85 protein-coding genes, 8 pseudogenes and 1 other annotated feature are annotated in these 115,343 nt (G+C 49.1%); of the genes and pseudogenes, 23 read left to right on the top strand and 70 right to left on the bottom strand.

The features are described 5' to 3' along the window. Positions 1–13: 13 nt before the first annotated feature. The 13 genes and pseudogenes from ACFQI7_RS09225 to gap all read right to left on the bottom strand — a co-directional run bounded on the left by ACFQI7_RS09225 (position 14) and on the right by gap (position 13,145). Entirely contained in the window at positions 14–1,900 is a 1,887-nt protein-coding gene (locus ACFQI7_RS09225) for an arginine--tRNA ligase (protein WP_218099647.1), read from the bottom strand. Positions 1,901–1,945: 45 nt separating this feature from the next. Further along, positions 1,946–2,174: a binding site (T-box leader), on the bottom strand. Positions 2,175–2,321: 147 nt separating this feature from the next. After that, the gene (locus ACFQI7_RS09220) at positions 2,322–3,926 is read right to left on the bottom strand and encodes a glycosyl hydrolase family 18 protein (RefSeq protein WP_218099476.1); all 1,605 of its coding nucleotides are present in this window, start codon (positions 3,924–3,926) and stop codon (positions 2,322–2,324) included. Positions 3,927–4,083: 157 nt separating this feature from the next. Then, positions 4,084–4,314 (bottom strand): annotated as a pseudogene (locus ACFQI7_RS09215) (antibiotic biosynthesis monooxygenase family protein); the annotation flags it as partial. 310 nt (positions 4,315–4,624) lie between these two features. Continuing rightward, positions 4,625–5,509, bottom strand: coding sequence for a DUF3473 domain-containing protein (locus tag ACFQI7_RS09210; RefSeq protein ID WP_218099475.1), 885 nt, complete (start codon positions 5,507–5,509; stop codon positions 4,625–4,627). Next, positions 5,502–6,170, bottom strand: a complete 669-nt coding sequence (locus tag ACFQI7_RS09205; RefSeq protein ID WP_218099474.1) for a class I SAM-dependent methyltransferase — start codon at positions 6,168–6,170, stop codon at positions 5,502–5,504. The genes ACFQI7_RS09210 and ACFQI7_RS09205 overlap by 8 nt, the downstream gene beginning before the upstream one ends. A gap of 51 nt (positions 6,171–6,221) precedes the next feature. Next, positions 6,222–7,265: a GNAT family N-acetyltransferase gene (locus ACFQI7_RS09200; RefSeq protein ID WP_218099473.1), complete on the bottom strand. Its 1,044-nt coding sequence runs from the start codon at positions 7,263–7,265 to the stop codon at positions 6,222–6,224. A 6-nt stretch (positions 7,266–7,271) separates the two neighbouring features. Further along, positions 7,272–7,601, bottom strand: coding sequence for an EamA family transporter (locus ACFQI7_RS09195; protein ID WP_218099472.1), 330 nt, complete (start codon positions 7,599–7,601; stop codon positions 7,272–7,274). 20 nt (positions 7,602–7,621) lie between these two features. Then, positions 7,622–7,987 carry a DUF2304 domain-containing protein gene (locus tag ACFQI7_RS09190; protein WP_218099471.1) on the bottom strand — a complete coding sequence of 122 codons (366 nt, stop codon included), beginning with the start codon at positions 7,985–7,987 and terminating at the stop codon, positions 7,622–7,624. Between the two features lie 22 nt (positions 7,988–8,009). Then, positions 8,010–8,717, bottom strand: a complete 708-nt coding sequence (locus ACFQI7_RS09185) for a glycosyltransferase family 2 protein (RefSeq protein WP_218099470.1) — start codon at positions 8,715–8,717, stop codon at positions 8,010–8,012. After that, entirely contained in the window at positions 8,674–9,783 is a 1,110-nt protein-coding gene (locus tag ACFQI7_RS09180) for a glycosyltransferase family 39 protein (protein WP_218099469.1), read from the bottom strand. The genes ACFQI7_RS09185 and ACFQI7_RS09180 overlap by 44 nt, the downstream gene beginning before the upstream one ends. 585 nt (positions 9,784–10,368) lie before the next feature. Continuing rightward, complete coding sequence (pckA, locus tag ACFQI7_RS09175; RefSeq protein WP_218099468.1) at positions 10,369–11,934, bottom strand: phosphoenolpyruvate carboxykinase (ATP); 1,566 nt, start codon at positions 11,932–11,934, stop codon at positions 10,369–10,371. Between the two features lie 6 nt (positions 11,935–11,940). Then, positions 11,941–12,132 carry a GapA-binding peptide SR1P gene (locus tag ACFQI7_RS09170; RefSeq protein ID WP_218099467.1) on the bottom strand — a complete coding sequence of 64 codons (192 nt, stop codon included), beginning with the start codon at positions 12,130–12,132 and terminating at the stop codon, positions 11,941–11,943. Continuing rightward, the gene (gap, locus tag ACFQI7_RS09165) at positions 12,105–13,145 is read right to left on the bottom strand and encodes a type I glyceraldehyde-3-phosphate dehydrogenase (protein WP_218099466.1); all 1,041 of its coding nucleotides are present in this window, start codon (positions 13,143–13,145) and stop codon (positions 12,105–12,107) included. Before gap ends, ACFQI7_RS09170 begins: the two co-directional genes overlap by 28 nt. A 320-nt stretch (positions 13,146–13,465) precedes the next feature. On the opposite strand from gap, the gene ACFQI7_RS09160 reads away from it, so the two are divergent. Continuing rightward, a complete protein-coding gene (locus tag ACFQI7_RS09160) occupies positions 13,466–13,915 on the top strand; it encodes a carboxymuconolactone decarboxylase family protein (protein ID WP_218099465.1) in 450 nt (149 codons plus the stop codon). Between the two features lie 361 nt (positions 13,916–14,276). Here ACFQI7_RS09160 and ACFQI7_RS09155 read toward each other — a convergent pair whose 3' ends face one another. From ACFQI7_RS09155 to ACFQI7_RS09135, 5 genes are all read right to left on the bottom strand, one after another. Next, positions 14,277–17,426: an S-layer homology domain-containing protein gene (locus ACFQI7_RS09155; RefSeq protein ID WP_218099464.1), complete on the bottom strand. Its 3,150-nt coding sequence runs from the start codon at positions 17,424–17,426 to the stop codon at positions 14,277–14,279. 449 nt (positions 17,427–17,875) lie between these two features. After that, the gene (locus tag ACFQI7_RS09150) at positions 17,876–18,697 is read right to left on the bottom strand and encodes an AraC family transcriptional regulator (protein ID WP_218099463.1); all 822 of its coding nucleotides are present in this window, start codon (positions 18,695–18,697) and stop codon (positions 17,876–17,878) included. 299 nt (positions 18,698–18,996) lie between these two features. Then, positions 18,997–20,367 (bottom strand): glycosyltransferase family 39 protein, encoded by a 1,371-nt coding sequence (locus tag ACFQI7_RS09145; protein ID WP_218099462.1) that lies wholly within the window; start codon positions 20,365–20,367, stop codon positions 18,997–18,999. 129 nt (positions 20,368–20,496) lie between these two features. After that, a complete protein-coding gene (locus ACFQI7_RS09140; RefSeq protein WP_218099461.1) occupies positions 20,497–22,002 on the bottom strand; it encodes a response regulator in 1,506 nt (501 codons plus the stop codon). Continuing rightward, on the bottom strand, positions 21,977–23,710 hold the full coding sequence (locus ACFQI7_RS09135; protein ID WP_218099460.1) for a sensor histidine kinase: 1,734 nt from the start codon (positions 23,708–23,710) through the stop codon (positions 21,977–21,979). The genes ACFQI7_RS09140 and ACFQI7_RS09135 overlap by 26 nt, the downstream gene beginning before the upstream one ends. A 233-nt stretch (positions 23,711–23,943) precedes the next feature. Here ACFQI7_RS09135 and ACFQI7_RS09130 point away from each other — a divergent pair, with 233 nt between their 5' ends. Continuing rightward, positions 23,944–24,411 carry a hypothetical protein gene (locus tag ACFQI7_RS09130; protein ID WP_218099459.1) on the top strand — a complete coding sequence of 156 codons (468 nt, stop codon included), beginning with the start codon at positions 23,944–23,946 and terminating at the stop codon, positions 24,409–24,411. Positions 24,412–24,417: 6 nt separating this feature from the next. Here ACFQI7_RS09130 and ACFQI7_RS09125 read toward each other — a convergent pair. Continuing rightward, positions 24,418–24,558: pseudogene (locus ACFQI7_RS09125) on the bottom strand (Crp/Fnr family transcriptional regulator); the annotation flags it as partial. Positions 24,559–24,729: 171 nt separating this feature from the next. On the opposite strand from ACFQI7_RS09125, the gene ACFQI7_RS09120 reads away from it, so the two are divergent. The 3 genes from ACFQI7_RS09120 to ACFQI7_RS09110 all read left to right on the top strand — a co-directional run bounded on the left by ACFQI7_RS09120 (position 24,730) and on the right by ACFQI7_RS09110 (position 27,015). Then, positions 24,730–25,170 (top strand): GAF domain-containing protein, encoded by a 441-nt coding sequence (locus tag ACFQI7_RS09120; protein ID WP_218099458.1) that lies wholly within the window; start codon positions 24,730–24,732, stop codon positions 25,168–25,170. Positions 25,171–25,265: 95 nt separating this feature from the next. Continuing rightward, positions 25,266–25,919 carry a response regulator gene (locus tag ACFQI7_RS09115; protein WP_218099457.1) on the top strand — a complete coding sequence of 218 codons (654 nt, stop codon included), beginning with the start codon at positions 25,266–25,268 and terminating at the stop codon, positions 25,917–25,919. Then, entirely contained in the window at positions 25,912–27,015 is a 1,104-nt protein-coding gene (locus tag ACFQI7_RS09110; protein ID WP_218099456.1) for a PAS domain-containing sensor histidine kinase, read from the top strand. The genes ACFQI7_RS09115 and ACFQI7_RS09110 overlap by 8 nt, the downstream gene beginning before the upstream one ends. A gap of 8 nt (positions 27,016–27,023) precedes the next feature. Here the strand turns inward: ACFQI7_RS09110 and ACFQI7_RS09105 are convergent, their stop codons facing one another. The 7 genes from ACFQI7_RS09105 to ACFQI7_RS09075 all read right to left on the bottom strand — a co-directional run bounded on the left by ACFQI7_RS09105 (position 27,024) and on the right by ACFQI7_RS09075 (position 35,780). Beyond that, the gene (locus ACFQI7_RS09105) at positions 27,024–28,763 is read right to left on the bottom strand and encodes a SulP family inorganic anion transporter (RefSeq protein WP_218099455.1); all 1,740 of its coding nucleotides are present in this window, start codon (positions 28,761–28,763) and stop codon (positions 27,024–27,026) included. Between the two features lie 175 nt (positions 28,764–28,938). After that, positions 28,939–29,265 (bottom strand): ArsR/SmtB family transcription factor, encoded by a 327-nt coding sequence (locus ACFQI7_RS09100; protein ID WP_218099454.1) that lies wholly within the window; start codon positions 29,263–29,265, stop codon positions 28,939–28,941. 210 nt (positions 29,266–29,475) lie between these two features. Beyond that, on the bottom strand, positions 29,476–30,789 hold the full coding sequence (locus ACFQI7_RS09095; protein ID WP_218099453.1) for an ABC transporter substrate-binding protein: 1,314 nt from the start codon (positions 30,787–30,789) through the stop codon (positions 29,476–29,478). Positions 30,790–30,959: 170 nt separating this feature from the next. Continuing rightward, a complete protein-coding gene (locus ACFQI7_RS09090) occupies positions 30,960–31,844 on the bottom strand; it encodes a helix-turn-helix transcriptional regulator (RefSeq protein WP_230415029.1) in 885 nt (294 codons plus the stop codon). Between the two features lie 252 nt (positions 31,845–32,096). Then, positions 32,097–33,350 carry an esterase-like activity of phytase family protein gene (locus ACFQI7_RS09085; RefSeq protein WP_218099451.1) on the bottom strand — a complete coding sequence of 418 codons (1,254 nt, stop codon included), beginning with the start codon at positions 33,348–33,350 and terminating at the stop codon, positions 32,097–32,099. 258 nt (positions 33,351–33,608) lie between these two features. Then, complete coding sequence (locus ACFQI7_RS09080) at positions 33,609–34,817, bottom strand: MFS transporter (protein WP_218099645.1); 1,209 nt, start codon at positions 34,815–34,817, stop codon at positions 33,609–33,611. A gap of 84 nt (positions 34,818–34,901) precedes the next feature. Next, positions 34,902–35,780, bottom strand: a complete 879-nt coding sequence (locus ACFQI7_RS09075; RefSeq protein WP_377516763.1) for an AraC family transcriptional regulator — start codon at positions 35,778–35,780, stop codon at positions 34,902–34,904. 109 nt (positions 35,781–35,889) lie between these two features. On the opposite strand from ACFQI7_RS09075, the gene ACFQI7_RS09070 reads away from it, so the two are divergent. Next, complete coding sequence (locus ACFQI7_RS09070) at positions 35,890–37,425, top strand: sulfatase family protein (RefSeq protein ID WP_218099449.1); 1,536 nt, start codon at positions 35,890–35,892, stop codon at positions 37,423–37,425. A 714-nt stretch (positions 37,426–38,139) separates the two neighbouring features. Here ACFQI7_RS09070 and ACFQI7_RS09065 read toward each other — a convergent pair. The 5 genes from ACFQI7_RS09065 to ACFQI7_RS09045 form a co-directional block, all read right to left on the bottom strand. Beyond that, the gene (locus tag ACFQI7_RS09065) at positions 38,140–39,579 is read right to left on the bottom strand and encodes a family 43 glycosylhydrolase (RefSeq protein ID WP_218099448.1); all 1,440 of its coding nucleotides are present in this window, start codon (positions 39,577–39,579) and stop codon (positions 38,140–38,142) included. 299 nt (positions 39,580–39,878) lie between these two features. Then, the gene (locus ACFQI7_RS09060; protein WP_218099447.1) at positions 39,879–40,412 is read right to left on the bottom strand and encodes a hypothetical protein; all 534 of its coding nucleotides are present in this window, start codon (positions 40,410–40,412) and stop codon (positions 39,879–39,881) included. Positions 40,413–40,423: 11 nt separating this feature from the next. Beyond that, positions 40,424–40,843 (bottom strand): hypothetical protein, encoded by a 420-nt coding sequence (locus ACFQI7_RS09055; RefSeq protein ID WP_218099446.1) that lies wholly within the window; start codon positions 40,841–40,843, stop codon positions 40,424–40,426. Beyond that, entirely contained in the window at positions 40,804–41,052 is a 249-nt protein-coding gene (locus ACFQI7_RS09050) for a hypothetical protein (RefSeq protein WP_218099445.1), read from the bottom strand. Before ACFQI7_RS09050 ends, ACFQI7_RS09055 begins: the two co-directional genes overlap by 40 nt. A 105-nt stretch (positions 41,053–41,157) precedes the next feature. After that, the gene (locus ACFQI7_RS09045) at positions 41,158–41,412 is read right to left on the bottom strand and encodes a hypothetical protein (RefSeq protein ID WP_218099444.1); all 255 of its coding nucleotides are present in this window, start codon (positions 41,410–41,412) and stop codon (positions 41,158–41,160) included. An 18-nt stretch (positions 41,413–41,430) separates the two neighbouring features. Between ACFQI7_RS09045 and ACFQI7_RS09040 the strand changes: the two genes are divergently transcribed. Next, entirely contained in the window at positions 41,431–42,321 is an 891-nt protein-coding gene (locus tag ACFQI7_RS09040; protein ID WP_329958237.1) for an AraC family transcriptional regulator, read from the top strand. A gap of 72 nt (positions 42,322–42,393) precedes the next feature. Here ACFQI7_RS09040 and ACFQI7_RS09035 read toward each other — a convergent pair whose 3' ends face one another. Together ACFQI7_RS09035 and ACFQI7_RS09030 are read right to left on the bottom strand one after the other, a co-directional pair. Next, complete coding sequence (locus tag ACFQI7_RS09035; RefSeq protein ID WP_218099442.1) at positions 42,394–44,157, bottom strand: glycoside hydrolase family 2 protein; 1,764 nt, start codon at positions 44,155–44,157, stop codon at positions 42,394–42,396. 582 nt (positions 44,158–44,739) lie between these two features. Further along, positions 44,740–45,227 (bottom strand): annotated as a pseudogene (locus ACFQI7_RS09030) (NUDIX domain-containing protein). A gap of 310 nt (positions 45,228–45,537) precedes the next feature. Here ACFQI7_RS09030 and ACFQI7_RS09025 point away from each other — a divergent pair. Further along, on the top strand, positions 45,538–45,948 hold the full coding sequence (locus ACFQI7_RS09025) for a VOC family protein (RefSeq protein WP_218099441.1): 411 nt from the start codon (positions 45,538–45,540) through the stop codon (positions 45,946–45,948). Positions 45,949–46,400: 452 nt separating this feature from the next. Here the strand turns inward: ACFQI7_RS09025 and ACFQI7_RS09020 are convergent, their stop codons facing one another. Then, positions 46,401–47,033 (bottom strand): FMN-dependent NADH-azoreductase, encoded by a 633-nt coding sequence (locus ACFQI7_RS09020; protein ID WP_218099440.1) that lies wholly within the window; start codon positions 47,031–47,033, stop codon positions 46,401–46,403. A gap of 191 nt (positions 47,034–47,224) precedes the next feature. Between ACFQI7_RS09020 and ACFQI7_RS09015 the strand changes: the two genes are divergently transcribed. Both ACFQI7_RS09015 and ACFQI7_RS09010 read left to right on the top strand, forming a co-directional pair. After that, entirely contained in the window at positions 47,225–47,737 is a 513-nt protein-coding gene (locus ACFQI7_RS09015; protein WP_218099439.1) for an RrF2 family transcriptional regulator, read from the top strand. A 258-nt stretch (positions 47,738–47,995) separates the two neighbouring features. After that, complete coding sequence (locus tag ACFQI7_RS09010; protein WP_218099438.1) at positions 47,996–48,205, top strand: hypothetical protein; 210 nt, start codon at positions 47,996–47,998, stop codon at positions 48,203–48,205. 295 nt (positions 48,206–48,500) lie between these two features. On the opposite strand, the pseudogene ACFQI7_RS09005 reads toward ACFQI7_RS09010, so the two are convergent. Further along, a pseudogene (locus ACFQI7_RS09005) lies at positions 48,501–49,986 on the bottom strand (alpha-N-arabinofuranosidase). 230 nt (positions 49,987–50,216) lie between these two features. On the opposite strand from ACFQI7_RS09005, the gene ACFQI7_RS09000 reads away from it, so the two are divergent. Together ACFQI7_RS09000 and ACFQI7_RS08995 are read left to right on the top strand one after the other, a co-directional pair. Next, the gene (locus tag ACFQI7_RS09000; RefSeq protein ID WP_218099437.1) at positions 50,217–51,140 is read left to right on the top strand and encodes an ArsR/SmtB family transcription factor; all 924 of its coding nucleotides are present in this window, start codon (positions 50,217–50,219) and stop codon (positions 51,138–51,140) included. Positions 51,141–51,603: 463 nt separating this feature from the next. Next, positions 51,604–52,881 carry a sulfatase family protein gene (locus ACFQI7_RS08995; protein ID WP_218099436.1) on the top strand — a complete coding sequence of 426 codons (1,278 nt, stop codon included), beginning with the start codon at positions 51,604–51,606 and terminating at the stop codon, positions 52,879–52,881. A 170-nt stretch (positions 52,882–53,051) separates the two neighbouring features. Here the strand turns inward: ACFQI7_RS08995 and ACFQI7_RS08990 are convergent, their stop codons facing one another. From ACFQI7_RS08990 to ACFQI7_RS08945, 10 genes are all read right to left on the bottom strand, one after another. After that, positions 53,052–53,888, bottom strand: coding sequence for a nucleotidyltransferase domain-containing protein (locus ACFQI7_RS08990; protein ID WP_218099435.1), 837 nt, complete (start codon positions 53,886–53,888; stop codon positions 53,052–53,054). A gap of 93 nt (positions 53,889–53,981) precedes the next feature. After that, positions 53,982–54,692 carry a response regulator transcription factor gene (locus ACFQI7_RS08985; protein ID WP_230415007.1) on the bottom strand — a complete coding sequence of 237 codons (711 nt, stop codon included), beginning with the start codon at positions 54,690–54,692 and terminating at the stop codon, positions 53,982–53,984. After that, on the bottom strand, positions 54,665–56,839 hold the full coding sequence (locus ACFQI7_RS08980) for a sensor histidine kinase (RefSeq protein ID WP_218099434.1): 2,175 nt from the start codon (positions 56,837–56,839) through the stop codon (positions 54,665–54,667). The genes ACFQI7_RS08985 and ACFQI7_RS08980 overlap by 28 nt, the downstream gene beginning before the upstream one ends. A 450-nt stretch (positions 56,840–57,289) precedes the next feature. Then, a complete protein-coding gene (locus ACFQI7_RS08975) occupies positions 57,290–63,658 on the bottom strand; it encodes an S-layer homology domain-containing protein (protein WP_218099433.1) in 6,369 nt (2,122 codons plus the stop codon). A 23-nt stretch (positions 63,659–63,681) separates the two neighbouring features. Continuing rightward, positions 63,682–69,060: an Ig-like domain repeat protein gene (locus ACFQI7_RS08970; protein ID WP_218099432.1), complete on the bottom strand. Its 5,379-nt coding sequence runs from the start codon at positions 69,058–69,060 to the stop codon at positions 63,682–63,684. 256 nt (positions 69,061–69,316) lie between these two features. Next, positions 69,317–69,892, bottom strand: coding sequence for a DUF3105 domain-containing protein (locus tag ACFQI7_RS08965; protein ID WP_218099431.1), 576 nt, complete (start codon positions 69,890–69,892; stop codon positions 69,317–69,319). Positions 69,893–70,282: 390 nt separating this feature from the next. Beyond that, positions 70,283–71,227, bottom strand: coding sequence for a DMT family transporter (locus ACFQI7_RS08960; protein ID WP_218099430.1), 945 nt, complete (start codon positions 71,225–71,227; stop codon positions 70,283–70,285). Between the two features lie 382 nt (positions 71,228–71,609). Next, positions 71,610–72,857: a DUF4153 domain-containing protein gene (locus ACFQI7_RS08955; protein ID WP_218099429.1), complete on the bottom strand. Its 1,248-nt coding sequence runs from the start codon at positions 72,855–72,857 to the stop codon at positions 71,610–71,612. A gap of 69 nt (positions 72,858–72,926) precedes the next feature. Beyond that, complete coding sequence (locus ACFQI7_RS08950) at positions 72,927–73,148, bottom strand: helix-turn-helix domain-containing protein (protein WP_218099428.1); 222 nt, start codon at positions 73,146–73,148, stop codon at positions 72,927–72,929. 10 nt (positions 73,149–73,158) lie between these two features. Continuing rightward, a complete protein-coding gene (locus ACFQI7_RS08945; RefSeq protein WP_218099427.1) occupies positions 73,159–73,641 on the bottom strand; it encodes a DUF2975 domain-containing protein in 483 nt (160 codons plus the stop codon). Positions 73,642–74,269: 628 nt separating this feature from the next. Here ACFQI7_RS08945 and ACFQI7_RS08940 point away from each other — a divergent pair. Both ACFQI7_RS08940 and ACFQI7_RS08935 read left to right on the top strand, forming a co-directional pair. After that, entirely contained in the window at positions 74,270–74,440 is a 171-nt protein-coding gene (locus ACFQI7_RS08940) for an SRPBCC family protein (protein WP_218099426.1), read from the top strand. Then, positions 74,437–76,029: an MFS transporter gene (locus ACFQI7_RS08935; RefSeq protein ID WP_218099425.1), complete on the top strand. Its 1,593-nt coding sequence runs from the start codon at positions 74,437–74,439 to the stop codon at positions 76,027–76,029. The genes ACFQI7_RS08940 and ACFQI7_RS08935 overlap by 4 nt, the downstream gene beginning before the upstream one ends. Before the next feature lie 277 nt (positions 76,030–76,306). Here ACFQI7_RS08935 and ACFQI7_RS08930 read toward each other — a convergent pair whose 3' ends face one another. Then, positions 76,307–76,483 carry an NUDIX domain-containing protein gene (locus ACFQI7_RS08930; RefSeq protein ID WP_218099643.1) on the bottom strand — a complete coding sequence of 59 codons (177 nt, stop codon included), beginning with the start codon at positions 76,481–76,483 and terminating at the stop codon, positions 76,307–76,309. Between the two features lie 190 nt (positions 76,484–76,673). On the opposite strand from ACFQI7_RS08930, the gene ACFQI7_RS08925 reads away from it, so the two are divergent. From ACFQI7_RS08925 to ACFQI7_RS08915, 3 genes are read left to right on the top strand one after another with little or no spacing between them, the layout of a single operon-like run. Then, the gene (locus ACFQI7_RS08925) at positions 76,674–76,859 is read left to right on the top strand and encodes a hypothetical protein (protein ID WP_452457814.1); all 186 of its coding nucleotides are present in this window, start codon (positions 76,674–76,676) and stop codon (positions 76,857–76,859) included. Between the two features lie 45 nt (positions 76,860–76,904). Then, a complete protein-coding gene (locus ACFQI7_RS08920; protein ID WP_218099424.1) occupies positions 76,905–77,429 on the top strand; it encodes an RNA polymerase sigma factor in 525 nt (174 codons plus the stop codon). Then, positions 77,398–78,219 carry a hypothetical protein gene (locus ACFQI7_RS08915; RefSeq protein ID WP_218099423.1) on the top strand — a complete coding sequence of 274 codons (822 nt, stop codon included), beginning with the start codon at positions 77,398–77,400 and terminating at the stop codon, positions 78,217–78,219. Before ACFQI7_RS08920 ends, ACFQI7_RS08915 begins: the two co-directional genes overlap by 32 nt. A 280-nt stretch (positions 78,220–78,499) precedes the next feature. Here ACFQI7_RS08915 and ACFQI7_RS08910 read toward each other — a convergent pair whose 3' ends face one another. The 4 genes from ACFQI7_RS08910 to ACFQI7_RS08895 all read right to left on the bottom strand — a co-directional run bounded on the left by ACFQI7_RS08910 (position 78,500) and on the right by ACFQI7_RS08895 (position 83,286). Beyond that, positions 78,500–79,030, bottom strand: coding sequence for an MFS transporter (locus tag ACFQI7_RS08910; RefSeq protein ID WP_230415025.1), 531 nt, complete (start codon positions 79,028–79,030; stop codon positions 78,500–78,502). 700 nt (positions 79,031–79,730) lie between these two features. After that, the gene (locus ACFQI7_RS08905; RefSeq protein ID WP_218099422.1) at positions 79,731–80,345 is read right to left on the bottom strand and encodes a PH domain-containing protein; all 615 of its coding nucleotides are present in this window, start codon (positions 80,343–80,345) and stop codon (positions 79,731–79,733) included. 317 nt (positions 80,346–80,662) lie between these two features. Further along, complete coding sequence (locus ACFQI7_RS08900) at positions 80,663–82,006, bottom strand: ABC transporter substrate-binding protein (RefSeq protein WP_218099421.1); 1,344 nt, start codon at positions 82,004–82,006, stop codon at positions 80,663–80,665. Positions 82,007–82,032: 26 nt separating this feature from the next. Further along, positions 82,033–83,286 carry a phosphodiester glycosidase family protein gene (locus ACFQI7_RS08895; RefSeq protein ID WP_218099420.1) on the bottom strand — a complete coding sequence of 418 codons (1,254 nt, stop codon included), beginning with the start codon at positions 83,284–83,286 and terminating at the stop codon, positions 82,033–82,035. A 289-nt stretch (positions 83,287–83,575) separates the two neighbouring features. Here ACFQI7_RS08895 and ACFQI7_RS08890 point away from each other — a divergent pair, with 289 nt between their 5' ends. Continuing rightward, the gene (locus ACFQI7_RS08890; RefSeq protein WP_218099419.1) at positions 83,576–84,445 is read left to right on the top strand and encodes an AraC family transcriptional regulator; all 870 of its coding nucleotides are present in this window, start codon (positions 83,576–83,578) and stop codon (positions 84,443–84,445) included. A 76-nt stretch (positions 84,446–84,521) separates the two neighbouring features. Here ACFQI7_RS08890 and ACFQI7_RS08885 read toward each other — a convergent pair whose 3' ends face one another. The 4 genes from ACFQI7_RS08885 to ACFQI7_RS08870 form a co-directional block, all read right to left on the bottom strand. Next, positions 84,522–84,995 (bottom strand): SRPBCC family protein, encoded by a 474-nt coding sequence (locus tag ACFQI7_RS08885; RefSeq protein WP_218099418.1) that lies wholly within the window; start codon positions 84,993–84,995, stop codon positions 84,522–84,524. 369 nt (positions 84,996–85,364) lie between these two features. Further along, positions 85,365–86,474, bottom strand: a complete 1,110-nt coding sequence (locus tag ACFQI7_RS08880) for an SGNH/GDSL hydrolase family protein (RefSeq protein ID WP_230415005.1) — start codon at positions 86,472–86,474, stop codon at positions 85,365–85,367. A 50-nt stretch (positions 86,475–86,524) separates the two neighbouring features. After that, positions 86,525–87,865 (bottom strand): ABC transporter substrate-binding protein, encoded by a 1,341-nt coding sequence (locus ACFQI7_RS08875; protein WP_218099417.1) that lies wholly within the window; start codon positions 87,863–87,865, stop codon positions 86,525–86,527. 669 nt (positions 87,866–88,534) lie between these two features. Beyond that, entirely contained in the window at positions 88,535–89,521 is a 987-nt protein-coding gene (locus ACFQI7_RS08870; RefSeq protein ID WP_218099416.1) for a CapA family protein, read from the bottom strand. Between the two features lie 136 nt (positions 89,522–89,657). Between ACFQI7_RS08870 and ACFQI7_RS08865 the strand changes: the two genes are divergently transcribed. Then, positions 89,658–90,392 carry a YheC/YheD family protein gene (locus ACFQI7_RS08865; RefSeq protein WP_218099415.1) on the top strand — a complete coding sequence of 245 codons (735 nt, stop codon included), beginning with the start codon at positions 89,658–89,660 and terminating at the stop codon, positions 90,390–90,392. A 404-nt stretch (positions 90,393–90,796) separates the two neighbouring features. Here the strand turns inward: ACFQI7_RS08865 and ACFQI7_RS08860 are convergent, their stop codons facing one another. The 14 genes and pseudogenes from ACFQI7_RS08860 to ACFQI7_RS08795 all read right to left on the bottom strand — a co-directional run bounded on the left by ACFQI7_RS08860 (position 90,797) and on the right by ACFQI7_RS08795 (position 110,894). Next, positions 90,797–92,230: an MATE family efflux transporter gene (locus tag ACFQI7_RS08860; RefSeq protein WP_218099414.1), complete on the bottom strand. Its 1,434-nt coding sequence runs from the start codon at positions 92,228–92,230 to the stop codon at positions 90,797–90,799. Between the two features lie 588 nt (positions 92,231–92,818). Then, positions 92,819–94,033 carry a formaldehyde dehydrogenase, glutathione-independent gene (gene fdhA, locus ACFQI7_RS08855; protein WP_218099413.1) on the bottom strand — a complete coding sequence of 405 codons (1,215 nt, stop codon included), beginning with the start codon at positions 94,031–94,033 and terminating at the stop codon, positions 92,819–92,821. A 286-nt stretch (positions 94,034–94,319) separates the two neighbouring features. Further along, a pseudogene (locus ACFQI7_RS08850) lies at positions 94,320–94,552 on the bottom strand (hypothetical protein); the annotation flags it as partial. A gap of 399 nt (positions 94,553–94,951) precedes the next feature. Then, positions 94,952–95,971, bottom strand: coding sequence for a Gfo/Idh/MocA family protein (locus ACFQI7_RS08845; RefSeq protein WP_218099412.1), 1,020 nt, complete (start codon positions 95,969–95,971; stop codon positions 94,952–94,954). Positions 95,972–96,448: 477 nt separating this feature from the next. Continuing rightward, positions 96,449–96,874, bottom strand: coding sequence for an NUDIX hydrolase (locus ACFQI7_RS08840; RefSeq protein ID WP_218099411.1), 426 nt, complete (start codon positions 96,872–96,874; stop codon positions 96,449–96,451). Positions 96,875–97,293: 419 nt separating this feature from the next. Continuing rightward, positions 97,294–99,660: an excinuclease ABC subunit UvrA gene (locus ACFQI7_RS08835; protein WP_218099410.1), complete on the bottom strand. Its 2,367-nt coding sequence runs from the start codon at positions 99,658–99,660 to the stop codon at positions 97,294–97,296. 335 nt (positions 99,661–99,995) lie between these two features. Next, positions 99,996–100,814: a VOC family protein gene (locus ACFQI7_RS08830; protein ID WP_218099409.1), complete on the bottom strand. Its 819-nt coding sequence runs from the start codon at positions 100,812–100,814 to the stop codon at positions 99,996–99,998. A 53-nt stretch (positions 100,815–100,867) separates the two neighbouring features. Next, positions 100,868–101,101: a VOC family protein gene (locus tag ACFQI7_RS08825; protein WP_377516761.1), complete on the bottom strand. Its 234-nt coding sequence runs from the start codon at positions 101,099–101,101 to the stop codon at positions 100,868–100,870. Positions 101,102–101,152: 51 nt separating this feature from the next. Beyond that, positions 101,153–101,323, bottom strand: a complete 171-nt coding sequence (locus ACFQI7_RS08820) for a hypothetical protein (protein WP_218099408.1) — start codon at positions 101,321–101,323, stop codon at positions 101,153–101,155. A gap of 498 nt (positions 101,324–101,821) precedes the next feature. Beyond that, entirely contained in the window at positions 101,822–102,058 is a 237-nt protein-coding gene (locus tag ACFQI7_RS08815; protein WP_218099407.1) for a hypothetical protein, read from the bottom strand. A gap of 235 nt (positions 102,059–102,293) precedes the next feature. Further along, positions 102,294–102,596, bottom strand: a complete 303-nt coding sequence (locus ACFQI7_RS08810) for a GNAT family N-acetyltransferase (protein ID WP_218099405.1) — start codon at positions 102,594–102,596, stop codon at positions 102,294–102,296. A 281-nt stretch (positions 102,597–102,877) separates the two neighbouring features. Next, positions 102,878–108,460: an MBG domain-containing protein gene (locus tag ACFQI7_RS08805; protein WP_377516760.1), complete on the bottom strand. Its 5,583-nt coding sequence runs from the start codon at positions 108,458–108,460 to the stop codon at positions 102,878–102,880. A gap of 437 nt (positions 108,461–108,897) precedes the next feature. Beyond that, positions 108,898–109,893 carry a Gfo/Idh/MocA family protein gene (locus tag ACFQI7_RS08800; RefSeq protein ID WP_218099402.1) on the bottom strand — a complete coding sequence of 332 codons (996 nt, stop codon included), beginning with the start codon at positions 109,891–109,893 and terminating at the stop codon, positions 108,898–108,900. Then, positions 109,890–110,894, bottom strand: coding sequence for a Gfo/Idh/MocA family protein (locus tag ACFQI7_RS08795; protein WP_218099401.1), 1,005 nt, complete (start codon positions 110,892–110,894; stop codon positions 109,890–109,892). The genes ACFQI7_RS08800 and ACFQI7_RS08795 overlap by 4 nt, the downstream gene beginning before the upstream one ends. A 136-nt stretch (positions 110,895–111,030) precedes the next feature. Between ACFQI7_RS08795 and ACFQI7_RS08790 the strand changes: the two genes are divergently transcribed. Continuing rightward, positions 111,031–111,915, top strand: coding sequence for a helix-turn-helix transcriptional regulator (locus tag ACFQI7_RS08790; RefSeq protein WP_218099400.1), 885 nt, complete (start codon positions 111,031–111,033; stop codon positions 111,913–111,915). Between the two features lie 563 nt (positions 111,916–112,478). On the opposite strand, the gene ACFQI7_RS08785 is transcribed toward ACFQI7_RS08790, so the two are convergent. Then, positions 112,479–113,036: an AAA family ATPase gene (locus ACFQI7_RS08785; RefSeq protein ID WP_218099399.1), complete on the bottom strand. Its 558-nt coding sequence runs from the start codon at positions 113,034–113,036 to the stop codon at positions 112,479–112,481. A 168-nt stretch (positions 113,037–113,204) separates the two neighbouring features. On the opposite strand from ACFQI7_RS08785, the gene ACFQI7_RS08780 reads away from it, so the two are divergent. After that, positions 113,205–114,479: an IS110 family RNA-guided transposase gene (locus ACFQI7_RS08780; RefSeq protein ID WP_218099398.1), complete on the top strand. Its 1,275-nt coding sequence runs from the start codon at positions 113,205–113,207 to the stop codon at positions 114,477–114,479. 409 nt (positions 114,480–114,888) lie between these two features. On the opposite strand, the pseudogene ACFQI7_RS08775 reads toward ACFQI7_RS08780, so the two are convergent. Further along, a pseudogene (locus tag ACFQI7_RS08775) lies at positions 114,889–115,041 on the bottom strand (helix-turn-helix domain-containing protein); the annotation flags it as partial. On the opposite strand from ACFQI7_RS08775, the pseudogene ACFQI7_RS08770 reads away from it, so the two are divergent. Both ACFQI7_RS08770 and ACFQI7_RS08765 read left to right on the top strand, forming a co-directional pair. Further along, a pseudogene (locus ACFQI7_RS08770) lies at positions 115,022–115,141 on the top strand (DUF2975 domain-containing protein); the annotation flags it as partial. The pseudogenes ACFQI7_RS08775 and ACFQI7_RS08770 overlap by 20 nt on opposite strands. Before the next feature lie 8 nt (positions 115,142–115,149). After that, positions 115,150–115,343 (top strand): annotated as a pseudogene (locus tag ACFQI7_RS08765) (IS110 family transposase); the annotation flags it as partial.

Raw genomic sequence — 115,343 nt, 5'->3', positions numbered from 1 at the left:
TGGGGGAGCGCTTCTACATTCGTTTAGGCGTCGGCAGTCCGAGCACTTGCAGCGCATCGTGGAGCGTTTCCTGGAAACGCTGTGTCAGCCACAGGCGAAACAGCATCGTGTGTTGTTCGGCTTTGAGAATCGGGCAACTTGCATAAAAATGATTAAACAGCGTCGCCAATTCGTGTACATAAGAGCATAATATGTTGGGAGCCAGCTCCTCCTTCGCCGCTTCCAGTGTCTCCGGCCAATAAGCGATATACCGCATCAGGCTGTATTCCTGAGGGTCCAGCTCGTCGAACCCCTTCATCTCGATTTGCTCCGGAAGACCGGCCTTCGCTTTGTCCAAAATGCTGCACGCTCTGGCATACGAGTACAGCATGTAGACACCGGTATTCCCGGACACTTCCGTCGCCTGATTCAAATCAAACACGACTTCCGTCTGCAGATGGAATCGCAACAAGTAGTAGCGGATTGCGGCAGCGGCGATGGTGCGGCTGGACAAACCGGCTTTGCGGGACCGTTTCGCCTCGATGACCTGTTCCATGCGATCGAGAAAGTCGGCGGCTTTGATGCCGATGCCTTGCCTTCCCGACATCGGATACGAATGCTTCTCCTCCGTCGTGTCCACCCCAAGTCCGGCTGCCGTCTCCCGGCTGAGCGATACGACCCCGTAGCTGACATGGCGCAGCTGCTCCGCTTGTTCATGGAATCCGAGCGCTTGCAGCGCTTGCTTGACCATCGCTTGCGGATATTCCTGCCGATAATCGATGACATTGATGACGAGATCGGCATGACCGATCTTCCTGGAGGTTCCTTCCGGGTGGGTGGACCATAGCTTGTCGGCGAATTTTTTGTAACGAAAATCAGTGCCGAGCAGTCCGAACTTCCATAAATGGTAAGCGATATCTTTTGCCGTATAGGTCAAGATGCCGTTCGATCTTACCAGCACTTTGTCCGCCTGATAATCGGCGCCTTCTCCCGTCCCCGAGTCTCCTTCCCCATTCGGCTGCCTGAGCACCCAACATCCCGCAAGCTTGCCGTCCGTCTCCTGCTGAAACCTTGCCGTCGTTTGCAGCATGTCAAACGCGCGCGACCACAATCCTTCCCGGACGATGCTGCTTTCCCACACCAAGACATCGTAATCGATGCCGAACTGCTTCATCTCTTCCAGATGCTCACGTACGATTCGTTCTGCCACCAGCAGCCCCATCCAGGCGATGTTCGTATTTCCTTTCTCCAACTCATGCAGCACGGCGGCACGCTCATTTTGTAAAGCCGGAATTTCTTTATACGCCTTGTTTACTTTTGCGTACGTTTCCCAACAAAAATCGCCGAAGCGCGCAAAGCTTTGCTCCGTTGACGTATGCAGCATGCCGACAACCGTATCGGCCAGTTGATTCCCCAAGTCGTCGATGTAGTTATGCACCTCTACTTGATAGCCCGTTCGCTTCAATAGCCTCGCAAGCGTGTCGCCGATACACGAGTTCCGAAGATGCCCGATATGGGCCGATTTATTCGGGTTGATCGAAGTATGCTCGATCAGCACCTTTTTACGAGGCTGCCCGGAAGATTGTGCCGTGGTGCGTGTCTCATAACCGTACGCCCATTTTTTCCAGTCCACATACAAATTAATGAACCCAGGCGGAGCGACTTCAATTTTATAAAACAACGCTTGAATCGAAGCATCCCGCTCCAAGATGTCTTTCAGATCACTTGCAATGGCTGCCGGCGGTTTTCTCAAAGCTTTGGCAAGCAGCATGGCAATATTGGTGCTGTAATCCCCAAAGGTCATATAGTTCGGATGCTCGATCCCGATCTTGAGCCCTTCCGGCCGCTGCAAACCGGTCGCTTGGAACAATTCGTTTAAAGCGGACTCTACTGCACCTACAATCACATCGCTAATCTTCATCTTCAAGATCAACCCTCCTAAAAAAATAAAAAGCTCCCGTCTCCAATAAGAGACGAGAGCTATAATGATCCCGCGGTACCACTCTGCGTGTTAAGCCGCAACGGGCCCAACCACTCATGTTATAACGGTCCATGACCGGATTCGCCTACTGCCTGTTGTATTTCGGCAAACCATCTCCCGGGCCCGTTTCATCCTGGACAACCGTACCGGCTTGCACCAACCCGGCTCGCTGCGACTGCTTGTCACGGACTACTTTCCCGTTCATGAATATTCATGCTATTCACATCATGTCAATGCTTAGAAACATTTATACAGGATGGATCGTGAAATGTCAAGTGATGCGTGCCATACGTTTTCAGTTATTGCGTGGTGCTGCCTGCATCTATGACTTCCCCATCGCGGCTGCCTGCCGCTTTCTTGGTCACTTTGCGGCAGTGCCGATCAGTTCCCAGTCCGCAGCCGTAACATTGCCCATGTGCCATAAGGATACGCCCTTGAGCCCGTAGTATTTGGCCAGCCACAGCTTTTTGGCTATGCTTTCCGTATCTTCGTAATATATCAAGTGGCTGCCGCGCTCGTCCTGGAATACGATTTGCTTCAAATGATACGGCAAGCTCCACGTCTGCCCATCCGGCTGCGAGGCTAATCGCCGCTCCACCGCATCGATTTCCGGTTCGTAATAGGACGTAATTCCCTGCGAAGTAATCCACTGGTTCGCTTGCTTGGAAATGCCGAGGACCAGCTTTTCTTTGGGAATCGCGGCAAGCGCCTGCCGTACCGTATCGTTCACAAGCGGCAGCGGAGCGGAAGGCAGCTTGCTCCCTTGATCGGTAAAATCGTAAGCCATCAAAATGACCGTATCGGCAATGTCGCCGATTTTTTTCAGATCATACCCCTTGTAGTAATAGACGGGCGGAACGGCGACCGTTAACGAACGGTTCCCTAGCTTCGCTTTCAGCGCGGTAAGGAAAGCGGCATAATCGGCTGCGCTCGCTTCCTCCTTCAAGCCTTCAAAATCAATGCATACGCCCGTAAACGAATAACGCGGATCGTCCAGCGTTTGCATCAGCGAGTCCATAAAAGCCGATTGCGCCGCCGTATCTTTGACGAAATCTCGCAAATTGCCGCTGCCGTAATAGACCATCAGCTCGCTGCGAATATTCGCCGATTTGGCCGCTTCCGCCGCTTGCTCCCAGCCTTCCGGAATGCGGTACTCGGTATCCCCGGTTTGCAAACTCGCCTTGCCGGCCGCGTCATACTGCAAATGAGACCAACCGAATATTATGTTTGACAGGGAAGGCATCCGGTTTAGAGCCGAATAGGAGCGAATCGCATAAAAGCCCGTCACATCCAGCACTCGTTCTGCCGTTTCTTGATCTACCCAACGGTATATGATGGCGGCGGCTTCTTTGCGGGAAAGCGGGTCGCTCGGTCTAAAGCCGCTCTCGTCTCCTTCCATGATGCCTCGGTTTACGGCATAATACACATAAGGCGCGATCAATTCGGTGATTTGACGGCCGTCCTTGAATGGCTTTGCTTCTTTTTCGTTAGCCCATCCGGACTGCAGCCACAGGTTGCGTACCGACTCATCCTGCAAGTTCAATATCGTTGTTCCGATAAGCGCAGCTACTTCTTGTCTTGTGATCGGCTGTTCAGGATAAAACTTGCCTGACGCATCGGTCATAAAATCGATCCAATGATGCTGAGCCGCATAGGCGATATACGGATAAGACCATTGATCCGCAGAAAGATCCGACGGAGCCGGACCGGCCATATTCGACACATCCGCCCTTGTAGAAGCGACGGCCAGTTTGACGAAAGCTTCCCGCGACAACACCCCGTCAGGATTAAAAATGGCGGCGGATTCGCCGTTAATAATATCAAGCGCGGCGAGCGAGTATACATTGTCGTAAAACCAATCCGTTTGTTTCACATCCTGGAACGGTTTTAACTGCACATCGTAAGCAAATGCATTTCCCGTCATTGCAACAAATAGCAATAACACAAGCACGGTGATTCTTTTCATACGTCTGTCTCCTCTCCTGTCCCTCCTATTAGACGAAAGCGAATCGATAATAGTTTCATATAGGGACATGATGCCATTTGCCGAGTCACTTCAAAAAGAGCAGGCACGATTCGCATCGTACCTGCTCTTCTATGGATTCACGATTTCGCGAAATGCGTTACGGCTTCTTGATTACTTTCACTTCATAGTTGCCGTGGCTGGTGCTAATAATATGCTCCGGCTTTGGTTTGCCTCTGTTTTGTCTGTGGCCTTCCAGATGAACCTCGCTCGTCTCCCATTTCTTCCACGCTTCTTCCGATTCCCAGCGGATCATGACAATGACTTCTTCATCGCCTCTTCTTGCTTTCTTCACCATCACGTTAGCGTCGATAAAGCCTTCTTGCTGCTGCCTCGAGCGCGTTGCTCTCCATAAGGGAAGCAATCATCTTCATTCCACCTTTCCGCTATAAAAAAAACGGCCATAAAAAGCAAAAAAAGAGACCTGACGCCAAACAAGGCGGAGGTCTCCGGTTTATCCGGTAGATAACCATATATTCCGATGTGCTATGTATGAATTGAGTATAGCAACAATCTGCGTTTGTGTCAATGGACCATTCGAGCCAAAGATTTATAAATCATCAGCTAAGCCGGCAAGAGAGCACTCTCGACGCTCAACCGCGTTAAAAGTGCTCTCTTTAGCTTGTTTACCCGTACAACCGTCACTGCACATCCAAACCGTAATTGTGCTTCAGATGCTCCGATACGGAAGTAAAGTTGAAGCTTTTCAATATATGTTCAAGCTTCTTTTTCGTGCCGCTCACATTGTAATAATGGATAAAATGCTCCTTCGACGGCAAGCTCAGCTTCTGTTCCGTTGCGTCAATCTCCCGCGGATGCAAATATACGATGGAGTTGCTGCCTTGACGGTTGGCGGACCGGATGGCCTGCTTAATAAAAAACGTCGGGAAAAATCGGAAATAAAAGCCTCCGGAATAGCCCATATTGCGTCCGCCCAGCTTCATTACCGACATCGGTACTTCGTAAAGGTCCAGTTCTATGCCGTCTACCCGCGGTTTATGGATCTCGGTCGGAGCCGTAGGGATGCCATACAGGAACGTTTTTACCGGAAAAATGCTGGCGTCATACTTCATTTCGAGTTCCACGAGCGCTTCCAGATAGTGAAGATTGCTTTCCACAATCGACCAGGAAGGCGCCCGGTAGCCCAATACCTTGCTTCCGGTTAGATCTTCCAATATATCGACGGATTTTTTCACATCGGCCTTAAACTCATCGTACGTTTGTTTGTATGCCAGTTGGTGCCCATAGCCGTGTGATGCGACATCATGCCCTTCCCGCGCGATAGCCTTCACGACATCCGGGTAATCTTCCCCAATGCATCCGAGTACGAAGAACGTCGCTTTGGAGCCAGTATTGCTGCACATTTCCAAAAGCGCATCCATGTGCGCCCTGAATTTGGAGCCTTTGCCTCTGAAATCATCGGGATTGATATGGTCGTAATTCGCGTGAAACCATTCCTCTATATCAAATGTAAGCATATTGTTTATGCGGTGATGCGTCTCGTTAAGAGCAGCCTGCCTAGTCAATTTTCTTACTCCCTTTTATCGCAAACGAGGTGCAGAACGCATCGGATACGTTCCCGCCGGTGCGGCTGCTTGCTACAAACTTGAATGGATGATACATTTTCAAAAATTCGATATGTTCAAAGCCGTGATTGGCAAATACGTCTCTCAATTCATCCATCGCGTACATTTTGTCGAACTTCTTGCTTTTCTCAAACAACTTGAGCAGTTTCCGCTGAATCGAGCCATTATGCAATGTCTGGATTAGCAGCGTCCCGCCCGGTTTTGTGACCCGAGCCAGCTCTTGGATGACAGACTGGTATTGTTCGATCAACTGAATCACGCCGATGCACATCACGACGTCAAACTTGCCGTTCTGGAAATTCAATGCCGTCAAGTCTTGCGACGATGTGACAAGACCGCGTTCCGCGGCAAACTCGAGACTCTTCACGGAAAAGTCGACGCCGTATACCGTATTGTCTTTTACCAATGGTTCGCTAAAAGCACCTACTCCGCAGCCGGCATCAAGCACTTCCTTGCCTTTCAAATCCCCCAACCACCGCAGGGTGTTGTTTCTCTGCATAAAAAAGCTTTCGTCGTCGAAATAATCGGATGATTTGACAGACGCTCCATGTGTTGCGGCCTTTTGGTCAAAGTACTGCTTCCAGTTATTCGGGTTACTCATATGATTTGCATCCTCCGATGGCGAAAACATGTAATAGGTTGCTGGTCACGGTCACGGCAAAATATATTTAATCAGCTTCTTGCCCACGGGATCGGTAATGAATCCGGGTGTCTTTTTCCACAGTTCTATAAAAAAGCTCAAGCTCTGCTTGTCGGGAGGACCTGCACCGGCCCCGCCGCCGTCATAGACCAAATAGCGGAGCTGCTCGGGTGCGGCCCCCCATTGTTCTTTGTACTTGTATGTCCCCGATCCTTTGGGCGATCGCCCCAGATCAAGATATTTCAAACCGTTTCGTATACCGAACTTTACGGCTTCCCAATACATAAAGTTGTTCAAATACTTGTTATTGTACTCCGTCAAGTTGGCGCCGTACGGATAATACAATGTTGCGTTACCCGGACTCGTTATAAGCAGCATGCCGCCAATGACTTGACCGGTCTGCTTGTCCAGCACGGTAAGCAGGCACGAATGCTCTGGCAAGTATTCGAAAAAGCTTTTGAAAAATCGGATATCAGGCGCCGGCGTTCCGAGCTGTTTCATTCTTCTGACATATACTTTATAAAAATCATCCAATCGGTTCTTGTCAAAAGAAACGTCGAACCAGCCGTTCTTGTATACTTTGCGTACATGGTTTCTGTTACTGCCGCTGGAGAGCGACAATACCTTCTCCTCGTCATCCGAGAGTGGGAGCATAAACGTATAGTTATGGAGATTGGCGCTCCAAACGGAACCGTCCAAGCGTTGATCCTTCAGCCGCAGCTCGATATAGCTCAATCCGAGTTTTGCTTTCAATTGTACGATCGCTTCAACGGCAAATCGAAAGGCTTCCTCGCTGTCTGCGCATAAGTCGGTATAATTGGCGAACGGAAGCGATACCGCTGCCTTTTTCAACCCAAGGTTGCGTCCGATCACAAGCGGAATGATGGCGCACAAGCGGTTTTTTCCGTCCAGGACGGCATGGTAGCTGCACTTATACCCAATAGAATCAATCAATATTTGTCTGAATGCCGTCGTATGAAATACCGTGCCTCGGGTCCATGCAAATTGATCCCATTCGTCCTTCATTGATTCCGAATATGCGATACACCTGAACATCAAAGTTTATCCTTTCAACCAAAAAAATACACCGATCATAATAAAACCAGTCCCCGCCCATTTCATGACGCTGATATGCTCCTGAAAGATGAGCAGCGATACCAAGATGAGCAAAATGTACTGTACGCTGGATACAAACGTAACGTAGCTGAGATCAAACGCGGACAGACAATATACCCATATAATTGCAGCCAGAGCGTAAGCCGCGAATCCGCCTACGATTAATGGCGACGTCATATATCCTAATAAGATGTTAATCATCGAGCCTTCGAAGTTAACGTTTCGGCTGCCTAGTTTGAGCAGCGTTTGCGCGGCCACCGTCATGGACACGCTCAATAAAAGCATCAAGTAATTAATTATGATTCACCTTCGTTCATTTTCTTCTCGAGCTCCTCAAGCTTGAGTTTGGTTAATCCCAGCTCCTGCGTAAGCGCTTTGTTATGCATCTTCAAGCTCGAAATGCTAACGCTCGTGTTCAGCAGCAGCAAATAGGCGCTGGCGATCAGGATGGAAAAGAAAGCCGACGGCGCATAATCGATGCCGATTAAATTCGAAAACCAATCCATCATGCCTTTAAAAATCGACATCACGAGCGTAAACAATCCGATCAGAAACCACACGAGCGAATATTTTTCTCTGATCATTCGGGCTCTAACCATTAAAAACACGGAAACAATGATGATCAGGCTGAATGCAACACCCATAATTTGAACGCTATACATATGTTCGCCATCCACTACCCATTCACCACCTTGTTCTTGTGTAGGAAAAGAAGATCGATAAGATCACCTTCGCCATGTAGTATGGACTTTTGATCGGTGTGATGGAAGATGAACCGTGTTCGCGTTCTCTCATCTCTACGCCCACTTCGCTGATGGTGAGCCCGTGTTTTTTCAAAAGAATGATGGCATCCGGCTCGGGATAATCGTCGGGATAATGCCGGCATAACAATGCAATGCTTTTCTTATTGTAAATCCGGAAGCCCGAAGTACTGTCCGTTACCTTCGTCTGAATCAGCAGCCTGAACAAAAGATAAAACACTTTGATACCGAGTCTGCGGGTCCATGTCGTTCGGTACGACTGGATATCGAGAAACCTTGACCCGATCACCATATCGCATCCGCTGCGCGACATGGCGTCCAGAAGCTTGTCGACCTCTCTTGGAATATGCTGGCCGTCGCCATCAATCTGCACCATGTAATCGTATTGATTCGCATATGCGTATTTGAAGCCGGTCTGTACCGCCCCGCCAATGCCCAAATTGTACGGAAGATCGACGACCTTGACGCCATCCGCCTTTCTTGCGTTGGCCGACGTGCCGTCCAGGGAGCAATCATTGACGACGAGAATATCAAAATCGGGAATACTTTCCCTTATATCGCCGATTACTTTCAAAATGTTGTTTTGTTCATTGAATGCCGGAACTACAATCAGTACTTTTTCTTCTCCCATAGCGGCTCAGCTTCCCCATCATTATTTTGGCAACGATCCAAACCAAGCGAATCCCTCTGTCAGCTCCGTAAGCGGCCACAATGATCATGAATGGCATTGCGGGCGCGCGGTATCTGTACAATCCGTCAATAAAAAATATGATACAAAATACGAAAACGGCGAATATGGTCAGCCACACGACGGATGCCTTTCGAAACAGCCTGTTGACGATCGCGGCGATGGTTCCTGTCATAAACAATGCAGTCGGCAGCGACTGCTTCGCAAACTTTATGATACCGTTTACACTTTGCAGATCCGTCTGCCACACCCATCTACCGAGGAAGGCCACGGTTCTTTTGGCGTATATGATTAATACATGATCCCAGTTGTTAATTATAAAACTAAGGATAAGGCTGTTCAATACGTTAATTGTATAATCGGGCCTGTATTTATAATCGTAAGGTGACGGCCTGTCGTAGATCCAACCGTTGGCGTATATATTGTACAGAACTTTCTTGGCGTTAAACTGCATGGATTCGATCAGCGGATCGAGCTTGTGATTTAAAAAGAGGAATATACAAGCGACAACCGCCGCCGTAACGACTCCTCCGATGGCAAGCCTGTACTTAACGATAAATGCCGTCATCGTTTTCCGGTGAATAATGGCGATGTACAGCATAATAAAAGCAACGGACATGATGCCCGCCGGCCTAAACACAAGCATGAGCACAGAAATGAGTACAAACAGTACGGTATATTTCTTTTTCTTCGTATCTATCGCCTTCAACAGACAATAGATGCTTAGGAGCAGAAGCGTTATAAAAAAGCTATCGGATAGTATATATGTAGACCACAGGGTAATATCCCAAGAATAGGCATAAAAGTATGACGCAATGACAGCCGTTACTCTGTTGAACAGCATCCGTGCAATATTATATACAAGAATGACGCTCAGTCCGGCGACGATGACCTGGATGAAAATGATCGCGATGGGGTCCTTAAAAACGGCAAGCAGCAAGGTTAGCAATAAATTGTAACCGAGATATAAAATATCGTCCATGTGCAGACCGATCTTGAAGCTTGTCATCAAAGCGCGTGCATAATCGAGGTACCATTGGGAGTCCGGAGACTGGGGAAAGCCTATATCAGACGACTTCAAATAAAAAAAATAATCTAATCTCACTTTCAGAGACAGATATAAAAATGGAATAATATATAGAAACTCTAGATCCTTGTATTTCAGGAAAAGCGGATAACCGACGTCCATGCATTTTCGGTATATTTGGTGCACGTACCTCATGTATTCTTTATATCGTTCGTACACTTTTTGCAACAGCTCCAGACGGCGTATGTGGTTATATCTGATGTAATAATTATGACATATATATCTGCATTAGAGCAAGATATATTTAAGTATTTTAATAAAAAATAACTCGAAAAATGTCGAGAATATTGAGTATTCTGACCTCGAAAGCGAGTGCTAAAATTATAGAAGAATCGAGGGTTGCATCTGTAAAAATAAGGAACTTGTTTTTATAGAGTAAAGCTAGTGAAAGTCGTTAAGTAAGAAATGAATTGGAAATCGATTAAGATAATCGGGATTCGAGTTCACGGTTATATAAAGAAAAGGCATGCTGCAGCGGGCAGTATGCCTTTCATAAAATACACTATTCTATTTAAATGCAGGCCCGGCCATGGCGACTTGGGAATCTACATTTGAAAATTGATGAAAATTACGGATAAACCGTTCTGCAAGCTCGCGGGCAGCCATCTCGTACGCCTCTTTGTTACGCCATGTATTGCACGGTTGTAAAACTTCGCTTGGCACCCCGTGCACGAAATCAGGGCATTGAAGTCCGAATACCGGGTCTACGGTAAAAGTGGCCTGCTCAATCGAACCGTTCAGCGCCGCAGTCACCATCGCCCGAGTATACGATAAATTCATCCGCTCCCCAGCGCCATACGGCCCTCCCGTCCAGCCAGTGTTGACTAAATACACTTTCACCTGCTGCTCGTCGATTTTCCGGCCAAGCATTTGCGCATAAACCGTAGGCGGCAGCGGAAGAAAGGGTGCCCCGAAGCACGCGGAGAACGTGGCCTCCGGTTCCGTTACACCCCGCTCCGTACCGGCAAGTTTCGAAGTATAGCCGGATAGGAAGTGGTACATCGCCTGTTCTTTCGTAAGCTTGGCGATCGGCGGCAATACGCCGAATGCGTCAGCCGTTAAGAAAATGATTACACGGGGATGGCCGGCTACTCCCGGAATTATCGCTTCAGGGATGGTATCGATCGGATACGCTGCACGCGTGTTTTCGGTAATCCGCGTATCGTCATAGTCCGCCGTACCTGTCTTCGAATTAAGCACGACGTTCTCCAAAACCGAGCCGTATCGAATAGCCTGCCAAATTTGCGGTTCCTTCGTTTGAGAAAGATGAGCGCATTTGGCATAGCAGCCGCCTTCAAAGTTGTACACTCCCGCTTCAGTCCACCCATGCTCGTCATCCCCGATCAATTGACGGTATGGATCGGCGGATAGCGTCGTTTTTCCTGTACCGGAAAGACCGAAGAACAAGGCGACATCGCCGGATGAGCCTACGTTTGCCGAGCAGTGCATCGGCAGCACGCCTTTGGAAGGGAGCAAATAATTCAGTACGCTGAATATCGACTTCTTCATCTCCCCTGCGTACTCCGTACCTCCGATCAATACTAGCTTTCTCTCGAAGGATATGCTGATGAACGTTTCCGTGCGCGTACCGTCTACCGCCGGGTCCGCTTTCAGGCCGGGCAGCGCGACGACGGTAAATTCGGCTTTATGTCCGAGCAGTTCTTCCCTGCTTGGGCGGACGAACAGCTGGTGTACAAACAAATTATGCCACGCATACTCGTTGACGATGCGAATCGGAAGCCTGTGTTCTTGATCTGCCCCTGCGAAACCGTCAAAAACGAACAGCTCCTTTTCCGCCATGTACTGCTGCGCTTTTCGGTATAGCCGATCAAATTGCTGCTGCGTCATCGGCTGGTTAACGGTCCCCCAATCGATTTTGTCCAGCACGAACGGTTCTTTGACGATAAATTTATCCTTAGGAGACCTCCCGGTGTATTTGCCGGTAAATACGTGCAACGCGCCCGTTTCCGATAAGACGCCTTCTTTTCGCTCGACTGCCAGTTCCACCAACCGGGGGACGGATAAATTATAATGAACGGGTTCAACCTGCAACTGCTGTACATTGGCCTCCATGCTACATCATCCCTCCAACCGAAGATTAGCGTCGTATTCCTTTTTATCAAAGTTTATCCGCGAATTTATGCAATCTCTGTCCGGACATTCTGAGTAATATAGCGTAACTTTTTCCGAATCGATCGTACCGATTACCGACATGCAATGCTTGCAAATGATGGTTCCCAGTTCTATTGGAATAGGAGAGGCGTTGTGCATAGTTGATTCACCCTTTCCGTTATGGTCCGTACAAAATCGGTTACGCGGCAGGCGTATGCCCATTCATTATCGTACCAAGCTAGCACCTTAATCTGGTCGCCCATCGCCATCATCGTCTGCCCGTCGACGACAGCGGAATGGGAGCAACCTATAAAATCAGCGGATACAAGAGGTTCTTCAGAGTAACCTACGTAAGAAGACATACTTCCTTCGGATGCTGTCTTGAACAGCGACCTCACCTGTTCCAGACTAACCGGGGGCTTAGCTACTTGCACCGTCAAATCAACAAGCGATACGTCCTGCGTCGGAACGCGAAGCGAAACGCCCTGAATTCGCGAAGTCAAATGCGGCAGTACATCGATTAGCGCTGTCCCCGCGCCGGTCGTCGTCGGAACGATCGATTGCGTGCATGCACGTGCTCGCCGAAGATCTTTATGCGGGTTATCCAAGTGGTTCTGATCCGATGTGTAGGCATGAACCGTAGTCATCCACCCGCTTCGAACTTGGTATGCTTGATCCAAAATATGCAGGACGGGAGATAAACAGTTGGTCGTACACGAAGCCGTCGATAACAATCGATGCTTTCGGGGATCGTATAGATGATCATTAACACCCATCACCACTGTAAAATCCATACGCTTGCCCGGAGCGGTAATTAGCACGTGCGATGCACCTGCGGCCAAATGCATGCCAGCCCCTTCCCTGTTGTTAAACTTACCGGTAGCATCTACCGCCAAACTTACGTCGAAACCGTGCCATGCGATATGAGCCGGATCGCGCTCAGAAATAATGTGTATTTCTTCTCCGTTAATGACAAGCTTTCCGTCGACGATGGAAATGTCTGCATCCCATCTCCCGTGCACCGTATCATATTTCAAGAGGTGCGCGATCGTTTCAACAGGATAAATACAATTGATTGCTTTCAATTGATACGGTTGTTTTTCCGAGCACATTTTTCTGACCAGTAATCTGCCTATTCTACCTACTCCGCTTATTCCGACGGCGAATGTCAATATCTAACCCTCCTGCATTTAATATGCATTACTCATCTATTAGTGTACATTATATAAATTATATTGTACATACTATTTAGTTGGAGTTAGAGAAAAAATATTTTTATTAATGTGCATTATATATTTTATAAAGTACAAATGAGCAATATAATCCCTCGCATCTCAAGTCGCAGGATATGTTTATTATCTTAAAGTCAAGTTTTTTTCCGTACACGGTTTACTATTTTTAAATGTTCTATCCTCATTTCGTCACAAAAAAATAAGCTATCCCGTCTTAAGTACGTAAGACCAAAATCAGAACTGGCGGAGGAGCATGGCAAATGGAACCAAGATTGGATTATACGAGTACAAACCCGGAAGTTTTGCAGATGATGTTGAAGTTCGAGGAATTTACAAGAAATAGCGGGATTGACCATACGTTATATGAGTTGATCAAAATTCGCGCTTCGCAAATTAATGGATGCGCTTTTTGCATCGATATGCATGCGAAGGACTTGCTTCAAACGGGGGAAAGTCTCGAACGGATCGTGCTTCTGACCGCATGGCGGGATACACCTATTTATACGGATAAAGAAAAAGCGGCCCTCGAGCTGACCGAATACGTCACCAAGGTTTCCGAGGCTGGAGTGCCGCAGCACGTATACGAGAAAGTTCGTGCACATTTCGACGAAAAAGAGTATGTCAAATTAATTATGGCGATCAACGTCATTAACTGCTGGAATCGAATCAGCATTTCTACCGGCATGTACCCGGGGTGTTTCGTTAGGTAGGATTGAAAGCTATGTGACTTATTATTGAGAGGGCCGATTCGGATCCCTTTTTGAAGCGTAAATACTAAAATAAAGTCCTGTTTTATTGCAGAACTAAAAGTTCGATGTCGATTGTCTGAATTAATTAGATGACCATTAAGCTTCCTCGAAATAATTCAATTCGCCATAGGAGTTACTTTGTCTCAGGGCTTCACTTAGGATCTCTCCACCAGTTGCCTATCAGCTAATCTTTCCTCGACCAGACTTGCACCGAATATTTATGCTTAGCTTGGCTAGGCATGCAGAAAAAGGAATAAGGAGCCTCCAAGGGCTCCCTATTGTTGTTTGCTGATTCGCATTTTTTTCGTCAAATAAACCTGTGTTAATTCGAATTCACTTCCGTAGAGACAGACAGTCCGGAAGGAGCGACGGCCGTCAAGTCAAACCCGGCGACATTGCTGCCAATAGAAACATCGTTGCCGTTGATCCGTACTTCGTTGTCTGCCGGGTTTGCAGATAAGGCGCCTTTCAGCGAAATATTGGTAGCGATAAAGGTAATGCCGAACACATAATTATAATCGTAAACATCAATGCCATCGAGAACGATGCCGAACTGATCCGCTACTTTGAGATCCATCAAGCCTTTGGAAAGCGGCCCAGTGTAAGCGTCGGCGATTTTATAAGTGCTTCCTGCAGAAGCTTTCACCCGCTTCTTGCCGGCCGTAAGCGACTCGACTTTCTGGCGATCGCCCTTGACTGTTACGGTTTGATTGGCCGTCTTCATTTCGCCTTTTTGGTTTACATACGTTACGCTAAGAATTGCAGTTCCGGTTTTATAGCCAATCGCGCGCCACTTGTCGGCATCCTTTCCGATTTGCAAGGAAACATTGTCCGAGGAGGTAACGCCTTTAATTACGGTTCTCGGTACGGCCACCTTATCTCCGGAAGAGTTGGTTACGACAAGCTCCACCTCTTTGGCAAACGGGCTGTACACTACATGTACTACAGAATCCTTTACATATCTTCCAGGTACTGATCCAGCCGGAGCTAGATATCCATCGCCACCAACGGAAACTACCGGTTGCGGGTTCGGGCTGCTAACCGCACTAGTAAGCGCGTGATCGCGTGTATTCATGATCGTGTTCAGAGCCTTCACGCTATAGTTCAGATCCGCGTTGTTAGCTGTGATTCCGAGTTCTTTCTCTGTCTTAGTAAGCGTTACACCGTTCTTACGGATCTCAATGCGAAGTTTTGCTTTATCACTAGCAGCTGCAGCAGTATCTGCAACGATTCTGAACCCTTCATTGAAAGCTTTGTAGGAATTCGGATCCCATTCATTGTTAGCATTAAACATAGTTGTTTCGTAGCGAGTTCCTTCTTGCGAATCATCGTCTTTCGTCAGTCTAAAGTTGCTGCTGCCCTCAAGAGTCATATATACTTCGTTTGTTACGCTAGACGACTGGTAGTTCATTTCTTTGCCAAATTGGTCGAGAAGAACATACTTAAAGCTGGAAGATGCACCTTGAACATATTCTTTTGCCGGTGCAACCACTTCTTTGATCTTCTCCGGATAACGAGCTTCACTTACCGTAAACGTTCTTGTAGAGGTGCTTTGTGCATTCGGCGTCGCGATCATTACCGTTACCGAGATTGCGCTATTTTTACTTACACCATCAAGGTTTTTCAAGTGAATGCTACCTTTGTGGGCGCCAGAATTAGTGATCTTCTGCTCAGCAAAAGAGCTGGTGATTTGGATACGATCGCGGTTCGTGTCGCTGGTCAAATCATCCAAGGTCAATTGGTTTCCTTGCGCATCGTATGCAATGACCGGGATGTAAACGTCCTTGTCGCCGACAGCGATCACATCGTTAAAGTCGCCAATCTCAACCTTTGTCGCCACTTTCGCCGATTGAACCTTCACTTTGCCGGTTGCCGTAGCCGCTTGCGTCGTTACAGTAAAGCCATAATCTGCAGACTTGTCGATATTCTGAGTCAGAGTAAGCTTCATTCTCGGAATATTATTGCCATTGTCTTCGAAGCTCGGCTCGATTACCGATTTGCCTGTCGAGTCACCAACGTAGTCATTCCAGATTACATTGACAATATTTTTCCACTCACTTGCATTACTACTGATTTCTTGCAGGTTGGAATCATAGCCGAACATACCGCCGTATTGATCGAAAAGATTCAGTTCGTATGAAGCCGATTCGCCCTTAGAAGTGATTGCTTTTGCTTCCGTGTTGGAGTATTGCGCTTCGCCCAGTTCCAGCTTGGACAGGATCGGAGCCGTACCCAACTTGAAGCTCTTGGACACCGTAAGATACTGATCGTTGTTCACGATTGTAATCGGGATAATCGTTACACCTTGCTGATACTTTTCTTCTTTTGTATCAAGCTTAAGCAGCAATGTGCCGTCGTCTGCTTTTGTAATTCTTCCGTTATCAACACCGTACACACTGTAACCGCCGGCGGAGAAGGAAGCTTTCTCGCCATATTGGTTCTTAGCAGCCAGCTTGAGTACTACGCTATCGGAGTAAGCGATCGTGTCGTTCGCGCTCAGGAAGTCGATGCTCTTCAGTACTTCGTTCTCAGCGGTGAATTTTGCAACGGTTTTGTCAAGATCTTTTGCATCCAAGCCGCCCAGAGTTACAGAATACTCACCAGCGGAGATTTTGGAGTCAGTCAATGTCAACGTTGCAGTGGAGTTGTTGGTGTCCCACTTCACAGTAGTTGCGATATCAGTGCTGCCTTTTTTCAAGGACAGTGTTGCTTTCTTCGTGTCAACGTCTCTATCCAATTTTACTTGAACCGTATACACGCCAGCTGCTTTTGCTTCTGTTACGGAAGCTTTAGCCGGTTTGTTCAAGTTCTTATATTGGATTTGAGCTTCGTATGCGGAAGTAACAAGCAGGTCGCGAGTTGCTGCGGAAGCACCACCAAATGTGCCGTCAGTACCGCTGCTCAGAAGCTTCAGTTGAATTGCAAGTGCAACATAACCTTTAGCCCAGTCAGAAACGGTTTTGTCAGCAACACCTGGAGTTGCTTGAGCGTCTTTATCTTTTTTCAGACCGCGAATCAAGAAAGTAGCGAGTTGCTCTTTCGTTACTTCGCCAGCTGGGTTGAATTGTCCGGGAGCATAACCGTCAGTGATACCGGCTGCTTTTACTGCTTCGATGTAAGGAAGCGCGTATCCGTTAGCTGGATCGTCAGCTTTCACATCTGTGAAGCTGGAAGTTTTCAAGGAAGAGTCAACTTTCAGACCAAAGATCAGAGCCGCAACTTTTGCGAATTGTGCACGATTCATTTTTTCTTTCAGCCCGAACGTACCTTCTTTAACGCCGTCGAAGACGCCAGCGGAAATCATTGCGTCAAACTTCGCTTTTGTTGCTGCATCGAGATCTTTCAGGTCGCTGAAGTTAGCGGATGTTTTCGCTGCGTCAGCATCACCTTCACCTTCTGCGCCCAACGCTACGGAAGAAAACATCGAGAACGCCATAGCCAGGGATAAAATAGCAGATAAACTTTTCTTCATATTCTTTTTTTCTCCTCCTCTAGTGTGCTTCGAATGTTGGAATTTGGAATTCAATCGATTAGCGTAAATTCATGGTTCCACTCCCATCCGTCACGTTTTTCATGACACTATGCTCAGTGTATCGAAATCAGTAGTTTATTGTTATGTACGGACTGAACCTAAATATGGTGAAAAAGAACAAAAGAATGTTGTTTAGTTATTAGAGCAAAGAAGCATTCAGAATAACCATATAGCATATTTCTTTTAAACATGTTTTTTACAGGATTCCTGCTCTATAATTCATGTTGTAAAGGTAATTCGTTATTTATCGGTTTTTCAGCGCCTCCCTCCTCGGATCGCGCTTTCATACTCTTAAGGTTCCCCAATGGGAACCTTTTTTTTATGCTTTTTTCTGCTTTATAAATGAAAAATCCCGTACGGCTTTTTTTTCGCCGTAGGGATTTCGTGTGTCAGCTTGATGTTTTTTTAATATGTTTCCGGAACTCTCCGGGCGACGCTTGGTATTTTCGTTGAAACAATCGGTAAAAGGAACGCCACTCCATCCCAACTTCATCGGCTACTTGCTCTACCGTGAATTCTTCGTTCCCCAGCATATCCGCTGCTTGTTCCAACTGTACTTTCAGTATGTATTGATAAATAGAATAGCCTGATTCCTTTTTGAATATACGGTTTAAATGCTGTGGTGTATACCCGAATACTCTGGAAAACTCGTCGAGGTTGAGCTTTCGCGAGTAATTCTTATGAATATAATCCATTACTTTTTGCGTGGTCAGCACCGGGTAAGACGCTTTTTGCTGTAAACTTTCGGATTGCAATTTAATCTCCAGCAGCAGCGAATAAATCATCTCCGACGTTTTTAACGCTGTTCCCTCTTCCGACTGCGTATGCCGCTGCAATCGTTCAATCAGATCCATCACTCTACTCGAAGAATGCAGATCCAAAGGTTTGTGGGCACGCAAGCGAAATTGTGATAGTACAAACGGATTGCAATCAAACCAGACGGCCGCCGTCTCCCATGCTTCGTCCTGCTTTTGGAATTCATGTGTAATTCCCGGCTTAATAATAACAGCCTGCCCCGTTTTCAGAACGAATTCTTTTTCTCCGTGAAGACGCATCACCCCCCTGCCTTTAATGCCAACAATAACTTGGCAAACATTAAAGCTATATGGATTCGTAACAGACGGCTCTCGATGGTAATCAATGGAACATAGTCGGAGCGGAAGAGAAAGATGCTCACTACCTTGGGCTGGAAATGCTTTATAGGGTAACAAGGGCCTAACTCCTCTCATTGCTTTTCATGCATATGAATTCTCTCCTACAAATAACTAGGAGAGGCACATACATCTATTTTTCGTTGATAAGAAGTTAAATAATGGCATCGCTTTCATAAATTATATCTCTCGAGTATCTGAACGAGAATAGACAAATCGCAGGTGTTTATGGACAATTAACTATTTTCCAATTTATATATATTTATCATATGCTTCTCCCTGACGTAGAAAAATGCAAACAGCGCCAGCATACTACTGGCGCCTTATCATCGACTTCCTTATTTTATTCGCAGCTATAATTAACCCGACTGCACTTTGTTCAATTCAGCAGAAAGACTTTGACCGGCCGATGCCGGCCCTTTGGCCCCTAATCGCATCCATGCATATTTTACAATGAAGATGGCTCCCCGGATCACTCGATCCCCTCCGTAAGCAATCGCGACCGCAATAAACGGGATCGCCGGCGCCTTGTATCTGTACATTCCGTCAATGAAGAAGATAATGCAAAAAATATATACATTAACGATGATCAGCCATACAATGGACGACTTTCGAAACAATCCGTTCCAAACGGCGGCAATAGACCCGATAAAAAACAAAATCGTCGGGAACGCTTGTTCGACAAACTTGACCATACCTCTGAGACTCGTCAAATCGGTCGACCATACCCATCTTCCGATAAAGGCAGCAGCTCTTTTTCCATAAATCACCATGATATGATCCCAATTATTGACGAGGAAACTCATAATTAAACTGTTCATGATATTGATTTTGTAATTCGGCTTGAAATGATGGTCATGAGGCGACGGGCTATCAAAAATCCAGCCGTTCGCATAAATGTTATACAATACTTTTTTCGCATTAAATTGCATGGAGGCGAGAAGCGGGTCAAGCTTTCCTCCCATAAAAAGAACAGCAAACGTAACGATGACAGCAGCCAGTAAACCGCTCGAAATATACTTATATTTTCTTAAAAAGGCGAGCCATGTTTCCTTCTGGGCATTGATGAATAAATACATCATCATAAACAATACGGTGATAATGCCGGCCGGCCGGAAAATGAACAAATAAAACGCCATAACGAAAAACAGTATTTTGTAGCTGTTCTTCTTCGTTTCCATCCATTTCAGAAGAAAGTAAACGCATAACAGCTGTAAACTAATAAAGAAGCTGTCCGAAAGAATATAGGAGGACCACAACGTAATAGCCCAAGCGTGATAGCAGTATATAAACGAAGCGATCACGGCGGTTGTTCGGTTGAACAGCATTTGTGCAATTTTGTAAACCAGAATCACACACAAAGCTGCCGTAACAGCCTGGATGAAAATGATGTAAACGGGATCCTTGCATATCGCCAGCAGCAGTGCAAGCAAGAAATTATACCCAATATACAAAATATCGTTCATATCCCGACCGATCGTATGGTTTGCAATCAAGGATTGCGCGTAGTGGATATACCACCGGGTATCGTCAGACTGGGGAAAACCTTGTTCCGAGGACAGCAGAAAGTAAAAATATTGCAGTCTTACTTTCAGCGAAAGGAGTACAAACGGAATAATATAAATCATATCGCGTTCTTTGTATTTCAGAAATTGCCGATATACCGGATCTTTATATTTGTGAAACCATTGATAGAGCTTGCTTTTGAAACGCTGTAACCGTTCTTCCACTACATATGCACCCCGCATCTGCCTATAACTCGCTGTATTTTTGCCTATTCCTAACATTGATAACGCTTTCAATTATATTCAGCGCCTATCGCAATGGAAATAGACAAATCGCAGGACTTTATGGACAAATTACCGTTGTCGGGATTGAACATACTCGGAAGGAGAAAGGCCTGTCCGTTTCTTAAACACGCGACTGAAGTACAGTTGATCGGCATACCCTACCTCGCTCGATACCTGTTTCAACAGCAGGTTAGGCTGCGCATCCATAATGCGCTTCGCTTCGTTGATTCGGTAATCCATCAAATACTCAAGTGGAGTAAGCCCGTTTTCTTTTTTAAATAGAACGCTCAAATAGTTCGGTACAAGGCCGAATTCGCGGGATAAACTTTGCAGCGAGATCGCTTCGCGGTAATTCGCTTTCAAATATTGCTCCACTTGCTCGACGACGCTATACGATGAAGGCGGCTTATACTCCAAGTCGGCCGATTGGAACAACGCGTAAAAAAACGGCGATAATTTCTCGTTCAAATCATGGTAACTCTGCGATTGGGACACGAGCATCTCCAAATCCATTTGGCGGTCGAGACCAAGCTGTCCGAGCCCGGCCAATACGCGATACAGCGTCTGCAAGATCACGTACTGGGTCGCATAATGAGCTTCCCAACTAGCCGTTAATTTATTCAGCTCTTCTGTAAGCAATTCGTACCTTTTCTGCCCTACTGCCTCCATTACTTTTGCCGTTTCCTCCACAAACGAACGCTCCGCGTCCGTCTCTTTCGGGGCATTGTCCTTCACATACAAAAGTGACGACTTCGCGAAAATTAATGACTGCAGCAATTCTCTTCGCAACTGCTTGCTGCTTGCCGATAACTGATTCATCGACAGTCCCGTATCGATGGCAAACGTCACGGGAATGGGGCCTGCCGCAATTTGTCCGATGAAATCGTCTAGTTCCCTTCTTATGCAATCCTCGGCGTCGTCGCGGTTGGAAGCCAGCACAACGAGCCGTTCATTGGATCGCTCGCCGTTAGCAAGCCAATGTCGGATCCCAAGCTGTTCCAGCGACTCCAGGCGGCTGGCGACAATTCGCGACTGCCAGAACGATTCACCCGGGCACATCTCGACGACTCCATTGCTATATGGGCCTGCACAGACGAGAAGAAGCGCATAGTAAGCGTAGTTTAACACCGGAAGGCAATATTCCGAGGGCGCTCCCTGCAGAAGCATCTCAACGGTTTCCTGTTCCTTGTTGCGAAAGAGCCCTTCATATTTTTGCTTCAACTTGTCCAGCAGCTCTCGAAGCGAATGGGCCGTAATCGGCTTAAGCAAATAATCCGATGCGTGCATCAGCATCGCTTCCCGAATATAATCATAGTCGGAATAAGCACTGATGACCGCCGTCAGCAGGTCGGGCTTACGCTTTCTCGCTTCGCGAAGCAGCTGCATTCCGTCCATACGCGGCATACGCATATCCGTCAGCAATACGTCGGGATCGAATTCCTCGATCATCTCGAGTGCTTCGGCCCCATCGTAGGCTTCCGCAACGACAAAGCTTTCCCCGTCCAGTTTAGCGATCAGCTTTTTCATTCCGCTGCTAATCGCCACTTCATCATCCACAAGCAATATTTTGATCAACGCTGCCTTCCTCCTCTGCCAACTTGCAACCCAAAAATATAGACGCGCCGCCTGCTTCGTTATTGCCAATTTCAAATTGCAGCGCGCTGCCGAACGTGTGATGCAGCCTGATGTACGTGTTTAATATCCCCATGCTGCCTTGATCGTTAAACATGCCGTTGCGCTTAAAATTGCTTTGTTTGGCGGTAAATTTCTGCAAATACTCGGCATCAAAGCCATCCCCGTCATCTCGGATATGAACGCTCCAGCCCGTATTCGAAACGGATATGCTCAGCTCGATGCGCCAAGGATACTTTTTTCCTTCAAAGCCGTGTTTCACGCAGTTTTCCAAAAAAGGCTGTACGGTAAGTTTAGGTACGCATACTTTGCTAAGATCTCCTTGCATTCGGACGTCAACAAAAAGATGACCGCGGTAACGCGTTTCCATAATGTCGAGATAACGGAGCGTATGATCGATTTCCTCTTTTAACGATACAAGCTCGCGGCTTTCGTAAGAAATATAGCGAAGCATTTGGACCAATTCGCTCGTTATTTTTAAAATCTCTTCGTTCCCGTCCTCCATGCCAAGCATGCCGATCAAAGTTAACGTGTTATACAGAAAGTGCGGGTTCATTTGAGCCTGAAGCGCAAGAAACTGTGCCTGCAGCTCCCGAGAATGCGCATCGACAGCCTGCTGCTTGGATTCCTCGAGCCGCTCCAGCATATCTTTGAAAGCATGGTACAAATGGACGATTTCATTGTGGGTTTCCCGATCATCCCAACGGGCAAACAGCTTCTCCAGCTCCACGTTCGTACGCGCATCTCCGGGAAGTCTCGCCATCGTCTGACTTAACTGCACAAGCGGTCTTGTCGTTCTCGTCGTAAAAAAATAAAACATGACCAGTGACAGCAGTGAAAGTCCTACCGCGATCGCAGCCATCCAATACCCGGTTTCTCGCACCGACTTAAGCAGCAAGTCGATCGGCTGCGTAACGACAAGCTTCCAGCCAGAATTGCGCAGATTTTGCTCGGCGGTTACTTCCTGGCCCGATGGAGGTTGAAGCGGAGTGAGGGGATGTATGATTTGACGGTCTCCCTCGTACAAAATCACTTGTTTGCCGTTCGTTATGTATTTACCTTTTGACAGTATGGCATCCAAGTAAGAATACGGAATCTGAATTTCGATTAGCGTACCGGGAGCTCCCCTGCGAACGACGGAAACGACCATTTTCCCTTTCGAATCCCAGTCGTCCCGGTGCGGGGCAAGAACAAGGCGGTCGGTTCGGCTAAGATCGTCAAACCAGGTGAGACTCGTAATTTTTTTCTTCACCTGATCCCTGTTGTAATTTGCGCCAAACGTTAAAAAGGTGCCCGATTCTTTAATGATCGAGATGCGGTTAAACCCGTCCGGATCGATGTTGAGGCCGAGAATCATCTTGTTAAAAACATTGAGCACCGGCTTGTTATTCAAATCCGACGTCTCCTTCATCCAATTCTCGATCGAAGGATTATACAGCGCATTAATAGCCAGCAAATCCGCCGAATCGATGATCGTGCTAAGCTGTTCTGCCAATATCGTCGCTTCCCGTCGCAGCGAACCGTTCAACGTCTGGTATGCCATCGACTTGTAATAATGGTAAAATATTGCATAGGAGAGAGGAATAATGAGAAACACGATCAACGAGTAAATTGCGAATAGCCGGGTCCGAAGACTCCATTTCTGCAGCATGACGACGGCTCCTTTAAACAAGCGAGTGGGGAAAGAGACGATACAATTTATCGTTTAATAATGAATAGATTACATAAATATTATCATTGAGAAGCCGAAGATGTAAAATACATTTGCAAAAAAACGCCGGATGCAGCCCGGCGTTGTTTAAAATATTTATACACATGCCACTGCCAGCGTCCACGGATGCGGGGCGGTGGTTATGAGCATGACGATTACGGAGGAGTGGTCCTTTGAGGAATCGGATCGTTTGCGTCGTTTCATTTGCAATGTGTGTCATATCGTTATTACTTGTACTCCTGTTTACAATTCCGCCCACACGAATTTCAGGGAACGGAAATCCAGGCCTGCTATTTGTCATCACAGCGTTGATATTTTTTGCAGCATTACTCGTCTCTATTTGTATAGAGTCCGTCAAGCTTCTCGCTAAATCCGGTGCCGGCAACCCTCCTGCAGCTATACTTTCGATCGCTTTATCATTATTGATCGTCGTCCTCGTTATCGCGCAGATCGATTATCAAAATAAACTTTTGATCGAGCTAGGCGGAGACGATGCCAACCCGAACTCTAAAATATATCGTTTCTTTATTTTAAACCAGTATACGAACACAATGTTCTTTAACGAATATATCCTTTGTATCGGGAGTTTTGGCTCTATGATGCTAGGTATCTTCATTTATATGATTAGAACAAATGGTTGAATCTATGCTGCATTTTGCTATAAGCACGGTACAAAGGGCACCCGGCTTGCCGAACATCATCAAATCGCGGAATTTGGCCTCCGTCAAACGATGCATGGGCCCCATCCACTTCATAAATTCAATCGCCAAATCTCCATGCTGCCATACCTTATCTTGGTGAGAAAAATCACAGCACACGTAGGTATTCGCGGGCAGCGGAGGGGTTTTCCCTGATCCGTATTTAAGGGAATTCCCCGAATTACAAACGGCAATAGAAGGGCTACAATAAGATCAGACGATATGATCTCACTTTTATTCATGGGACGGAGGCGACCATAAATGCCCGTGATCGCACTGCAAATCGCAAAAGAACTGGATCGCTTGTGCCTACAAACGTCAAGCGATTTCGCCTCATTGTCGCTTGTCGGGTCCTATGGGCAGCGATTTCAATGGCAGTATGCTTACGGCAACCGGAACGACCGCTATCGAAGGATGGTGGTAAAGCCGGGAGCCGGACCGGACGGACTATCGCTCCGTACGGGCAAACCGGTGATTTGGAGCGAACAAGCAGACCCTAACGGCAAAATATCGAACGAATGTCCGCTGCTCGCGGCAGAACAGCTGCGATCCGCCGCGGTCGTTCCTTTATTGCAAGGAAATGCGGTTATCGGTCTGCTGCTCATGGCAAGACGTTCGTTGGAACAATATACGAATCAGGATGTGACGCTCATTATCGACCATTTGCCGAACATAGCCTTACTATTGAACAATACCATTTGAATTCCGGACATTGATATTTCCGGAATTGTTGTATGTTTGTTATAGTGGATATACCAACAACCATCGGCAGTACGCCGTGAAGAAAGGGGCTCATCATGGTAAAGCTCTTATTGGTGGACGATCATGCCGTGGTCCGGTCTGGACTGAAAATGCTGCTGCATGGCAAAGAGCAAATCGAAGTCGTCGGCGAGGCGGCGGACGGTGACGAGGCGATACAAGCCGCAAGCGTACTGCTTCCGGATGTCGTGCTGATGGATTTGAACATGCCTCACGGCAAGGACGGGCTTACGGCCACATCGGAATTGAAACAGCAATTTCCCGACATCGCCGTACTCATCTTGACCATGCACGACGACGACGAATATTTATTCCGCGGCATTCAAGCAGGGGCGTCCGGGTATATATTAAAAAGTGCCCCGCACGAGGAGTTGTTGACGGCGATCCGATCCGTCGCAGCCGGACAAGCTTATTTGTATCCAACGGCGACAAAGCGGCTGATGGGCGAATATTTAGAGAAGCTGAGGCATGGCGAAAACGCCAGCTCGTACGAAACCCTCTCCGAACGGGAAAAAGAAATTTTATCGCTGATCGCAAAAGGATACAGCAACAAAGAGATTGCCGAGCAACTGGTCATCAGCGTAAAAACAGTGGAATCGCATAAAAGCAACGTAATGGAGAAGCTGGGACTAAAAACGAGACCGGAACTGGTCAAGTATGCATTAAAGAAAGGACTGCTCCAGTTTGAATAACGATGCCAATAAAGGAAATCCTAAACTAATTGCGCAAGACGCCGACTATTTATCTGAGCAGTTGGACATTCATATCGCCGATCCGGCCTTTCGAGACGGGTTGAAACAATCGTTAAAGCAGCTGACCGATATCAAATTCGCCTTAGACGAATCTTCTATCGTAGCAATGACCGATCACCGCGGCATCATTCAATACGTTAACGATAAGTTTTGCGAGATTTCCAAATATTCGTATGATGAATTGATCGGGCAAGATCATCGGATCATCAATTCCGGATACCACGATAAAGCATTCATGCGCAATTTATGGCAAACGATTTCTTCCGGAAGCGTGTGGCACGGCGATATAAAGAACAAAGCGAAAGACGGCACATATTACTGGGTCAACACAACCATCGTTCCCTTCCTGGACGAGCAAAACCGGCCGTATCAGTATCTTGCGATCCGAAACGAAGTAACGCAACTAAAAAGAGTCGAAGCCGAACTGAAGCATATGATGACGCATGTGATAGAAGTTCAAGAAGAAGAACGAAGGCGATTTTCGCGCGAGCTGCATGACGGCATAGGGCAAAGCTTGTTTTCGTTGCTGATTCAAATGGACATGGTCATTGCTCAGACGAAGTTCGAAGAACTTGAAGTTCTTCGCCGGAATGTCGCGGCCATCATAGAGGAAGTACGCGGATTGGCTTGGGAATTGCGCCCGTCGGTATTGGATGACTTGGGAGTCGTGCCCGCCATCCGAACCTACATTGAAAATTATGGCAGACATTACGGGATCAAAGTCGATTTCGAATGCAATTTGCGGAAACGGCTGGATCCGAATAAAGAAACGACAATGTATCGGGTCATCCAGGAAGCGCTGACCAATATCGGCAAATATGCAGACGTCTCGGAGGCTCGCGTAAGCATTCACGAGACGGACGGTTTCGTCGAAGTTCGGGTCGAAGACGAGGGCAAAGGATTTTCAAGAGAGACTTCTCCCAAAGGCGTCGGTCTGTTTAGTATGGAAGAACGGGCCCGCAGCGCAGGCGGGCAATTGACGATACGTTCCGAAGCAGGCAAGGGAACGCAATTAACGTTGATCGTGCCGAAGTAACAAGATGTTCACGATCCATCTGGGATTTTTGTCTCGTGAGGCTGGGCCGATAATAAGGCGCATTCCCGAAAGGCAAAATGCCGGCATCCTGCGCATTTACGGGTTTCCAGCCGGGTTAACGCATAATGAATCGCCTCGCCCGTATGTTCAAAAAAATGCTCTTTCCCTACCCGCTTCTCCAGTCCTGTTCTCTGCATCACTTCCTTGGGCTGGGGTTGGATGCCCGAAATAAGAACGGTCCTTTCCTGCCCATGAAAATGTTCAACCACATTGGACAGATTGGATTCCCCCGTCGTATCCATCAACGGTACCTTCCCCATTCGGAGCAGTACAATGTTCGGACGGTAATGGATCGCACGCATGACGGTTTGTTCGAACAATGCCGCCGCTCCGAAAAACAACGCCCCCTCCACCGTAAAAATACTGATTTGCGGACAATCATGACCCTCCCTAACCATGTACGGGACAACCTTTCCATGCCTCGCATCCGGGTCCGGGAGCACTTTGGCAACGGACAAGCTTTCACTCATTCGCTTAATAAACCAAATCACAGACGCCAACAATCCCGCTCCTACGGCGGTCGTCAAATCCGTTAGTACGGTAAGCACGAACGTTATCATTAAAACAATGGAATCGCCGGTCTTTGTTTTTAATACATGAATAAATTCCTTGCGTTCGCTCATGTTCCACGCCACGACCATCAGGACAGGCGCCATGCTCGCAAGCGGTATACGCGATGCCCAAGGGGCAAACGCGAGCAGGACAAGCAGCACCGTTATACTATGAATCATTCCCGATATCGGGCTTGCGGCGCCGTTTCGTATATTCGTCGCAGTCCGGGCGATCGCCCCGGTCGCCGGAATGCCGCCAAATAACGGGGTGATCATGTTCGCAATCCCCTGTCCGATCAGTTCTCGATTACTGCTATGGCGCGTGCCCGACATCCTGTCGGCGACAACCGCGGACAACAACGATTCGATCCCTCCGAGCATCGCAATAACAAAAGCGGGCGCAATGAGCTGCTGTATTCGTTCAAAGGTAATATCGGGCCAGTGAAAACCGGGGAGCGAGCTTGGAATGGCTCCATAGGTCGATCCGATCGTAGCCACTTTTCCATCCATAAACCATGCGGCGGCGATGCTGGACAAAACAAGTCCGACTAAGGATCCGGGAATCTTAGGAAAAAGTTTCGGCGTAATGACAATCATCGCCAAGGACATGACGGCTGCCGCAACGCTATACGGATTGATCGTGGCCAGATGCATACCGATTTCTTTCATATTTGAAAAAAAATATTCATGCTTTTGAATATCTTTCAGGCCTAAAAAGCTCGCGATTTGCCCCGTAAATATAATGACGGCGATGCCTGCGGTAAAGCCGACGGTGACCGGGCGAGGTATGAAGCGAATAAGCGCCCCCAGCTTGAAAACCCCCATCAATACGAGCAACATCCCGGCCAGCAACCCGGAAACAAGCAAATTCTCATACCCGTACTGCATCGTAATCGCAAATAAAACCGGGATAAATGCGCCCGTCGGCCCTCCGATCTGAAACTTTGAACCGCCGAGCAGCGAAATGAAAAATCCCGCAATCACCGTCGTGTAAATTCCATATTGCGGACTTACACCGGAAGCTATGGCAAAACCCATCCCGAGCGGAATGGCAATAATGCCGACAATCAGTCCCGACACGAGGTCTCGACGAAAATCATTCGCATGATACCCTTCAAATCTCCCGGACCACTTCATCGCCATTCCTTCTTTATCTATATATTTGATTATTTGAATATAATGATAATATATGCCCCTAATCCTCTTCCGTCAATGAACAAATTACACCCGCTCCCCCCGTTTCTTTCCGATAAACAAACAAAAACAAGGTTATCTTAGTCGGCATTTAAGATTACCTTGTTTTTCCCTTTGCTTACTCATTTCTTATGTTTTCCAACAGCGAAATCGCATCCACCAGATGGTTGTCAAAAATTTGCTTTGCGACCTTCAACAGGTCTTTAATAAGCGGGTCGCGAAGCGAATAAATAACGGAGGTGCCCTCTTTCGTTCCGCTTACGACGTTCTTGTTCCTCAAAACGGCAAGCTGCTGGGATACGGCCGAGCCTTCTGTTCCTAATATGGCTTGCAGTTCATTGACGTTTTTGTCTCCTTCACATAATACTTCGAGAATTCGAATGCGCAGCGGATGTGCCAATGCCTTGAAAAACTCTGCCTTAAATTGTTGAATTTCACGATTCATCGACTTGATCCTCTCAAAATATCAATATCCCTAATCATACCATAGGAACAGATCAAGTTACATTTTTAGACGAAATGCGTCTTCTTTTGCAATTATTTTTTGGCCACCGTTTCATAAAACGCCAAAAAGCAGGCCTCATGGGAAACGAGAACCTGCTCCTGCTTCTTCGTTAATCCTGCATCGCTCGAATGAACGCTACGGTTGTATACGTTACTTTTTCTTCGCTGCTTCGATGTCTTTAGCCGCCTGTTCTTCCGCCTTGCGGAAGGCCGTATTCACATCGCTGACTTTTTGCGCGACTTCCCGGAGCGCAGTGACCGCATACTTTGACGACAAATCGTCATAGATGGTGCGAGGCGAGACCGGGGCCGGCTTAGTCGGATAAAACGCCTTAATATTTTTGCCTTTCAGCTGCGGCAAATCTTGACCGAACGATTCGAGCAGCTTGGTGTTTTTCACGATCGGCATGCCGGTTCCATCTTTCGCAAACTTCACCTGCATTTCATCCGAAGTCAAGTAAGCCAATATTTCAAAGGCGACATCTTTATGCTTGCTGTTGCTGTATACGCTGGCAAACGTCGAGTACATTTGCGAACCGACGCCCGGCATTTCTTTAAACGACGGAAGCGGCACCGCATCGATATTCATGTCCTTGGCCGCACTAACCATCGTGCTGTTAAAGTAAGCGTACATGGCGAGATTTTTGTCTTTCACGAACATATCCGCTTCCTTGCCGTACTTGGCAGTCGGAATTTCCGCTCCGGGAATGCTGTAGAAGCGCGCGAAATTTTCGGCCAGCTTCTTATACTTCTCGGTATTGATCGCAGGCTGCAGCGTTTTCGAATCGACGAACGGGAGAGATAGCTGGTTCGTATTAAGCATATGGCTGATCGAAGTCAAAAATCCGTAATATTGTACGCCGCCGTCGGTACGGGAAAGCTTCTTCGACAGCTCGTACAAGTCATCCCAGGTCATGCCTTCCGTCGGGTAAGGAACGGCAAACTTATCGAAAATATCTTTGTTGTACATCAGCACTTCGGCCGTTGTAAAGATCGGAAGAGAATCGATTTTGCCGCCGCTCCCGAATTGCTTAATAAAATCAAAGGTCGTCGTTTCCAGACGGCTTGTATCGTAATTATACTTCTTGATCAGCTCGGTCAAGTTGGTCGATAAATTCAAATTTTGAAACTGCGGATAGAAGCCGATGGATAGAAGAACGATATCCAGATCCACTCCGGCAGAAATCACTTCTTCCATTTTAGTTCCGTTGCCATATGGGATAAATTTCGGCGTTACGAACGGAAATTTCTCTTTGATCGCTGTGCCCATCAAATCCATGAACTGCTCTTCCGTCGTTGCGTTGTTCGGACGGTAAAACGTAATTTCCACCGGCTCCCGGTTGACGTTGTTTTGATTATTTCCCGGTGCAGCCCCTTTCGTTTCTCCTCCGCTGCCGCACGCCGACACAGTCAACAGAGCGGCTGTAACGATCGCAGATAACAGCAACCGCTTTCTTTTATACATCTTCTATTCCCCCTTGTGATCATGCATGTCGAATGCTTGAAATCTCCAGCCTCAATCCAAAGAGCCGTGCATTCGATTTTTAGATGGTTACATGATTTATCATAATGGAGGAGGAATAGCATATTGCGAACCGAAAATATCATTATTCTATCCTTTTTATGGATGCGTTTTCATTCGATCAAGCTGTCTCGTTGACTTTCCAGACGTTCCCGGTAACGATGGGGGGTTAGTCCATACTTTTTTTTGAACATTTGAATAAAATAGGACGTGTACGTAAAGCCGGTTTCTTTGCAAATTTCTTCAACGGAATGCGAACGCAGCTGCAGCAGCATTCTCGCTTCCTCCAATCGCTTTTCGTTCGTATATTCCATGATCGTCTTCCCGATTTGTTCTTTAAATAGCTTGGACAAGTAGTTTGGCGAGAAATGCAACTCCGAAGCCATGAACGGAATGGTGAAAGACGTCTTGTAGTGTTGATCGATCCATTTCAAAATCGAGTTAATCTGCTTCGTTGCGCGGGATAAGGTCCAGGGGGCAGGAGCAGCGTTTTCACCGGGGATATAAATCTGCGTTTGAAAAAACATAAAAAAATTAAGAAAAAACAGCATGACTCCTTCCTTGCGAAGGTTCGGCGGCCCTAACCTGATCTGCTCGTGCAATTGCAAAAATTGAGAATCGACCTGCACGCTGTGCTTGCCGGATAAATGAAAGACTTGCACCGTCATTTTTTGCTCCAGCATTTGCGATAAAAAAGAGGTGAATTGAGGGAACAGTGCAGAAAACTGTTCGATAAATGAAACTTTGATTTTCAATAAGCTGCGAATGTAAATGGGCGGCACGATCATGCGGATGTAATGCACTTGAAACGGTTTGATCACGATCAAGGTTCCAGGCTGCAGCGAAAATACGCGGTCGTCAATAATATACTTTCCCGAGCCTTCATGGATGTACAGTAATTCCAAACCTTCGTGAGCGTGAAAGTATTCGACCGGTTCCGTATACGTACGGCGATAATTAAACAAGTATAAATTGTCTTCCCATTTTTTGAATTTCATGATTTCCACGCCGTATACCTCCTACTGTACATCGCGACCCTGCGTGCCGGTATTTCTCGCTACCTCCACCATACTCAATGCCACCTGATTTTTCAACATACGCAAAAAAATCCCCCCACATTCGTGGAGGGGACGCACCGGTACGAATCGATCCATATTACAATGAAGGGGCTATGCCGGATGTCCGGTAATCGAATATTGCGGCGTTATTAAGCGAATGTTGCTTACCAACATCTCCTTCACCTTCCCCTCCTACTTTGCTGCAGGCGAAACGTCAAATGCGAGAAATTGGGTGACTTGGGAGGAATTGAAGTTATTATCCGATATGAGTACGAGACTGTCGTGACCGTTCTTGAGCTTCGGTCCCCAGCTGATGCCTTCAACATTGTCCAGTTTGGGCAAATGGAGCGTGTTGAGATCAAGCACCAGTTTTTTGGACACCGGCGTAAATTCGCTCGACTTCAGAGAATCGAAATCTTTCACATTCGTCGCTTGGTCGGTATCGACTTCATAGATGCGAATATAATTCGCATATTGGCCATCGGAGGCTTGTACCCCAGCGCGTTCAAGCATGAGGAATTGATGGTCGTTGATCGCGAGCATTTCGGATACACCGTTGTCAGCGTTCTTGCCCTCTCCCGGCTTGGCGGGAATTGCGTCGACCCGGTAGGCGTATTCCGCAAGGATCGCGCCGCTTCTGTCGTATTTGGTCATGCGTGCATAAGAACCGGAATCAGCGGTAGAAATGTCTCCGTCCTGATACAAAGACGCTTCCATAGCGGTAAAATAATATTTTCCATCCGGCGAGAAACTGCTTCCTTCCAGCGTAATATTATTGCGGAAGCCTTTCTTCATGCTGCCGTCGCTGCTTTCGCTCATTTTAAAGGCCTCGGGTATCGGGAAAGAGGAAACATAATCTCCTTTTTTATTAGCTTGTCTGACAAACGGGTCGAAGGCAAGGCTTCGATCCCCCTCGCTTGTATACCAAATCGATCTCGTTTTGGGATCAAAACGAATCGACTCCAAATCCGATACGACGCCTGTTTTCGTTTCCGTATATTGCTTCTTGTTCGGGTACGCCGTCCCATCCGGCTGCTTGAACTCCGTGACGCCTGTAATATGGACCGAATAAAAGTCTTTGGTGTCATAATTCAGTTCCCCGGTATAAAAGCGCGCAGGATTATTGTCGGAACGGTCATCGCTAATCATGACCCACCGATCGGTCTTCGGATCGTAATCGATGCCGGAGAGCCCTCCGACAAGCGTATCCTTGAATTTTTCATCATTCGGAATCCGCTGCTCTCCAATAAAGGTGAGCTGACCGACAGAGCGTTGTTCTCCCGATTTACCGTGCCGGCTCGACTTCGAAGCTTGCCATTGGCGTTCTTGGTGCGGCTGCGCTTTTTCCTTGTTGTCCGCCTGATCTGCGGCTGTAGCAGCGGCGAATGGAGCCGCGGCCAACAGGCCGGCTACCACGCTTGCGGATAAGATTTTCCCGAACTTCATGATTTCTACCATCTCCCATTTTATTTAAATATAGGATAGCGAAACTCTCTTCATTATAAAAGATTGCTATCTTTCGAGACAATATAAAATGAGGAACAATATGGGTGTTAACAAAAAAAATACATACTTGAATGATGATGTAACTCCACAGATGAGGGCGGCCAAAAAAATTGGAATGCCCCTCTTTATTAACCATGGTTTGAATTAAATCGAAGTATTGTGCAGCCGCCGATCTCATCCGATTCACTGACGGCTGCATTAAATCAGTTCTTGGCGCTTTTTTAAATAACGATATAAAAAACAACTGAATACGGCGCTAATAGCCGCGCACAAGCCGATAAATCCATAACCCGCTTGGAGGCCCATAATCAAGCCGGTACGCGTTTCAGCCCCATAAATATGTTTAATTCCTTCAATGATGCCTCCAATAACATAGTTGCCAATGACGCTGCCCACACCCATGAGCGTAACCGTCAATGTGATGGCGGTGTCGCTGCCGCTCGAATATCGCTTTGCAATAAATGCCATAACCGTCGGATATATCATGGCTATGCCAATTCCCGCCGCAGCGAACAGAAAAGCCAAACCTTCGCCTCCAAGTATCGCAGCAAATGTGCAAAGGGCGGAAATGCCCGAGGAGACGATGAGCGACAGGATGAATCCGATCTTATCCGTCACCGGCCCCAATAACAATCTCGCGAGCGCAAAACAGAAGAAAAACGCGGACAGCATGCCTGAGGCGGTTACGGCACTCCATTCGTAAGCCTTCTCCAAATAATTGACCAGCCATCCGCCTACCGCCAATTCCGATACGACACCAAAGGTGAGGATCGCTACCATAAACCATAAAACCGGGTCCTTCATCCGTATTTTCAACGGAACCCGATCGTCATGCGGGAGATCGTCGTCCGGGAAAGAGCTGCGCCATGCATATAATATCGGAAGAATGGACAACGAGAGCATGACGAGATACATCCCGCGCCAATCGAGCGTATGACCGAACACGGTTACAGACATGAGCCCTGTTGCAAGCAGCGGAGCCACTGTAGAACTGAGGCCATAGAAGCCATGCGTCAAGTTCATCATCGTCCCCGTATTTTTCACGAAGATTCGCGCCCCCAGAATGGCTAGCGCGATTTCAAGCATCCCGTTGCCGATATACATCAGGAAATAAGACGACGAAAACATCGGATAGCTGCGGGACAAATAAATCAAAACCCCTGAAACGATCATCGTCCCGAAGGCGGCAATGCTTACGATTTTAATCCCCCATAACCGCGTCAGAAAGGCAGTGAATGAACACGCGATTAAATAGCCCAGCGCATTGAGCGACAACAAAGTGCCAAGTTGGGACTCATTTAGCATGAAATCGAATTGAATTCGCGGGATGGCCGGCCCTTTGATGTTTTCCGAAAAGCCGAAAATAATGAATCCTACAAAAATCGTAGCCAATTGCATGGCATACATTTTATTAACCTTTGTCAACCGTTTCTCCACTCCGGCAAACCTCCAGACGGTATCATCTCTTCTCTATCGATGGAAGACGGTAGATTAAAGCTTTCCGGCATTAGCGTCACGATGCCCATTATACACTTTTGACGGAGGAATGGAGTATACATTCTTGAACGCTCTTGTAAACGAAAATAAATTCGGATAGCCGAGAGACAAAGCGATTTCCGTAATCGTAGCGTCCGTTTCCCGCAGCAGCCGTCTGGCTTTGTCCATTCGGATTTGTTGCAAATATTTCAGCGGAGACATGCCTACCTGCCGGGTAAAGACGGTGGAAAAATAGGAACGATGCACTCCCGCAAATGCAGCCACCTGCTGTACCGACACGCCCTCTGAAGCGTGCAGCTCCATAAAATCGATGCATTCGCGAATCCAGCCAGCCGGCTCGGCCTCGCGCTTCGGAATCGCATCCGGCGTCATCCCGGCAAACCAACCGAACAGCAAGCTTTGCAGCTCCAACGATACCGAAAGCTTCCAGTTCGCCGTATCCCTCAGCAATTGTTGTATGCGATCCATCTTCTCCTCGATTGCTTCTGCCCTAGCCAGATGTATACAAGGCGTCTCCGGCGTTAATCCGGCCAGCGCCAACAACGCCTTAGTCCGAGGTCCATCTATAGCAATCCAACGCAGCTCGAGCGGCGATTCCGCAGCGGCGATGGCATAGTGATACGTAACCCCCGGGAATAAGCAAAACAAATGGTCTTGACCGATATCTAGCCTTTTGCCTTCGTACTCCAATCGAAGCGCTCCGGCCTGAACAAAGTGGAGACTGTAACATTCGATCCGTTTCGGCCCGACGCTATAATTCGGCTTCGCTATGCTGCGGCCTGCCCGGACCGGCCATAATTGGCTTTCCTTGTCAAATTCCTTCGGCGTATAGTATAGAAACTCCGCATATTCGTGTTCGTATTCCTGCATCATCTCGCCTCCCCTGGTTGCAAATAACAAAATGATAAACTCCATATAACAAGATGCCATTTGAATAATGGCTTTAATCTAATATTATCATAAAAGGAGGCGATGTTATTTCATGAGTAAACCTAACATTTTGTTAATTACAAGCGACCAGCAGCACTGGAATACAATCGGAGCCTACAACAAGGAGGTACATACCCCAAATCTGGATCGGCTGGTACGCGAAGGCACGACGTTCTCGCGCGCTTATTGTCCCAATCCTACCTGTACACCCAGCAGAGCGTCAATCATTACGGGCATGTACCCAAGTCAGCACGGCGCGTGGACACTCGGCACCAAGCTGCTGGAGGACAGGCATACGGTCGGAGAAGACTTCCAAGCGGCCGGGTATCGCACCGCTCTCGTCGGCAAAGCGCATTTTCAGCCGTTGCGGTCGACAGACGAGTACGTTTCGGTCGAAGCTTATCCGATTCTTCAGGATTTGGATTTTTGGAAAACGTTTCACGGGCCGTTTTATGGATTCGATCATGTGGAGATCGCACGCAACCACACCAATGAAGCGCATGTAGGACAGCATTATGCGCTATGGATGGAGGAGAAAGGATGCACGAATTGGCGGGATTACTTCCTTCCTCCGACCGGTACGATGGACGCATCGCTTACGTACAAATGGCCGATTCCGGAGAAATATCACTATAACACGTGGATTGCGGAACGCACCAATGCGCTGCTAAGCGATTATAAGGAAGCCGGCGAGCCGTTTTTCATGTGGGCCAGCTTCTTTGACCCGCATCCCGAATATTTGGCGCCTGAGCCTTGGGATTCGATGTACGATCCGGACGCGTTGACGATTCCGGAGATGGTGCCCGGAGAGCATGATCTCAACCCGCCCCACTTCGGCAAAACCCAAGAAGACCATCCGGACTTTAGCGACTTGGCCGAGACGGGATACGGCATTCACGGCTATCGCTCTCATCATTACTACGAGTATGGCACAAAGTTCAGACTGACCGATGATGACAAAAAGAAGCTGGTGGCCGTCTATTACGGCATGATCAGCATGATGGATAAATATATCGGCAAAATCCTCGACAAGCTCGATGAGTTGGGCCTCTCGGAAAATACCATCATCGTGTTTACGACCGACCATGGACACTTTTACGGACAGCACGGATTGCAGGCCAAAGGCGGTTTTCACTACGAAGACTTAATCAAACTGCCTTTCATTGTGAAATATCCCGGACATGTACCGGCAGGACATACATCGGAAGCGATTCAATCGCTGGTCGATCTCGCGCCTACGTTTTTGTCTTTCTGCGGCATCCCTATCCCCCGCTCGATGACGGGCATGGATCAGAGGGATGTCTGGACCGGGCGTAAACAACAGGCAAGAGATCACGCCATCTGCGAGTTCCGCCATGAGCCTACTACGATCCATCAAAAAACGTATGTGGACGAACGGTACAAGATCACCGTCTACTATAACCGGACTTACGGAGAAATCTTCGATCTGCTGGAGGATCCCGGCGAGCTTCGCAACTTATGGGACGATCCGGATTCCGCGGCACTAAAGTCCGAGCTGCTGCTCAAGTACGCCTGGGCCGAGCTTGGAAAAGAACCGCTTCCCATGCCCCGTATCCATCACGCTTAGCGGCGGACAATGGGAAGCCGCCGATACTGAGGCGATCGAAGTATCGGCGGCACGCATGGTTTGATCGCTGCCGCAAGCCATATTACCGACTGCCGCACCTATATCTATGATAAGAAAACCGTCCGGGTCTGGACGGTTCTTTCACGTGCTTAACCATACGTTTGCGCATGGGAGGGATGGGTATGGGATTCCAGCCGCTGTTAAAATCGTGTGGTTTTGAATGGGTCTAGCGGTAATCACACGATTTTAAAGGCGGTCGCTCCGCTCTTCCACCCCATACCCATTCCCTCACGGATCTACCATCTGCTTACTTCTACGTTTTTGTTACTGGGTTTTCGGGTTCCGTACTCGTATCAATGTAGACTCTCGCACATCTCCGCTGCATTTAGGGTACATATCTCCACCGCAAGCTATACTGCAAAACTGCGGTGGCACCTCTACGCGCGCGCCAGGTCACCATCGTGCATTCTATCAAAATCTCTTAATACGTAAAGCGAGGTGCCTTCTATCGCCGTGACTTTCAAGTTTATGTATCGGATCATTCTTACTATATAAAAAAGTCTGAATTGTGATCGCAACAATTCAGACTTTCCTCTCTATTCACTTGCATTCGTCATGCGATTCAGTTTTATAGCCTGCTTCCGCAAGCCCTCCAAATTGACGTAAATCCACTTGGCAAATAAAACGTTATCGCAAAACCTCGGCTTAGTCACCTCATTTGCCGCGGGCCATCATAGCAATGTCCGCTTCCTGAAGCGGAACCGAATACAACATTACTTGACGGATCACTCCGTCGAAGGCATCTGTGGCTAGGGCATCTCCGAACGCATCGCTGCCGAAGCGTCCGCCATAACCTCCTGCGCCCGTATGCGGACCGACGATGCCGAAATCGGCGCGAACGTTGTCCGCCAGCTTCCCGTCGAGGTACAGGGACACCGTGCCTTCGGCAAAGCTGAGCGCCGCATGCCGCCATTTGCCACCGGCTACCGTATCCGCCCGGGCCTGGAGCGTCACGCGCTCGCCATCCGACACGACAGCCGCCTCCAGGAGCCCGTCGCGAATCCGCAGAGCCATGCCGTTCTTGCGGTCGCCTTCGTCATACAACATCTGCGTGCCGGTCAGACGATTCGGACAAAATTGCATGACGACCGTGCGCATGAAGAAAGCGTCGTGCAAGAAACCGTCCGGCTCTTCCGCAGCCAAACGCACGGGCGCATTCGTCGGCGTACCGTAACGGGCCAATAAAGCGTAAGCGTCCAGCAGACGGGCCAGCACCGGCTCCGTTACCTGAAATACCGTGTTATGTCGGGCGCGGTATGGAATGCGGAATTCGCTGCCGTCAAGCTCACGCCAGTCGCGGAAATCGGTCGTCTCCATGATGCCGAACTTGCCGTAAGACCAATAATCGTAAAACAGCAGCCAGCGGTCCGTCCCTTCCAGCTTCAAAAACTCAGGTCCCTCCGTATAATCGGGCGTTTGAAAGCCGGGCACGACTGTATAAGGCCCCTCGAGCCGATCGGACACAGCGAGTACGTTACGACATGGATGCTTAACATTGCGGTCGTATACGACGCTTTCATCCTTTACCGCCATGTAATATCTGCCTTCATGCTCCGCCAAAGAAGCATCGATCGTCTGGTAACCGGGATCAAAAAAGAGCTCAGGTTCCGTGAGCGTAACCCAATCCGATGTCCACACGGAATAATGCTTACTGTTGCCCAAATCTTGTCCGCAGCTGGACGCCCAATAAACCAAATATTGTTTTCGTTCATGGTCGTACGTAAATTCGGGAGCCCAACTGTTCTTCGTATTGTCCTTGCCTTCCATGACCGGCAGCTTTCGCTCGTCTTCCCATGTGATCAAGTCGCTTGAACGGCAGTACCCGATATCTTTTCCCTTCGGACGAATCGTGAATACCATGTGCCAGTTGCCGTCCACTCCCTTGGCAATGAACGGGTCCCGCAGTATGCCTTCTCCGAGCGATGACACGAACACCGGGCGATTTTCATTGAGCTCGAACCAGTGAAGCCCGTCCCGGCTATACGCGTAATGCAGCTTTTCCTCCGTATGCGTCTGGTTCGGTCCGGACCGGAAATATCCCATGACATAGGCGGGCGCCCCTCCAGCGGTTTCTTTTTGGTTTGATTGTGGCATGTGGAGTTGTCACCTATCCTTCTCTATTTTTATATATGATTGTATCCGGCGCTTCTGTTGCCAGGTAACGCATGTTGCAACGGTTAGATCGATTTACGATCTCAGTCGCCAACGCTTACGATCATCTTTTTCCTCAGCGATTTTTTTATTGACTTCCTCTTCCGCCTGCCTATAACGCTTTTTTCCCTTTCATTAGGTAACACCCCTTATTTATTTGTCATTATGATCATACATAGAAGCGCATTCCGTTTGAATACAGTAATGGGCTCGAAAAGTGAGCATTTTGGACATAGCAATGATCAATTTTTGCGAATGGTGCTCGAGAAGGAGTAGCTCTCCCCAAGCTCGTTCATCGCTTTGACCTTGTAATAATACCGCTGTCCGTCCGGCAGCCCGCTGTCGGTATACGCGGTCTCCCTGATCCCTTCGGTAATCACTTCGAAGCCCGTATCGGGCTGAACGCTTCTGTACACGATGTACGAGCTCGTATTGGGCGTGTACATGCGGGCCGTATCGAACCAAGAGCCGGGGCCGCTGCTGTAGAGCGCAAACTTGCCGGCCGGAAGGGAACTGTCCGCTGCACGGAGCACGGTGCCTTCGTTATTCAGCTTGGCATAAATGTTGTTTCCGTCCACCGTAACATACATATAGAGCCATTTCTGATCTCCGCTTTCTTTTTTGGAAGCGAGCACCTGCTTTTTGCCTTGAACGACCTTAATCTGTTTGTATTGTTTGTCCGTTCGGTCGTATACAAACCGGATATGATTGTCCTGATCGACAAAGCGCGCAGCGACGCCCGCCTGCCCCGTTTGCATGGAGTCCGCCCATTCCACGACCGCCTCCCCTAGTTTCCTTGCGGCGTATTGGTCCAAACGGCAAATCCGCTGCTGCCGTCTTGAGCCCGATATCCGATAACCTTCCGGTTAGGGTCCGGATGCGGTTCCACCTTCCATCCTTCCGCACGAAACGATCCTGCCGTTCCGTCTTCGAAGTTATGTTCCGCCACCTCGGTTCGGGCCGGCTTCCATTGCATGGAGATCGATTGCCCGCGCTCCTCCTTGATCGACAAATCGCGGGGAGCGAGCGGCAGCAGACTCCTCGGAACGGCATCGAGCTCCGCCGAGTTCCGGCTCTCTCCGAGCGCGTTATAAGCGCGAACGGTAAAATAATATCGGGTATCGTTGTCCAGTCCGCCCATCAGCCAACCGGCATTGTTGCCGGCCTCTACCGTCTCCGTGTATTGTCCGGGGGCTTTGCCGTACATGATTCGATAGCCGGCTGCTCCCGCCACGGATTGCCATTCCAGGACGACCTTGCCCGAGCGTTCGGCATAAGCATGCCGCAGCAGATGTGCTCACCGTCTTTTACTTGGCCGAGCCGAAACGTCGTATGCGGTCCATGGGTCGTCCCGTCAGGACCAAAGGCGAAAGCGCCGTAATCGATATCGGGCATTCCTGTCCGCCAATTGAACACATTGGAGTTTGTGCCTCCCGGCCAGCGGATGAACCCGAGACGTCCGTACCGGTTCACCTCATCGATCATTTGCTTGTGATTTATGAAAGCTTCCTTGTTGCTGCTCTAATTGTTCACGCCTCTCATTCCGTAAGGGATTGGCTTCTCGCCCTTCGTATCGATACCGATAACGGCATGAGCTTCATCCGTTTGAAATGGCATTGTCGGTATTTCCGAATCATTCCCTTCGTTCGTTCCTCCGCTCCAATCTCGCCACAGCCCGCAAGCCATGACAACCAATACCGCAACGAAAGTATAGCCGCTCTTCCCCTCAATGTATATACGCCTTCTTCCCCATCGGTCTCTTGTGGTACAATACACTCATCACTCATTAAAATAATGGCTAGTGACTCTTTCAGGAAAATAGAACTTTCAGATGAAATGGTGAGGATAATGGACAAGTACGGACCTATTTATCATTTTCCGTCAATCGGCGACATCCCTCCACCCATCAATGTGCCTTTCATCGGCATTAACTACTGCACACCTCATTACCGTAATGTAAGAAGGATGTCAAAAATTACGGTTATCGGCTGCGTATTGTCCGGTCGCGGAAAAGTTCGTGTGAACGCGCAAACCAGCCGCGTGCAGCAAGGCGACGTCTTCATCATGCGAAGCGGCTGCTTCCATGAGGTCATTTCCGAAGCGACGCAGGAGGAGCCATGGATATTCATATGGTATAACGTTCACAGCCAATGGGCGCTCAATGTACTCGAGGCTTACCGGCTGCTATCGACAGTCGTCGTCTCGAACGTGTCGCTGGAATCTTTGTTCAGGCAAGGGATTGAATGGGCTGAAAGCAAGACGATCGAGGAAATGCAGGGAGAATTGCAGCATCTGTTCATGCAAATCGTAATCCGATTATCGGAAATTCAGCGAAGTCGCGGAGAGCTGCTGTCTTTGGTTGTGCGGCAAATTAAGCTGCATTTGGACAATCAACTGTTAAAGCCTTTTCATACGGAACAGCTCGTAAACGAGATGGGATTGTCGGCCAAACATTTGAACCGGGTGTTCAAGAAAGAAATGGGAACCACGATTTACAATTATGTGCTGACCAAAAAAATGGAATCGGCCAAATTGATGCTGATCGATACGACCTTGACGGTCAATGAAATTTCCGAACAATTGGGTTATTCCGACGCCCATTATTTTTCCAACCTGTTCAAACAAAAAAACGGCATGCGGCCCTCCGTCTTCCGCAGCCAATTCAGCGATCAAGAACATCATTAGCTCGGAACCGTAAGCGGTTACAATGCGTAGCAAAAAAAAACATTAAGGCCTCCCGTTCAGGGAGGCCCCTCATTAGTTCTTTGCGAGTTCCGTTCTTTCAATCGCAGCCGGCTTCGTATTGATTCTGCGCAGCACGTCTCTCGGAAACTTCAGTTTACGATCATACGTATACAGCCCGTTCACCTCTTGCTCTACGTCATATAGCTGGGTGTAGCACAAGCCGCTGATGTACGGGTTATCCAGAATGACGGTCATCAGTCCCTCATAGCGGGCAAGAAACTCTTCTTCGCTCTTCGGGCGGTCGCCATAGCCCCAACCTTCCTCATGACTTTTGGAGGGGTCCCACCAGATGCCTCCATATTCCGCCACCTGATAAGGCTGTCCCTCGTCATACTTTTGCCGCTTCGGATGCTTCACATACACTTCTTCGCCATTCTTCATAGGCTCCAATCTGGCTGCAAACGATACCGGGTCCTGATCATAATCATGCAGGCTGAAAATGTCGGTCTTTACATGATAATGGCCGCTCGTATCCTTTACCGGACGGGTCGGATCAATGCTCTTGCTCACCTCATAGGTAATGCGCAGCACTTCGTTATCCTGCTTCGTGCCGTCGCGGTCCCATGTCTCGTTGAACGGGCACCAGCCGATGATGGACGGATGATTATAGTCGCGCTCCATCCCTTCCAGCCACTCCGGCAAAAAGCTGCGAAGCCCCATAGGCGTCGTAATGTTAAGTCCCCAATTGGCATGCTCCGCCCATACCAGATAGCCGAGCTTGTCGGCCCAATACAAGAAGCGGGGCTCGAACATTTTCTCATGCAGCCGGGCTCCGTTGAAGCCAAGGTCCATGGCAAGCTCAATATCCCGGCGGAGCGCCTCATCTGTTGGCGCCGTGTAGATGCCGTCCGGGTAAAAGCCTTGATCCAGCACTAGACGCTGGAATACGATCCGTCCGTTAATCAGCACGGCTTTATCGGTCAACGTGACCTCTCGCATCCCGAAATAACTTGTAACCTTGTCGATCACCTGTCCGTTCTCTTCCAAAGTGAAGACCAGATCATACAGTCTTCCGTGCCCCGGCTCCCAGAGATGAACTTCGTCCAGCGACACCTGTGTGTGAAGCTGATGGCTGCTGATCTGCGCCGTTCGGCTGCCTACTAACTTCCCGTTATAGTACGCATCGATGCTCAGCGAAAGCCCCTTCCGGTAGCCTCCCTTAAACCGAATCGCCAAATTCGCCTGACCGTTGGCCGGATCCGGCACGACCCGGTACGAGTCGATATGGAATTCCGGAACGCATTCAAGCCATACGGTTTGCCAAATGCCGGTTGTCCGCGTGTAGTAACAGTTGTAGGAATGATATTTCCCGCTTTGCTTGCCTCCCGGCTGCAGCCCTGTTCGTACATCGTCCTCGGCACACAATGTGATGACGTTATCGCCTTCACGAACCAGCTTCGTAATATCAAATTGAAATGAGCTGTAGCCGCCGCGGTGCGTACCTGCGGAGACGCCGTTTACCCATACTTCCGCTTCATAGTCAACGGCGCCAAAATGAAGAAGAATTCGTTGGCCTGACCAGTTTTTCGGCAGCGTAAATGTCCTTCGATACCAGACGGCAGGCATAAAGTCGGTATACCCTACGCCAGATAACGAGCTTTCCGGGCAGAATGGGACAACGATCGACTGCTTTAATTGCTCCGACTGATGGAGGTCGCGTCCCCTTCCCGTACGTCCAAAGTCCATTTCAAACTCCCATTGTCCGTTCAAATTCATCCATTCCTCTCGAACGAGCTGCGGACGCGGGTATTCAGGTCGTGGTATGAGGTTGTGCATCGTTTTACTCCTTTTGGTAATCTTCTTGAGTTACAAACAGAATACAGTTTAATAGTAATCTTTCCTCAAGGATGCAGTAAATGCAATTAACGGAACAAAAGGTGAGGAATACGGACATTTGCACCATAATTGAAAATAGATAAATTTCTTGTCATCGTCAAATCACAAGTATTTTATCCCCTGACTCAAAAAAGCCGCGATTTGTGCGCTCGAGGAGAACCAGCATAGTTTGGACTCTGCCAGACTAAACAGCATTAGGTTAACTGTGCCCGTTAGAAAAAAATCGTTCTAGCCCAGTTGCATTGGTCCCCTTCAAGTAATTTAGTTTCCTTATTCACGGTTACCTTATTATTCAGCCACTCTACGAAAGCCGATGCTCTGTAATTTACTCCCCATTTACTTCCATCTTTATAAATCCAATACGAATGATCTATTTCTTATTGTAGATCCACTCAAGAAACGCTCTCTGTAATTGTTCGATCTGTTCTCCCAACTCATCTGCAATATCTATAAACTCCTGGTGCATTCCAAAGTCTATTTTTACAATCATTTTATTAGCTCCTCGTATTTTCCGACCGTGCACTATATATTCTTTACAGATTCCTTAAACGTTACTTTTTCGGATTGATCGTATATTCCGTAAATCTCAAAAGTCCCTTTTTCAAAAAATAAAGGGAATCTTCGCTTAAACCACGTTTGCATCGGATAATTCATTGCTTCCTTGATCGGTATCCATCTTAATTCGCCTTCGGGAGGATTTTGTAATAGTTCTCCTTCAACGAAGTAGCCAAATAATTAAACACCATATATCTGAAATTCTGATTTGGATCTACATATTCGTCCAGCCCTTTATAGACAAGCTCCTTTACTCTTAGTCCCGTCTCTTCCCAAACTTCGCGTATAGCCCCCTCCGTTAAGCTCTCGGGAAAATCCACTTTCCCTCCTGGGCCGATCCAACCGGGAAAACCGCGTTTAGTAGGACGGTTCACTAATAGGACTTTATCGTCGTTTTTCACTAAACACATGGTATAAAGCACAATTTGAATGTCGTTTGAACCTTTCGCAGTCATCGAAACAATGCTCCTATTCATGTTCAATTTCTTAAAATCACCATATATTACAATTCGCCAAGCGGTTAAATTAACCTGCCGTTTCCTGTAAAAGAAGGATACCACTGAAATATGACTCCGGAGGTTCTCTTAGAACCTTCCAACTCTGAATAAACACAATCGGCGGCACTCCCATTCCGTCCCCCTATTTCGCAAATATAAATGGGCAAAAAGTATCGATATTTTGATACCATTATTTCCTATTTTTGTATATGATAGAGTGGATTGTTCTGATGTACGCAAAATCCATACAAAGGGAGACCGGCCGTCAATGAATCAAATTCGCTTAGTTTCCGATTTGCAAAAATCAAAGGAATACTACAAACATGCGCTCGGCTGTAAAATTGATGGTTGGGGGCATGTGGAAAGGAATGACCCACGGCTCGGATTTATTTTGTATCAAGCGGAAAATTCCGAAGATGTGGTGCCAAACAAGAAGCCGCGACAAATTCCGTACCCGAAAAATTGGGAAGGTCCATCTACGGGCTGCGATACATATGCCTACACCGATTGGGAACGCATGGACGGATTGCTCGAGCAATTTCGGGCGGATGGAGCTATCATTCATTATGAAATGAAGCATGAGGATCAGGGCGATTTGCTTTGGAAGGAGTTTGCGGTCCGTGACCCCGACGGATACGTCATCTTGTTCGGAGCAGGCACGTCTAAGCAGCCGTTATAATGTGGATTTGCAATAGCTAACAATGCTATAGACTAGAAAAATGATCTTCCGGTTCATTCAGTGGATGCTAGCGCCCGAAGCGATGCCAGAAGACTAACGCAGAAACCTCATCTATTAAATGAACGACGGAGACCCCCATTCTTTATTGTCAAAGCGAGCATAAGAGAAGGCACCCCTCGCAAATCCGGTGCCATCGAATCAGGATTATACAACAAAACTGCTGTAATCCCGGTTTCATCGACCGGCTTTCTTTCGTTAGCAAGTTCGCCGCGAAAAGAGCCGGTCTTTTTTTATATCCAGCGGATCCTCCGACGTATTCGACCCACATGCCTATAATCAACTTCCGATCGTCTCATCGTCTTCAATAACGACAACGTGGTTTCCCACTGTCCACCTCCCGCCGAAAGATTTGACTCCAGATAAAATTCTACAAGGACCGGTGTAACTGTGCATTACGCCATACGCAAGGCAGCTTCTTCTGCTTCTTTATAAGCTTTGGCCAATATGTCCTCCTCGTTCAGCAGGGCGGTTCCCTCCGCTCTTATGATTCGGTACTCGTCAAAGCCAAGGAATTCAAACATGGATTTTAGATATTTATGGGAAAATTCTACATCGGTGTACCAATTGTTATTCGTATAGATTGAACCGCTCCCTTGTATGACAAGCACGCTGCGGCCATCGTTAAGCATACCGACGGATCCCTTCTCGGTAAACCGGTAGGTCTTGCGAGGAATGATAATGTTGTCCATATAATCTTTCAGCTTCGAAGGGATATTGAAATTGTGCAGCGGCATGACAATAACCAGCTTCTTAGCGCCTATAAACTGCTGTAAAATTTCGGACATGCGATCCATCACCCGCTGCTCTTCGCTCGTATAAGGTTCTCCCTTCGCCTGCTTCTCCCATGCTTTTAAGACAATACGGTCTACCGCCGGGATATTTTCATCATATAGGTTAAGCAGTTCAACGCTATTGTCTGAATTCAGTTCCGCATACGACTTCAAAAAACGATCAAGTACCTTCAAGCTGACGGAAGAAGTAGAGTATGAATTCGGGTGGGCATTCAAAACAAGCATTTTGCTCATCGTACAATCTCTCCATTCATTTTATAATGTCGATAATATTTATCGTCGATTATATATGTCGACATTATAAAATGAAACTTTCATTCTGTCAAACCTCCAGCAGGAAATGCTTGCATGCGCCTATTTGACACGGTTATTATTTGTTCATAAAATAAGAGTATTCATTTTTCAACCTGGAAGCAGGTGTTTATGTGCAGTATAGTATCGGGGTTGAGTATGCACTGCATTGCCTCGTTTATTTGATTGATCTTCCCGAGGGCGCTTCCATCGGAATAAAGGAACTATCGGCGTTCCAAGGCGTATCGGAAACTTATCTCTCCAAAATATTTGGCAAATTGTCCAAAGTCCGAATCGTAAGTTCCGTGCCTGGCGTCAAAGGCGGATACAGACTCGCTAAATCCCCTGATGAGATTACGTTCTGGGATGTCGTTGAAGCGGTTGAGGGGGCTAAGCCCATCTTTCAGTGCCGGAACATCATGGACAAAAGCTACCTCTATCGAGATCAAAATAGTTCCGCTTGTTCGTCATGTACGCCTTCGGCCGCTTGTTCCATTAATTTGGTTATGTTAGAGGCAGAAGAGAATATGCGCAAATTCCTGCAAAGCAAGACGCTGTCCTGGCTAAATGAGGAGTTAGACCGTGTGCTGCCTGAGCAATCCAGGGCGGACACGCGGGCATATTTCAATAAAATCGAGCAGGTCTAACTAGCCCTCGACTGCACACATCATACAAGCGGGTTCGCACTAGCGAGTCCATTAGGATTAACAAAACGTTTCAAGGAATGAAAAACAAACGAGCCCTTTCGCTTCCTGGTAGGAAGTCGGAAGGGCTTTATTTGAGCTCCAGACATTTCACACGTTCTTCGTCGGGTTTATGCAATCAAATATGATCCGACTATTTTCCACATGATGAGGAAATAATAACGTTGGCATCCGTTATTTTCTAACTTTGGAGGATAAAAAATGATCATGACGTCTGTTAATTTTGATGCGTTATCTAAAATACTACAAAACACCTTATCCATGGAAGTAAGAGTGGAAAATTCAGAAGTAGCTGACTTAATGAGAATCATGGACGAACTAGGCTTTAAATTGAAAAATTCATGGGCTTCTATGCAAATCCCCGACAATACGGTATTCGATTTTTGGAGGAAAGAACTTGTTAAATCGTAGTCATGCCGCCTCTCACCATTCCTGCTTTCCCGGCTTCGGGCAATGTTTGTCGATCATTTTCGCTCTAATTTGAACAATGCATCCGCAATATTGGCATGTCGTACCGTATTGAAGGGAAGGACATTGCATGCACCTGTTCACTCGTGCCTGATACAACTCTTGACTAACACATTGAAAGTCTTTCAAATCAAGTGAAGCCAGAATACGCTGGATTTGCTTCTCGGACACGATCACATCCGCGCTGCAGCCCTTGCATGGCGCCGCTTTATCCATAAATAGCTCGCCTATAACCACATTACGGCTCCACGGCTAAAACAACGACGGACATCGCCGGCATAGAAACGGTAAGCTTGCTGTCTTCAACCGTAAATTGCTGAAACCCCGCAGGCTTGATCCGTCCAGGCTGCTCGAACGTGTTATGTCCGTCCATCCGGTCCGAAGTCAAGATCGTGCCGCGGATCGTTCCTATAGCAGACGCCGTACCGCGAAGCTGGACCTCAACTTCAGCTTCTCCTTCATGGCTTATATTACACAGGCTGATATGAACGGTTCCTTGAGCGGATTTCGAAGCCGAAACGCTTAACTGAGGGATGGAGGCCCCATTCATCTCATACGGCTTGGAATCGGTTTGAAGCTGCAAAGCGGTGGCATTTTGGTGAACCTTGAACATCTCGAATACATGATAGGTCGGGGTCAGCAGTATTTTCTCACCTTCGGTTAAAATCATCGACTGCAGCACGTTGATCGTCTGCGCAATATTCGCCATTTGCACCCGATCGCAATGCTTGTGGAAAATATGGAACGTAAGCCCTGCAACCAGCGCATCGCGGATCGTATTTTGCTGATACAGGAATCCCGGATTCGTGCCCGGCTCCACATTGTACCAAGTGCCCCACTCGTCAACGATCAGGCCAACGCGTTTTTGCGGGTCATACTTATCCATGATGGTGGAATGCTTCGTAATCAGTTCGTCCATGAACAAAGCTTTTTTCAACGTGACGAACCATTCGGATTCAGGAAAGCCGGTAGCCGCTCCTTTATCCTGCCACGTTTTGGGAACGGTGTAGTAATGAAGGCTCAAGCCGTGCATGAATCGCGCCGCCTGCTGCATCAAAACTTCCGTCCAGTTGTAGTCCTCTGAATTTGCCCCGCATGCGATCTTAAAGATCCGGTTCTCTCCGTAATTGCGGACGTAGGTCTGGTAGCGGCGAAACAGATCGGCATAATATTCCGGACGCATATGTCCGCCGCAGCCCCAGTTCTCATTTCCGACACCGAAAAAGGCGACGTTCCACGGCTTCTCTCTGCCATTCGCTCTCCGCCAGTCGGCCATCGGGGATTCACCGTCGAATGTCATATACTCGACCCATTCCTGCATCTCCTGAACCGTGCCGCTGCCTACGTTGCCGTTGATGTAAGGATCGCAGCCCAGCATTTCGCATAGTTTGAGAAACTCATGGGTGCCAAAATGGTTATTTTCGACCACACCACCCCAATGCGTGTTGACCATACGTTTTCGCTCGGCACGGGGACCGACGCCGTCCTCCCAATGGTATTCGTCCGCAAAGCACCCTCCGGGCCAACGCAGATTGGGGATCGAGCTTCTTAAGCGCTTCCAACACATCGTTGCGTATCCCGTCCGTATTCGGTATGGTAGAATGTTCCCCTACCCAAATGCCTTCATAAATGCATCTGCCAAGATGCTCGGCAAAGTGGCCGTAAATATGCTTGTTGATCGTTCCCTGATGGATATCCGTGTTTATGATGACGTTATTTTGCATGCTGAGCGTTCCCTCCGTTCTTATAATTAATATATTTATTAACTATTATGTATTTATATTAATCATATTATCGTATCCATTATCCTCCAGTCAAGATGGCTTAATAACAATTTTTTTATTGTTTGTTTAACGGAGAATCTCGTCGTCTTATATCATGAGCGCTTGCTAAAATCTTACAAACTCATTTATATTATTTATAAAAATGTTAACGATTTGGAATGCGAGGCCCTATGAAGATCGATATCTCGGAAAACTATTTGGCCGTGTATGAAGCACTGGCGAGCAGCGTACGGATTCAAATGATCCAACTGCTCGCCGAACAACCGATGAATATTAAAGAGCTGGCCGAAGCGCTTCAACTGAGCAGCGCCATCATGACCATGCACGTGAAAAAACTGGAAAAATCGGGAATCATCCGCACGGAAATGGTCCCCGGCAAAGGGGCGGCTAAGAAAGTATGCACTCTGAACGTTACTCACATCGAAATATCGTTCCCTCCCAAAAAGACAGGCTTAACAGAGTACCATCAAACAGAGGTCTCCATCGGCCATTACACCGATTTTGACATCACCCCGACTTGCGGGATCTGCACGCGCGACAAAATTATCGGTGAATTCGACGATCCCCGTTACTTTCTTGAGCCTGACAGAGTAAACGCCAAGATCCTGTGGTTCGGCCAAGGATTCATCGAATATAAAATACCGAATTATTTGTTAAGCAGCGAACGGCCTGAAGCGCTTGAAATCTCCATGGAAATCGCTTCGGAAGCCCCTTCGACCAATAATAATTGGCCATCGGATATTACTTTTTTTCTCAACGGCGTTCGATTAGGGATGTGGACGAGTCCGGGCGATTATGGAGGGAATAAGGGGAAACTGAATCCAGATTGGTGGTCCAGCGATATTAACCAGTACGGATTGCTCAAAAAGTTGAATATTTCCAAACACGGGACCTTTATGGACGGCGTCAAGTTATCGGATGTAACTCTGGATCAAGTGGAGATCCGTCTTAAACAATGGACGTTCCGTATCGCCGTATCGGATGACGCGGAGCATATCGGAGGGCTCACCCTATTTGGCTCCGGATTCGGCAACTACGATCAGGATATTGTTTTTAAGCTGCGTTACAGCAAAGTATCCAGCCCCAATGATTAAAGAATTTCGGTTGCTCTGTGTCCAATCCTTTGACTAAAAGGAGTCCTTGAATTGGTCATTTGAGTGACAGCAGTCGGAAGCACGGTGTATCCGGCCACTCTTCTTTCACATTAAACATCATAACGACAGCATTACCGATCCGGATCTCTGCATGTCCGACCGAGCCGTCTTGGTTATATACCCGAGCGATTTCTTCCCCTTAAACGCACTTTTAATAAAATCAAGTAGTTGGGCGGAGTTTCTTGAGATCATCCATGGTGTGACCGTTGTATAACCTTCGGGAATTGGATTTAAACGATCACAGACACCATTATGTCAGTGTTAAAAGAAAAAGATAAAGGCCGCCGATCCGATGCCAACAGCAATTACGGCTATATTTTTGCAATCACAATGCGTATAATGAAGGAAGTTCGCTATCTCTAAATTTTTCCTAAACAATAGAATCATAAAAATGGAGGGACGCATGAATATTGTTGTCATTATCTGCGATCAGCTTCGTTACGATGCATTGCAATGCAACGGAAATCCTTATGTGCAAACACCTAATCTCAACCGGCTGGCCGAAAGAAGCGTTCAATTTACAAACGCTTTCACTTCTGCTCCTATCTGCTCTCCGGCCAGACATAGTTTGATATCCGGGATGTATCCATTCGCCCACGGAGTGATTGATAATGAAGTGAAGCCGGTCAAGCCTCTGGAGACGATAGCCCATAAGCTTAATGCGGTGGGCTATCGCAGCGCTCACATTACTGCGGTTCCGGAAAAAGGAAATTTCGATTATGGTTTCGAATCGGCGCGTCCCCAAAGCTTAAACGACATTCTTTCAGAGCAGGATAAGAGCATTGTCGCATGGGAGAATTCAAGACCGGTATTGCGGCTAACCGCAGGGCCAAGTACGAGAACGAAGGAACAGCATAAAGGTTTTCTGGTTGCGGAACGCGCCGTGCAGTTTATTGAGGAAGCTGCGGACAAAGGGGAGAAGTTCCATCTATGGGTTGGCTTTCCCGAGCCTCATCCGCCTTTTTATCCGCCAAAGCCGTTTTTCGAAAAATTCGATCAGTCCAAGTTCAAGCTTCCTGAAGAAATGCCGGAAACGGCTCCTGCTCCTCACCCTTTCATTACAAAAAGACAAAAAGAGTGGAGTCATCTGACAAGCGCGGAGACGCTCCAAATGTTTGCCGGTTACTATGGATTGGTAGAGATGGTGGACCAATTTGTCGGCATGGTATTAGATACGGTCGAACGGCTGAATATGGCGGACGATACATTGATCGTGTTCACATCCGATCACGGGGAGCAGCTGGGGGAACACGGTATGTATTTCAAGTTCGTCATGCGTGAGCAATCGGTTCATATCCCATTTATGATCTCACATCCCAAATTTGCGCCGGGTGTCCGTGATGAGCTTGCAGCGCATGTGGATCTGTTTCCAACCTTATGCGATATCGTCGGATTGGAAATCCCCGAATATATGCACGGTCATTCTTTAAAAGCTTTGTTGGAAAGCGAGGTTGCTCCGGACAATTGGCGCAAAGAAGTATTTGCACAAATGGAGGACCGCTTCATGATTCGTACCGAAACATGGAAGCTGAATTTGTATGATGAGAAGCCGGGAGAGCTGTACAATATTTCGGAGGACCCTAAAGAATTTAACAATCTTATCGAACATGCCGAATATACGGATGTAGTCCATCGTTTGAAGAAAGTGCTGGATGAAAAGCGGGCCACAGTGAATGAATAGAAGTAGCATCTCCGTTTACCCAAGGAAAGCAGATTCATAAGCTGAGTGTATACATCAAATCTTTGAATGAAAGTAAAGAACTGATAGCAGAGCAGGCCACCGAGTAATCACCGGCAGCCTGCTTCAATTTTTGTATTCGAACTAATGTTCTCGTCTGGTTCAGTAACAATTTATATCGTTACAAACGTCTTTGTTTCTTCAATCAGATCACTCAGCTCACTCAAAGAACTTTCCAAATGTTCCCGATCTTCTGTGACTAGACTGATAATATGATTTACTCTGTCGGAGTATTGTCTTGGAGCCATTCGAAATGAATCTGCAATGGCAACAGCCCCTTTTTCGTTCATCAAGTAGCTCTCGTTAACTGCAAACAAAACCTGATTCAAGCAAGATAACGACCGAAAACAACATCCGGCAATGTAAGCTAAATCTGTTTTATACACGCCCTTTCTCCCTGTATCAAGTGCAAAAGTTGCTTCCCAAAAAAACTTTTGAATAATTGCCTTTTTCAATTCCGCTGGATACGGGATCGTTCTTCTCTTCATTTCTCCGATAATTCCGGATGGATCCCATAACACTTTGCATAACGCGATCTCCGAGAAATATATGGAGTTGACAAATCCGTGCGGATGACCAGGCTGGTAGTCAACGGTGATTTCCCCCGAGAAACATTGCTGCATCACAGTAGATACTTTATTCAGATCGCGATATAAAAAATCAACAGGATAATGATTAACAACCAGCCAGCCGCCACCATTAATCCATGGCCCCCAACCGCCGATTTCCGTAACTAAGTTATGTCTACCAGCATCATCCATTTCGGTAGCAACCCTTTGAAGCCCCGGAATATCTAATTCATCACTGGAATCATAATATATGCCAATATCGATATCTGAATTATCGTTATGACTCCCTCTGGCTCTTGAACCACCAAGAACTATAGCTCTCACGCCGTTTATTTGCTTTAGACTGTTAACAAGCTTGGAAATCGTATTTTCTAATTCCATAAACCCTCCGCGGTCGACTAATATACTTCCCATCTTAACTGAAGCCTGTGAATTTACAAGGCGGGGACTGTTTATTCAAAACTTCGGTTCTACCTACTCCACGAGCGAAAAGCGGTACCCGAAGCCCCTTACCGTCTGCAAATAGCGCGGGTTGGCCGGGTCCTCCTCGATTTTTTTACGCAAATTGCTGACGTGGACCATCACGGTTCGTTCATCGCTGCCGCTGTCCCAGCCCCATATCCGTTCAAACAGATGATTGACACTGAACACCTGGTTCGGATGCTCAATGAAAAAATGAAGCAGCTGCCGCTCTTTGGCAAACAGCGCCACCGGCTCCCCGTCCACAAGCAGCTCCGCTCTGGCAAAATCGACCTCCAGCCGCTTGTGTCTCCAACCGACGCGCCCCTGCCGCTGACGGTTCCGGCGCAGCTGCGCGTTCACGCGGGCAACGAGGATGGCCGGGTCAAACGGCTTCGTCACATAGTCGTCGGCCCCCAGATTGAAGCCGTTCAGCACATCTTCCGAGTCTCTCTTGCACGTAACGAACAAGATGGGGAGCTCTGACATTTCCCGCATTTGCCGGCATAAATCCGTCCCCGTTCCGTCCGGCAAAATAATGTCGAGAATCGCCAAATCCGGCTGCTCCTGCCGAAAAGCTTCCATTGCCGCCCTCGTATTTCCCGCCGTCCGTATACGGAATCCTTCTTTTTCCAGATAGGCCGTAATCACTTCCCGGATGTCCGCCTCATCTTCTACTACCAGTATATTTCCGCCGTTCATACGACCGCATCGTCCTCTCTCCATCGTGTCTTGGCCACCCACTTCACCGGCAGCGTAAAATAAAATCGGCTTCCCTGCTCGTAAGCGCTGCTTACTCCGATTTCGCCATGATGGCAGGCGACAATCTCCTTGGCAATCGCCAGTCCGAGGCCAACACCATGCTCTTCCGACGCTTCCGGACGGTTTCCTTTAAAAAATCGATCGAATACGTGCGGCAAGTCCGCTTCGGCTATGCCAATTCCCGTATCCGATACGATGATCGTGACATGGCTCGGCAAGGATGCCTTGGAGCCCGTGACCCAACGCACCGTCCGCCCATCCTTCACATATACGGTTTCGATCTTGATCGTCCCGCCTTCCGGCGTAAACTTGCAGGCATTAAACAGCAGATTGGCGATGACCTGCTCGATCCGAATCGGATCGGCGTCAATGACTGCAACCCATTCGCCGTTCTGCGACTCCGGCTCGGCTCGTTCGAAGAGAAGCCCGCTTTTGACCACATCCAGCTCATACTTGTCGTACAGCAGACGAATGAACGGCAGCACTTCGATGGAGCGGAACGAGAATTTGAATTGCCTGGACTCCAGCCGCGACAAATCATGAAGATCGCCAATAATCCGGTCCAGCAGACGCGTCTTCTCGAACACCCGCTGCAAGTACGTCGCGGAGGGCGGGAATACGCCGTCCAGCATCCCTTTGACAAAGCCCTGGATCGATGTAAGCGGCGTCCCCAGCTCATGCGAAATGTGCGACAGCAGCTTGCGGCGGGACTTCTCCATTTGCACGAGCTCGTCGTTCGCTTTTTGTAGCTTGGCGGTGCGTTCGTAAATTTTTTGTTCCAAAGACTCGTTTAATGCTGCCAGCTGCTCGGAAAGCCGTTCCACCTGCGCAAACGATTGGGTAAACCGGACCGACAGCATATACGCCTGAACGAGCAGCGCGACCAGCATGCCGAACGGAAACATGTCGCCGGTCGAAATCAGATGGTTATAGTAAAGCGTGTCGTTAACCCCCGCCAGCAAGAGACACAGCAGCGCAAATCCGTTCAGCCTCGCTCCGCTCCGCTTATGACGTACCGCCAAGCAACCGGCGAATACAACGTACGAAAAGCTAATCAAAACAAAAATCTGGTAAGGCAGCATGATATACGTATAAATCCGCGCCGGCACCGCTACAACGAGCGCGCTGCAGACTGCGCCGATCCATATTGATACATTGCGGTAACCGGCCGCGAGTTCTCTAGGATACAGCGAATGGACGAAGGCAACCATCAACGGGACGCCGGTTATGAAACCGAGGTATTCCAGTTTAACCGCCGCTTCCCAAGGCATAGACGGAATAAAGCGGACCAGCAGCGTTTCCCCGACGACAAGCGTCCGCAGTCCGATCGCGATACAGATGCTTCCGAAATAAAGGGTAACTTTGTTTCGGCGAAGCAAGGTATAAAGCAGAATGTGGTAGATCCCCATCACCGACAGGCAGGAAGCGATCGACAGCTGAAGCACCATCCGATTCTCGCGCAGCGCATCGATCTGATCGTTCGTGCCAAGCGTGATATGGTCCCACAGACCGCCCTTGCGCTGCACAAAGTTCGAAACCTGAATGACGAGCTCGGTTTGCGCCGACGCCGGAACGAAATCGACGACCTTGGCATAGTTTTTGGGCACCATCGTTTCCAGGCTCGTTCCGACCAGCCCATTCTCCTCGAGCAGACGCCCGTCCACCCACAGCTTATAAGCCGTCGCCGCATTCGGAATGTACAACGACTTGATGCCGCCGAGTTCGGCAGGATGCCACTTGATCGTCAAGCGGTAGGTGGCATAACTGTGCTCCGACAGCGCCGTACCGCCCAGCGCGTAATGCCCCCATGTCGCAGGCACTCTGCCGTACAGGTCGGGAGAGGGAAAGCTCCCCTTGACCGCCGCCGCAAATTGCCCCGGTTCAAGCAGTTGCCGCCAATATACTGCCCACTCCCCGTCCAACTTCACGACCCCATCGGACGCCAGATTCCAACCGGCCAAATCGATGATTCCGTTCTCCGCAGTGGGCGGGCTGTTCGGAAGCGGTGGCTGCTGCGCAGCGGCGCGGCCGGGACCGGGTACCGCCGTGCAAAAAACGGCGAAGAAGACGATCACCATCAACAGCCGCAGCAGCAAACGGTTCCTGCACATGGAACAAAGACGGCTTGAAAGACTTCGACCGTGTCGATCGTCCGCTGAACCGGAAGCATGGCGGCGGCAATTCAGTCCTCTGAGAGCGGTAGGATCACGCCTATGGTCTTGAGCTTCCGGACGGCCTTGTCCGGCATTCCGGCCCTGTTGATTTGATTGCAGCATCCAAGCATTCACACTCTCTTCCAACGCGATCCGTTCATAATCTAAATTCACATATAAAATACAAAGAGTCCAGCACGCAAAAAAAGCTCTGGACCGGCTGTGACGGCCGCGAAATTCAAATGGCCAACTACCGATCGGCGCACATCGCGGCACTGCACGGCAAGCAGAACCCGTTACTGTTCCGAGCGCACTATGTTCTAGCTTCTACACACGGAACGATAGTCCTTCCGTTCGTACAAAAAAAGCCGCGGCTCGCGCCGCGGCTGCAGAATCTCCCACCCGCATTTAACGGATTTCCTTACCGGTTTTGTATAACAAATCAAGCGTTTTTCCGATCATCGAGGCAGCCTCTTCCCGCGTAATCGGCGCATCCGCACGGAATGTGTCGTCGGGATAACCGGCAATTATCCCGTTTGCGTACAGCGCTTCGACATGCTCTCTGGACCATGTCGGTACCGAGCCCGCATCGGCGAACGGCAGCGTTCCGCCCGGCGCCGGGCCGGTCACTCCGCTCAGCATGCGGCCGATCATCGCCGTCGCTTCGGCGCGGGTGATGGAACGCAGCGGTTCAAGGTTCAGGCCGCTTGCTCCCGTCGTCCCGCCGACCCAGCTGCGCTTGACCGCGGCTTTGACGTACGGAACCGCCCACGGCTGCACCTGCCCGGCATCGGCGAACGTCCGGCCTAGATCAGCGTCGCTTTCCGCCGGCGGCGTCTGAGTCAACCCGGCCATCAGCTTCATGAATTCCTGCCTTGTAATGTGCCGTTCCGGTTCGAATACTTCGGCACCGGCAGTGCCGCTGCCGTTCACGATTCCGATGGAAGCGAGGCGGTATACGATATCCTGCGACCATCTGCCGTCCATGTCGCCGAACCGGACGAAATCATGATTTTCCAGCAATGCGTACTTGCTGAAATGCTGGACCTGCGCCGTTACCGTGTGCTCCGCCGCATTCAGCTGTCCGCCGACATATTCCCATCGGCCTTTGCGCTCGTTCCGCCAATACACCGCGAGCTTGCCCGCATCGCTGACCAGCTGCGGATTGAACCTGAACCGCAGCAGCGCAGGGCGGTTCAGCTCCATTGGCGTATTGAATTTGAACTCATAGATACGGCCTGCGACTTTCTTTCCGCCGTCTTCATATGCTTTCGAGTCGCGCACTCTTCCGATGCCGAGACCGACCGCTTTTCCAAGCGTTTGCCGCGGAACGGTAAGCTCGGCGTCTTCGCCGATCGAAATGAAGGTGTCCCCGTCCGGCGATAATGTGACGGATTTTAAAAACTCGACATTTTTCTCGTTTTCGATAATGTTTCGAATCACACGCTCGAATTCCGATTGAGCCGGCGTCCCCGGGGCGGCTGTCCCCGGCGCGGCCGGCGCATTTCCGGTACCACCGACGCCATTACTTGCCGTACCGTCTCCATTCCCCGGTTCGTTCCCGCCGGAACTGCCTGTGCCTTGGTCCGGATCCGGATTCTCGGGAGGCAGACGGTACATGTCGTCATTCTCGTTTTCCGGCTTCGTTCCCGGCCCGGGATCCGACCCGCCGTTTGCCCGAATCTTGACGGTAACCGCGTCCTCAAGCGCATACTTCTCGGACAATCGGTAGGAAGCCTTGACGACCATATTACCCTCATGCTCGCCGGCTTCCACTAGTCCGGTTTCGCTCACCATTCCGAGTTTGTCTCCGTCAAGGATGTCCCAACTCACATTGCCGCCATCGATTACGTACTCTTTGCCGCCCGCATCCGTCCCGACAAGCTGAAGCTGCCGCTTACCACGAAGTCCGACCGTATCATCGCCGGCAGCAGCATGGTGGATATGCACACTCTCTATCGCGTCGATCGACGGATTGGCGACGTTCGTTTCATACGCGGTGACGTTCCCCGCCGCATCTTCCGCCGTAACGACCAGCTTCTTGCTCATCGTCCCGGCCATCGACAGCGACGTTTCGAACATCCCCGGGCCTGTCACCGCTACAGGAGTTCCATTAACCGCAATCATGCTACCGGCTTCCGTTACGCCTTTGACGATGACGCTCTCTCCATTGCCGACCGCTTGCCCGGCGGACGGGCTTTCCAGCTTAAGCTCGGGCGCCGCCGTATCGGCGACGATTTTAATCCCGGCTACGGACGTATCGCCCTTTTCATTAACGGCAAGCACATTCACGAGGTTCGAGCCTTCTTTTAACATGACCGGCTGCTGCCAGACTGTCTTCCGCTGGTTGTCCTCCAGGACGGAAGCGCCGTTCATCTTCATGCTTGCCGTTACGTTTTGATCCGAGCTCATGCGAAGAACCGCCTGCGACCGATTGACCGAATAATACAATTGCCCCGTTTCGTCGTATGCCTCCCGAACAATTCCGCCGTCAACCGCATCGATGTGCAGCTGCAGCTTCGCCGGAGCCGGTACCGGCACATACACGTTTCCGGAATACGAAGGAGAGCCGAAGTTTTGCACTTCCTCCGCGTTCTTGTACGCAGTGACCGATACTTTGTACGTTTGCCCGGGCTTGATGCCGATCGGGCTCCCGTTCTCCCCCTGCAGCGACCCGCCGATGACCGCTTGGCGCCGGTCCCCCTTTACCTCGATGACGCCGGCTTCCTTGATCGGCTGATTCGCCTCATCCAGCACCTGAAGGTAATAGCCGTCGGCCGTTTCCTTCATGCTCCAGTCCACCTGCAGCAGGCCGTTGCCCGCAGGCCCCACCCGGATATCGGACGGCGCCGAAGGCTGGTACGGATTCACGACAGTGACCGGCTCTTCGGCGGTTTTGCTGCTGTAACTTGTTCCGTCCTTATACAAGACGGCCTTCACGTAATACGTTCCGGAAGCCATCGAAGCCGGCAGTGTATATTCGGCCATGCCGTTGCCTGCGGCAATGTCGTCCTTGAGCAGACGTCCTGCATCATTGCCCGCATTTTCCGTTATATAGAGCGCTACCTTTTCATCGGTAACATGCTCGCCTTGCCAATTCACCTGAATGCTGTGACTGCCGGTTTGCTTCACCTGCACACCCGTCAGCACCGGCGGTGCCGTGACCTCGTACAGCGCCGATTGCACCGGCTTATCGGAAGCCACTTTCCATTCGCCGCTCTGAGGCTTCACGAGTGATACATACATGCGCTGCTCCAGCTTGCCGGACTCGCTTTCCTCAGCCGGAATTTCCTGAATACGGTAGTTTACATTTTCCTTGAGCGTATACAGGCTTCCGTCCGGTCGGTACACCTGCAGCTTAGGAACGGCTCCGCTGAAGGCAAACTCCAGGAAGGCGTATTCCTGATTCGCAATCCGGATCCGGTGCTCCAGTCCGTCGGCGGTCGCGGTAACCGTCGGGCTCATCGGCTGCAGCGCCGCGAGCTTGTCATCCGAACGGCCTGCCTTGCGAATATTCGTACCGAACTGCATCGTTCCTTCCACCGCGCCGGTTTCCTCGTTATAGAACGTTTTGCTGGCCACACCTTGCTCGAGCCTCCCGATCGTCCGGGGGTCCATCCCCAGGGATGCCAGCTTCGGTGCCGAATCACCCCACCGGTAAGTAAGCGAAACGGGGATGTCGAGCAGCTTTGCCGAGAAATAGGCCTGCTCGGTGCTCAGCTCCGCTTCCGCGCTGCCGAGCTCGGCTCCCCCGATAATCGGGATCGCCTTCGGTACGTGAACCGACACCTTGCCGCCGCCGGCCAGCGTAATCGGACCGAAAAATCCTTGCTTGGACGAATCGTAACCAAAGCTCGCGTATACTTCCCCGGTAACAATGTCGAAAATTTCCAGCTTCGCTCCGATTTTGACCGATAACCCCAGCTTCCGTAAAGAGTCCATCAGCAGCATATGGCCATATACTTCTTTAAGAATTTTCAAACGGGCGATTTCCAGCTCCGTCGAAAATTCAACACCCCGCATCGACAGTTCGAGCGTCGCATTATCCGCTTTGACGACCTTCGCAATATCAATGCCGCCGATCATGACCAGCTTTAAAGGAGGCAGCACCTCGAAATTGCCGAGCAGCGTATCGTACAAGTTTTTAAACCCTCCGCCGCCCTTTGTAATATACGCAACCGGTGTCGTCGGAATAATCGGAATGCCCGGGTCCCCGCCGATGACAAACAGGAAGTTGTCGGGGATCGGAATATGTCCTTCCGTGAACCGCAGGGTGAACAAGCCGCCCAATTCGAGCACCTGAAACTTGACATTCGCTTCCACCTCGTATTTCCGGTCGATCGTATCGATCGCAACCCGCCCTGATGCGCCAAGATCGATCCCCGGGATCAGGTCTTCCGGGAAGCCCGCTTCGCCTTCCGCACGGAGTCCCAGCAGCCCGAAAGTGCCCTTCGCTCCCGTCCGATCGTTTGCCTGGCGGATGCCGTAACGAGCCTCGTCGACGTCAATCCGTACCGATACGCCGTCTCCGTCAAATCCCATTTCCTCTTCTTCTCCGATTCCTGGGCCGATCCGGCCGACTTTATGCAGTGCCCCGAAGTTCAGCGCCAGCGAGCCGCCGAAGGTAACTGACTGCTCGCCGACCACGGCGTTTTTGATTTTCACCGGGAAGAAATCCATTTGCTGGACCGCATATTTGCCGGATTGGACGGCCCACCCGATTTCGATCGGCTCTTCTCCGGCCTGCGGATCTGCGCTCAGCGAGTACGCCTTGCCGTCCTCCAGCTCGATCCGGAACTCGCCGGACATAAACGGAAAGTTCGGAATGGACAAAATGCCGATTCCCGCCATTTCAATGTAGTCGCCGCCATGCTGCGCATCCTGCTTCTGCTTCTGAATCCGCATCGTCGTGGACTGCGTCCGGTACGCTTCCCAAACGTCCCTGTTCGTATCGAAGCGAATTACGGAATTGATCGTCCCGCCGCTTTCCAGCTCATAGAAGCTGCCTGCGGCGTCGGGCACTTCCTTCACATTCCCCCGCAGCTCAAGCAGTATCCGTTTGCCCGCCGCGGCGTATTGGCCTTTGAGCTCCGTCAGCTTCGCCTCGCTGTCCACCGGCACGATATCGTAGCTGTTCTTCGTGCCGACAACAAGCAGTATGCCGTAGCTGCGGGACTTGTACTGCACCTCGGGCGTTAGCTCGATACGCTGCTCATACGCCCCGTAAGCCGTGTTGATACGAAGCTTATACATCCCGTTGCGCGCATCTTTGCCGGTGAATAGGGCATCGTCCAGACGAATGGTCATGATGCCGTCATAAAGGACCGTCACGTCGGAGAGCGAGATCGAGAACGACTGTCCGTCGCCCTCGCGGATGAGCTGCGCGCCCCAGGACGTCGAGCCCTTCAGCACGTCAAAGCCTTTGCCCTTCAGGGCGATGGACTTCTCCATATCGGCAGAGAACAGCTTCCGCGGGAATACGTCGTACACTTGAATATCCGGCGGCCGACCGGTCAATGCAGGGAGTATGATGTAATTCGTCCGTACGATCTCGTCCTGCCCTTCAGCCTGAACGGCCACTTGATAGCGCACCGCCCTATAGTTCGCCTGCGGTTTGGCCTTCACCATCCACTTCAGCGACTTCGCCTCGTTCACGGCGACGCCGGCCAGCGATTTGACCGCTTTGTCCCCGGGCACCAGCTCCAGCTCCTCCGGCAAATTCAGCGAAGCCGTTACGTTCGCAAGCGGCGAAGCTTTATCGACGGTATTGTCCAGCTCGACTTCAATGGCGAACTGCTGCTCGTTATAGCCGTCCTTGCCGCTATTCAGCGTCAGCTTTTCCGGCGAGAACAGCTGCAGGTTATAATTCGCCTTGGACAACGTCGTGTAAAAGCTGCCCAGGCCGTAATACGTTTCGTACACCTGCTCTTCCCCTGCGCGCAGCGTCGCCGGATCCCAGTACAGCGCTACGGCGCTGTCCGCCGCCCCATACGGGTTTTGCTTGCTTGTGAAATCCAGCTCCGGATGGACGGCGTAATCCCACTTCGTCTCGGAAATGCCGTTCCAGTGGGCGAAAATCATCCGGTCCGGGCTCGTATTGCCCCAGCCGTTCAAGAGACCGTAGGAGGTCACCCTCGGGGCTAGCGGATCATCGACGGCCTTCCAGTAAACAGGAGCCTGTTTCAGCTCGGTTTCCTTGCGGATGAACGTGCTGCTGCCGGAAACCGAAACCGGGGAGGCATCTTCCGCCCCCAGCATCGTATCGAGCAAAATCCGCGAGCCGACCTGCTTGTCTTCCGTTGTGCCGTTGCGGACGGTGTATGTAACTTTCACGTTGCCGACGTTCGGATTGGCCTTGTCCTCGAGCAGCACCAGCGTCTGTTTGATCTTCAGCCCTTCGATGCTCCACTCCGACTCGCTGGTCAGCCCTTGCACGGCCGGGTTATAAGTAAACTTGCCGTCGGATTGCAGAATTCCGTAATGATTGCCGTAAATATAATCTTTGCCGTTAATCCGAAAGGTCGTAAAGGACGTTTCCGGCACGCGATGCACAAACAATAATGCCTTGTCGTTATCGCCTTCCTTTAGCGGTGACCCGCCCACCGTGCGGACGCTGAAACGTCCGGTGTTCTTGTGCACGGAAACGGAAACGAAGTCGTTCTTCATGTCCAGCTTCGCCGCATTGTCCTCCACCGCCATCGTAACTGTAGCGGTCGCAGGCAGCGCCGTCATGACAAGCGCCAGCAGGCTGCTTAGCAATTTTTTACCGAATCGCATGGCAACGTTTCTCCTATCTTAAATTAAGGATGGTACACATAGACGTGCACCAGCCTGATTTGCCGTTCTTGATCCTGTACCAAAAGGGTATAGTAGCCGCTCTTCGCAACCGTCAGCCGCCCGCCTTCTACAAGCGTATCGATCGTCTTGAAGGCGCCTTTGTTCAGCTTGCCGGTCGCCCACTTGGCTTCGACCTCCCCTTGCATGCCAAACAGCTCCAGCGAAATCGTATCGCCGACGACAATGACCTCATCCGGATTCGGACCGGCGCTGTTCACATAAAGCATCAGACGGCTCGCCTCGACCACTTTAGCCTTGCGCTCCACCGTCGCCGTGTTGCCGGCGGCATCCGTAACGGAATAAGTAACCGTGTAATCGCCCGCCACGTCCCGGTTGATGTTATGCTGAACGGCCAGCTGCGCACTCACATTTCCTTCGACGGCATCAACCGCTTCCACATCGGCGAGCGGCTCGATTTGGCCGCCTAGCGGCACGAGCAGCAGGTCACCGCGCAGGAAACGAATGTCCGGCTTGTCTCGGTCGATATTCGTAACTTCCGTTTTAATCGTCAGTTCATTGCCGAGCGCATCCTTCGCTTCGATCCACTGAATGCCGTTTTGCCGGAACACGACCTTGTCGCTGCCGCCGTTGTTCAATATCGTCAGCGGTTTGTCCGATTGAATCGTCACCGTCACGTCGCTGGAGGTCATTTTCGATTCGCTGTACTCAAGCGTAACGTTCGGCTTCGACTTGTCGATATTGCTGACGGCCGCTTCGATCTCCGCGGTATTGCCGGCAAGGTCTTGAACGACGAACGTAAACCGGCCGTTGGTTTCGAAGACGTACTGCTTGTTACGTGCGTTATTCAGCACCACAAATGGTTCATCCGCGTTCACGGTAACTACGACGCGATCCTTGGTCGGCTCAAGCGTGCTGTAAGTCAGGCTTGGAATCGGCGGTTTCCGGTCGATGTTGCCGACAGACGCCGTTACGGAAGCAACATTGCCCGCACGGTCCCGCAGTTGGAAGGTAAACTCCCCGTTCTGGTCAAAGTCATACACGGTCTCGCCGTTGTTATTGAGCACCGTAACGGATTCGTTCGCGAGCAGCGTAGCCCGCACCCGACCGCTTGTCGGCTGCGTCGTCGAATAGGCGATATTCGCCGTTGGCGGCTGCTTGTCGATCCGGTTCACGACCGCCGTCATTTCGCCGCGGTTGCCGGCAGCGTCCTGGAACTGGAACGTAAACTGGCCGTTCTCCGTGAATGTGTACCGGCTGCTGCCGCCGTTGTTGATCACTTGCACCGGGGCGCCGGACGGGTCCTCCGTGCTCAGCTCGACGGTTACATCCTGATTCGTCCAACCGGTGCTGCTGTAGGTCAGCTTGCCGGTTGGCGCATCGCGGTCGATCGTATCCACGCGCACCGTCGCTTGCCCCGTATTGCCGGCCGCATCGCGGAACGTAAATGTAAATTCTCCGTTTTGGCTGAACGTATACCGGTTACTGCCGTTGTTGTTCGTTAGCGTCACCGTTCCCGGTTCGTTATCGAAGGCCACCGAAGCGACCACGTCACGGGCGGTCCAGCCGTTCTCGCTGTAAGTCACGACCGGATGCGGCGGTGTTTTATCGATGAAATCGACGGTGGCCGTAAGCTCGCCTTCGTTGCCTGCCGCATCGCGCAGCTTGAAGGTAAACGAGCCGTTGTCCGTAAACGTATAGGTCCGGCTGCCGTTGTTATTCGTCACGCTCGGCGGCGATTGTCCGTCTTCCGAATCGAACATGACCGTCACAAGCACATCTTCGTTCGTCCAGCCGCTCTTGCTGTACACCAGCTTGCCGGTCGGCGGTTTGGTATCGATCTGATGGATGAGCGCGTTCGCCTGATATTCCAGACCCGTTTCCATATCCCGCACCGTATAAGCAAGCTCCCCGTTCGTCGCAAAGCGGAACACGGCTTTTGTTACCGTCGTGCTGTAAACGGAACCGGTAACCGTACTGCCGCCATAGACGGAGCCTGTGACGGAAGAACCGTAAACCGAACCCGTGACCGTGCCTCCCGCGATGGAACCGCAATAGACGGCGGAAGTCACCGTACCGCGCTCCAGCGTATCGCAGCTGACCAGCTTCGCTTCCCCGGTAATGACGAAGTTCGCCAACTGGCGCGGAGGCGCGCCCGGAACTTCGACGGTGACCGTCATCGGCTGGTTCGTCCAGAAGGGCGGATCCATCGCCACCACAGCGGAAGGAACGCTTTTGTCGATATTGCTTACCGTCGCCACCGCTGTGCCTTTGTTGCCCGCTTCATCTTCGAATTGAAACGTAAAGCTGCCGTTATCGGTGAACGTATACTGCTTGCTGCCGTCCTGCGGGTTCGTCACGGTCGTTCCGCTGGCGTCCTGAATGCTCAAGGTCGCGGTCACCGGCCCCGCCGTCCGCAGCGTCGTGCTGTATACGATCGTCCCCACCGGGGGCGTATTGTCAAGCAGGAAGGTGCTGCTTGTTTTCACTGCCTCGTTGCCGGCCGCATCAACTGCTTTTACCCATAAATACCGATTCCCGTCGCCTTCATGGGTTTCGACCGTCCCGTCGGCACTCACCGGCATCCAATCGGCCGGCGCATGAACAGCGTCTGTCATCCACTTGGCGAACAGCCGAATATCCTGCGGCGGCGTATTGTCGTCCGTCACCGTCACGCGGCTCATGGCCGACCGGCCCGGCTTCGGATTGCCGCTTGCGGACAGCACAATTAGCGGAGCCTGCCTATCGATGTTGCCGGTCTGTGCCGCAACGCTGGCGGTATTCCCGGCCAAGTCCCGGAACGTGAATACGTATTCGCCGTTATTCTGGAACACGTAGCTCATCCCGGCGGCGCCTGCGCTGGTCACTTCGATTTGCCCTGCCGGCGTATAGTTGTCAGCCGGAACGATCGTCGCCGTTACCAGCTGATTCGTCCAAGCCGTCGTGCTGTACGATACGGTAGCCGTCGGCGGCGTGACGTCGTACATCACCGTATCGGAGTACTCCGCGCTTTCGTTCCCGAGGGCGTCGGCAAACTTCACGGCAACCGTATGATTGCCTTCCGTTGGCTGCGTTAGAGACACGTTGTAGCTGCGCTCGTAAGGCACCCAGCCGCTCCAGCTTCCGCCGTCAATCCGGAAAGCCATGCTTTCGGGCTCGCTGTCGACGCGATCGACGGCATCGAGAACAACATCAATACGCAATTGATTCGTATATGTTCTCGCTGCCGCAGCGCTGCCTCTCGGTCCTGCGTTATCGAGCAGGAACGCTCCGCTCGAAATCAGCACGCTGTTGCCGGCGGCATCGTACAGCTTTGCGTGGATGTAATAGGTGCCCGTCAGGCTGCTCAGCGTGATCTTGTCCTGCCTCGTCGCCTGCGTCCAGTCCGCATCGTTTCCGTCCGTCGTCGGGCTCGTCGTCACAGCATATTTGATCGCCGTCACATCGGCTGAAGCGTTAAAGCCAGCCTCCACCGATTTGACGTAATTCGCTCCGGTACCAGCGATCGTAAACGAGCCTGATGGCGGTGTATTATCCAGCAAAAATCCGTCGGTATCGACGATGTAGCCCATATTCCGCTCCTCGCTCGGAGCGCCCGGATTATCCGAAACCTTGAGCCACAAATACCATGTATCGTTCGCATTCGGCGGCGTGCCGATCGTGCCGGAAGTGAACGTTGTCAGCGGTGCGCCTAGCCCATCGTAAAATTGCGTCCAGCCGCTGCCGTCCGCAGGCTGCACATCGACGCGGTCCGACCAGGCGTAGGAAGCCGGTCCGAGAATCCCTTTTGCATCCGTCAAGGTGACCGTCACTTGATGCGCCTTCGCCGCGGTTTGATTGCCGGCAGAATGAAACTCGGCCGTAGGCGGCGTTTTATCGGCAATGTATCGCCCGGCGCTCTTCTTCGTCAGCCATTGGCCGGCGGTGTCCCCAGCCGTAACCTCCAGCTCATAGGTCCCTTCCTCATCCGGCGCGGTGACAATAGCGTTGCCGGTATAGCTGCTTCCCGCCGTCTCCCGTCCGTTGTCCGTATTGATCCATCTGTACGTGAACGGGAACGCGACCGCGGACAACGAATCCGTGACCTGCACCGTCACGTCATGCTTGCGCCGGGCCGCACCGCTTTCGGCGGACAGCGTAACCGACGGCGGCGTATTGTCGACCGTCAGCGGACCGGTATGGCTGGTCGCCTCATTCCCAAGCTGGTCAACAGCCTTGGCGTGAAAATAATAGCTGCCGTTCATCGCCGCATCGGTCGGCACGCAGTTATAGCCGCCGGCTGGCAGCGTCGGTTCGCTGCCGATCCAGATGACACCAGTCTGCGCCGTGCTCCACTGGTAAAAAATTTGGCTCACGCCCACTCCGGTACCGTCCGAAGCATCGATTTTCACATGCCCCCGGCTTGTCCCGGGGAAGAGCGGATTCGGATCTGGCGGCGGACAGCTTTGGCCCGCATTCGTGCCGAACGTGATCGCAGGCGCCGCCGTATCGATTCGAATATTTCTCGCAGCGGACAATGCGTTCGCTTTCACGAGCAAATTCGTCGGCGCGCTGTTGCCTACCGCGTCCATCATCCAGCCGCCGGTGTCGGTTAGCTGCAGGACATCCAGTTTGACCGCATTTTCCCCGGCATTCACGCTGTACCTGTATTTCAGCTTCGTTTGGGCGCCGACCTGCTCCGAGCCGACATAATCGATCCCGCTGCGCCCCGAATTGAGCGTGACGGCCGGAGGATGCACCGCCCCGTCCCGCCATACGATCGTTTCGTTAAACAGAAACGCCAGATCAATGAGATCTCCGGCCTTATAAGCGCCGTCGCCGCTTACGCTCGTGATTTGTGTGACGTATGGGCCGCTGCCGTCCACGACGACGTTCGACTGATACGTAACGAGTGTGCCGAGCCAGCCGTCAATCGCATAGGCCTGCAGATCCCCCGGACCGCCGTTTATGTAGTTGCGGATATCGGTCTCTGGATCCCAGACAACCCCCTCCAGGTTTCCTCCGAGCAGCTTGCCGCTAGGCGTATTCTCATCTACAGTCAGCTTGCAGGTCATCGTTTGGTTATGGTTGGGAGAATCGCACGGAACCGATATATACGGGTTGTTGTTGTTATCCGTATCCCCGTCCTGCAATTTAAAACGAATGGCCGCCTTCATGACGTACACGCTCTGATCGAAAAAGATGTTGACTTGCATTACATCGCCTTTTTTAAACGTAGCGCTGCTCAAGGTAGCGACATTATTGCCGGAGCCCAAAGCCCACATCACATCGTCTTTCGTGCCGCCGAGCTGCGGCGCGCCGTTCGCGGCTTGCACAGCCTGGCTTTTTGCCAGCATAAGCACCACGAGAAGCAAGATCGCAAACGCTGCACTGCATTTCCTCAACTATCCCACCCTCTTATCCTATTTAATGAAACTATTTTCGCTTTCATAGCATAAAGGTCAAAGTTTAAAACCCGTTAAAAACCGACCGACAAATTGAAGTGAGGGTTCGACAACCGCAAAGAGCCAGGCGACGGATTCGCCGCTGAAGCCGGATGCACCGGACAGCAGCCCTTTTAGAAAAACAACAAAAAGACGCGCCGCAACATACGACGGCACGCCCAATGCATGAAACCTATTTTATTTTTCGCGAGGTTCCTTACATCGTCCCTCCACCCTGCCGGATTTCCGGCGGTATGACTTCAGGTCCCCGGTTGATGAACTTATAGATGAATGTGCCGACTTTTGCCTCGTCGTATGCCGGCAGCTCCATCGTTTTGGTCCATGCCGTGGCTACAATTTTATCGTTAGCGGGCACATCTCCGTTCGGAACGGCCAGTATTCCCGAGCCTGCTTTTCTATAATGCGCAAGAACATTGAGTTTTTCCAACGTTTCCGCGTCCGTATTCGGAGGATAGTAGATGACGATATCGCCATGCTCCAGATTATGGACCAGCTTCTCATAAGGCGGTTTCTCATTATAAAAACCGTATTTCAAGTCGTGGGGGCTATGAACGCCGGATGTCGGTATTTTCATTTCATATGGAACCGGGGCCTCCGAGTGTCCTCCTCCGTAATCTTTATCGTTCGTCACCTGAATCTCCGCATTGTAATTCAGCTTCTCAATATCGTACTTGCCGGCGGTATACTGAATCAGATTGATTGCAATAAGCAGCAAAGCAGCGCCGAGTAACGTATGAGAGGCGATAAGAACGTATTTGCTTTTCTTTTTCAAAACGGCTTTCTGCGCTTTTTTCAAGCCGCTGTTGTTTTTATTTCTTAAATTCCATGAATACACATATCCGGCAACGGAAGCAATGACTATTATCGCGCCTATATACAAAAGCTAAAAATGTCATGTCCGTCCCTTGATGCATGCCTGCGTGCGATTCCATGACCAATCCTCCGTTTGACTTGTTTCTATTTTTGATCCAGATCGAAAATTACCTTCAAGCAACACTACACTATGTAGTGTTTAAACTATAACATGAACTTACAACCCGATCAATCTGAAATGTGTATGCGATCCGAAACGGCCATCCATGCATGGAGCTCGGGGTGATTCACCCCTGATCATGGAAGAAGAGCGGGTGCTCACGGCAGTCCGCTCTTCAGTCTATGGATGTTATCGGGAGCCGGTGGTTACAAGTGGCGGTTCCGTTTTACTTCGGCCGCTCCCCCGGGTCTGCAATGTCCCGATTACGATTCCCAGCGTCGTTAGGGCAAAGGCCAGCACATGGATCCAATGGATCCGCTCGTGCAGGAAAATGACGGCTCCGACAATGCTGGCAAACGGCATCCCGTTAATGAACATGGCCGTTTTGTTCGCTCCCAGAAGCTTGATGCCGTAATTCCAGCCCAACGTGCCGAGAGAAGAGGCGACCCAGGCGGAGAGCAGCATGACGACCCAGCCGACTCCGCTGAAATGAACTTGACCGTAGGCGGAAGCCCCGTATTTCATGAACGCACCGACATTGAGCATCAATCCGCCGATCAGGGTGGAGTAGGCCGTAATGACGAGAGTCGGAATGTTCGTTGCCGACACTGTCTTGATCAGCAACCCACCGACAACATAGCCCAGCATGGAAATGAACATGATCAGGTCGCCCCAACCTGATAAACCGACCGGAGTTTCCCCTCCACCGGACAAGACCACGATCACGACGCCAGCGAAGCCTGCGGCAATGCCCAAGGACAAGCGGAGCGTCATTTTTTCGCTGACGAACAGCGAGGCAAGCAGCGCCGTTGTTAGCGGATTGAGACCAAGGATGAGCGAAGCGTTTGTAGCAGTGGTCATCTCTACGCCGGAGGCGAGGAACAGCTGGTGGATAAAGATGGACGTTATCCCTACGAGCGTCAACAGGATCCACTGCTTTAGATTCGGCTTATACCAGCCGTATTTGCGGACCGCAAACGGAAGAAGAGCCAGCCCCGCAAGCGGCATGCGTACCGCTGCCACCAGGAAGGGAGGCGTCGATAGCGTCAAAAATTTGACCATCACGATATTCAGTCCCCAAGATACGACAACGAAGGCTAATACCACATAAATCCATTTCTTTGCACTTTCCACTGCGGCCGCTCCCATCTTAGCTGTGTGTCGATTTTTTCATGAGAACAGGCCCCGGGTTTCGCCGAAGCCTGCATAATTCGTATTATAGCATATTACATCTGCCGAACTGATGAAAATTTTGTGCGAACGGTAACAAGCTACGGACGGAAAATCAGGGTGACGACATCGATTTCATCCGGTGTCAATAGAACCGGAAATCCATAATGAAACCATGGGGCAGACTTGAATGAATCTTACTAGGAATGGCCCGCAATGGGCTTACCCCTCGCCTTGTTGCTCTACGCCATTGGATCGAAATCCTGCGAACAAGCGAGTATTCGTGAGATATTCAAATCGTACCGAGGGAGTTGAAGAAACTTGATTAGGTTGGATATTAGCCTTTCTAATAAAAAAATAAAGGAAAAGTAAATGTAACGAAAGCTGCCCAAAGTCCGTAGACCGGCAAATACTTAGTAACGGCATCTTGGATAGCCAACGGTCCGGTTTTGTTTTGTAGAAAACGCATATAGGAGATCATAATCCAAATTAGATTGGCCCAGATAAGTATGTTTATGCCTAAAGCAGCAAGTCTGTTAGGCGTAATCCCATAAGAAGAAAGCCTGAACACGATGGCTGATAAAGCCACGCTGTCAATGATAAGAGCAAGAATAATAAGGGCAAAATTTATATAATCAGAAATGTTCTTTTTCTCGTCTGTGCCGCTTTCGGTAATGGAGAATATGGTGACGGCCAATACACTAAGGAGTATTCCGTTGAAGGATATGAGGAAATTGCGGTCCAAGAATGGATTTTTCCCCACCCAAATAACCGTTATAAGATAGACCAGCAATGTGACCAGTACAAGAGGACTAAAAATTTTGGCTATATATGGTGCAATATTTTTAGAAAGCTTAAGGTTCCTTGATACTAGGTATGTAGCCACAATAGCGAGAGCGGCAGCACCAAATAGAACGACATTTTTAAAATAAAATTCAGATATATCCATTCCGACGAATCTAAATAACTGCATGGTTAATGCTGTTAGCAGCATTCCGCTGATTGCCATGCTGGCGTAGAGTATGCAAAATTCCCCATTAAATTTAAGATAAGCCAATCTTGTGCTGCCTATTCGATATTCATTTCCTGTAAATGCAAGCCCTAATAATACCCATAAGAAAATGGGAAGGTGTAGATAAGCCAAAATAATACTGTCTTTCTGCTCTAGTGGCAGCATATTAAGATAGAATCCGGAGATTAGGAATAACGATATAAGGGTGTAAAGAACATTTTTTTTAGGGGTATGCTTCAATACAAAATAGGCAGCAATAAAGGGAAGTATACCAAAAACAAGGTTAATAGGGGCTATTGCTTGCTGTTCGACAAAATGCAAAATGATCCTGGTGCTAATCCCGGCCAGAACTGCTAAAATGCCCATGGACAAGAAATTTTTCTGAAGCAAGGAAGCTTTTTCTGTATTTGTCGTCTCCTTGAAATGCAGTCTTTCATACCAAACGGCAAGAACCTGCGAATCAGGATTTTGTTCCCAGGCGGATGAGAATGACTTTTTAAAAGCTTCGGGTTCTTTTCTAAACATTCTCTCCAGCTCATGGGGGTTAGCAATATTTTCAATAATCAGATTGTTAATGTCCATGTTATACCTCCCCTAATTATCGTCATATGAAGTCCTACTTTCCTCCACAATGTTTCTTAGCCAACTTTCTTATCCTTGACTGTCTTCGTCACTTTTGTATTCTAAAATATCTCCGGGCTGACAATCTAAAGCCTTACAAATCGCCTCTAGAGTTGATAATCGAATCGCTTTTGCCTTTCCATTTTTCAATATAGAAAGGTTTGCCATTGTTATTCCAACCCTCTCCGAAAGTTCGGTTACGCTCATTTTTCGTTTAGCCAACATCACATCAATATTGATTATAATCGCCATGTTATTCACCTCAGACCGTCAAATCATTTTCTGATTTTATATCGATCGCCTCTTTTAAAAGCTTTTGGAGAACAGCAGCAAAAACGGCAATCACCATGGAGGCAAAAATCATGACCAATCCGATTACGATGATACCTGGGGCATCGTCTTTCTCCCCCATGAGATAAAAGAGTGGCATGCCTAATACATACAAGGTACTGATTGTAATTGCACAGTATTTTATATTTTTTAAAGCCCTTACAGATAATTCCGAGAATGCTTTGTTCTTATCGATATAGCTTAAAAGTTTAAAAGCTTGATACAGAGCAAAGTAAAAAGGTATCGCCGTTGCATACAATTCGATAAAAACGAGATATTTCATATAAGTAATATCTGGATACAATTCTGCTGCATAATTCGCTATCTCAGGCACCAAAAAAATGCACAAAGCAAGAACTGGGATTCCAATAAGAATAACGGCTACCTTTAAAAAAAGTGTTGTACCTCGTTTCATAAACAGCCCCTCACTTATTATTAAATTTAGTTTGACTTTAGCACACAATTTATCGTTTTGCAATAAATAATTACCGATTATAATTATATTTTTATCATTAAATTCAATATCACCTTGATTTTAGACAAAGATAAAAAAGCATCCTCATTACAAAGAAATGCTCTTCGCACTTGAAATACCACGCTATCTTTGAGTCTCCTGGTCCGAGCGAGCAGTTCTCTGGCGTTTGCTTCCGTGCTTTAACGCCATATCGAGTTATTGGGTCGTTAGTTCCCCAGATCCTGAAAAAAACACTTCATTTTCATGAAAATATATAAAAAATCATTTTGCACTTGAAGCTTACGTAACGGAATGTTTTATGATGTGGAAACCGGTAAAAACCTCGCGCGACAAAAAGGGGATGATCAATCTATACCGAATCCGATATTGCACGCCTGCAGCAAATTCTGTCATTGAGAAAAGAACCGTTGGACGTTCAAGAATTCACTAAAATATTGAGCGCCATGAGGACGAGCCATCATAAATATTTTGCCGAGCGGGAAGCGAGCTGGGAATCCGATCTCGACCGACTTAGCGATTATCTTGGCGAGTATGCAGATGATGTATCCCAAGGGAGGACAAATAAACCATGAATGAACGATCTGTAAAGTATGTAGAAATAAAGCGATCGGACAACGGAACTCAACTCATCTATACTGAACAAGGAGCTTTCTTCGATGGTCACGATCTACCAGAACATCGCGAGCACGGCACAAAATTTATGTTAGATAAGCTGGGTTTGGAGATGCAGAACGAATGAAGAACGCCTTGCATGGAAATGAAATGAAGGCTGGAATAATGGAATGGACAGGGCTTGCAGTACTAGCCCTGCCCGCCCTCCTTGTCTCGATCGATCTCTCCGTAATGATTCTCGCGCTGCCGCACATTGGTGTCGATCTCGGCGCCGATAGCGCTCAGCAGTTGTGGATCATCGACATCTACGGATTCATGCTCGCCGGGTTCTTGATCACCATGGGGACACTAGGAGATCGGATCGGTCGCCGTAAACTGCTGTTGATCGGCGGGAGCGCATTCATGATAGCCTCGATATTGGCTGCATTCTCCCAAAGCGCTGAGATGCTCATTGCGGCCCGCGCAATACTCGGTATAGCCGGAGCGACAGTATCGCCTTCTACTCTAGCCTTGATCAGCAACATGTTCCGTGACCATAAGCAGCGCTCCTTTGCCATCGGCATATGGTTAACGTGCTCTATGGGCGGCATGGCGCTCGGGCCCGTGGTTGGAGGTATCATGCTAGATTACTTCTGGTGGGGCTCGGTGTTCCTTCTAGGCGTGCCAGTCATGTTGCTTCTACTAATAACCGGACCCATGTTGCTGCCCGAATACCGGCACCCCGAATCCGGCCGGCTGGATTTGATCAGTGTTGCGTTATCGCTGGTCGCCATTCTACCGATCATATACGGCCTCAAGGAAATCGCCAAGTACGGCCTTCAGATGGTGCCAGCGCTATTGATGCTAGCGGGTGTCGTCCTAGGCACGGTGTTTGTGTCGCGGCAGCGCAGGCTGACGAACCCCCTACTCGATTTACGCCTACTCGCGAGTCCCGGATTCAGCGCTGCACTGGGAGGCATGTTCGGTATTACACTGACAGGAGGGACCTTACTCTTTATCGCGCAGTACCTCCAATTTGTGCAAGGAATGTCGCCGCTTCAGGCAGGGTTGTATACGCTCCCCGGGGTAATTGCCTCAATGGTCGGTATGTTCTTCTCACCGCTAATCGCACGACGGATACGACCGGCGCGTCTTATCGGAACGGGACTACTGATATCGACCATGGGCTGTTTTCTCCTAACTCAGGTCGGAGTAGAGTCAGGTCTCACGTTTCTGGTGCTCGGGTACATCTGCTTCAATATAGGTGCAGCCCCGCTCCCGAGCCTGTCCAGCGACCTTGTCATCGGCTCAGCCCCGCCGGAGAAGGCGGGATCGGCGGCCTCCATGCTGCAAACCAGCGGCGAGTTCGCCTTCGCGCTGGGCATCGCAGTCTTTGGCAGCATCGGCACGGTCGTTTACCGCAGCCAGATGGCAAACTCTATTCCTGCCGACTTGCCGGCGTCCGCGGTACAAGCTTCCCGAGACAGCTTGGCCGGGGCCACGGCTATAGCGGAAGGCCTCTCCGAACAAGTCGGCAAGACGCTGCTCACTGGTGCACGTGAAGCCTTTACCAGCGGGATGCACGCCGTTGCAGCAGCCAGCGGCGCTATCATGCTCGCTATCATCGTCCTTATCGTTACGCAGCTTCGGCACGTACGACCAATCGGAAAGACTCAGTCTAACCAAGCCGACAGTATAACAGAAGTTGCACCCGGCGCTACCAAAGAATCAAATTAGTTGCACTACATAGTCATGCTTACAAAACCAGATCATTGTGTGAGTATGTCAAAAGGAGCTGCCGCGGCAGCTCCTTCATCGTTTGAAAAGAATCCTTTATTGATATCGTATCCGTTACTTTAATGAAAACAGGGAGCAGCTGCCGTTGCAATCCGCTCAAATGAAACTTCGATAGCGTAACTTGAAGTAATCTATTTTGATTCAGCAACTGGCAGGATATTTACACGGTGTTTTAAATAAAACATGATGGCGGCACTGTCGATGTTAATAAACTGCATCAGATCGATCTGCGCGTATCTTCTCCATCAATCCATTCCTTCACTTCGCGTCGTAGCGTGTCTAATAACGACTCGAATTTCTCCACTTGGCCCCCCGGCAACTCCAACTGTTTCGGTTCGTTAGGCTTGTTACGAGTCTGGATAATAATTTCGGTTTTCCGTTCACGTTCAACGATGGCACGTGCATTGCTTCAACGCGAACAAGGAGCATCACCGTGGTGTTCTGCTCCCTTTCTGATTGAACTATTGTTACTGTTAACATTCCTGTAGGTGTTAGTATATTCAATTTGCAGAAAAACGGACGCCTCGCTAGGATGAGTATGTACTGGGTTGCAGCCCTCAGAACTCACCTTAGGAGGCGTTATTATGAAGTCTAGACTAATTAAAGCTCAAAATCAACGTGTAGAACGTATTTCCACTTCCACTCTTGTCATTGGCATCGACATTGCCAAGGAGAACTATGCCGCTCAAGCCATTAATTTTCGAGGTTTACGCTTCAACACTAGCCGGGCCTGCCCAAAATTTTTCGCTCATTTCTTTTGTCGGATTTAACATTTTGGCACTATGCTTTGTGTTAAGTATGAAGGGAGGGAAAACATGAAGGTTCCTTTACAGAGAACAAACGAAGAGATTGCAGATATTTACAGAAGGCAGGTAGACACGGTCTATCGGGTTTGCTACATGTTTCTAAAAAACGTACCGGATACGGAGGATGCCGTTCAGTCGGTATTTCTGAAGCTGATCCGATCGGGGCCAAGATTTAAAGATGGAGAGCATGAAAAAGCATGGCTGATCGTTACAGCGCAAAATCACTGCAAAAATGCGCTGAAATATTGGTGGAAACGAAAACGGGCTGCCTTTAGCCGAATATTTGAAGGTTTCTACGTACAGAAACCTCCATCAGGAGAAATATTGGAACTGTTGCTCGCGCTGCCTGATAAATACAAAATTGTTCTGTATCTGTTCTACTATGAAGGCTATTCCAGCAAAGAAATTTCCAGCCTCATTGGTATAAAGGATAGTACGGTGCGCGCGCGGTTGAGAATTGGACGAAACCATTTGCAAATCAACCTTACAGGAGGTCATACCTATGAAGACAGCGCAGTTGAAAAGCTCGATTGATGATCTAACGCCCAGCGAAACGCAGAAAGCTAGAATGTTAAATGATCTATTGCGTCGTAAACGAGAAGAAGAGTCCTCCGTAGGTGTTCGGTTCGGGATGGGGAACAGACGAAATATCAAAATAAGCGTAACTGCGGCGGTACTTGTTATATGTTTTTTGGTAGGCGGCAGTGTTCTCAGAGAAGGCCCACCACCACTCTCGTTCACGATGGTAGCCTACGCCGCGGATATGGATGGCAGTAGAACACTTATTTTAGAAGGGACGCAGGTCGAACTTCCGTTCGGAAGACTAATACGGGATCAAGCAATTCCACAGGCCGATGGCACGACCAGATATAACACTTATTTGAATGGCTCCAATTATTTTTCTGTATCAGGCGACAATATTAAATCCGTGACATATATAAGCGAGCTTGGGGAATTGACCTATACAGACATCATAATGAGAGATGCGGATCCTGAGTATATCCGGGCGCGCAATGAAGCCAAGTTAATGCCGGGTGTCGGATCAATAATGGTGCAAAGCGGCCCCCTTTCTTATGAGCAAAAAGGCAATAAGGTAACCGCCGTCTATTATAAAGAATGGGGCGATCAGTCGTTGGCAGTCCGCTGGCAGCCCTGGTATGTTTCTATGAAGATGGCTGCTAATGCAGACATCAATCCTGCCGATTTCCCCCATGAGAAGATCACTGTTACCGTTAGCTTCGACAACGAAAAAATAGTGACCAGAACGCTTTATTTATCATTTACGACCGACGGGACACTGATCGCGGAACTTGCAAAGACATGACTAATGCTATCTGCTTTTTCTTAAGGTATTTAAATGTGAAAAATATCTCACTGAATGTTAACATGCCTGGTGCAGTTGCCGGGATGGAAATCATTTTTCAATTTACATTTGAGTTCTCCATAAACGATTGTGCTGTTAAGAGGCCGTGCTCTGTATTTTAAAGCAACCAACATAAGCATGATGAATCCAAGCGTATAGGCGCCTGACAAATCTTTAATGATGCCGAGTACAATTGGCGGGAAAAATCCGCCTACACCGCCTGCTGCGCCAACAATACCCGTTACTGCGCCGTGTTGCCTGATGATACTTCGGGAACCATTTTGAATACAGCCCCGTTTCCGATTCCCAGTAAGGCTGCAGCAGCCAGACAGCTCGCACTGAATAAAGTGAACTGGTGCAAAGACGCCGCCATTGCGAGCGAAGTGATGATCAGACCGGTAAATACAATCCCAAGCATACTACGCGAACCGACGCGATCGGCCAAATAACCGCCCAGCGGACGAATAAGCGTCGCAATCACACCGAATCCGGCTGTTTTCAGGCCTGCGTCGGTCGCGGACAGCTGGAATAACTCCTTAAGAAACGTCGGCAAGTACGCTCCGAAAGCCACGAATCCGCCAAATGTCAAAAAGTAAAAAATGGATAAATACCAGGTGGATTGATCTTTAAGAACGGCCATAGATTGTGTAAATGTCTTGACCGCAGCCGGCGAGGGCAAATCTTTCGCTCCGATCCAAAAGATGGCCGATACGATGACGATCATGATCGACAAGCTCCAGAATACCCAGGTCAGACCGAAACGGTTAAACATCAAAGGCAATGTAAAGCTGGCAGCAGCTCCCCCGAGATTGCGCTAGCATTAACGGAAACGCAAGAAACAGCATGGTTGCAGTAAATACTCGTTTGCCGCCGTAACGATCGGTATAAATGCCCATAGGAATTCGCAATATGGATCCGAGCAAAACAGGAGTTGCGATCAGCAAGCTTTTTTGAATGGTGCTTAATTGAAACTAATGGCTCCCACGACTTCATCGCGTCCGAGCGTTGTGCAGCCGCAGATTCCTTCCTTGACAGAAACAAGGCTTCGGTCAATAAATCCTTTCGAGCTTGGAGCAAAGAGCCAAGGAACTTGGCATCAGCCACCTCATTTTAGACACGCTTACGAATCAAACGGGCGCTCAAAAACTGTTTGCGAATAACGGTTATCAGCATAAAGGAGCGGCAATAATTGACGGTTTCAATGTCTTTATATATGAAAAAGCACTCGCTTAATTTTAGGAAAAGTTAAATAATATTCCATCTATATACGGATCCGGGGTGGACACCGATGTTCACGTCGGCCGTCGGATACGACCTGAAAAATTCCTTAAATCAATTAAACTTCCCGTTACTCAAACAGGCTGCCGAATATTCGGCAGCCTGAAGATATACTCTCATTTTTCGATTGCTGGACGAAAGCCTAAATTACAGCAAAGCAAAATATTCATTGTTATTTTCTTTAACGGATATCCTTACTGATTGATGTATTTTTCGAATACAGAACCAAAGTCTTTGATTTTATGCTCGGCGTGTTTCGATTTCAACCAGTTATACGCTGCTTCGTTGATAGCACTGAATTGCTCTGTGGCTGATGCACTCTGAGTGGAAATACGGCCGATGCTCTCCTTTGCTATTTGTACGCTTGACATGGCATACACATATAGCTGGTCGTTAGTCGCAACAATTTCTGAAATTTTGATTAATGCTTTATACAGATCCTTAATCTGTTCAATTTGCCTCTTATCGACGTCTATGGAGAAGCTTACGTCGCCAATATGGAATTTAATCTCAATGTCCAAATCAACCGTCCCTGCAGTCTCTAAATATACTTTCGAAATTTCATTGGCAGTGTAGCTGTAGCGCTTCAGGATACGCTTGCTGCTGATGGCACTCTCACCGTCAAGATGGATCAATGCGAGATTGGTAAAGCAGTACTCGTCTTTCTTCGATTTAATGATGAAGTAAATTTGCTCCCCATCCTCATGCATGACATAATCGTCAGCATCGACTTTGTCGAAGTCCTTTCGCTCGATGACTTTACCGATATCGCTTAATCCCAACGCATCTGCCGCCAGTTTTTTAAACACAGTCCTCATCCTCTCAAGTGAAAATTATTGCTAAATGGTTCCATCCCAACTTCTATTGTAACGGAGCATCAACAGTGCAGGCAATATCGCGAACTTTTCCCAGCCCTTAATATAATTAAAGCTGCCATGTTTTCACCCGGATCACTGTAAGGACTCAGCGCAAAGCTTCGGCCCTTTTTCAGTACTTTCCATCCATGCCCCTGACGGGGCACCGCCTAGGCGATAATTCGAAAAAAGCGGGCGTCCATTTTTGTATGTCCGGTCAAATAAAATACCCCGAATATTTCGGGGTACAATAATCGCTGCCAACGATAAGATCACTTCATTTTTTCGCCGGCAATTGCCTTGTCGGCTTCCTCCTGAGCGATACGAACCGCCGTGTTCCGATCCAGCTTCTCTTTAATCATTTTGTTAAAAGCGTTCTGGTTTGCCGTCTTTACGATATCATCGTACTTCGTCGGTTTGGCCATCGAACCGTAATTGTTTTTATAGACCGCCTGAATGTTTTTACCCTGAAGCGATTTTAGATTTTTACCGAACAGTTCTTTCAGCTGAGGGTCTTTTAGCGCCGGCAAAAAACCGTTTCGGGCTATGATTTCCTGCGCTTCCCGATTCGTAGTGAGGAACGAGACGATCTCGAAAGCATCCTCTTTGTTTTTGGACATGGAGGATACCGCGAGTATATGGGCTTGCGTTACTTGTTCCTTCGTGGAAGCGTCTTTGCGAATCGGATAAGTCACCATGTCCCAGTCAGGCATTTTCCCCTGCTGTAACAGATCTTCAAACTCGGCCAATCGCCCGCCGGACGAGCCATACATCGCAATCGTCTGATCTTTCTCGAAACCGTCTACGCCTTTCTTTGATTTCTTGTTGTCCGGAATGTTCTCAATCGATTGAAACAGGTCGAAAAGATATTTCCACTCGTCGGACGATACGGTTGATTTATCGGTTTTCGGATCTACGAATGGAACCAGCATATTTTGTGCGACAAGCCGCAGACCGTTAGGATCGACAGTCAAATAGCTAGGGTCCTTGGCAGCAATTTTCCGTCCGGTATCGATGACCTCTTCCCACGTAATGCCGTCTTTCGGATAAGGAAGCGCAACCCGGTCAAAAATCGCTTTGTTATAGTACAGAACATTCCAATTGAGCCGCAGCGGAAGCGCAAACAGCTGGCCGCGATCGGAATAAAGCTTGATGGAATCGATCGGATTTTTCTCGAATTGATTCAGGTCAAAATTTGATTTACGTACCAATTCATTCAGATCGGCCAGTACTTCCAGCAAAACAAACTGCGTCATATCCAGCGAAGTCGTATAGATGAGGTCTGGAACGTTATTCGTGCTGATCAAATCTTGAATCGTCGTCCCTTTTCCGCTCCGTACCATTTCCAGTATGACGTTCGGATATTTCTTTTTGACGGGTAGGGCAAAAAGTTCCTGAAACTCCTGATCTGTAATGCCTGCATTGGATTGAAACACTTTCATTGTAACCGGCTTGCCGTCCGCTATTTGTTTTTTGCCGGACAGCGCTGTCGTCTCACCCGCCGCTTTCGGCATACTGCCCGGTTCGTTCGTTTGACCGGAGCTGCACCCCGCGAGGAAAGCAAGCATGATGGAAAACAAGTAAATCGACCTTGATCTTGCATGACTGCGAATCATCCAAAGCGCCCCCCTCATCAAATCAATCATGGAGTGGTAGAAACAACGATCAGCGCGTTGCCGATCGGCCGCTCTTCTCCGTCAGAAGGCCGGTTCATGACCGTCAGCCCAGTTTCTCCCGGTTTGCGGACAACAAAGGTAGAAGATCCGCCTCCGTCGATATTAATCGCCTGCTCCATGCCTAACGACTGCATATACACGGCTCCCTCCAGATAAGACAAGCCGTCCGAATAACCTTCCTGCCGCCCGTCAAACTCAAAGACGTACAAGTCCGATCCCTTTGAGGCAAGTATTGTTCTCGGGTGATGATCCAATATCCGCGCGTTCAGGATATCTGTTACTTCTTTCGTCAGCTTCCCGTTCTCCAGCAAAACCATCGCGTTCGGATGATTCGCCCCTCCCATCATATACCGGGCATTATTCAGTTCGCTGCCGAAATCGATTTGGAATGATACGGTTTTCCCTACACCGGCATGTTGTTTGACCCAGTCCGACTTGCTTCCGCTTGCCGTCAGGACGAATTTTCCTTTAGGAATATTATTATTCACTGTAGTATAAACCGCTTCGACAACACCTTGAACCATTTGGCCCGGCCGCAGCTTCACATTCGGTTCGGACGGACGAATTACGACCTCCACCCCCTTCGTCCCCGCAGACATCGTCTTGCTTCCGAACCGCTCGGTCATGAGAAAGGCGTGATTCGTAAGGCTGGTCGTTCTGATTTTATTGACGCCGCTGAGCTCGAGTGACGCTCCGTCTTCCGCTTGGAGCGATGAACGAACGGCTATGCCGCCGCCGAGTCGGAAAGAACCGTTCTCCATGATCGCAAGATTTGTGCTTGTATTCCCGACCGGCGACGTCATCACCTCGCCGTCGGTTACTTGTACTCCCAAAGGGACCCCCGTCGGTACGTCAAAAAAGTCCGCATTGAAGCCGGCGATCACCCTGTGGCCTTCACGATCGTTTTGCAGCGCCATATTCGTAACCGTATCTTTCGCTGCAACAATCCCGCCCGGTGAAACAACTTCCAGTTTAATCTGAGGTTGATTTGTATCAATTTTCATGCTGTTAATGACATTCGTAATGCTGCTGCCTTCTTGGATGTGCCCTTTTTTCTGGCCGTTATCCGGCTGCGATTTGTCGCGAAAACGGAACATCGTATCGAATTCTACCGTTTTTCTTTCGTAATTTGCTCCTAACGTGACAAGAAACTGATCCGAAAGCGAGTTTTCTTGGTTCGTTTTACTATAAGCCCGGTCATACGTCAACGAAACGGTCAAAAAGATCCCCGATAGGAATACAACAGCAGCTGGCATTATGAAACGCTTATGTAATCGAAGCGTGGACAGCATGGACATCCTCACCTTTCTCTTTAAAAAATATGGAAGGAAAACCGGGATAAGCTGCGTTTTACCTGGTCATCCCCCCTTTTGCTTGATTGATCTTCTATGTCGGTACCGGAATGTTTATAATATGTAGTAAATCATTATTATGGAAACAGGACTAGTCGCATTTTAGTTTTAATCGTACGCGATTTTGCGAATTTCGAAGTATGGGAGGAGGATGAATATGAACTTTCCGATTCTTCATGAAAAGCTGAGATACGAGAACCCGCTAGTTCCGATGCGCATATTCCTCCATCAAAAACCTGACGGTTATTTGAACTTTTGGCACTGCCATAAACAAATCGAGATGCTGTACATATTGGAAGGCGGGCTTGATGTTTACATCGATAAGGAAATGTACCCGCTAATGCAGGGAGATCTTGTTATTATCGGTTCCAACGAGCTGCACCAAGACTATTCCCGCCTTGTGAAATATTTCGTCTTTCAGTTCGACTTCCAGCAGTACATTGATCCGGCAAATGCACAGTACATCAAATTTTTTCTGAGAATGAACTTGCCGCTTAGTAAGTTGAATTACATTTTCGCCGAAAATGCCGCGGCCAAACAAGCGGTCATCCAGTCCATCGAACATATATACAAAGAAGCATCTGACAAACAATCCGGCTACGAATTGGCTATCAGCATGCATATACGCCAAATCTTTCTTACGCTTCTGCGCAGCGATACACGCAATATACTTCAGATTCACGATCAAAAGGAATTCAATCGCCTCAAACCGGTACTTGATTTTATCGAGCAAAATTTGAACCGCAAACTTGAAATCAAGGATGCCTGCGCGATCGCTAACATCAGCTATCATCATTTTATAAAATGCTTCAAAAAAGTGACGGGCATGTCATTTGTCGATTACGTGAATGACCGGCGGATCAAGATGGCGGAGCGGATCTTATTGACGGAGGATATCAGCAACGAGCAGGTGGCGGAATTGATCGGGATGGAGAATATGGGGCATTTTTATAAAATTTTCCGGCGATTCAACCAGTGCTCCCCGAACGAATTCCGGAAAAAAATGATGGAATGGGGCAGACCTTAGAACGGAACTTGTACAGCAGGCTGGCACCCATTCAATAGAGCAGCAAAAAGCGGGGGGCAGGTGTTTCTAGACAATATTAAGACATACTGGCCAGATGCTCCTCAAGACGATCCATGGTCTGTTCGGCACCTGGGACGGCATATGTTTTCACCTTATCGAATACAGCGGCATCTTCTTCAAAAACTGTGCTATAAGTGAGCTTGCTCTTACCATCCAGATCCTCAAAGATTGCTGTCGCAAGAAAATGGGGAAACACAGCATGTTTGATGACGATTCGCTCGGGTTTAACGACCTCGACAAAAACGTTGGTGTTTGGAAAATCAACGCCATCAGGACCGTGCATGATAAACTGCCATGTTCCGCCCGGTTTCATATCAAACTTCTGAAAAGTCGTCGTAAAACCTCGAGGTCCCCACCACTTCGACAGGTGCTCCTCTTTCGTCCAAGCATCAAACACAAGATCGCGTGGAGCATCAAATACGCGGGTGATCACAATCTCGCGTTCACCTACTTGCGTTGCGCTTTTGTTTGTTGCGTCGTTTTGGTTCATGTCCATCCCTCCAAAATAAATTTGATTTTGACTTGTTGGAACCTATATCATTAAGTAGCTTCCCCTACATTCATTTCCATATTTATATAAGGGGTAAGTTTTACAGTCATCATTGATCAACTCCTCTTTTCAATCTTAGCAAATAAATAATGCATTGATTTCTTTCAGATTGCTCTCTTGAATAACCCCAATCATTACATCGAAAACGCCAGATTTCCTTAATAATTGATTCAAAAAACTCCCTCTATGGAGAATCGCTTTGGAAATGTACTGCTGGTGCGAGGTCTACGCCACGCTTGGAAAGTCGTATTAAAATCACGGCAAGCCGGCTGCGAATCGCTGCCGGCTTGATTGTGCGCTATGTAGATTTTATAAAAGTAGTGTTTTTAGAACTGGCTCCATTGCGTCCGCCATCCGAAGAAAACCAAGATCCGTTGGATGCGAGCCGTCTACTGTGCATTCGAAGAAATCTTCATTACCGAGCGATCCGGAGCCGTCGAAGAAATAAATATTCAAGTCACCTTGCTCCCGCAACTTGTTAACGAGAGACTGTTCGAAACGCTTGCGTTCCATTCTGGCCTCGTGCAAGTGTGGGGTCAGCTCCTCACGCGCGTAACGAATTCGTGAGACAACCAAGATTGGTGTTACCGGATGAGCTTCTCTATAAATTCTAATAAATTCCGGAAGTGTCTTACGGAAAAGTTCGGTGCTCACGCAATTGCCTTCATAATCAATGACCATACACGCAGGGTCATGAATCTGCGAAATGATTTCGGCAACCTCCGGCTCTCCCTTGCCGCTTCCAGAGAAACCAAGATTAATAAATTCCAGCGGAATTCTTCGGCTCAAGATGTTCGTATAAGCCATGCCAGGCCGCGAAGCGCAGCCGCCTTGCGTAATCGAGGTTCCGTAGATGACTACTTTTTTCCCGGAAGCGTAGCTGGGGGGAGCCGTTACGGCCGCGCCCTCATCCAAACCGATCCATATCTCCTCCACCCCTTGATAGAGCGGCAAGTTTAAGACGATATTACGCATCGAAGCATTCCAATTGGTAAATAACGCACATTCGTACTCGGTGAGAGTGAGATCATATTTCGTTGTGTTGCCGTATCGCAAGGGAAGGAGGGTGTCGGGAGAACCCACGTAGCAATCGACGCCGCATTGTCCGGTTGCCGGCATATGGACCATATTGGCTTTGCCTTTCAGCTTCACCCTTACCGATAGAGAAGTGGAGTCCGACTGAAACCGGATTTGTCCTCCTGCTGTATGATTGGCTAAGCGATCGACGGCTTCCGGCACGGCTCCGAGCGGCAAAGTCGGCAATCTGCGATAGATTCTTTCTTGCTCAAACCAAGCCAACCCGGAAATCTGAAAAGGCTGATCCATAGGGGAATACCAACGAATCGAGCCATCGAACTTTTCATTGGGACGCATTCCGGGATCGTACAGCTCTATCGGGTCCTTCTCTCTTTTTTCCACATTACCAATCCTTCCATAAACATTTTGCATCAACCGCAATCTATGAATTTTTATTTATTCCGAGCCTGCTCGGATTGAATGTATTTCTCCGATTTCTCCTGCGCCGTACGAAGAACGGTGTTGACGTCTCTTTTGTTCAAGATCATATCGAGCAGCGACTCTCTCAAAAACTTATAGTTCTCTTCGTCGTACTCCGGAGACGGAATCGGAGCCTGCGCCGGCTTCACCTTGAATACGCCCGGAAGGTTTTTGCCCTTATAAATATCGGTGCTGGAGGCAAACTGCTTCTTCATTTCTTCATTATTCAGGATGGTCAGGTTGTTGCCTCTGTTCATCTCCGCTTGCGACTCGTCGCTGATCATCGTCAGAATGATCCGATACGCCGCTTCCTTATTTTTGGCGGTAGGCGGCACCATAAAGGACTGGAACGTGAGCTCTCTGCCGAGCCCCGGCTTATCGCTAAATACAGGGTGACCGGCAACGTCCCAGTTAAAGCCCTTGCCTGGCTCGTTCAGCTGCGGCAGACGGCTTGTCAGAGCTGCGAGCCACGTTTGCATCATCGCAAGCTTCTGATCCTTCAGGAAATAGTCGATGCCGTACTGCCATTTATTTCCTGGTCCAATATATCCCGGAATGTTGTACATCTTTTCCAATAGATTGAATACTTTGCGGTAGCCGTCCGAATCAAAAGCAGGCTTGCCATTCTTGTCGATCGTGCCGAGTGAATAGCCGCGGGCAAACGTCCGCTCGGAGCCCGGATCAAGTCCGATGTACTGGTTGCCGTTATCCATGCGGGTGACTTTGGCAGCCAAGTCGATCGTCTCTTCCCACGTCATGCCGTCTTTCGGGTAAGGCACGCCGAATCGGTCGAAGATGTCTTTGTTGTATGCTAGTACACCGTAGTTCAGCGTATAAGGAATGCCGAAGAGCTCGCCTTTTTTGCCGTACATCTTAATGGCGTTAATGGCCTGCGGCTCGAAGCGGTTCAGATCAACGTCGTATTTTTTCACGAAATCGTTCATGTCGCTGCCCACTTCAAGCGGAAGCAGCCCGCCCATATAAAAATGTGACGTCGCGATCAAATCCGGCACTTCGCCGGCGGAAATCATTTTGTCCAGCGTGGTGCCTTTAATGAGCTCGATCGTAATGTTCGGATGCTTTTTCTTGATGGTACCAAACAGTGCATCCACATCAGCCGGCGTGTTGATGGCTGCATAGTGAGAGTAAAGCTTGACCGTCACCGGCTCCGTAATGACAAGTTCTTCCGCCTTGCCCGGTTTGGTCCCGGCATCGGTCGCCTTCGGCTGATCCGTCTTGCCGCAGCCTGCTACCGTGATCGCAACAGCGAGCGTGGCGGTCAGCGTGATCGTGAAACGTTTCTTGTTCATCATGATAATTTCACCCTTTACGATTAATAATGATTGCATCATGAAAATACCGCGGTACATTGCTATGCTCTATGATGTTTCTTTTCTCACCGTAAAAGCTCTAGACTGCTGCCGGAACGGCCGGATTTCCTTTCCGGTCGGCGGCTTCTACGACGAACTTTGTACCCCTTCCTCCTCATCATGTTCAAACCGATAAGCGATCCCCCCGCCATTCTGTTCGTTTCGGTCATCGCATCCGCTTCCTGCATCAACTCAAATTAATAAATCAATTTGATTAATTATTATTTTACGACAAAGTTCAACCCACTTCAATTCATTTGAAATAAATTTCACTAATTTTCCGTTGCACAACAACACAATGTGAACTGTAACTTGTTTTGTCGGTTTTCAAGCGATATATCGAACCGTTTTGTAAATAAGAAATGCCGCCTTCTGGAATTAATTTTGTCGTTTCTTATGATATCTGTTCTATAAAATTACGGTAATTGTAAATTTACAAAAAAATGGCTGCCTGATGGCAGCCAAGAAATTAAGCATATCCCTGTTATCAGCTATTCCGCAGAATTTTAACTTGATTGTTGAGAATTAATTATGATTTTTCCATCACAAAATTCTTCAATTCGTCTTGGTGATTCGAAGTTCATAAATTTATCCCAGTGAGCACAGCTGAGATCAAGCATTATCGCGACTTCGATCAGGCACAACTCTATAGAAAGTCCCCATTTTTCTAACTGTCTGTTCGACAATTGTAGGCATGTGCTCCACTTTGGTTACATCGGTTACCCCTCCCTGCTGTTTCTTTAGGGTCAGGATCAAAATTTTTCCCCGTATAGTATTCTTATCGTTTCTCAAGCGCGTAGACACAAAATTGCCTAGAGACGATGCGGCGACTCGTCGCCTCAGTTGACCTTGGATGTCCCGCTCCTGACTTACGCTAACCGGGTGGAGCACGTGAGGATGTGCGCCCAAGACGACGTTAACTCCTTGTTTGAATAAAAAATGTATCAACTGTTTTTGTTTATGGGTTGGCGACGAGCGATACTCTTTCCCGAAATGCAAGTACGCGATTATAAAATCCGTCTTGTCTTTCAATCTACGAATATCCGATGCCATCTTATTTGGATTGATGCAATTGACCATCCACCGGTGCGGTACAGAAATGGAGTTCGTTCCCGACGTATAGCTTAAAACCCCAATTTTAACACCCTTCACATGTAAAATTAAATACCTCTTCGATTCCTCGAATGTACGGTACGTTCCGGTATGCCTCAATCCGTGTTTATCGAGGACGGCTAATGTTCGCTTTAATCCGGCAGCTCCGCCGTCCATACAATGATTGTTTGCTGTGGTCAATACATCAAACCCAGTGCTTTTAAGAGCAGCAGCAAGCTCGTCGGGACAATTGAATACCGGACGGCCGGTGTGCGGATTGCGACGCTCATTCGGGCAATTGCCTGTAGGACACTTTCGGACTACCCCAAGCTTCCTTGTGCCGGAGAACGTCGTCTCCAAATTACCTATCGTTACATCATGTTTGTTTAAAAAAGGCTTTACCTTGCTGAAAATTCGTTCAAACTTGTATTCGCTCTGCTGTTTGGCCGAGGATATGATTTCACTCTTCATCAACAGATCTCCGACGATAGCAATCGTTATTTTCATGGCTCCACCCCTATCTTTCCTACGCTCAACATATTCAAGCCAAGGCGGATTGTTCGCTCATTGGACGATGGCCTACAATCCGTCTGCATGACGGTGAATATAGTATAGGAACACCCGAGCGAGGAGACTGATTTTTATGAATAAACCGGGAAAAGGGATCAAATGGGAACATTATCTGGAGCTAAAAAAGGACAATAAGCTGATGGGCCACCTTCCCGATACGAAGAAATTGAACAAACGAAACCTGCTTAGCATGCTCTCCAAGTATAAGGCGGTTTACTTAAAGCCGAATGTGGGAGCTTTCGGTATCGGAATAATGCGGGTTCATTCTATCGCCGATGGAAAAGAGCCCGCCTTTGTCGTGCATAAAGGGAGCAGCCAAAAAAAGCTTTTTTCAAACGATCTGCTTTACGCTTATGTAATGAAAAACCGAGCTCGTCCGGATTATCTCGTACAACAGGCGATACCTCTGCTCCAATGGAAAAAACGTCCTTTTGACGTGCGATTAATGATGACCAAGCAACGGAACAACATTTGGTTGAACGAAGGATTTGTCGGTCGCGCCGCAAACCCGAAAAAAATTGTAACGAACATCCGCAGCGGAGGAACTGCAGTATCGATCGACGATTTGCTCGCCCAATACACCGACCGAGCGACGAAAGCCACAATCATTAAAAAGCTTAACGAGCTCGGGAGGCGCGTATGCGTTCGATTGGAACCTAAATATACCGGCATTCGACTATTTGGGATCGATGTCGGATTGGACCATAAACTAAAACCGTGGTTGATCGAAGCGAACACGCGACCGGAAAAAATATGCTGGAAATGTTTGCGTAAACTGTATAATAAATGTTCCCCTCTCCGAAAATGATTTGGTGATTTGATCTCCCGGGTCCCGCTTGCGTCAATCAATGTGCAAGCAATATTTTTTTCCGACCTTGCCCATTAGTAATCATTGAACGATTTTTTTATTGCAGATTAGCCGCCGCACTTCAAGCCTGCCCGTGAGCACAGTAAGGCTGCCGGTGGCAGCCTTACTATTGTGGGTTTTTATCGCGTCTCATCCGTAAAATTTGTTTCACTCATTCCCAGACTGAAGAGCATAATGAAGCTGGCTGAGAATATCCGGTCTTATCTAGATAAGAGTATCGAGTCCCAGATGTGCGGGATATCCTGCTTATACAAATTGATTCAATTGTTAAAAGCCCCGATCTAGCTCGGACAGTATCAAATCATGGGAACAGCGGTAACACCTAAGAGCAGGAATCCAATACCCTATACAACCGCCGTTTTCCATCTGCCGCTCTTATAACGGTAAAAAATAATGGCTGTTCGCACGATTTGGTCGATCGCAATCGATAAATAAGCGCCGATAATCCCCCAATTGAAAACGATTACAAAAAGCAAGCCTAATAAGCTTCTGAAAACACAGACGCCGACAAAAGTCGAAATCAGCGGAATTTTGGTGTCGCCCGCCCCGCGCAGCGCTCCGGCCAATATAAATTGCGTCGCCTGGAAAGTCTGAATAAATCCGATAATTCTTAATGCGCTGCTCCCTGCGTTGATGACGGTCTGATCGTTTGTATACAACATCATAATGTACGGAGCCAGTATTATGAAGCAGACGCCTGTTATCCCTCCGAACATTCGGCCGAATCGCTGGGTCTCCCAACCGAATTTTTCAGCCAAATCAGGCTTGCCAGCACCCAGGCCTTGCCCGACAAGCGTACTGGCGGCAAGCGCGAAAGCCATACCCGGCATAAAGGAAAACCCCATAATATTGAAGCAGATAGTATGTGCAGCAAAAACTGCTGTTCCCAAACCGCTTACTACGATCGTAAATACAAGCTGGCCCAATCGCATGGCAAACTGCTCACCCATGGACGGCAAACCGATCTTTACAAGCCGGCGGATCGTCGGATAATCGAAGGTCCATACTTGGCTCCAAGACAGCTTGATGTACGAGCCTTTTCCGAACAGCACTTTCAACACCCATAGTGCCGCAAACGCTTTAGCCAGAGCTGTAGCAATAGCGGCTCCCGCAACGCCAAGGCCGGGGATGGAGCCAATTCCGTAAATGAGAGGATAGCCGAGCACCACAACAATGATATTCGAAAGTACATTTATTTTCATTGGCGTACGCGTATCTCCGGCTCCACGTAGCACAGCAGAAAGGCTCATCGACAAAATCGTAAAACCGAGCGAAAGAAACATGATCTGCGCGTAGCCGACTCCTTCTTGCAGCACTTCCGGCGTAGCACCCATGAATATCATGATGTTTTCCGCGTACAAATAACTAAGAATAATGACTCCAACGGAAAGTAACAGACTGAGGATAAAAGTTTGCTGGGCCGCCAGATTCGCTTCCTCTACATTTCCCGCTCCCATCGCTCTGGCGATGATTGCCGTTGTTCCGATATTGAGTGCCATAAAAATCGCCAATGCGAAAAAAATGGGCTGATTAGTTAAGCCTACAGCAGTTACCGCCTCCGCCCCAACGTGCCCGACCATGATCATCACAATCATCTGAAGCACATTCAGCAGAATGTTCTCGATAAGCGACGGACCGACAAGCTGGCGAATGACCTTTCGTATTTCTTTCGTTCCTCCTGATTCCAATCTCAACAATTGCTGCGGATCAAGAATTCTTTTCGGGCTTTTCTGTTTGGCTAGACGTTCGTCAACCTCTTCATCGGACTGTGGACTCATAGCTCTCTCCCTTCGTCAACATGTTTTAAATATATATTAACATTAATCGCTGTGAATGATCACCAAAAATTGGCTATCGCTCCCAGCAGCATTCTGCTGTGCATACCACTCGGAACTATGGGGTGCTAGCCACTTAAGATGTTACATTGGGGGGGTTGCATAGACTTTAACTTTTTTGTAACGGATCCTACACATCAAATCCTTCGCGATTATGCGCATATGTTTATGTCGTGACATTGCGACACAATCATATGTACTTTCAAATAAAAAATCCCCAATTAACGGGGATCTCAAAGCACCTATGTTTATGTCGTCGGACAAATGATAATTCGTTTTAGTTTAGGAGAATTTTGGTATCATCTCCCGTCCATAATATGTTGATAGAACTTGACCCGTTAAACGACAAGAACTCATCTCGTCCGCAGTTGTGGAACGAGGCCGCCGATCAGCGTGTGGACGTATCGTTTGAAGGAGCTATAACGCGCATGGGCCTGTAAATTTAACGGTCGAAAGGCGCAAAATAAAAGCTGCTCATCATTCCGTATTTCTTTCTACGGTGGAAGCAGCTTTTTTTGATGTAATACTAACTTATTTGATCAGTCCATGAGGGTCGATCACGAATTTCCTCGCCGCCCCTTTATCAAACTCTTGGTAAGCTCTTGGCGCATCGTCCAGCGATATCACGGTCGCGTTCACCGCTTTTGCGATCTGGGCTTTTCCGTTCAGAATCGACATCATCAGCTCCCGGTGGTATTGCATGACAGGCGTTTGTCCCGTTACGAACGTATGGGATTTGGCCCAACCGAGGCCAAAACGAATTTTAAGCGTACCCACTTTCGCATCGTTATCAATCGCACCGGGATCCCCCGTTACATAAAGTCCGGGAATGCCGAGTCGTCCGCCGGCCCGGGTCACTTCCATAATGGAGTTCAGTACGGTCGCAGGCGCTTCCGTATGTCCGTGCCCATGGCCGTGCGCTTCGAATCCTACGCAGTCAATGGCGCTGTCCACTTCGGGCACGCCGAGAATTTGCTCGATCTGCTCTCCGAGGTTCGCATGCTCGCTAAGGTTAACGGTCTCGCAGCCGAAGCTTCTTGCCTGTGCAAGCCGCTCGCCGTTCAAGTCCCCGACAATGACTACCGCCGCTCCAAGCAGTTGGGCGGAATGAGCGGCCGCCAAACCGACCGGGCCGGCTCCCGCTACATAAACGGTAGATCCCGGGCGGACACCTGCACTTACAGCCCCATGGTATCCTGTCGGGAAAATATCGGACAGCATCGTAAGGTCTCTTATTTTCTCCATCGCCTGCTCTTTGTCCGGGAACTTTAACAGCTGGAAATCGGCGTACGGGACCATCACATATTCCGATTGTCCGCCGACCCAGCCGCCCATGTCGACATAACCGTATGCCGATCCCGGCCGGTCCGGATTCACATTGAGGCAAACATTCGTATTCCGTTCTTTACAGCTCCGGCATCTGCCGCAAGCAATGTTGAAAGGGACAGATACGAGGTCGCCTTTCTTTATAAATTCCACATCCCTGCCCAGTTCGATAACCTCACCGGTAATTTCATGCCCTAACACTAAACCGCTCGGCGCGGTTGTCCTTCCTCTTACCATATGCTGATCGCTTCCGCAAATGTTCGTTGAAACGACTTTAAGAATGACACCGTGCTCGCATTTTCTGCCGACATTTCTCGGATTCACGCCCGGACCGTCCCTCAAAACCAAACCCGGAAAATCAATGTCGGATACTTCTACTTTGCCCGGTCCAGTGTAAACAACCGCTCTATTTCCTGCCATGAGTTCATTCTCCTATTCACTAAAAATGTGGTATTTTAGCCATGAGAGCAGATCATGCTGTATAGAGCCGTACGGATATCATCCGGAACAGTATTCAGGCATCACCTCCTTACATTCATTTCAACCGGACCGGCACCTTTGCCGTGACCCCGCATAGCCGTCCAATCTCGCGCCTTTTTAAACAAGAAGCAGCTTTTCCTCCGCTCCGTTTACACATCTTAAGCTCGCCTTCGGCTCATCCCATTGGATTTTATTAGATTTTGTCCAGAGCATTGAGCCTTTCTTCCAAGGTCCGATCTTGCAATCCCGCTACACCCAAGGCGCACCCGTCGCATACTCCCTGCGTCAAGATTCGATACGCATAAGGGAGTTGATCCGATTGTCCAAAGCGACTTTCAGCGTTTGGTGAATATGCCGCGGCTTCAGTTTTCTGAACCCAAAAGGCATCAAGCTCACCCACAGTTTCGGATCCGGCTTAACCGGCAACCGGATACGGCCGCTATGCCTGATGCTTCCCATAGAACCACCTCACTTCCAAAGTGACGTTCCCATATATTCCTTATATATAATTTTAACAGGTAAGCGCTATCACAACAATTTGTTTTATTTTTGTTACATTACAAAAAGCAGTCATCGCAATGGAATCTATGCGACAACTGCTTTGCTCTTTCCACTCGGCACCGCACCGTAAACCGTTATCCAAAATAAGTGAACATTAGCAAAGGGTCCAATGAAGCAAAATGATTCTCTTTAGGAGGCGTTCGAAATGACAGATTGGGGCAGATGCAGTATCGGATCTCATGATCATGGTTCCTTATCTTTATGGAAAAATCTGCAGACGACTACCTAAACTCGAGTAAGCACCGACACATTGCAATCCGTCAGGTTTAAGTATTTGCAGGCTCTACCGTTCAAAGCTCATTCATTCTCGTAAGGCACTGGCAGCTCTTTAGCTTCCTTGGCCGACCGCTCCGTCGTCTCGATGACCGCAATGATGCGGCGGGCTTCCTCCGGTTTTACGATCAGCTCGGCCCCCCTCAACAGATAATCGGCGATGTTGTCATAGTAAGCGGATTGGCGGTCCTTCAAAAATTCCACTTCGGACAGCTGGTTTTGCCCGTCCGCGTCGGTGTACAAATTCAGCTTCCCATCTTTCGTATTGATCACTTCAACGGCCCCCTTCGTTCCCAGAATGCGGAATCGTGCCTTGCCGACGCGGGCAATGGAGGAAATCTCAACGTGAGCGATGGCACCGTTTTCAAAAAAAATCATACTGTCGACCTGATCCTCATTCGTTTTCTGGTGCCATACCCGATTGTGAATCGTCCCGCGTACCGATCTGATTTTGCCGGGAACGATCCCGAGCAAATAATCGATGTAGTGGGCACCCCAATCGTAAAACGCACCGCCGGAAATTTCTTTATTTTCCCGCCACCACTCTTTTGGAGCGCTGTAGCCGCCCATGAACATCTCCACATGGAAAATGTCACCGATCACTCCTTTTTCCATCAAATCCTTGACCGTCAAATACCATCCATCCCACCGCCGGTTATGGAAAACGGAAAGCATGAGCCCTTTCTCTTTGGCCAACTTGACGAGCTTGTCGGCATCATCGGCATGGATGCACATCGGTTTTTCCAAAATGCAGTGCTTGCCGTTTAATAGCACCTGCTCGGCTAATGCCGCATGCGTATTATGCGGGGTTATGACCGTAACGAGATCAATGTCCGGCTGAGCGAGCAAATCCTGAACGTCGGTATACGTGCGCAGACCGGGAAAATCTTGTGCCGCCTGTTCCATCCTGGCTGGATCCAAATCGCAAGCCGCCGAAAATTCAAAGCCTACGCGTTTCATGTGATTGCCGTGCGATTTCCCCATATTAAAGGCGCCGCCGTACCCGATTACCGCTCCACGAATTTTGGTTTGGTTGGTTGACATGGATTCCACTCCTTGAATACATGGTAAGAACGATACATAACTTCGCCGCTGAGGAATAATTTTCCTCTCGAATCGAACTGAACAAAATCCGTCAAGATGCTTCGCCGTTATTTAGTTATCCATCCCTCCTTCTTCCACCGCCCCGATCGAGACGCCCACAGGACCTTACCTCTTTTTACCTTCTGCTTAAACTGCTCAATAGCCTTGTTAGCCTCTCCTGCGCAGTACGGAACGGCGTATATTTCAGGAGCCCCACGGCGCATCCGGATGAAAAAATCGGACTGAATGTGCTTAGTCCACGCGGCTTTTCAAATCAGAAAACCGACAGACTCCGTAAAAAAGTATTAGATTGATCCTAGAAATTGAAACAGCAACAGTCATGGACGAGAAAATAAAGTCCTAGACTGTCGCTATTTCATTGAACTCCCTCGGTACCCGTTAGGGTTACGCGGTCTGACGGAAAAAACTTATGGCGCTCTAGCAATCCTTAAGCGGAATGGAAAATTCAACATAAAAAGGATGAAGTTCTTCATTCAAACAAAGCTCAATTCTTTGCTTAAAATTTCCCCAATTTACCATCTCTAATGCTGTCTCGATTGGAAAATATCCTACTTCTAAAGACTCAATAGTAGTTGTTAATTCTCCTCCGACTGGTCTGCCTAAAAATAAAGTGTTACAAATACAAGCACTTACATTTTGAAAAATACCACAAAACTTTGTCACTTCTATATCTATACCGCTCTCTTCCTTTGTTTCCCTTATCGCTGCATCTTTCAATGATTCACCTTCTTCAACCTGCCCTCCCGGCATTTCCCATCCTCGTTTAGGTCCTTTTATCAATAATATTTCGTTACGCTCATTAACTACAATTGCTGCCGCAGAAACTATATGCTTTGGTGCCACTTCATCGTCCTCCCTTTTTAAATAATTTCCTATTGCGGTATACTGCCCGTAAGCTTTACGACGATAGCCGTTTGTTATCAAATTTAAACGACTTTATAGCTCTTAGGATCGCTGTCACTGTTACTTAACCCATAAGTTTGCCGGTTTGGCATGCTTATGCTTCCAATTTACGACGGCAAACTTATGCTTCCAAAATGAAAAAGCCCTTGAATATCAAAGACTTTTCCGGAATAGCCAATGTGTTTTCAGACTTTCAAATAACGTTCTCCGTTAGCTTAATGACCTGATCGAGAGGGACCCTGTCGGGAACCCGACAAAAAGTTAAATTGTTATCCTAGTTCTTCAGTTTCCTTGAACAATTGACTACATCTCTGGCGCGGATGTACTCCATAGCTTCCTTTCCCTTGTTCAAGACCCTGTTAAAATGAAACTACCAATCCGCTAGGCGGTCTAGACGCAACAATACTGCCGCCTTGACTTCCCCCTCCCGGGCCCATTTCAATAGTCCAATCGCAGTAGGATAATAACGCAGGTTCATGCTCGACCACAATGACGCTGTTCCCTTGCTCGACAAAGCTTTCTAGCAACGTAATCAGCTTCTCAATATCTGGGCTGCTTAGTCCTGTGGTAGGCTCGTCCAATATGTACAGCGTATTTTCTTTCCTCGCTTTCCCCAATTCCTTGGCCAGCTTGATGCGCTGCGCTTCGCCGCCGCTTAACGTAGGAACTGGCTGACCGAGGGGAAGGTAATCGAGCCCTACCTGTATTAGTGTTTGCAGCATCTGTGAGATCGCCTTATGCTCTCTGAAAAATGGAAGAGCTTCTCTTGCATTCATCTCGAGCACATCTACGATATTTTTCCCTTGGTAAGCAATATCGAGAATTACTTTCCTGAACCTGCTCCCGCCACACGCTGTACAACACCGGTTTACAATACCAATCGCGCCCATATCCATACTTTCAACACCGCTTCCTCTGCATGAAGGACAGCCGCCTTGCTCTGTGTTAAAGGAAAAATGGCTAGCCGTATACTCTCTCGCGATTGCCTCTGGCTGCCCGGCAAAGATGGATCTTATTTTATCCCAAATACCAATATAGGCCGCAGGGGTAGAGCCTTTGCCTCGACCGATCAATTTTTGCGAAACACACACGCATTTCTGAATATGCTCCGCTCCTTCGATAACAGCCGTTTCCAATTGCTCGAATCCGGAGTCCTCGGGAGCCGCTTCTTCATCTTCGTCCTCATTCGCTTCGATGTTGACGGCATCCAGCTTCTGCTTCAGCAGCGGGACCAATGTGTCCATAATCAGAGTACTTTTGCCGCTTCCGGATACGCCTGACACTCCAACCATAATGCCGAGCGGAATTTCTACGGCCAAGTTTTTTAGATTATGGGTATTGGCATTGCGAATGACCAGCTTCTTGGTGGAACTGCCGACTTTTCGATATTCGTGAGGGCCTTTGGAAAGAATTCTGGCCCGTCCGGTCACGTAGGGACTCAGCACCGAAGTTTCCGATTGAAGATAGTGCTCCAGTGTTCCTTGAAAAAGCACTTCGCCGCCCTGTTTGCCGGCAGACGGTCCCAACTCCACGATATAGTCAGCTTGCTTGATGACGTTGATATCGTGCTCCACGACAATGACCGTATTTCCTGAGTAGGTAAGCTGCTTGAGCTTATTAAGCAGCGACTGCTTCTCCCTTTCGTGAAGCCCTGCCGTCGGTTCATCGAATACATACAACAGCGAATCAAATTTGGATTCCAAATGGTACATCAAATAAAGCCGCTGCAGTTCGCCCCCGCTCAGTGTCGGGATACTTCTCAGCAGTGTGATATGAGAGAGCCCGACTTCGATAAACAAACGAAACAGAGCTGATAACCTTCCGAGGGTACGCTGTCCGACGACGGAATAGCTCGATTTGTCGCGGTTTAATTTTGTAAAAAACTGATCGAGCTCGGACATCGTCATTTCACAGAGCTCGCGAATATCTTTGTCACCTATATAGGTATGTCTCGCTTCATCGCTCAATCCTTTTCCATAACATGTTACGCATTTGAATTTGGAGCACCACGCCTGTTCGAACTGAGCTCTGCTCTCTGGCTTTCTCCTCATCCTGCCTTTAATGAAATTCATAACTCCCTCGTAGGAATCTGTCCCCCATAAAACTTTGTGTCGTATATCCTCCGGCAAATTAGCATATACGGCATTACGCCAATCAATCTTGTTTTCCTTCGCCAGATTCATAAGATACTTATCCAACTGTGCGCTTACATTTGAAACAATTTTGCTCACGGTACGATTCGGATCTTGAATAATCTTGTCGGCATCGAGCTTGGAGAAGTATCCGCTACCGCCGCAATCCGTACATCTTCCGGCAGCGGAAGCATGGAACGCAAAGTGGTCTGGGCTTAACTGGGTTCGTTCGCCGTCAGAACCTCGGCCGTCAAGGGAGTAAAGCCATTTGAGATCGTGCAGCGCTTTCGTTTTAGTACCGACGATGCTTCGGGGGTTGGATTGTCTTATTTTATTTTGCTCAACGGCAATTGCCGGTGGGAGGCCTGCAATCTCATCGAATGGCTCCTTTTCCTCTACGGCCTCGCCGCGCAGCGTTTGGCCGATGGATTGCAAATATCGCTGTCTTCCTTCTTCATACAGAACGTCGAAGGCTAGAGAAGACTTTCCCGATCCGCTCACACCTGTAAATACGATAAATTTCCCTTTTGGTAGGGTGACATCAATATGCTTTAAGTTATGTATTCTTGCCCCGATTACTTGAATATGGTCCATTGCCGCCTCCTTCTAGCCAATAGTGCTCGCCAGTGCTCCATTCGCTCCCGCACCTGTGCCTTACCTTCAGCCATCGCACGCATATCCTCATTAATGAGATGTCGCGAAGCATTCCATTTCTGGTTATTGTAAACACGCTTTTACTTGTTCGCTCCAAATCGCGCAGATAGCTATAGATGGGATTGTCCAACATGCCCAGCCGAGCAGCAAGCTTCTTGTTCGAGGGTTGCTTGATTGTCCGTTTACGGGGCCGTCAGGAGTGAGCAGGTTTCAAATCGATTCATACGGCAGCCTATTCATCAAGATTCAAAGCACCACACCGATATAAATTAGAATTAGTAGCGGTACAGATTAAATCGGTTACCGTCCGGATCGTATAGATGGAAGAAGCGGAATCGCCCCGGGCCGACGATTTCGGATACAGGAATACCACTTTCACGCAGAAAGGCGTGGTACGATTCGAATTCGGCCAGATCGTGAAGAACGCAATACGGCCTCGTCGGGTTGTCGAATTTATCTGTCTCCGTATCTTCCGGCAACTGCTCCAATACCCAGCGGGATTGCTCTTCATGGTGCTCTAAAGCTAACCCGAGCACTACATACCCCTCTTTCGAACGATCTTCCAATACCTCCGCACCAAGATATGTCGTGTACCAAGCGAGCGATACATACAAATCTTTTACGCCGATTCGCACCCATGAAGGTACGAATCGCGGGTGGTCGGACGAACCCGTCGGGTCACCTTCCGCTGTCAAACGGATGCCTTCCACAGTTGCCCAGAAATCGAAATAGTCTTTCCCGCCGGGGCCTGAGTAGATGCCTGATACGCGTATACCCTCCGCCTTGAACCATTCATGTGTCTCCGCCAGTTTCCTTGTCTTCCAGCACCAGCGGACATGGCCGTCTATGGTACCGCGCTCGGCGTGATGATGTGCGAGCCGCTTTCCAGTTATAACCGACGATAACATCGTGCCGAACGGAAGACGCGTTTCCTTCATTTCTGCTGCATTGGAGTCACGCGTTACCGCGCGCGATTCGTCTTGTCTCTTCCAGCCAAAATATTTTTCAAACCATTGCAGCGCCGCTTCATGATTATCCCATAATACGTCGATATGTCCGCCGTCATACGCGATTTTCGGAATGTTACTTTTCATATGCTTCTCCTCCAATGTTCTAATTCCCTTGCGTTCTACCAGTTTCCAGTTTATTAAAACGATTGTGGCTGCCATACTTCCCACATGTTCCCGTCAGGATCAAAGAACTTTAGGTTTGGACCACATGTCATCCGAATGTCGCCTGCAATGTTCACTCCGTTTTCCTTAAAACGTTTGAAAAGGTCTTGGATGCGTGGAGTAATGAAACACCCAACTGCATGGCGTTCTCCTTTATTGTTTGTAAATCCTAACCGGCCACCTTCCGACCTTGATTCAATAAGGAACATAGCAGGAACCGGCCCCGTAGGGCCATGAGGCTTTCCGTTACGATCGGGAAATTACATGATTGCCATTTTCATCCCAGGCTCAACAGGATGGATCGTTGTAGGTTCACACCCTAAATTTTTTTGATACCATTTAATGGACTCGTAAACGTTATTAACCGGAATGTAAATACAAGTAATTACAGTAATGTCTCCTAGCTTGTCCTCAAATTTGATTTCTCCCATTTGGTTTTCGCCCCCTCCTATTGAATAAATTACCATTATCAAATGAATATATCGTACATTTGTTCCCGTGTAAACAACCTATTCAGAATAAAATTCCAGTAACTTCAATAACATCAAAGAGGAGCTACCCTCGCGGCAGCTCCACTCTATCGTACCCGTTATTTCAATAAGCCTCCGATTATTTATCAAGTATCATAAAGGTAATTCCAACAACCCCCATAACAATTACACAACTTATAAAAAAATATCCGAAATACCTTATCGGAGACGGCATTGTACTTAAATCAAGTTTCTTGGAGGACCTTCCCCTTCGATTCTCTGTGCCCCCTGCATCATTTCATTAACAACGATCCGATCATTATTTATGACTGGCTGACTGGCTGGTTGTGTTTCATGTATGTGTATAAACCCTTAAATTAGAAACAGCGGCAGTCATGGACGAGAAAATAAAGTCCTAGACTATCGCTGTTTCATTGTGCCATTCCCGACAATGGTTTTTTACATCAATTTACTGTATAGACCCTTTTTAATACTGATACTCAATATAACTGTAGATGCAGCCAGTAACCAATTATGATTCCAAATCGAATATACAAAGGCAGCAAAAAGCATTAAAACTAAAAAAATAATAGCTGGTTTAACACCAAGTTTTTTTCGAATAATACTTAAAACTACAATAAATAAAATAGCATAAAATAACAACATTCCAACAAGACCTAAATATGCAACAATCATGTACACACCACCTACTTATGACCGTTGATTATATTATAGCATTAATTTAGGATGGGAATAATGATGTAAGATTTTGGTTACGCCGAACACCCGGCAGTCTAAAATTCATTCTTCTTAATTGCCCTTCCTTTTGAAAACCTAATTTTTCATGAAACCTAATTGAAAGGTCATTAAAAGTATAGACATGAACAGTAACTTTTTGATATCCCAATTCTTTAAAGTAATATTTTAGGAGTTACTGAACTACCTCTCTACCATACCCCTTATTCCAAAAAGGTCGAGCAATGTATATACCGATATGTCCATCAGGTCCTTTTTTCGATGACTCCTCGATATGATTCTTGACGTTCTCATATGAACGAGGTAGCAATACAGCATCAACCCTTTTAATTGCATCGCTATCTACATTCCATTGAAACATGGTTTCGGCATCACTAGGTTCTATTCCCCGTAATCTTACCGTTTCACCTTGCCAAAAGTTGTAATTATCCATATTTACCATCTTTAGCAATACTTTATCGTTCCCTACATTTACCATATCTCCTTAAACAGCACCTATTGTAATTAAACTATCCTACAGGTTACTTCAACGGGATCAGGGAGCAGTTGCCGCGGCGATCTGCTCCCTGATTTTTGCGCTATCGTTCTCCGTTAGTTGAGAGCCACACGTTTATTATTCTTTATAATCTCTTACCAATTAATGCTTTTGCGATTCCGTTCGAAATATGTGTCATTGGCCGGGTCACCAGGTCCGGCTGGCCGAGTGTAATAGTGCTATCAGTTCACGGCCCGATGATGTCGCGCTTTGCCAGACATGGATCAGATAAAGGCTAGCTGTTGAAGCATCCGGTACAGCATCGCTGTGGATTCAGCTCTGGAAACGAATTGCCGCGGATGGAAGGCTCCTTGCTCATCGCCTTGGATCATGCCAAGCCCCACCGCTTCGTCTACCGCCGCCCGCGCCCATGCAGAGATCTGCCCGGCATCCGGCAGGTTGGCCGTTTGAGCGGATTTGCCCTTCGTGAAGCCGGTATAGCGAACTGCACGAATCAGCATGACTGCCAGCTCCTCCCGCGTTATGTTGCCATCCGGCCGGAAGGTTCCATCCGCATAACCTTGAATCAATCCCGCCTGAGTGGCGGTTATGACATCCGGCTCATACCATCCACCTGCTGTATCGGCGAACACAGACGCCCCCTGCGCTCCGTTCAAGCCAAGCGCCCGGACGAGCAGTGCCGCCGCCTCAGCCCGGGTAATCGACCCATCGGGGTCAAAGCTATCGGCGGAACGGCCCTGAATTACCAGCTTGGATGCCAGCAGCGATACCTCGTTCTGCGCCCAATGACTGCGCATATCGTTGAAGCTGACCGGGCGATTGAGTACGGTATACAAGCTGGTGCCTTGTCGCTTCATTACTGCTGCGGTTTCGCCGTCTTTGGTATCAAATGCCGCCGGGACAAACCGGTACTCGCTTTTCGCCTCATCCCACCAAACAGCTGTTGCTGTGACAGGAATATGGTTAACGCCCAAGGAAACGGTTCGTTCCACGTATTGTCGAAATGCCGGGATGGAAGCCGTCTTGCCCGCTCCATCCGAAATGCGCACTTCAAACCGTACATAATCCGATAAGCGCTCCGCATCCGTTAGCCTTGACCCGGAAGGGGCGGCCGACCGGTCCATTACAATCTCAAAATGCAGCCCGTCACCCGACAAGCTTGCCGCAGCGGCCGCTTCTTGCAAATTCAGCTCGCTTAGCGGGATCTTGAAAGACATGGACTTCGTTTGAAATACCAGAAGGCTGTCGGGCCGTATCGTTCTGATTTGCTTCAGCACGTCTCCCGGCAGCAGGAAGCTTCCTCCTTCGGAGCCGGTGTTGATTGTAACTATCCCTTCCTCGATTCGGGACACGCTTGCCTCGATTTCTTTAAGAACACCGTCCGAAGTAAGCAGGGTCATCCGGAAATCCGTCCCCGCTTGAGGCTCCGCATTGTCGGGAGAGGCCGCCCCTCCGGAGCTTGAGCCGCTACGATCCGGATCCGGATCTGTCACGATAACCATTGCTTGCGCAGTCAGTCCGCCGTAGGTTGCGGAAACGACCGTTTGTCCGGGAAGCAACCCTGTCAGCTGCCCTTTTGCATCCACTCGAGCGTAAGCCGAATCCAATATCCGATAGGCCGCCTGAGAGGAGATGATTACCCGCGTTTCATTCCCATACACGGCCGTCAACACGGTGTTCATGCTTTGTCCTATTTGTATCGTATATAGCGGTTCGCTAAAAGTTAAGGCGGATAGGATAGGGTTGTCCGGATTGCCTGGGTTCACCGGGTTGGATACAAGGACGGTAGCCCGCGCGGTCAGATTGTTATAAACCGCGGATATAACCGTTTGCCCCGCCGATAAGCCCTGAATCATCCCTTGGCTGTCTATTTGGGCGATCATCGGCTGCTCCGATGCGAAACGGACCCCCTCTGATAACCGGTACGTCGCTCCGTCCGAATAGGTGATCGAAACTACCGTCGATTGCGTTTGTCCGATTAAAAGCGAATAGCCGGCTTCGGTAAACATCAGGCCCGACGGCACAGCTGCCGATCGGATCACCTTTAGGTTAAAGTTTTTTTCGGCTGTCGCAGCGCCTTTCACAATCGTGGCCGTCAGCAGCACGTCTATATCCGATTGAACGCTTCCCGGTCTTTGAATATGTCCGGTCCGTGGATTGATGACTGCAGGGTGCGACGAGGTCCAGACTATGCCGCTTCCCCATTCGCCCGCTGAAGGAAGCACTACCGGTTGAGTGATATGATCCGCCTGGTCCCCAGGAGTGAATCCGACCGCCAGTGCGGCTTTATCCCGTTCTACCGCGTCCGAATCCGACAAAGCCGTCGCTTTCACAACTAATGGATACTGTTTATAATATTCCGTACCGTTCGCTTGGACCGTCGCTTTTATTACGACCTGCGCATCTCCTTCGTCAAATGAAGGCCGGCTGACGCGGCCTGTTGCGGCATCGATGATATTGTTATCCGTGGAAGTCCAACTAATGCCGGTACCGGACGCATCTTGCTGAGGAAGTGTGAGATCCGCCGTTACCCCGTCATCCTGGTCTCCTCCGGCAAAAGTAATTTTCGGCGGTTCGTATACCGCAAGGGTACCGGATTGAAGCACTGCATCATAATTGCCAAGCCTGTGGTCCGGGTCGGATAAGACGGCGGTGATCGGATATTTTCCCGGCGGACTGTCAGCATGAGCGTAAGTGCTGTAAGTGACGGTAGTGGCGTCCGCACCTTTCAGGCCGGTTACGGTTCCGCTAAACGCTGGATTAGGAAAACCCGCCCATCGAAACATATCGATAGGAGTAACCGACAGCCTCGCTTTCGTTACCGTCAGCGTGCCCTTGGTGTTCGTCACGCTGTAATTGCCCAGCTTCGCATCCGGGTCCAACAGCGTCGCCGTGATGTCGTAGCTCCCGACTGCGCTTGACTCCGTCGCCACCGTCGCGTACACGGCCGTAATCACGTCGCCATTGCGCACGCCCGTGATCACGCCGCTCAGCGCCGGATTCGACGCGCCGTATTCCCGCGACACATCCGACACCTTGACCATCAGTGACGCCAGAGTTACCGTCAGCGTACCCTTGGTGTTCGTCACGCTGTAATTGCCCAGCTTCGCATCCGGGTCCAACAGCGTCGCCGTGATGTCGTAGCTCCCGACTGCGCTTGACTCCGTCGCCACCGTCGCGTACACGGCCGTAATCACGTCACCATTGCGCACGCCCGTGATCATGCCGCTCAGCACCGGATTCGACGCGCCGTATTCCCGCGACGCATCCGACACCTTGACCGTCAGTGACGCCAGAGTTACCGTCAGCGTGCCCTTGGTGTTCGTCACGCTGTAATTGCCCAGCTTCGCATCCGGGTCCAACAACGTCGCCGTGATATCGTAGCTCCCGACAGCGCTTGACTCCGTCGCCGCCGTCGCGTACACGGCCGTAATCGCGTCGCCGTGACGCACGCCCGTCACCGTACCGCCCAGCGCCGGATTCGATGCGCCGTATTCCCGTGACGCATCCGACACCTTGACCGTAAGCGGCGCCGGGGTTACCGTCAGCGTGCCCTTGGTGTTCGTCACGCTGTAATTGCCGAGCTTCACATCCGGGTCCAACAGCGTCGCCGTGATGTCGTAGCCCCCGACACCACTAGCCTCCGTGGCCGCCGTCGCATACGCGGCCTTAATCAAGTCGCCGTTTCGCACACCCGTCACCGCGCCGCTTAGTGTCGGATTCGACGCGCCGTATTCGCGCGACGCGTTCGACGCTGTGACCGTCAGCGGCGCCGGGGTTACCGTCAGCGTGCCCTTAGTGTTCGTCACGCTGTAATTACCCAGCTTCACATCCGGGTCCGCCAGCGTCGCCGTGATTTCGTAGCTCCCGACTGCGCTCGACACCGTAGCCGCCGTCGCATACATGACCGTAATCGCATCTCCGTTGCGCACACCCGTCACCGCGCCGCTCAGCGCCGGATTCAACGCGCCATATTCTCGCGACGCATTCGACGCCGTGACCGTCAGCGGCGCCGGGGTTACTGCCAGCGTGCCCTTGGTGTTCGTCACGCTGTAATTGCCCAGCTTCGCATCCGGGTCCGTGAGCATCGCCGTGATGTCGTAGCTCCCGACTGCGCTCGACAAAGTAGCTGTCGTCGCATACATGGCCGTGATCACATCGCCGTTGCGCACACCCGTCACCGTACCATTCAGCGCCGGATTCGACGCGCCGTATTGGCGCGAAGCGTTCGACGCTTTAACCGTAAGCGGCGCCGGGGTTATCGTCAGCGTGCCCTTGGTGTTCGTCACGCTGTAATTGCCGAGCTTCGCATCCGGGTCCGTCAGCATCGCCGTGATGTCATAGCTCCCTACTGCGCTCGACACCATAGCCGCCGTCGCATACGCGGCCGTAATCGCGTCGCCGTTGCGCACGCCTGTCACCGTACCATTCAGCGCCGGATTCAACGCCCCGTATTGGCGTGAAGCGTTCGACGCATTAACCATAAGCGGTGCCGGGGTTACCGTCAGCGTGCCCTTGGTGTTCGTCACGTTGTAATTGCCCAGCCTCGCATCCGGGTCCGACAGCGTCGCCGTGATGTCGTAACTCCCGACTGCGCTCGACACCGTAGCCGCCGTCGCATACGCGGCCGTAATCGCGTCGCCGTTGCGCTTGCCCGTCACCATACCGCTCAGCGCCGGATTCAACGCGCCGTATTGACGTGAAGCGTTTGACGCTTTAACCGAAAGCGGCGCCGGCAAGACTGTAAGAACTCCTGATTCATAAGTGGTTTCGTACTTATTCGTTGACAATCCTGATGGCGTAACGACATAACTTCCTATGGAGCTGGAAGTCGACGCAACGGTGGAAAACTGCAAGCTTCCTAATGAGGATAGGGAGTCCCATGCCATCACCCCTGTATAACTAGCGCTGAAGCTTGGATTGGCATCCCCATATAGACGCGAGGTATCAACCATTTTCACAGTCAGCGGTCTTTTGTTTATAGCTACGCTTTGACTGGCGTTCGAGCTTTGATAATAACCCTGCCCGGCGTAAGATGCCGTTAAGGTGTAGCTATCTGGGGACATATTGACCGTGTAATTAAGCTTGGCCGTTCCCGTAGCATCGGTTATAGCCGTGCCGATCGCCGTCCCCCCAAGTGAAAAGGAGACTGATTGGTTGGCAAAAGGCTGTCCGCCATTCGACAGCGCCGCCGTGATTTGCGCGGTATCTCCATAACGAATAGGCGCCTGATTCATCGACATTGCGGTCGTATAATCTCGTTTCGTATCCGCAACATAGGTCCGAAATAAGGTATCCTGAGAAGACTTCCATGCAGAAGATTGATACATCAGCCCTCCGGCATAGGGATTCCCCGGATCGATATCCACCCAAGCGGCCCCCGCCTCCGTTGTCGTCAATCGAATCGTATACTGTTGGCCTGCTTGTACCTGTACTCCGTCCCCAAACGTCACAAGCTTCCATGACAAAAGCCCCGATAGAGAAGAAATGGGAAATGAGGCCGAGCCTAACGCGGTACCGTCTACGCTTTCCCCTTCCAGAATGTCTACGGTTACGCTGCCGCTAGCTTGACTCACGAACCGAAACATGTGCAATTCGATATCGTGCAGCCATCCGCTTCGTCCGGCGGTGAAGCTCTGCCCTATCGTGCTGTCCAACGATACCGGATATACGCCTCCCCTTTCGTCAACTTGCTGATCCGGTGCATCTTGAGCTGCAACAGCGTCGTCGGCACACCATGCCAGGTAACCGGCGAGTCCGGCGACCAATAACAGTAATTTGATGCAATAAATCGAATAGAAACGAAACCTGCCGAACCAATCGCATTTCGTCAATGGTTTATTCATAAATCTACAAATTTCCCCCATCCCGTGAACATGTAGATTCATTTTAACGGCATCTCCATTAAAAACCAATTAACAAAAGTTAATTGGTAGCGTTTTTTGTCGAATATATAGTTTGATGAATGATAAAACAACACCTGCTGACCGAGAACGCTTGATCCACTCCAGATCTGAAGGAATGCACTGCCGCCTGACGACGGTTTGCGCATCGGCCGGTTTCGTCAAGTCGACTCTGATCCCCCAGTGGATTCTCAAACCGTCGAAGATCGATCAAACCAAAATAAACGTTTCCGGAATTGGTCAACCAATAAAACGTGAATTGTGACACTGGCTTGGCCTTTAAATCTCGTGACCCCTTTTGAATATATAAAGGAAATGGCAGATCAATGCCAAAAAAGCAGGGGCCTTTTCGCCCCTGCTTTCAGCATTCGTTTGCCTTCTCAAGCGCGAAGTTTGACGGGCTGCCCGATTTTGACCGACTCATAGCCAGCCAAAGCGACTTCCGCCGAGCATAAACCGTCCACGCCCGAAATCGGTGCCGGCTTGCCTTGGAGCAGCGCATTCACGAACGATTCGATCATATAATGATCCATCGAGTCTCCCCATGGCAAATATTGGCCTTTGCCGACTTCGTTGCTGTACATTTCCGTTTTTTGGGCAAAGCTGTCGACCGAGATCGTCCCTTTCGTTCCGACGATTTCCATCGTCACGTCCCCCCACGTCGGGAACGCCTTCGGCCGCGACCAGCTCGTGTCGAGCACGCCGACGGCGCCGCTTTCGAACTTCACGTGAATCATGCCGGCATCGTCGACTTTCAAGTTCTCATGGAACAGCGTCGCCGCATACGCATATACTTCCGTCACTTTCGAGCCGGTAAACCAGTTCATCAGGTCCATGACGTGCACCGTATGATCAAGCAGTGCGCCGCCGCCTGAAAGCTCAGGTTCAACGAACCAGCTGCCCGGCATCGTGCCCCGGTTCGTGCCTTTGATCGCCAAGATATCGCCAATTTCGCCGCGATCGACGGCCTTCTTTGCATTGACGACCGCAGCCAGGTAACGACAAGGGAACGCGGTGAACAGCTGCACGCCGTTCTCTTCGCAAGCCGCGATCATCCGCTCCATCTCGGATACAGTAATGCCGAGCGGCTTTTCGCAAATGACATGCTTGCCCGCCAGGGCCGAATCGATCGTATGCCGGGCGTGGAACGCATTCTCCGAGCAAATGACGACAACCTCGATATCCGGACGCGCTAGCAAATCGCGGTAGTCCTCGTAATAGGTAAGACCGTTCTTCTCGACGACCTTCTCTACGCGGCTCTTCTCCGAGTCGGCGATGGCGATCACCTCCACTTGCGGAAGCGCCATCAGCCCGCGCAAATAGGAATGAGCATGGCCATGGGCAAAGCTGATCATGCCAACTTTCAGCTTGTTCATCTCGATCCCTCCCGTACACTGTTATCGAACATGACGGCTTTGCCGGTACGCGACGATTCGACGACCGCAAGACCGATTTCGAGCGCTTTGTATGCGTCATGCGCCGTTACGACCGGCTGCCGGTTTTCCCGGATGCAGTCGATGAAATGTTTGATCTCCAGCTCGAACGGACTGTGATAGCCCGGGCTTTGCGGAACTTCGACGAATGGGCCGCCCGCGTTGTCGGCGGACGCTTTGCGAACTTGCAGGGAAACCGATTTCGAGCTGTCGCTGCGTATGACGCCGCCGCTGCCGGCGAATTCGGCCGCTGTCGTAAACGGTCCCGGATAGCCCCAGTGTGCTTCGACGTTGGCGACCGCGCCGCTTTCGAAAATAAGCGTTGCCGAAGCGTAATCCACATTTCCTTCGAGCTTGCGCAACCCGTATACCGAACGCACCTCGCCAAGCGACCAGCGCAGGAAGTCGAGATCGTGAACCATCAAATCGATCACGACGCCGCCGCTCTTGTCCTCCTCCTTGAACCAGGGACGACGATCGCCTGGATGACCGCCGATCCGTTTCAAATGAGCAACGCCTATACGGCCGAGTGCGCCTTGCGCGATTTTATTTTTCATTTGAACATACTCGGGGAAGAAGCGAACGACATGGCCGACAAACAGACGAACGCCGTTTTGCTCGCATACGCGAATCATTTCGGCGGCGTCCTGCAAGTTCAAGGCGATCGGCTTTTCGCAAATGACATGCTTGCCCGCTTCGGCCGCTTTGATCGAGAACGGCATGTGCAGGTGGCTGGGCAGTGTCACGCTGACGACGTCGCACCCCGATTGCTCCAGCATGTCGTCGAATGATTCATACGGCTTCGCGCCTGTACGTTCGGCCATTTTCCGCAAATGATTCGGATCGATGTCGCATGCGCCGACAATCGTAACGCCGGGAATTTTGGCGTAGCAGCCCGCATGAACATTGCCTAGGCCGCCGCAACCGACGATTGCTACTTTCATGGTTGTCCCTCTCTTCGTTTCGTTATATGATATCCTCAAGCCAACGATACAACCTTTGCCTACGTTACGTATATGCCGTCATTTGTCGGGTTTGTATCCAATTTTGTCATGACTAAAAGTGCAGGTGTCGTAGATCATGGATATATACAAAGAACCGATCCATTACCAGAATCCGGTGCTGTGCATCAAAGTTTGGCAATTCGAAGCACAAAAAACAGCTCCGTCCGCGCCAGCCCAAAACGTTCGCTGGCATTATCACAAGGAAGTCGAATTCATTCTCGTACGGCAAGGGGTTCAAGAGCTGTATACCCCGAGCCATTCGTACACGCTGCATCCCGGAGACGTCGTCGTCGTCGGCTCCTCGCAGCTGCACCGATCCCGCTTCGTCGGCAGCGAGAAGGTGGTGTACATCGTGCTTCACGTCGACCTCGAACCGTATTTCGATGCGGCGATGATGCGGTATTACCGCCATTTCTCGGAGGTTCATCATCCGCTGGAGGAGCTGAACTACATGTTCCGGGAAAACGAGAACGCTCGCTCTGAGGTCGGTCGAATCATCGAACGGATCCACGATGAAATTATAGGCAAATCGACCGGCTACGAAATAGCCGCAAGCATGCACATTAGGCATTTGCTGCTGACTCTGCTTCGCGGGGACACCCGGGGGCTACTGCAGGCGCACGATTCCGTCGATCTCGGCGTCATGAAGCCGATTTTGGATTACGTGGATGATCATTTGGCAGAAAAAATCGAGATGGAGAAAGTAAGTCAAATCGCCGGAATGAGCTACTTTTATTTCTCGAAATATTTCAAAAAATCGATGGGTGAATCCTTTACGGATTATGTGAACCGAAAACGGATTGCCAAGGCGGAGCGACTACTTGTCATGAGCGGTCAAAACGTCGGCGACATCGCCAGAGCGGTCGGCATCGAAAATATGGCCCATTTTTACGAGTTGTTCAAACGATTCAACGGCTGTACGCCAAAGCAATATTTGAGCAAAATCGATGGAGCCCGATAAGACCGCGCTTCGATACGGAAGCTTTGCACTGGAATATATTCCGGCCTAAAGCTGTTGAAACATACGGAAACAAGTGATAATACTATGAGAACATCATTCATAATTAGGGAACTTCATTTTGAGGGGGGTACGCATGAAGCCAGACAGTCGTTTTACTTTTCCTTGAAACGTTTTATTCATATGCCTGCCTTGCTCCCGCTTGCATCGGGTTGCGACACAATAAAAACGCAGCCAAATGCAAATCTTCGGCTCATGCTAAGTGACCATCACGCACAAGCTTTTCGTCCTCCGCGAAATCGAATCGAGATGATGACAAAGCCTGTTAATTCACCATCTGCTCGTATGAAGAATATTTCGCATTGCGGATCCTCAAACCAGCCTCAGTAATTGAGATTCGAAATAAATGATCCATTCTCATTTATCTTGAAGCTATTGAATTCTGAAAGATCATAAGCAGCAAATCCCAAGATTTTTTAATGTACCTAACCCTCTTCCATAATTTCTTCCAACATTATAATCACTCCATCATAATCGTGAAGTGATTGAGCTATCGTATCCGTAGTTCAACTGTCATAAGATAATTTTCCTACTTCAAGTGGCCCATTTATCCGAAATCTGGCATCTTTTATGATTTCCTCAGCGAGTTCATCAGGTGGCTTACGATCGGCGTCCAGCAGGAATGGCTCATTGGTCGGCGACGTCATCAACTTATCCCGAAGGAAAAGCGAACGGTGGATATATTGCGCATCTCCTCGCTGATTGAGTCGGGCGGTAAGGGTGTCCGGTTCTGCATGCAGCACAACATAGTGGAGAGTCGCATCGAGATCAGATAGCTGGTCATAGAACCATTGCAGTTCGTCTTCAACGACGAAATCGATAACAACGTCTAGCCTGTCCTGGAGCAAGTTTCGCGCCACCGCAACGATATTAAGCCAAGCCAGCCGGAGCCGTTCCTCCCAGGGCGGCTCGGTTTCCCCTCGGTAGATATGGAGAAGGAGATCACCCTCAATCAATGCACATTGGTTCATCGCTTCGGCAAGAGTCTTGGAGACGGTTGATTTCCCTACGCCAAGTGGACCAGAGATAAGATAGACTGCTACTGATTTTTTGATGAAATGCATAAGATATTTCCTTCCTTCCCCCGTTGTCGTATCCCGCTATCGTTCTCCGTTAGCATTCCTGTAGAGCGTTAAATTTCCGCTTTGCAAAAAAACGAGCGCCTCGGTACGATGGAAGTACGCAACGGGTCATAGCCCTAAAAATTCCATCATCCAGGAGGACGCTCTATTATGAAGTTTAAATCGCAATCGAAACAAAATCAACTTATTGAAAAAATTACCGCTCAGCATCTGGTAGTTGGAATCGACATTGCTCAGCAAACACATGTCGCTCGTGCTGTTAACTTTCGAGGAATCGTGGTCGGTAATCCCCTATCCTTTTCGAATGACGAAGAAGGTTTTCAAATCCTTCTTCAGTGGATTCAATCGTTGCAATCTACTCACGCTTTAACGGCCGCTATTGTTGGAATGGAGCCTACCGGGCACTACTGGATTAACCTATCCAACTGGCTCTCAGATAGCAGCCAGCTTGAAGTCGTTCTAGTCAATCCACATCTCGTGAAAAAGAATAAGGAGAACCGCGACAATACGCCCTCTAAGAGCGATAAAAAGGATGCCCTAGTCATCGCTGACATGGTCAAAAACGGCTACTACTCGTTCATTCGAAATACACCAGAAGCATTTGAAGAACTACGTGTTTTTCTCTCAAACCGCGACTCTGTCGTAACGAGACTCGTTAGTGCGAAGAACCAAATCCATCGCTGGGTCGACATTGTGTTCCCTGAACTGCGACAAGTCTTCAAGAACATCATGTGTACCGGTTCATTGGCCACACTTCATCTTTTCCCTATGCCCGAAGAATTGTGTAAGCTTCAATCTTATGACGTCTTACAAGGTTGGAAATCACTAATGAAACGACATTCTGGTGATCGAAAAGCTCGAGCTCTTATCTCTCTTGCTGGCCGTTCTGTTGGATCTAAGCAAGCGTCGCATGCCTACAAACTTCATTTGAAGCAACTTCTCGATGAGTACGATCTTGCTTGCCAACAGCTAAAAACGGTAGATATGGAGATTGTTGCCGTTTTAGAACGTATTCCTTTTGCGAAATCAATGCTTAATGTCAAAGGGATCAGCGCCATTTCACTAGCTGGTATTCTAGGTGAGGCAGGAGATTTAAGCGGCTTTGTGCACGGCAATGCCTTGCTGCGTCATGCTGGTCTCAACCTTGCAGAAGCAAGCTCAGGTAAATGGACCGGACAAATGAAGATAAGCAAGCGTGGGCGCTCTCGTCTCCGGCGATTTATCTTCATGATGACTATGAGTTTAGTCGCGAATAATTCGGAGTTTAAAGTCCTGCATGCCTACAATGTACAGATAAAGAAGATGAAGAAAATGAGGTCCATTATGAAGCTGTGTGGCAAATTAGCCAGAATCTTAGTTGGAATGGCTCGCAGCGGCGAAGCCTATAACCCTCCTAAAACGTTGCCTATTCAGCAAGCAGCTTAACTTATATTCTACCGTTTCGTTGTACAAGTTTTGGCTTATTCGCAGGATTTCAAAGAAAGCACGGAGTACCGGATTTATTAAACCAAAGGGCACCGACCCGTACCGTTAGCAAGACCGGCCTCCACCCCTTGGAAAGGCGTAACGAAGGAATGAGAGGGCATAGACCCGTTGAGACATGGGAGTGAAAACCTCCAGGGGCGGCGTGGAGAAAGCGTGCAGTAAATGGAAATATTTGGGACGGCCGTGCTCCCCCTCTATTCCCGTACGCCTTCACGTTGCCGAAGTCTAACACGGAGTTCCCCTCTTTGTCTTTCATCCTTAATCAACCGGGCGAAATCCTGCGAATAAGCGAGAATTCGTGAGAAAACTAAATCATACCGAGGGAGTTATATAAATTTGTTGTCTGTTTTTATTGAGTGTCTTCGTCGCTTTTGTACTCCAAAATATCACCTGGCTGACAATCCAAAGTCTTACATATCGCTTCTAATGTTGAAAAACGAACCGCTTTTGCTTTCCCATTTTTCAGAATGGAAAGATTCGCCATAGTAATTCCAACCCTCATTATTTTCGCCTCTATGGTGATCGCCGTTTTTGCTGCTGTTCTCCAAAGACTTTTACAAGAAGCTATTAATATAAAATCAGAAAATGATTTAACGGTCTGAGGTGGAGCATGGCAATTATTATTAATATTGATGTGATGTTAGCAAAACGAAAAATGAGCGTAACGGAGCTTTCGGCAACGGGACACTATTGGCTCAATTTTTCGAAGTGGCTTGCGGATCGCCAGTTTGAAGTCGTTCTCGTGAACCCGCATCTTGTGAAAAAGAACAAAGAAAATCGTGACAACACGCCTTCAAAAAGCGA

This window comes from Paenibacillus allorhizosphaerae (assembly GCF_042659105.1).
Lineage (GTDB): Bacteria > Bacillota > Bacilli > Paenibacillales > NBRC-103111 > Paenibacillus_G > Paenibacillus_G allorhizosphaerae.
This window is presented reverse-complemented; position numbering and strand designations above follow the sequence as displayed.

Excerpts from the sequence above, each read along its gene's own strand:
- ACFQI7_RS08865 (WP_218099415.1), top strand. The coding sequence starts at position 89,658 with ATGAATAAACCGGGAAAAGGGATCAAATGGGAACATTATCTGGAGCTA.
- ACFQI7_RS08835 (WP_218099410.1), bottom strand. The coding sequence starts at position 99,660 with ATGGACCATATTCAAGTAATCGGGGCAAGAATACATAACTTAAAGCAT.
- ACFQI7_RS09190 (WP_218099471.1), bottom strand. The coding sequence starts at position 7,987 with ATGTATAGCGTTCAAATTATGGGTGTTGCATTCAGCCTGATCATCATT.
- ACFQI7_RS09095 (WP_218099453.1), bottom strand. The coding sequence starts at position 30,789 with ATGTATAAAAGAAAGCGGTTGCTGTTATCTGCGATCGTTACAGCCGCT.
- ACFQI7_RS08820 (WP_218099408.1), bottom strand. The coding sequence starts at position 101,323 with ATGGGAGAAATCAAATTTGAGGACAAGCTAGGAGACATTACTGTAATT.
- ACFQI7_RS08975 (WP_218099433.1), bottom strand. The coding sequence starts at position 63,658 with ATGCGATTCGGTAAAAAATTGCTAAGCAGCCTGCTGGCGCTTGTCATG.
- ACFQI7_RS09225 (WP_218099647.1), bottom strand. The coding sequence starts at position 1,900 with ATGAAGATTAGCGATGTGATTGTAGGTGCAGTAGAGTCCGCTTTAAAC.
- ACFQI7_RS09020 (WP_218099440.1), bottom strand. The coding sequence starts at position 47,033 with ATGAGCAAAATGCTTGTTTTGAATGCCCACCCGAATTCATACTCTACT.
- ACFQI7_RS08810 (WP_218099405.1), bottom strand. The coding sequence starts at position 102,596 with ATGGTAAATGTAGGGAACGATAAAGTATTGCTAAAGATGGTAAATATG.
- ACFQI7_RS08995 (WP_218099436.1), top strand. The coding sequence starts at position 51,604 with ATGAATATTGTTGTCATTATCTGCGATCAGCTTCGTTACGATGCATTG.
- ACFQI7_RS08940 (WP_218099426.1), top strand. The coding sequence starts at position 74,270 with ATGAATGAACGATCTGTAAAGTATGTAGAAATAAAGCGATCGGACAAC.
- ACFQI7_RS09135 (WP_218099460.1), bottom strand. The coding sequence starts at position 23,710 with ATGCTGCAGAAATGGAGTCTTCGGACCCGGCTATTCGCAATTTACTCG.
- ACFQI7_RS08800 (WP_218099402.1), bottom strand. The coding sequence starts at position 109,893 with ATGAACAAGCTGAAAGTTGGCATGATCAGCTTTGCCCATGGCCATGCT.
- ACFQI7_RS09055 (WP_218099446.1), bottom strand. The coding sequence starts at position 40,843 with ATGTACGGCAAAGCCCCCGGACAATACACGGAGACGGTAGAGGCCGGC.
- ACFQI7_RS08935 (WP_218099425.1), top strand. The coding sequence starts at position 74,437 with ATGAAGAACGCCTTGCATGGAAATGAAATGAAGGCTGGAATAATGGAA.
- ACFQI7_RS08845 (WP_218099412.1), bottom strand. The coding sequence starts at position 95,971 with ATGTCAACCAACCAAACCAAAATTCGTGGAGCGGTAATCGGGTACGGC.
- ACFQI7_RS09000 (WP_218099437.1), top strand. The coding sequence starts at position 50,217 with ATGAAGATCGATATCTCGGAAAACTATTTGGCCGTGTATGAAGCACTG.
- ACFQI7_RS09120 (WP_218099458.1), top strand. The coding sequence starts at position 24,730 with ATGCCCGTGATCGCACTGCAAATCGCAAAAGAACTGGATCGCTTGTGC.
- ACFQI7_RS09220 (WP_218099476.1), bottom strand. The coding sequence starts at position 3,926 with ATGAAAAGAATCACCGTGCTTGTGTTATTGCTATTTGTTGCAATGACG.
- ACFQI7_RS08875 (WP_218099417.1), bottom strand. The coding sequence starts at position 87,865 with ATGATGAACAAGAAACGTTTCACGATCACGCTGACCGCCACGCTCGCT.
- ACFQI7_RS08890 (WP_218099419.1), top strand. The coding sequence starts at position 83,576 with ATGAACTTTCCGATTCTTCATGAAAAGCTGAGATACGAGAACCCGCTA.
- ACFQI7_RS09010 (WP_218099438.1), top strand. The coding sequence starts at position 47,996 with ATGATCATGACGTCTGTTAATTTTGATGCGTTATCTAAAATACTACAA.
- ACFQI7_RS08980 (WP_218099434.1), bottom strand. The coding sequence starts at position 56,839 with ATGTGCAGGAACCGTTTGCTGCTGCGGCTGTTGATGGTGATCGTCTTC.
- ACFQI7_RS08815 (WP_218099407.1), bottom strand. The coding sequence starts at position 102,058 with ATGATTGTTGCATATTTAGGTCTTGTTGGAATGTTGTTATTTTATGCT.
- ACFQI7_RS09185 (WP_218099470.1), bottom strand. The coding sequence starts at position 8,717 with ATGGGAGAAGAAAAAGTACTGATTGTAGTTCCGGCATTCAATGAACAA.
- ACFQI7_RS08985 (WP_230415007.1), bottom strand. The coding sequence starts at position 54,692 with ATGGAGAGAGGACGATGCGGTCGTATGAACGGCGGAAATATACTGGTA.
- ACFQI7_RS08885 (WP_218099418.1), bottom strand. The coding sequence starts at position 84,995 with ATGAACCAAAACGACGCAACAAACAAAAGCGCAACGCAAGTAGGTGAA.
- ACFQI7_RS08915 (WP_218099423.1), top strand. The coding sequence starts at position 77,398 with ATGAAGACAGCGCAGTTGAAAAGCTCGATTGATGATCTAACGCCCAGC.
- ACFQI7_RS09200 (WP_218099473.1), bottom strand. The coding sequence starts at position 7,265 with ATGTTCAGGTGTATCGCATATTCGGAATCAATGAAGGACGAATGGGAT.
- ACFQI7_RS08910 (WP_230415025.1), bottom strand. The coding sequence starts at position 79,030 with ATGTTTAACCGTTTCGGTCTGACCTGGGTATTCTGGAGCTTGTCGATC.
- ACFQI7_RS09115 (WP_218099457.1), top strand. The coding sequence starts at position 25,266 with ATGGTAAAGCTCTTATTGGTGGACGATCATGCCGTGGTCCGGTCTGGA.
- ACFQI7_RS08785 (WP_218099399.1), bottom strand. The coding sequence starts at position 113,036 with ATGCATTTCATCAAAAAATCAGTAGCAGTCTATCTTATCTCTGGTCCA.
- ACFQI7_RS09090 (WP_230415029.1), bottom strand. The coding sequence starts at position 31,844 with ATGAAATTCAAAAAATGGGAAGACAATTTATACTTGTTTAATTATCGC.
- ACFQI7_RS08945 (WP_218099427.1), bottom strand. The coding sequence starts at position 73,641 with ATGAAACGAGGTACAACACTTTTTTTAAAGGTAGCCGTTATTCTTATT.
- pckA (WP_218099468.1), bottom strand. The coding sequence starts at position 11,934 with ATGGAGGCCAATGTACAGCAGTTGCAGGTTGAACCCGTTCATTATAAT.
- ACFQI7_RS08795 (WP_218099401.1), bottom strand. The coding sequence starts at position 110,894 with ATGAAAGTAGCAATCGTCGGTTGCGGCGGCCTAGGCAATGTTCATGCG.
- ACFQI7_RS09035 (WP_218099442.1), bottom strand. The coding sequence starts at position 44,157 with ATGCACAACCTCATACCACGACCTGAATACCCGCGTCCGCAGCTCGTT.
- ACFQI7_RS09040 (WP_329958237.1), top strand. The coding sequence starts at position 41,431 with ATGGCTAGTGACTCTTTCAGGAAAATAGAACTTTCAGATGAAATGGTG.
- ACFQI7_RS09100 (WP_218099454.1), bottom strand. The coding sequence starts at position 29,265 with ATGAATCGTGAAATTCAACAATTTAAGGCAGAGTTTTTCAAGGCATTG.
- ACFQI7_RS09025 (WP_218099441.1), top strand. The coding sequence starts at position 45,538 with ATGAATCAAATTCGCTTAGTTTCCGATTTGCAAAAATCAAAGGAATAC.
- ACFQI7_RS08990 (WP_218099435.1), bottom strand. The coding sequence starts at position 53,888 with ATGGAATTAGAAAATACGATTTCCAAGCTTGTTAACAGTCTAAAGCAA.
- ACFQI7_RS09155 (WP_218099464.1), bottom strand. The coding sequence starts at position 17,426 with ATGAAGAAAAGTTTATCTGCTATTTTATCCCTGGCTATGGCGTTCTCG.
- ACFQI7_RS09085 (WP_218099451.1), bottom strand. The coding sequence starts at position 33,350 with ATGAAGTTCGGGAAAATCTTATCCGCAAGCGTGGTAGCCGGCCTGTTG.
- ACFQI7_RS08780 (WP_218099398.1), top strand. The coding sequence starts at position 113,205 with ATGAAGTTTAAATCGCAATCGAAACAAAATCAACTTATTGAAAAAATT.
- ACFQI7_RS08950 (WP_218099428.1), bottom strand. The coding sequence starts at position 73,148 with ATGGCGATTATAATCAATATTGATGTGATGTTGGCTAAACGAAAAATG.
- ACFQI7_RS08830 (WP_218099409.1), bottom strand. The coding sequence starts at position 100,814 with ATGAAAAGTAACATTCCGAAAATCGCGTATGACGGCGGACATATCGAC.
- ACFQI7_RS08860 (WP_218099414.1), bottom strand. The coding sequence starts at position 92,230 with ATGAGTCCACAGTCCGATGAAGAGGTTGACGAACGTCTAGCCAAACAG.
- ACFQI7_RS09180 (WP_218099469.1), bottom strand. The coding sequence starts at position 9,783 with ATGACAAGCTTCAAGATCGGTCTGCACATGGACGATATTTTATATCTC.
- ACFQI7_RS09105 (WP_218099455.1), bottom strand. The coding sequence starts at position 28,763 with ATGAAGTGGTCCGGGAGATTTGAAGGGTATCATGCGAATGATTTTCGT.
- ACFQI7_RS08955 (WP_218099429.1), bottom strand. The coding sequence starts at position 72,857 with ATGGACATTAACAATCTGATTATTGAAAATATTGCTAACCCCCATGAG.
- ACFQI7_RS08790 (WP_218099400.1), top strand. The coding sequence starts at position 111,031 with ATGGATATATACAAAGAACCGATCCATTACCAGAATCCGGTGCTGTGC.
- ACFQI7_RS09160 (WP_218099465.1), top strand. The coding sequence starts at position 13,466 with ATGGAACCAAGATTGGATTATACGAGTACAAACCCGGAAGTTTTGCAG.
- ACFQI7_RS08920 (WP_218099424.1), top strand. The coding sequence starts at position 76,905 with ATGAAGGTTCCTTTACAGAGAACAAACGAAGAGATTGCAGATATTTAC.
- ACFQI7_RS09170 (WP_218099467.1), bottom strand. The coding sequence starts at position 12,132 with ATGCACAACGCCTCTCCTATTCCAATAGAACTGGGAACCATCATTTGC.
- ACFQI7_RS09065 (WP_218099448.1), bottom strand. The coding sequence starts at position 39,579 with ATGCCACAATCAAACCAAAAAGAAACCGCTGGAGGGGCGCCCGCCTAT.
- ACFQI7_RS09080 (WP_218099645.1), bottom strand. The coding sequence starts at position 34,817 with ATGTATGCCATGCAATTGGCTACGATTTTTGTAGGATTCATTATTTTC.
- ACFQI7_RS09070 (WP_218099449.1), top strand. The coding sequence starts at position 35,890 with ATGAGTAAACCTAACATTTTGTTAATTACAAGCGACCAGCAGCACTGG.
- ACFQI7_RS08900 (WP_218099421.1), bottom strand. The coding sequence starts at position 82,006 with ATGATTCGCAGTCATGCAAGATCAAGGTCGATTTACTTGTTTTCCATC.
- ACFQI7_RS08805 (WP_377516760.1), bottom strand. The coding sequence starts at position 108,460 with ATGAATAAACCATTGACGAAATGCGATTGGTTCGGCAGGTTTCGTTTC.
- ACFQI7_RS08825 (WP_377516761.1), bottom strand. The coding sequence starts at position 101,101 with ATGTTCCTTATTGAATCAAGGTCGGAAGGTGGCCGGTTAGGATTTACA.
- fdhA (WP_218099413.1), bottom strand. The coding sequence starts at position 94,033 with ATGGCAGGAAATAGAGCGGTTGTTTACACTGGACCGGGCAAAGTAGAA.
- ACFQI7_RS09075 (WP_377516763.1), bottom strand. The coding sequence starts at position 35,780 with ATGATGCAGGAATACGAACACGAATATGCGGAGTTTCTATACTATACG.
- ACFQI7_RS08925 (WP_452457814.1), top strand. The coding sequence starts at position 76,674 with ATGAAGTCTAGACTAATTAAAGCTCAAAATCAACGTGTAGAACGTATT.
- ACFQI7_RS08870 (WP_218099416.1), bottom strand. The coding sequence starts at position 89,521 with ATGAAAATAACGATTGCTATCGTCGGAGATCTGTTGATGAAGAGTGAA.
- ACFQI7_RS09205 (WP_218099474.1), bottom strand. The coding sequence starts at position 6,170 with ATGAGTAACCCGAATAACTGGAAGCAGTACTTTGACCAAAAGGCCGCA.